At 51.1% G+C, this 113899-nt stretch carries 111 protein-coding genes and 2 pseudogenes (2 of these 113 cut by a window edge); 62 read left to right on the top strand and 51 right to left on the bottom strand.

Translation table 11 applies throughout. The annotated features are described in order from the left end of the window. On the top strand, positions 1 to 1459 hold the 3' portion of the coding sequence (gene bglF, locus ABDW13_RS01300) for a PTS beta-glucoside transporter subunit IIABC (protein ID WP_343550567.1). Its footprint begins 404 nt before the window's first position; the window shows 1459 of its 1863 coding nt (coding positions 405-1863); the start codon falls outside the window, past its left edge; the stop codon is at positions 1457 to 1459. Between the two features lie 15 nt (positions 1460 to 1474). Then, entirely contained in the window at positions 1475 to 2869 is a 1395-nt protein-coding gene (ascB, locus tag ABDW13_RS01295; protein WP_343550566.1) for a 6-phospho-beta-glucosidase, read from the top strand. Between the two features lie 103 nt (positions 2870 to 2972). On the opposite strand, the gene ABDW13_RS01290 is transcribed toward ascB, so the two are convergent. Then, positions 2973 to 3836, bottom strand: a complete 864-nt coding sequence (locus tag ABDW13_RS01290) for a PRD domain-containing protein (RefSeq protein ID WP_343550565.1) — start codon at positions 3834 to 3836, stop codon at positions 2973 to 2975. A 152-nt stretch (positions 3837 to 3988) separates the two neighbouring features. On the opposite strand from ABDW13_RS01290, the gene fliD reads away from it, so the two are divergent. Then, a complete protein-coding gene (fliD, locus tag ABDW13_RS01285; protein ID WP_343550564.1) occupies positions 3989 to 5401 on the top strand; it encodes a flagellar filament capping protein FliD in 1413 nt (470 codons plus the stop codon). Between the two features lie 55 nt (positions 5402 to 5456). On the opposite strand, the gene ABDW13_RS01280 is transcribed toward fliD, so the two are convergent. Then, on the bottom strand, positions 5457 to 5645 hold the full coding sequence (locus ABDW13_RS01280) for a YjfB family protein (protein ID WP_343550563.1): 189 nt from the start codon (positions 5643 to 5645) through the stop codon (positions 5457 to 5459). A 191-nt stretch (positions 5646 to 5836) separates the two neighbouring features. On the opposite strand from ABDW13_RS01280, the gene ABDW13_RS01275 reads away from it, so the two are divergent. Beyond that, positions 5837 to 6598: a methyltransferase domain-containing protein gene (locus ABDW13_RS01275; RefSeq protein ID WP_343550562.1), complete on the top strand. Its 762-nt coding sequence runs from the start codon at positions 5837 to 5839 to the stop codon at positions 6596 to 6598. A gap of 70 nt (positions 6599 to 6668) precedes the next feature. Here ABDW13_RS01275 and ABDW13_RS01270 read toward each other — a convergent pair whose 3' ends face one another. The 3 genes from ABDW13_RS01270 to ABDW13_RS01260 all read right to left on the bottom strand — a co-directional run bounded on the left by ABDW13_RS01270 (position 6669) and on the right by ABDW13_RS01260 (position 8344). Then, complete coding sequence (locus tag ABDW13_RS01270; RefSeq protein ID WP_343550561.1) at positions 6669 to 7139, bottom strand: DUF1203 domain-containing protein; 471 nt, start codon at positions 7137 to 7139, stop codon at positions 6669 to 6671. Positions 7140 to 7572: 433 nt separating this feature from the next. Further along, the gene (locus tag ABDW13_RS01265) at positions 7573 to 7788 is read right to left on the bottom strand and encodes a hypothetical protein (protein WP_343550560.1); all 216 of its coding nucleotides are present in this window, start codon (positions 7786 to 7788) and stop codon (positions 7573 to 7575) included. A 196-nt stretch (positions 7789 to 7984) separates the two neighbouring features. Then, entirely contained in the window at positions 7985 to 8344 is a 360-nt protein-coding gene (locus ABDW13_RS01260) for a hypothetical protein (protein ID WP_343550559.1), read from the bottom strand. Between the two features lie 453 nt (positions 8345 to 8797). On the opposite strand from ABDW13_RS01260, the gene ABDW13_RS01255 reads away from it, so the two are divergent. The 10 genes and pseudogenes from ABDW13_RS01255 to ABDW13_RS01210 all read left to right on the top strand — a co-directional run bounded on the left by ABDW13_RS01255 (position 8798) and on the right by ABDW13_RS01210 (position 14724). Further along, a complete protein-coding gene (locus ABDW13_RS01255) occupies positions 8798 to 9319 on the top strand; it encodes a hypothetical protein (protein WP_343550558.1) in 522 nt (173 codons plus the stop codon). Between the two features lie 579 nt (positions 9320 to 9898). Beyond that, positions 9899 to 10144 (top strand): hypothetical protein, encoded by a 246-nt coding sequence (locus ABDW13_RS01250; RefSeq protein ID WP_343550557.1) that lies wholly within the window; start codon positions 9899 to 9901, stop codon positions 10142 to 10144. Further along, positions 10122 to 10451, top strand: a complete 330-nt coding sequence (locus tag ABDW13_RS01245) for a phosphotyrosine protein phosphatase (protein ID WP_343550556.1) — start codon at positions 10122 to 10124, stop codon at positions 10449 to 10451. The genes ABDW13_RS01250 and ABDW13_RS01245 overlap by 23 nt, the downstream gene beginning before the upstream one ends. Before the next feature lie 224 nt (positions 10452 to 10675). Then, a complete protein-coding gene (locus ABDW13_RS01240) occupies positions 10676 to 11218 on the top strand; it encodes a DUF3916 domain-containing protein (RefSeq protein ID WP_343550555.1) in 543 nt (180 codons plus the stop codon). A gap of 485 nt (positions 11219 to 11703) precedes the next feature. Continuing rightward, positions 11704 to 11988: a hypothetical protein gene (locus ABDW13_RS01235; RefSeq protein ID WP_343550554.1), complete on the top strand. Its 285-nt coding sequence runs from the start codon at positions 11704 to 11706 to the stop codon at positions 11986 to 11988. Next, on the top strand, positions 11972 to 12856 hold the full coding sequence (locus ABDW13_RS01230) for a hypothetical protein (protein WP_343550553.1): 885 nt from the start codon (positions 11972 to 11974) through the stop codon (positions 12854 to 12856). Before ABDW13_RS01235 ends, ABDW13_RS01230 begins: the two co-directional genes overlap by 17 nt. A 100-nt stretch (positions 12857 to 12956) precedes the next feature. After that, positions 12957 to 13330, top strand: a pseudogene (locus ABDW13_RS01225) (DEAD/DEAH box helicase); the annotation flags it as partial. 156 nt (positions 13331 to 13486) lie between these two features. Beyond that, positions 13487 to 14035 (top strand): hypothetical protein, encoded by a 549-nt coding sequence (locus tag ABDW13_RS01220; RefSeq protein WP_343550552.1) that lies wholly within the window; start codon positions 13487 to 13489, stop codon positions 14033 to 14035. Positions 14036 to 14098: 63 nt separating this feature from the next. Further along, complete coding sequence (locus ABDW13_RS01215; protein ID WP_343550551.1) at positions 14099 to 14326, top strand: hypothetical protein; 228 nt, start codon at positions 14099 to 14101, stop codon at positions 14324 to 14326. Beyond that, positions 14323 to 14724 carry an Imm63 family immunity protein gene (locus ABDW13_RS01210; protein ID WP_343550550.1) on the top strand — a complete coding sequence of 134 codons (402 nt, stop codon included), beginning with the start codon at positions 14323 to 14325 and terminating at the stop codon, positions 14722 to 14724. The genes ABDW13_RS01215 and ABDW13_RS01210 overlap by 4 nt, the downstream gene beginning before the upstream one ends. A gap of 110 nt (positions 14725 to 14834) precedes the next feature. Here ABDW13_RS01210 and alaE read toward each other — a convergent pair whose 3' ends face one another. Together alaE and ABDW13_RS01200 are read right to left on the bottom strand one after the other, a co-directional pair. Continuing rightward, positions 14835 to 15296: an L-alanine exporter AlaE gene (alaE, locus tag ABDW13_RS01205; protein WP_343550549.1), complete on the bottom strand. Its 462-nt coding sequence runs from the start codon at positions 15294 to 15296 to the stop codon at positions 14835 to 14837. Between the two features lie 140 nt (positions 15297 to 15436). Beyond that, positions 15437 to 16186, bottom strand: a complete 750-nt coding sequence (locus tag ABDW13_RS01200; protein ID WP_343550548.1) for a DeoR/GlpR family DNA-binding transcription regulator — start codon at positions 16184 to 16186, stop codon at positions 15437 to 15439. A gap of 82 nt (positions 16187 to 16268) precedes the next feature. On the opposite strand from ABDW13_RS01200, the gene ABDW13_RS01195 reads away from it, so the two are divergent. The 5 genes from ABDW13_RS01195 (at position 16269) to ABDW13_RS01175 (ending at position 19637) form a co-directional block, all read left to right on the top strand. Then, positions 16269 to 16844: an NUDIX domain-containing protein gene (locus tag ABDW13_RS01195; protein WP_343550546.1), complete on the top strand. Its 576-nt coding sequence runs from the start codon at positions 16269 to 16271 to the stop codon at positions 16842 to 16844. 10 nt (positions 16845 to 16854) lie between these two features. Next, entirely contained in the window at positions 16855 to 17214 is a 360-nt protein-coding gene (locus tag ABDW13_RS01190) for an NUDIX hydrolase (protein ID WP_343550545.1), read from the top strand. A 227-nt stretch (positions 17215 to 17441) separates the two neighbouring features. Beyond that, complete coding sequence (locus ABDW13_RS01185) at positions 17442 to 18299, top strand: AraC family transcriptional regulator (protein WP_343550543.1); 858 nt, start codon at positions 17442 to 17444, stop codon at positions 18297 to 18299. A gap of 97 nt (positions 18300 to 18396) precedes the next feature. Then, positions 18397 to 19011, top strand: a complete 615-nt coding sequence (locus ABDW13_RS01180; RefSeq protein WP_343550658.1) for a LysE family translocator — start codon at positions 18397 to 18399, stop codon at positions 19009 to 19011. A gap of 188 nt (positions 19012 to 19199) precedes the next feature. Next, complete coding sequence (locus ABDW13_RS01175) at positions 19200 to 19637, top strand: VOC family protein (protein WP_343550542.1); 438 nt, start codon at positions 19200 to 19202, stop codon at positions 19635 to 19637. 172 nt (positions 19638 to 19809) lie between these two features. On the opposite strand, the gene ABDW13_RS01170 is transcribed toward ABDW13_RS01175, so the two are convergent. Then, the gene (locus ABDW13_RS01170; protein ID WP_343550541.1) at positions 19810 to 20193 is read right to left on the bottom strand and encodes a VOC family protein; all 384 of its coding nucleotides are present in this window, start codon (positions 20191 to 20193) and stop codon (positions 19810 to 19812) included. Beyond that, complete coding sequence (locus ABDW13_RS01165; protein WP_343550539.1) at positions 20190 to 21353, bottom strand: MFS transporter; 1164 nt, start codon at positions 21351 to 21353, stop codon at positions 20190 to 20192. The genes ABDW13_RS01170 and ABDW13_RS01165 overlap by 4 nt, the downstream gene beginning before the upstream one ends. 121 nt (positions 21354 to 21474) lie before the next feature. On the opposite strand from ABDW13_RS01165, the gene ABDW13_RS01160 reads away from it, so the two are divergent. The 3 genes from ABDW13_RS01160 to ABDW13_RS01150 all read left to right on the top strand — a co-directional run bounded on the left by ABDW13_RS01160 (position 21475) and on the right by ABDW13_RS01150 (position 24682). Beyond that, the gene (locus tag ABDW13_RS01160) at positions 21475 to 22245 is read left to right on the top strand and encodes a DeoR/GlpR family DNA-binding transcription regulator (protein WP_343550538.1); all 771 of its coding nucleotides are present in this window, start codon (positions 21475 to 21477) and stop codon (positions 22243 to 22245) included. A 326-nt stretch (positions 22246 to 22571) separates the two neighbouring features. Beyond that, positions 22572 to 23807: a polysaccharide biosynthesis C-terminal domain-containing protein gene (locus ABDW13_RS01155; protein ID WP_343550536.1), complete on the top strand. Its 1236-nt coding sequence runs from the start codon at positions 22572 to 22574 to the stop codon at positions 23805 to 23807. A gap of 5 nt (positions 23808 to 23812) precedes the next feature. Further along, positions 23813 to 24682 carry an ATP-grasp fold amidoligase family protein gene (locus ABDW13_RS01150; RefSeq protein WP_343550535.1) on the top strand — a complete coding sequence of 290 codons (870 nt, stop codon included), beginning with the start codon at positions 23813 to 23815 and terminating at the stop codon, positions 24680 to 24682. 40 nt (positions 24683 to 24722) lie between these two features. Here ABDW13_RS01150 and yajD read toward each other — a convergent pair whose 3' ends face one another. After that, complete coding sequence (gene yajD, locus ABDW13_RS01145; protein ID WP_343550534.1) at positions 24723 to 25070, bottom strand: HNH nuclease YajD; 348 nt, start codon at positions 25068 to 25070, stop codon at positions 24723 to 24725. Positions 25071 to 25223: 153 nt separating this feature from the next. On the opposite strand from yajD, the gene ABDW13_RS01140 reads away from it, so the two are divergent. Further along, positions 25224 to 25520 (top strand): chorismate mutase, encoded by a 297-nt coding sequence (locus ABDW13_RS01140; protein ID WP_343550533.1) that lies wholly within the window; start codon positions 25224 to 25226, stop codon positions 25518 to 25520. Between the two features lie 168 nt (positions 25521 to 25688). Continuing rightward, complete coding sequence (locus ABDW13_RS01135) at positions 25689 to 25904, top strand: hypothetical protein (RefSeq protein WP_343550532.1); 216 nt, start codon at positions 25689 to 25691, stop codon at positions 25902 to 25904. Between the two features lie 42 nt (positions 25905 to 25946). On the opposite strand, the gene ABDW13_RS01130 is transcribed toward ABDW13_RS01135, so the two are convergent. Continuing rightward, entirely contained in the window at positions 25947 to 26537 is a 591-nt protein-coding gene (locus ABDW13_RS01130) for a TetR/AcrR family transcriptional regulator (protein ID WP_343550531.1), read from the bottom strand. A gap of 249 nt (positions 26538 to 26786) precedes the next feature. Between ABDW13_RS01130 and ABDW13_RS01125 the strand changes: the two genes are divergently transcribed. Then, on the top strand, positions 26787 to 27371 hold the full coding sequence (locus tag ABDW13_RS01125) for a DUF308 domain-containing protein (protein WP_343550530.1): 585 nt from the start codon (positions 26787 to 26789) through the stop codon (positions 27369 to 27371). A gap of 64 nt (positions 27372 to 27435) precedes the next feature. Here ABDW13_RS01125 and ABDW13_RS01120 read toward each other — a convergent pair whose 3' ends face one another. From ABDW13_RS01120 to ABDW13_RS01100, 5 genes are read right to left on the bottom strand one after another with little or no spacing between them, the layout of a single operon-like run. Further along, entirely contained in the window at positions 27436 to 29625 is a 2190-nt protein-coding gene (locus tag ABDW13_RS01120) for a TonB-dependent siderophore receptor (RefSeq protein WP_343550529.1), read from the bottom strand. Positions 29626 to 29650: 25 nt separating this feature from the next. Beyond that, positions 29651 to 30976: a SidA/IucD/PvdA family monooxygenase gene (locus ABDW13_RS01115; protein WP_343550528.1), complete on the bottom strand. Its 1326-nt coding sequence runs from the start codon at positions 30974 to 30976 to the stop codon at positions 29651 to 29653. Continuing rightward, on the bottom strand, positions 30973 to 32697 hold the full coding sequence (gene iucC / locus ABDW13_RS01110; protein WP_343550657.1) for an aerobactin synthase IucC: 1725 nt from the start codon (positions 32695 to 32697) through the stop codon (positions 30973 to 30975). The genes ABDW13_RS01115 and iucC overlap by 4 nt, the downstream gene beginning before the upstream one ends. Beyond that, entirely contained in the window at positions 32697 to 33644 is a 948-nt protein-coding gene (locus ABDW13_RS01105; RefSeq protein ID WP_343550527.1) for a GNAT family N-acetyltransferase, read from the bottom strand. The genes iucC and ABDW13_RS01105 overlap by 1 nt, the downstream gene beginning before the upstream one ends. Next, on the bottom strand, positions 33644 to 35386 hold the full coding sequence (locus ABDW13_RS01100) for an IucA/IucC family protein (RefSeq protein WP_343550526.1): 1743 nt from the start codon (positions 35384 to 35386) through the stop codon (positions 33644 to 33646). Before ABDW13_RS01100 ends, ABDW13_RS01105 begins: the two co-directional genes overlap by 1 nt. Before the next feature lie 170 nt (positions 35387 to 35556). Between ABDW13_RS01100 and ABDW13_RS01095 the strand changes: the two genes are divergently transcribed. Both ABDW13_RS01095 and ABDW13_RS01090 read left to right on the top strand, forming a co-directional pair. Then, positions 35557 to 36729, top strand: a complete 1173-nt coding sequence (locus ABDW13_RS01095; protein ID WP_343550525.1) for an MFS transporter — start codon at positions 35557 to 35559, stop codon at positions 36727 to 36729. A 15-nt stretch (positions 36730 to 36744) separates the two neighbouring features. Then, positions 36745 to 37632 carry a siderophore-interacting protein gene (locus ABDW13_RS01090; RefSeq protein ID WP_343550524.1) on the top strand — a complete coding sequence of 296 codons (888 nt, stop codon included), beginning with the start codon at positions 36745 to 36747 and terminating at the stop codon, positions 37630 to 37632. 33 nt (positions 37633 to 37665) lie between these two features. Here the strand turns inward: ABDW13_RS01090 and ABDW13_RS01085 are convergent, their stop codons facing one another. Further along, on the bottom strand, positions 37666 to 38214 hold the full coding sequence (locus tag ABDW13_RS01085) for a GNAT family N-acetyltransferase (RefSeq protein ID WP_343550523.1): 549 nt from the start codon (positions 38212 to 38214) through the stop codon (positions 37666 to 37668). Between the two features lie 224 nt (positions 38215 to 38438). Between ABDW13_RS01085 and zinT the strand changes: the two genes are divergently transcribed. Then, a complete protein-coding gene (gene zinT, locus ABDW13_RS01080; RefSeq protein ID WP_343550656.1) occupies positions 38439 to 39086 on the top strand; it encodes a metal-binding protein ZinT in 648 nt (215 codons plus the stop codon). A 73-nt stretch (positions 39087 to 39159) separates the two neighbouring features. Here the strand turns inward: zinT and ABDW13_RS01075 are convergent, their stop codons facing one another. From ABDW13_RS01075 to ABDW13_RS01065, 3 genes are all read right to left on the bottom strand, one after another. Further along, positions 39160 to 40191, bottom strand: a complete 1032-nt coding sequence (locus ABDW13_RS01075; RefSeq protein WP_343550522.1) for a methionine synthase — start codon at positions 40189 to 40191, stop codon at positions 39160 to 39162. 27 nt (positions 40192 to 40218) lie between these two features. Then, positions 40219 to 41196, bottom strand: coding sequence for a DUF1852 domain-containing protein (locus ABDW13_RS01070; protein ID WP_343550521.1), 978 nt, complete (start codon positions 41194 to 41196; stop codon positions 40219 to 40221). Between the two features lie 354 nt (positions 41197 to 41550). Further along, positions 41551 to 42177, bottom strand: coding sequence for a LysE family translocator (locus ABDW13_RS01065; RefSeq protein WP_343550520.1), 627 nt, complete (start codon positions 42175 to 42177; stop codon positions 41551 to 41553). 176 nt (positions 42178 to 42353) lie between these two features. On the opposite strand from ABDW13_RS01065, the gene ABDW13_RS01060 reads away from it, so the two are divergent. After that, positions 42354 to 42893 carry a DUF2058 domain-containing protein gene (locus ABDW13_RS01060; protein WP_343550518.1) on the top strand — a complete coding sequence of 180 codons (540 nt, stop codon included), beginning with the start codon at positions 42354 to 42356 and terminating at the stop codon, positions 42891 to 42893. Here ABDW13_RS01060 and ABDW13_RS01055 read toward each other — a convergent pair whose 3' ends face one another. Next, complete coding sequence (locus tag ABDW13_RS01055; RefSeq protein ID WP_343550517.1) at positions 42894 to 43592, bottom strand: RluA family pseudouridine synthase; 699 nt, start codon at positions 43590 to 43592, stop codon at positions 42894 to 42896. A gap of 174 nt (positions 43593 to 43766) precedes the next feature. Here ABDW13_RS01055 and ABDW13_RS01050 point away from each other — a divergent pair, with 174 nt between their 5' ends. Next, positions 43767 to 44252 carry a cold shock domain-containing protein gene (locus ABDW13_RS01050; protein ID WP_343550655.1) on the top strand — a complete coding sequence of 162 codons (486 nt, stop codon included), beginning with the start codon at positions 43767 to 43769 and terminating at the stop codon, positions 44250 to 44252. 44 nt (positions 44253 to 44296) lie between these two features. Here ABDW13_RS01050 and ABDW13_RS01045 read toward each other — a convergent pair whose 3' ends face one another. Together ABDW13_RS01045 and ABDW13_RS01040 are read right to left on the bottom strand one after the other, a co-directional pair. After that, entirely contained in the window at positions 44297 to 45940 is a 1644-nt protein-coding gene (locus ABDW13_RS01045; protein WP_343550516.1) for a methyl-accepting chemotaxis protein, read from the bottom strand. A 243-nt stretch (positions 45941 to 46183) separates the two neighbouring features. Beyond that, positions 46184 to 46399: a hypothetical protein gene (locus tag ABDW13_RS01040; RefSeq protein ID WP_343550515.1), complete on the bottom strand. Its 216-nt coding sequence runs from the start codon at positions 46397 to 46399 to the stop codon at positions 46184 to 46186. Here ABDW13_RS01040 and ABDW13_RS01035 point away from each other — a divergent pair. Next, on the top strand, positions 46389 to 49475 hold the full coding sequence (locus ABDW13_RS01035; protein ID WP_343550514.1) for an autotransporter outer membrane beta-barrel domain-containing protein: 3087 nt from the start codon (positions 46389 to 46391) through the stop codon (positions 49473 to 49475). The two genes, ABDW13_RS01040 and ABDW13_RS01035, sit on opposite strands and share 11 nt — an antisense overlap. Before the next feature lie 103 nt (positions 49476 to 49578). On the opposite strand, the gene glgX is transcribed toward ABDW13_RS01035, so the two are convergent. The 6 genes from glgX to ABDW13_RS01005 form a co-directional block, all read right to left on the bottom strand. After that, complete coding sequence (glgX, locus tag ABDW13_RS01030) at positions 49579 to 51654, bottom strand: glycogen debranching protein GlgX (RefSeq protein ID WP_343550512.1); 2076 nt, start codon at positions 51652 to 51654, stop codon at positions 49579 to 49581. A 150-nt stretch (positions 51655 to 51804) separates the two neighbouring features. After that, a complete protein-coding gene (gene treY / locus ABDW13_RS01025; RefSeq protein WP_343550511.1) occupies positions 51805 to 54288 on the bottom strand; it encodes a malto-oligosyltrehalose synthase in 2484 nt (827 codons plus the stop codon). Beyond that, positions 54285 to 56069 carry a malto-oligosyltrehalose trehalohydrolase gene (gene treZ, locus ABDW13_RS01020; protein WP_343550510.1) on the bottom strand — a complete coding sequence of 595 codons (1785 nt, stop codon included), beginning with the start codon at positions 56067 to 56069 and terminating at the stop codon, positions 54285 to 54287. The genes treY and treZ overlap by 4 nt, the downstream gene beginning before the upstream one ends. 146 nt (positions 56070 to 56215) lie before the next feature. Continuing rightward, positions 56216 to 57646 carry a glycine betaine/L-proline transporter ProP gene (gene proP / locus ABDW13_RS01015; RefSeq protein WP_343550509.1) on the bottom strand — a complete coding sequence of 477 codons (1431 nt, stop codon included), beginning with the start codon at positions 57644 to 57646 and terminating at the stop codon, positions 56216 to 56218. A 289-nt stretch (positions 57647 to 57935) separates the two neighbouring features. After that, a complete protein-coding gene (locus ABDW13_RS01010) occupies positions 57936 to 58826 on the bottom strand; it encodes an oxidoreductase (RefSeq protein ID WP_343550508.1) in 891 nt (296 codons plus the stop codon). Between the two features lie 125 nt (positions 58827 to 58951). Next, entirely contained in the window at positions 58952 to 60055 is a 1104-nt protein-coding gene (locus ABDW13_RS01005; protein ID WP_343550506.1) for a membrane-associated sensor domain-containing protein, read from the bottom strand. Positions 60056 to 60410: 355 nt separating this feature from the next. Between ABDW13_RS01005 and ABDW13_RS01000 the strand changes: the two genes are divergently transcribed. From ABDW13_RS01000 to ABDW13_RS00990, 3 genes are all read left to right on the top strand, one after another. Then, complete coding sequence (locus tag ABDW13_RS01000; RefSeq protein WP_343550505.1) at positions 60411 to 60701, top strand: YicS family protein; 291 nt, start codon at positions 60411 to 60413, stop codon at positions 60699 to 60701. A gap of 20 nt (positions 60702 to 60721) precedes the next feature. Then, positions 60722 to 61915, top strand: coding sequence for an outer membrane protein transport protein (locus ABDW13_RS00995; protein ID WP_343550654.1), 1194 nt, complete (start codon positions 60722 to 60724; stop codon positions 61913 to 61915). Between the two features lie 101 nt (positions 61916 to 62016). Then, positions 62017 to 62283 carry a YdgH/BhsA/McbA-like domain containing protein gene (locus ABDW13_RS00990; protein WP_343550653.1) on the top strand — a complete coding sequence of 89 codons (267 nt, stop codon included), beginning with the start codon at positions 62017 to 62019 and terminating at the stop codon, positions 62281 to 62283. Positions 62284 to 62327: 44 nt separating this feature from the next. On the opposite strand, the gene ABDW13_RS00985 is transcribed toward ABDW13_RS00990, so the two are convergent. From ABDW13_RS00985 to ABDW13_RS00970, 4 genes are read right to left on the bottom strand one after another with little or no spacing between them, the layout of a single operon-like run. Then, entirely contained in the window at positions 62328 to 63107 is a 780-nt protein-coding gene (locus ABDW13_RS00985) for an SDR family oxidoreductase (protein ID WP_343550504.1), read from the bottom strand. Positions 63108 to 63117: 10 nt separating this feature from the next. After that, on the bottom strand, positions 63118 to 64197 hold the full coding sequence (locus tag ABDW13_RS00980; RefSeq protein WP_343550503.1) for a M24 family metallopeptidase: 1080 nt from the start codon (positions 64195 to 64197) through the stop codon (positions 63118 to 63120). After that, the gene (locus ABDW13_RS00975; RefSeq protein WP_343550502.1) at positions 64190 to 65833 is read right to left on the bottom strand and encodes a GMC family oxidoreductase N-terminal domain-containing protein; all 1644 of its coding nucleotides are present in this window, start codon (positions 65831 to 65833) and stop codon (positions 64190 to 64192) included. The genes ABDW13_RS00980 and ABDW13_RS00975 overlap by 8 nt, the downstream gene beginning before the upstream one ends. Before the next feature lie 10 nt (positions 65834 to 65843). Continuing rightward, the gene (locus ABDW13_RS00970) at positions 65844 to 67163 is read right to left on the bottom strand and encodes an MFS transporter (protein WP_343550501.1); all 1320 of its coding nucleotides are present in this window, start codon (positions 67161 to 67163) and stop codon (positions 65844 to 65846) included. 148 nt (positions 67164 to 67311) lie between these two features. Between ABDW13_RS00970 and ABDW13_RS00965 the strand changes: the two genes are divergently transcribed. Then, a complete protein-coding gene (locus tag ABDW13_RS00965; RefSeq protein WP_343550500.1) occupies positions 67312 to 68484 on the top strand; it encodes an ROK family protein in 1173 nt (390 codons plus the stop codon). 61 nt (positions 68485 to 68545) lie between these two features. Here ABDW13_RS00965 and ABDW13_RS00960 read toward each other — a convergent pair whose 3' ends face one another. After that, positions 68546 to 69292, bottom strand: a complete 747-nt coding sequence (locus tag ABDW13_RS00960; protein ID WP_343550499.1) for an SDR family oxidoreductase — start codon at positions 69290 to 69292, stop codon at positions 68546 to 68548. A gap of 129 nt (positions 69293 to 69421) precedes the next feature. Here ABDW13_RS00960 and ABDW13_RS00955 point away from each other — a divergent pair, with 129 nt between their 5' ends. The 3 genes from ABDW13_RS00955 (at position 69422) to ABDW13_RS00945 (ending at position 71646) form a co-directional block, all read left to right on the top strand. Further along, positions 69422 to 70330 (top strand): LysR family transcriptional regulator, encoded by a 909-nt coding sequence (locus ABDW13_RS00955; protein ID WP_343550497.1) that lies wholly within the window; start codon positions 69422 to 69424, stop codon positions 70328 to 70330. Positions 70331 to 70514: 184 nt separating this feature from the next. Then, the gene (locus tag ABDW13_RS00950; RefSeq protein ID WP_343550652.1) at positions 70515 to 71042 is read left to right on the top strand and encodes a fimbrial protein; all 528 of its coding nucleotides are present in this window, start codon (positions 70515 to 70517) and stop codon (positions 71040 to 71042) included. Positions 71043 to 71097: 55 nt separating this feature from the next. Continuing rightward, entirely contained in the window at positions 71098 to 71646 is a 549-nt protein-coding gene (locus ABDW13_RS00945) for a fimbrial protein (RefSeq protein ID WP_343550496.1), read from the top strand. 188 nt (positions 71647 to 71834) lie between these two features. Here ABDW13_RS00945 and ABDW13_RS00940 read toward each other — a convergent pair whose 3' ends face one another. The 3 genes from ABDW13_RS00940 to ABDW13_RS00930 all read right to left on the bottom strand — a co-directional run bounded on the left by ABDW13_RS00940 (position 71835) and on the right by ABDW13_RS00930 (position 74146). Then, positions 71835 to 72731, bottom strand: a complete 897-nt coding sequence (locus tag ABDW13_RS00940; protein WP_343550495.1) for an SDR family oxidoreductase — start codon at positions 72729 to 72731, stop codon at positions 71835 to 71837. Between the two features lie 227 nt (positions 72732 to 72958). Continuing rightward, the gene (locus ABDW13_RS00935) at positions 72959 to 73111 is read right to left on the bottom strand and encodes a KGG domain-containing protein (protein WP_343550494.1); all 153 of its coding nucleotides are present in this window, start codon (positions 73109 to 73111) and stop codon (positions 72959 to 72961) included. 117 nt (positions 73112 to 73228) lie between these two features. After that, on the bottom strand, positions 73229 to 74146 hold the full coding sequence (locus tag ABDW13_RS00930; RefSeq protein WP_343550493.1) for a DMT family transporter: 918 nt from the start codon (positions 74144 to 74146) through the stop codon (positions 73229 to 73231). A gap of 124 nt (positions 74147 to 74270) precedes the next feature. Here ABDW13_RS00930 and ABDW13_RS00925 point away from each other — a divergent pair, with 124 nt between their 5' ends. Both ABDW13_RS00925 and ABDW13_RS00920 read left to right on the top strand, forming a co-directional pair. After that, positions 74271 to 74879 (top strand): TetR/AcrR family transcriptional regulator, encoded by a 609-nt coding sequence (locus ABDW13_RS00925; RefSeq protein WP_343550492.1) that lies wholly within the window; start codon positions 74271 to 74273, stop codon positions 74877 to 74879. Between the two features lie 51 nt (positions 74880 to 74930). Further along, positions 74931 to 75845 carry an alpha/beta hydrolase gene (locus ABDW13_RS00920; RefSeq protein WP_343550491.1) on the top strand — a complete coding sequence of 305 codons (915 nt, stop codon included), beginning with the start codon at positions 74931 to 74933 and terminating at the stop codon, positions 75843 to 75845. Positions 75846 to 75880: 35 nt separating this feature from the next. Here the strand turns inward: ABDW13_RS00920 and ABDW13_RS00915 are convergent, their stop codons facing one another. Beyond that, a complete protein-coding gene (locus ABDW13_RS00915) occupies positions 75881 to 78046 on the bottom strand; it encodes a TonB-dependent siderophore receptor (RefSeq protein ID WP_343550651.1) in 2166 nt (721 codons plus the stop codon). 344 nt (positions 78047 to 78390) lie between these two features. On the opposite strand from ABDW13_RS00915, the gene ABDW13_RS00910 reads away from it, so the two are divergent. From ABDW13_RS00910 to ABDW13_RS00890, 5 genes are all read left to right on the top strand, one after another. Further along, positions 78391 to 79599: a cellulase family glycosylhydrolase gene (locus ABDW13_RS00910; protein WP_343550490.1), complete on the top strand. Its 1209-nt coding sequence runs from the start codon at positions 78391 to 78393 to the stop codon at positions 79597 to 79599. A gap of 310 nt (positions 79600 to 79909) precedes the next feature. Then, the gene (locus tag ABDW13_RS00905; protein WP_343550489.1) at positions 79910 to 80806 is read left to right on the top strand and encodes an ABC transporter substrate-binding protein; all 897 of its coding nucleotides are present in this window, start codon (positions 79910 to 79912) and stop codon (positions 80804 to 80806) included. After that, positions 80803 to 81726: an amino acid ABC transporter permease gene (locus ABDW13_RS00900; RefSeq protein WP_343550488.1), complete on the top strand. Its 924-nt coding sequence runs from the start codon at positions 80803 to 80805 to the stop codon at positions 81724 to 81726. Before ABDW13_RS00905 ends, ABDW13_RS00900 begins: the two co-directional genes overlap by 4 nt. Beyond that, on the top strand, positions 81719 to 82480 hold the full coding sequence (locus ABDW13_RS00895; protein WP_343550487.1) for an amino acid ABC transporter ATP-binding protein: 762 nt from the start codon (positions 81719 to 81721) through the stop codon (positions 82478 to 82480). The genes ABDW13_RS00900 and ABDW13_RS00895 overlap by 8 nt, the downstream gene beginning before the upstream one ends. 34 nt (positions 82481 to 82514) lie before the next feature. Next, positions 82515 to 84815, top strand: coding sequence for a molybdopterin-dependent oxidoreductase (locus ABDW13_RS00890; protein ID WP_343550486.1), 2301 nt, complete (start codon positions 82515 to 82517; stop codon positions 84813 to 84815). A gap of 65 nt (positions 84816 to 84880) precedes the next feature. On the opposite strand, the gene ABDW13_RS00885 is transcribed toward ABDW13_RS00890, so the two are convergent. Next, positions 84881 to 85267 (bottom strand): VOC family protein, encoded by a 387-nt coding sequence (locus ABDW13_RS00885; protein ID WP_343550485.1) that lies wholly within the window; start codon positions 85265 to 85267, stop codon positions 84881 to 84883. 111 nt (positions 85268 to 85378) lie between these two features. Here ABDW13_RS00885 and ABDW13_RS00880 point away from each other — a divergent pair, with 111 nt between their 5' ends. The 4 genes from ABDW13_RS00880 (at position 85379) to ABDW13_RS00865 (ending at position 88213) form a co-directional block, all read left to right on the top strand. Continuing rightward, the gene (locus ABDW13_RS00880) at positions 85379 to 85690 is read left to right on the top strand and encodes a hypothetical protein (RefSeq protein WP_343550484.1); all 312 of its coding nucleotides are present in this window, start codon (positions 85379 to 85381) and stop codon (positions 85688 to 85690) included. 459 nt (positions 85691 to 86149) lie between these two features. Next, entirely contained in the window at positions 86150 to 86374 is a 225-nt protein-coding gene (locus ABDW13_RS00875) for a hypothetical protein (RefSeq protein ID WP_343550483.1), read from the top strand. Positions 86375 to 86423: 49 nt separating this feature from the next. Continuing rightward, entirely contained in the window at positions 86424 to 87074 is a 651-nt protein-coding gene (locus tag ABDW13_RS00870) for a TetR family transcriptional regulator C-terminal domain-containing protein (RefSeq protein ID WP_343550482.1), read from the top strand. 152 nt (positions 87075 to 87226) lie between these two features. Next, positions 87227 to 88213, top strand: coding sequence for an MDR family oxidoreductase (locus tag ABDW13_RS00865; protein ID WP_343550481.1), 987 nt, complete (start codon positions 87227 to 87229; stop codon positions 88211 to 88213). 28 nt (positions 88214 to 88241) lie between these two features. On the opposite strand, the gene ABDW13_RS00860 is transcribed toward ABDW13_RS00865, so the two are convergent. After that, positions 88242 to 88937: a YafY family protein gene (locus ABDW13_RS00860; RefSeq protein WP_343550479.1), complete on the bottom strand. Its 696-nt coding sequence runs from the start codon at positions 88935 to 88937 to the stop codon at positions 88242 to 88244. Positions 88938 to 89056: 119 nt separating this feature from the next. Between ABDW13_RS00860 and ABDW13_RS00855 the strand changes: the two genes are divergently transcribed. The 3 genes from ABDW13_RS00855 to ABDW13_RS00845 are packed head-to-tail and all read left to right on the top strand — an operon-like array spanning position 89057 to position 90865. Next, positions 89057 to 89620 (top strand): fasciclin domain-containing protein, encoded by a 564-nt coding sequence (locus ABDW13_RS00855; protein WP_343550478.1) that lies wholly within the window; start codon positions 89057 to 89059, stop codon positions 89618 to 89620. Positions 89621 to 89663: 43 nt separating this feature from the next. Beyond that, positions 89664 to 90218: a sigma-70 family RNA polymerase sigma factor gene (locus tag ABDW13_RS00850; RefSeq protein ID WP_343550477.1), complete on the top strand. Its 555-nt coding sequence runs from the start codon at positions 89664 to 89666 to the stop codon at positions 90216 to 90218. Beyond that, positions 90215 to 90865 (top strand): anti-sigma factor, encoded by a 651-nt coding sequence (locus ABDW13_RS00845; protein ID WP_343550476.1) that lies wholly within the window; start codon positions 90215 to 90217, stop codon positions 90863 to 90865. Before ABDW13_RS00850 ends, ABDW13_RS00845 begins: the two co-directional genes overlap by 4 nt. Positions 90866 to 90872: 7 nt before the next feature. Here the strand turns inward: ABDW13_RS00845 and ABDW13_RS00840 are convergent, their stop codons facing one another. Genes ABDW13_RS00840 through ABDW13_RS00830 form a run of 3 tightly spaced genes read right to left on the bottom strand, consistent with a single transcriptional unit; the run spans position 90873 to position 93876 of the window. Then, entirely contained in the window at positions 90873 to 92192 is a 1320-nt protein-coding gene (locus ABDW13_RS00840; RefSeq protein WP_343550475.1) for an MmgE/PrpD family protein, read from the bottom strand. Next, the gene (locus ABDW13_RS00835) at positions 92189 to 93334 is read right to left on the bottom strand and encodes an amidohydrolase (RefSeq protein ID WP_343550474.1); all 1146 of its coding nucleotides are present in this window, start codon (positions 93332 to 93334) and stop codon (positions 92189 to 92191) included. Before ABDW13_RS00835 ends, ABDW13_RS00840 begins: the two co-directional genes overlap by 4 nt. Beyond that, entirely contained in the window at positions 93331 to 93876 is a 546-nt protein-coding gene (locus tag ABDW13_RS00830) for a GNAT family N-acetyltransferase (RefSeq protein ID WP_343550473.1), read from the bottom strand. The genes ABDW13_RS00835 and ABDW13_RS00830 overlap by 4 nt, the downstream gene beginning before the upstream one ends. 296 nt (positions 93877 to 94172) lie before the next feature. Between ABDW13_RS00830 and ABDW13_RS00825 the strand changes: the two genes are divergently transcribed. The 4 genes and pseudogenes from ABDW13_RS00825 to ABDW13_RS00810 all read left to right on the top strand — a co-directional run bounded on the left by ABDW13_RS00825 (position 94173) and on the right by ABDW13_RS00810 (position 98851). Beyond that, complete coding sequence (locus tag ABDW13_RS00825) at positions 94173 to 95243, top strand: iron-containing alcohol dehydrogenase family protein (RefSeq protein WP_343550472.1); 1071 nt, start codon at positions 94173 to 94175, stop codon at positions 95241 to 95243. Positions 95244 to 95276: 33 nt separating this feature from the next. Further along, entirely contained in the window at positions 95277 to 96578 is a 1302-nt protein-coding gene (locus tag ABDW13_RS00820) for an LLM class flavin-dependent oxidoreductase (RefSeq protein WP_343550471.1), read from the top strand. Positions 96579 to 96596: 18 nt separating this feature from the next. Next, positions 96597 to 97796, top strand: coding sequence for an aminotransferase class I/II-fold pyridoxal phosphate-dependent enzyme (locus ABDW13_RS00815; protein ID WP_343550470.1), 1200 nt, complete (start codon positions 96597 to 96599; stop codon positions 97794 to 97796). A 192-nt stretch (positions 97797 to 97988) separates the two neighbouring features. Beyond that, positions 97989 to 98851, top strand: a pseudogene (locus ABDW13_RS00810) (5'-methylthioadenosine/S-adenosylhomocysteine nucleosidase). 120 nt (positions 98852 to 98971) lie between these two features. Here ABDW13_RS00810 and ABDW13_RS00805 read toward each other — a convergent pair. Continuing rightward, positions 98972 to 99373 (bottom strand): H-NS family nucleoid-associated regulatory protein, encoded by a 402-nt coding sequence (locus tag ABDW13_RS00805; RefSeq protein ID WP_343550469.1) that lies wholly within the window; start codon positions 99371 to 99373, stop codon positions 98972 to 98974. Between the two features lie 606 nt (positions 99374 to 99979). On the opposite strand from ABDW13_RS00805, the gene fhuE reads away from it, so the two are divergent. After that, positions 99980 to 102175, top strand: a complete 2196-nt coding sequence (fhuE, locus tag ABDW13_RS00800; protein WP_343550468.1) for a ferric-rhodotorulic acid/ferric-coprogen receptor FhuE — start codon at positions 99980 to 99982, stop codon at positions 102173 to 102175. Between the two features lie 3 nt (positions 102176 to 102178). Here fhuE and ABDW13_RS00795 read toward each other — a convergent pair whose 3' ends face one another. From ABDW13_RS00795 to ABDW13_RS00770, 6 genes are all read right to left on the bottom strand, one after another. After that, entirely contained in the window at positions 102179 to 103327 is a 1149-nt protein-coding gene (locus ABDW13_RS00795) for a M20 family metallopeptidase (protein WP_343550467.1), read from the bottom strand. Beyond that, entirely contained in the window at positions 103327 to 104082 is a 756-nt protein-coding gene (locus tag ABDW13_RS00790) for a glutamine amidotransferase (protein ID WP_343550466.1), read from the bottom strand. Before ABDW13_RS00790 ends, ABDW13_RS00795 begins: the two co-directional genes overlap by 1 nt. 12 nt (positions 104083 to 104094) lie before the next feature. Next, entirely contained in the window at positions 104095 to 105174 is a 1080-nt protein-coding gene (locus ABDW13_RS00785) for a phosphotriesterase-related protein (RefSeq protein ID WP_343550465.1), read from the bottom strand. A 3-nt stretch (positions 105175 to 105177) separates the two neighbouring features. Continuing rightward, positions 105178 to 106179 carry an ABC transporter permease gene (locus ABDW13_RS00780; RefSeq protein ID WP_343550464.1) on the bottom strand — a complete coding sequence of 334 codons (1002 nt, stop codon included), beginning with the start codon at positions 106177 to 106179 and terminating at the stop codon, positions 105178 to 105180. An 18-nt stretch (positions 106180 to 106197) separates the two neighbouring features. Next, positions 106198 to 106944 (bottom strand): ATP-binding cassette domain-containing protein, encoded by a 747-nt coding sequence (locus ABDW13_RS00775; protein ID WP_343550650.1) that lies wholly within the window; start codon positions 106942 to 106944, stop codon positions 106198 to 106200. Positions 106945 to 107316: 372 nt separating this feature from the next. After that, on the bottom strand, positions 107317 to 108345 hold the full coding sequence (locus tag ABDW13_RS00770; RefSeq protein ID WP_343550463.1) for a LacI family DNA-binding transcriptional regulator: 1029 nt from the start codon (positions 108343 to 108345) through the stop codon (positions 107317 to 107319). Between the two features lie 470 nt (positions 108346 to 108815). On the opposite strand from ABDW13_RS00770, the gene ABDW13_RS00765 reads away from it, so the two are divergent. Continuing rightward, on the top strand, positions 108816 to 109766 hold the full coding sequence (locus ABDW13_RS00765) for a substrate-binding domain-containing protein (protein ID WP_343550462.1): 951 nt from the start codon (positions 108816 to 108818) through the stop codon (positions 109764 to 109766). Between the two features lie 3 nt (positions 109767 to 109769). Here ABDW13_RS00765 and ABDW13_RS00760 read toward each other — a convergent pair whose 3' ends face one another. Then, the gene (locus tag ABDW13_RS00760; RefSeq protein WP_343550461.1) at positions 109770 to 110639 is read right to left on the bottom strand and encodes a PfkB family carbohydrate kinase; all 870 of its coding nucleotides are present in this window, start codon (positions 110637 to 110639) and stop codon (positions 109770 to 109772) included. A 28-nt stretch (positions 110640 to 110667) separates the two neighbouring features. Here ABDW13_RS00760 and ABDW13_RS00755 point away from each other — a divergent pair, with 28 nt between their 5' ends. The 4 genes in view from ABDW13_RS00755 to ABDW13_RS00740 are tightly spaced (at most 31 nt apart) and all read left to right on the top strand, a layout consistent with a single transcriptional unit that may run on beyond the window. Then, a complete protein-coding gene (locus ABDW13_RS00755) occupies positions 110668 to 111513 on the top strand; it encodes a BtpA/SgcQ family protein (RefSeq protein WP_343550460.1) in 846 nt (281 codons plus the stop codon). Next, entirely contained in the window at positions 111513 to 112166 is a 654-nt protein-coding gene (locus ABDW13_RS00750) for a TenA family protein (protein WP_343550459.1), read from the top strand. The genes ABDW13_RS00755 and ABDW13_RS00750 overlap by 1 nt, the downstream gene beginning before the upstream one ends. Positions 112167 to 112168: 2 nt before the next feature. Then, positions 112169 to 112936, top strand: coding sequence for an ATP-binding cassette domain-containing protein (locus tag ABDW13_RS00745; RefSeq protein ID WP_343550458.1), 768 nt, complete (start codon positions 112169 to 112171; stop codon positions 112934 to 112936). Between the two features lie 31 nt (positions 112937 to 112967). Beyond that, positions 112968 to 113899, top strand: partial view of an autoinducer 2 ABC transporter substrate-binding protein gene (locus ABDW13_RS00740; protein WP_343550457.1) — the 5' portion only. It continues 40 nt past the right edge of the window; the window shows 932 of its 972 coding nt (coding positions 1-932); its start codon is at positions 112968 to 112970; its stop codon lies off the right edge, out of view.

Raw genomic sequence — 113899 nt, 5'->3', positions numbered from 1 at the left:
GGATGCCAACAGCGGCAGTTACAAAGTGCTGTTTGTCGCCAGCGACGGTTTGTTCTATTTCTTGCCGATTCTGCTGGGCTACAGCGCCGGTAAAAAGTTTGGCGGCAATCCGTTTGTCAGTATGGCGATTGCGGCGGCGTTGGTGCATCCGATGATTCTCGAGGTGCTGCACCAGCAGCAGCAAGGGCAGTCGCTCACTTTTCTCGGCATTCCGCTGGAAGTGCTGAATTACAGTTCCTCGGTGATCCCGATTATCTTTGCCGCCTGGGTTTCCAGCCTGATCGAGCGCTGGCTGCATCCGCGTTCGCCGGTTGCGGTGCGCAACTTCACCACGCCACTATTTTGTCTGCTGATTACCGTGCCATTGACCTTCCTCGCCATCGGCCCGGCAGCCACCTGGTTGAGCCGCTTACTGGCGGAAGGCTATTTATGGATTTACAGCCTCAGCCCAATGGTTGCGGGCGCGGTGATGGGCGCGATTTGGCAGATATGCGTGATTTTCGGCCTGCATTGGGGATTGGTGCCGATCATGCTGAATAACCTGGCTAACTTCGGCCATGACACGCTGCTGCCGCTGTTAATGCCCGCCGTATTGGGGCAAGCGGGCGCTACCTTGGGCATCTTCTTGCGGACTCGCGAAGCCAAACTCAAAGCGATGGCCGGATCGGCATTCACCGCCAGCATTTTCGGCATCACCGAACCGGCGGTTTATGGCGTAACGCTGCCACGTCGCCGCCCGTTTATTTTCGGCTGCATCGGCGGCGCGCTGGGTGCGTCGATTCTCGGCTTCTGGCATACCACCATTTACTCGTTTGGCTTCCCCAGCATTTTCACCTTTATCCAGGTGGTTCCAAACAGCGGTATTGATGCCAGCGTGCTGGCGGCTTTTGCCGGCGCGGCGGTGGCGTTGCTGTTTGCTTGCGTGACCACTTATTTGTTCGGACTCACTGCAACGCCAGCCGCAGCCGAGCCGATGCCGGTTGCACCCGCGGCGACGTTGACGCGTCGTGAAAGCGTGGTCAGCCCAATAACCGGTGACGTGATTGCGCTCGATCAGGTCAATGACGCCACCTTTGCCAGCGGATTGCTCGGCAAAGGCGCGGCGATCATCCCGCAGCACGGCCGCGTGGTGTCGCCGGTTAATGGCGTGGTGTCGTCGATGTTCCGCACCGGTCACGCGATTGGTTTGACGTCGGAGCAGGGCGCGGAAGTGCTGATTCACGTCGGCCTCGATACCGTGAAACTGGATGGCCAATTTTTCCAGCCCAAAGTGCACAACGATCAGGTGGTGAAAGTGGGCGATGTATTGCTGGAGTTTGATCTCGCCGCCATCAAAGCCGCCGGATATGACCTCACCACGCCGGTGTTGGTGAGCAACAGTGATGATTTTGTTGATGTGTTAACGCTGAGCCGTTCAGCCGTGAGTGAAGGTGCTCCGCTGTTGGCAGTATTGAAATAATAGAGGAGCAAGCAGATGACTAAACGTTTCCCGGATGGATTTTTATGGGGCGGCGCAGTCGCCGCCAATCAGGTTGAAGGCGCTTATCAGGAAGGTGGCAAAGGTCTATCGACTTCGGATCTGCAACCGAAAGGCATTTTCGGCGCGCGCGTTGAGCGCAGCGGTGATGATTTTGGTATTAAAGACACCGCGATTGATTTCTACCATCGCTTCCCGGAAGACATCAAACTGTTCGCTGAAATGGGCTTTACCGTGCTGCGCACCTCGATTGCCTGGACGCGTATTTTCCCTGAAGGCGATGAAGCGCAACCGAATGAAGCGGGCCTGGCCTATTACGATCGCCTGTTTGATGAGATGGCAAAATACAACATCACGCCGCTGGTGACGCTGTCGCATTATGAAATGCCGTATGGCTTGATCAAAAAATATGGCGGCTGGGGTAATCGCATCACCATTGATTGTTTCGAGCGCTATGCGCGCGCGGTGTTTACGCGCTTCCAGCACAAAGTGAATTTGTGGCTGACCTTTAATGAGATCAACATGTCGCTGCACGCGCCGTTTACCGGCGTTGGCTTGTCGGAAGAGAGCGACCAACAGGCGATTTATCAGGCGATCCATCATCAGCTAGTGGCCAGTGGACGCGCAGTAAAAGCCTGCCACGAAATCGTGAAGGACGGCAAAATCGGCAACATGTTGCTCGGCGCGCTGTTGTATCCGTTAAGTTGTCGCCCAGCAGATGTGCTGGAAACCTTGCAACAAAATCGTGAATGGCTGTTCTTTGGCGATGTGCAGGTGCGCGGCGCGTATCCGGCGTATATGAAGCGCTTCTTCGCCGATCGTAACATCGCGATTTCCATTACCGATGAAGATAAACGCGACCTGCAACATACCGTCGATTACATCTCCTTCAGCTATTACATGACCGGTTGCGTCACCACCAATGAAGAAGAGAATCAGAAAGCGCGCGGCAATATTCTGTCGATGGTGCCGAACCCGCATCTGCCAAGTTCCGATTGGGGTTGGCAAATCGATCCCGAAGGGCTGCGTATCCTGCTCAATATTCTGTATGACCGCTATCAAAAGCCGCTGTTTATTGTCGAAAACGGACTAGGCGCGAAGGATGTGGTAGACGCTGACGGGCAGATTAACGACGATTACCGCATTCAATATCTTAACGATCATCTGGTGCAGGTGCGTGAAGCGATTGAAGATGGCGTCGATGTGCTGGGTTATACCTGCTGGGGACCGATCGATTTGGTTAGCGCCTCCAAAGCCGAGTTCTCCAAACGCTACGGTTTCATTTATGTCGATCGTGATGACGCGGGTAACGGCACGTTAGCGCGTTCGCGTAAGAAGAGTTTCTTCTGGTATCAGGAGGTGATTCGCAGTCATGGGGCGGCATTGAAATAATAGAAGTTAGGCGCCGCAGATATCGTAGCGGCGCAATTTATTGCGTTGTGTTGACCTTTAAAAATCAACTGAACGCGATAAATCGCGCCGCTACGGATGGTGCTTAGGCTTCGTCCGCATCTTCCTGCAAGGCCAATGTCTCTTTGCGCACGCGTTCAATATGAATGGTCAAAAACATCCGTTCTTCGCTGGAAAGCGCGTACAAATATTTCTGCTGAATATGTTGATCGATCTTCTCGGCACACTGGTAAGCCAGCGGATATTTGTCGCGCACCACGTCGTGCAATGATTCATCCTCGCTGCACACGCCGCGTTTACCCAACATACGTTGTGCGAAGAATTTCAAATGGTTGACGAAACGGTTGTAGCTCAGGCTATCGGTGCGGTAATCAAGTTGCAGGCGATATTTCACAATTTGCAGGATCTCCTGCATAAACTGCGTCACATGGGAAACATCAGCGAAATCACTGCCGAGTTGCGCATTGACCAAGTGCAGAGCAATAAAACCGGCTTCATCTTCTGGCAACGTCACGCCAAGCCGCTTTTTCATCAATTCTAATGCGTCGAGACCCAGCGAGAACTCTTTGGGATACAAGGTTTTGATTTCCCAAATCAGCACGTTACGAATCGGAATGCCTTGCTGATGGCGTTCAATCGCGAAGTGGCAGTGATCGCACAGCGCAATCGACAAACTTTCATGCAGCGGTTGGCCTAATTGCTGCCGAGCGTTCGCGATGATCAACTCGCTGGTGGTAATAATCTCCAGCGGAATGTCCGACAGCAGCTCGCTAAGTCGGCCGGTTAAGGTATCGCTTTGCAGCGCAAACACTTTTTCCACCTGCTGCGCGTCTAACACATCGCCAACGCGCTTCTGGAACGTTAAGCCGCGTCCCATCACCACCTGCTCTTTGCCGTTGTCGCCGAGCACCACCGCCACATTATTGTTGAGGATCTTCGCGATTTTCATTTTTCTCAGTCCTGAAAAAACAGAGGCATTCCCTGGCGATTATATTGCGCTAACAATCGTAAAGATAATGTAAGGATTTGATCAAGATTCTATAAAGTTTGCCTTAGGGCTGCCGATAGTACCGTATCGCGAATTTAACAGGAGTTACAGACATGACTGGGATTTCAACATTAGGCGTCGGTTCAGGACTGGGTTTAAGCACCATTCTCGATAAGTTAACCGCGGCAGAGAAACAATCACTGGCCCCGATTTCCAAACAGCAATCGGCTGCCACCGCCAAGCTTTCTGGCTATGGCGCACTGAAAACCGCGATTCAAACTTTCCAGACCGCCAACAGCAAATTAAACGATGCGGCGCTGTTCACCTCGACCACCACCACATCCAGCTCCACGGCATTTAGCGCAGATACCAACGGCAATGCCTTGCCGGGCAAATACACCATTAGCGTGCAGCATCTGGCGCAATCGCAGACGCTGACCAGTGCGGTAAAAACTGATGTAAAAGCGGCGATTGGCGGTGATGCTGATTCGCGCACCATGAAATTCGTCACGGCGGAAGGCAAAGAGAAGAGCATCACGCTGACCAAAGATCAGACCTCGCTGACCTCGATTCGCGACACCATCAATAAATCCAACGTCGGCGTGACCGCCAGTTTGATTAAAGTCTCGGCCACCGAATATCGTCTGTCGCTGACATCCAGCGCATCGGGCACCGCCAATGCGGTGAAATCACTGAGCGTGACCGGTGATGATGCCTTGCACAGCTTTATTGGCTTTGACGCCGCCGATACCGCCAACAGCGGCATGGGGCAAAGCGTTGCAGCGCAGAATGCCAGCTTGACGGTGAACAATGTTGCGATTGAAAGCAGCAGCAACGTGATTACCGATGCGGTGGAAGGCATCACGCTGCGCCTGAATGATGAAACCACCGGCAACCAAACCTTGACCGTAAGCAGTGACACCAACAAAGCCAAAACGGCGGTGACAGAATGGGTTAACGCCTACAACTCGCTGCAAGACACCATGGCGAATTTAACCAAATATACGCCGGTGGATGCAGGTAAAGATCCGGATGGGAAAAACGGTGCGCTATTAGGTGACGGCACGCTGCGCAATATTCAGGTGCAGCTGAAAAGCATTCTGGCCAACACCTCGGGTTCCAGCGTGTATAAAACCTTATCGCAAGCCGGAATCACCACCGATCCCACCGACGGCAAGCTAAAACTGGACGCCGCGAAGCTCACCAGCAGCCTGCAAGTCAAACCAGAAGCGGTGCGCGATATGTTCATTGGCGATGGCAAGAAAACCGGCGTAGCAACGGTGCTCAACACTACGTTCACTTCATTCCTAAGCAGCAAAGGCGTGTTGCAGGGCGCAACAGACACCATCAGCAAAAAGCTCAATGTGTTGACCGAGCAGTACAACACCGCGAATAAGCGTATTGATGACACCATTGCGCGTTACAAAAAGCAGTTCACCAATCTGGATAAGATGGTCAGCGTGCTGAATAACACCAGCAGCTATCTCACCGAGCAGTTCAGCAATACATCGAAGAATAATAAGTAATTAGTGAGAGAATTAGAGGTAGGTCGCCCAATTCGGCGACCTATTTTTTTGCCTATTAGGCAGTGGTATTGATGTTGCGACCAATCGCCGGATTGGCGGGCAGTTGCGGGATAGCATCCAGAATGCCGGCTGCCATCGATTCCTTATTGTCCAGCGTCTTCTTCATCATGATGGTGCTGATTTGGCTGCTGAGATCCATTTGACTCATCGCGGTCGCCAAAGACGTAATTTGCGATACATCCATTTTGCGCTCCTGTTTAATGTGACCAGTAAGTGGGATGAAACAGGCTTTTAAAGAGAGCCTAATACGATCATCGGCAAGAGGAGGAAGAACTTAAACAGTATCCGCCTGCCGTGCTTAAAAATCACTTTGCTATGATTGATGTTCCTGACATTTCTGAGTTCAGTACCTTACACACTCTTAGGATAAAAATAATGACAACAGCGAAACCCGATTTCACGCTGCAACTGCTCATCGATGCGGGCATTTGCGCCGGCATGCGCGTCTTGGATGTCGGTTGTGGCTATGGTGATGTGACTTTCATGCTGAGCAAATTGGTCACGGCAGCGGGAGAGGTGGTCGGTATCGATCATGACAGCAACGCGCTAAACACCGCACGCGAACGCAGCCGCGCGGATGAACAAAGCGCTCCACCCATCTTTATTCAAAGCGGACTGCTTGAACTGCCTGAGTCGATTGGTCAATTCGATGCCATCGTCGGTCGGCGCGTGCTGATGTATCAAGCCGACACCGTTGCCGCCACGCAGGCGCTGGCAAAACATTTGCGTCCCGGCGGTGTGATGGTATTCCAGGAACACGACACCACCATGGCTCCGGCGAGCGTCGATGCATTTGCCTTGCACAGAAAAGCGCAAGGATGGATTCAGCAAATGATCGCTTGTGAAGGCGCTGATCTGCACATCGGTTTCAATTTGCACAGCATCTTGAGTAACGCCGGTTTGCAGGTGGAATCGGTGCGCGCGGAATGTCTGGTACAAACGCCTGACGCGCCGTATGCATTGGGTAATATTGTGAAAGCCTGCTTGCCGCGCATTCTCTCGCTCGGCGTGGCGAACGTTGAGGAAATCGGTATCGACACGCTGCAACAACGTCTCGACGACGAACGCAGGCAGTCAAAAAGTATTTATGTCGGCGATGTGATGTTTGGCGCGTGGGCGCGCAAGCCGGTGATTTAATCGCGTTGGTTGGCTAAATCTTGGATGAGTTAGGTCGTCATACCAAGGCCATCTTTTTAATTACGTGAATTCATGCAAAACGCTCAGCCAAACAGGCGTAGCATCCCTGTTTCGCATTGTGTATCTGGATATAGCTAATTTGCGGATCGGCAAAGAAAGTCTCAATGAGAGTTTTTGCAGATTGGCCTTCGCATATATCTGCCATAATTAGAAAATGTTTTTCATCATATGCGCGTAATGAAAGAATTCGGGCTTTCATCACTTCAGGTAATTCGTTGATGTAAATGCCTTGCTCAGTACATCCCTCCCAAATATAGATTGCATGAGAGCCGTGATAGGGCGTATCTGCGGGCTGATAAATGTGGTTGATAAGCAGAGCGGTTTCGCCAGCAGGTATCTCGCGTAATGAGATTCTGTCAGGATAGCCGGGATAACTCATTACGGGTTGTCTTACTGCACCGTGTCTTGTGAGATAGCTATCGCTCTGTCCGAAAAGATGAGTGAACTGCTCGGCTCTAAGGCCAGAAATTCTGTATTTCATAATGCCTCCAGTGGTGTCAGCATTACTTTAGTTGTTTTTCTAAGGCGGAACTCGCCGTTTCCGGTCAGGGAAATATTGGTGACTTATGAGAATGGGATTTTCGCAGGCTGAGGATGATTGTGAATAGTCGATTTTATAGAGAATAGTTGTTTAACTCAGGCTGACATTCTGAACTCTTGCAGGAGCCGTAATGAGCGAAGAACGGTCGCTAGCTTCTTAGTGTTATTAATTAATAATGTTCTGGAATCATTTCACCTCTGTCCTGGTTAATTAATGTCTGTTTCATAATCCTTTAATATTTTCATCAACAGCACCCTTGGTATTTCTTTAGTCGATATTCTGAAACTAGTGCTCAGGCGCGTGGTAAGTACAGCGGATGTAAGTTTGTTACCGTTGTAGGCGATGGTCATCTGCTTTCCGATGTTCTGTCGGGTCATGGTCGATAATTTTTTCCACATTCATCAGTGAATTGCATGATTATATTCTCATTGCTCACTTCATCTTTCTCGACATATTCAATGGACTCTACACATTCAGAGTTGAAGGAAATATTTTCACCTGAGATCGAAAAATCAAAATATCCTTTTTCTGCAAACGATGTTAATGGGGTGAGTGCTAAGATTAACAACGCTCCAGATTTTATACACATACTTATCTCCTTTTATTGGTCTGATTATACATTAACCCCAATGAAATGCAGCCTAGCGCTTCACATAAAATAGCATGTCATAATATAAGCAATACTAGCTCCTGGCACGGAGTGACAGTTTCAAAAATATCAAGGTCAGCTGCGAGCGAGAAGCGGACATTGCTAACTGCACTCTGTCTGGAACGGAGCAGGTCAATTAGTTAGTTGCCCTTTTCTTTAATACTTCGTTTTCGTTGTAAAGGCTGTCGATAACATTGATGTAAATTTGTACGCAATCAAGGGATGAGTTTTCTCTATGAAAGTGAGAGCCCTTGAGCACTGAATTTTCGATCATCTGTTTGTACATCTTGTCGAATGATGGGTTCTTACCATATTGACTCGCACCCTTAATCCAATAATCGATCGCGGCTGAATCTGGTTTTCCCGTAGCTGCTGCCTCACAACCAGAAAAGACAACGTTGGCCATCATTGACGAAGTGGTGTTGGTTTCAACGGCTGCTGTTGAGTACAGTGGCATAGCCAAAGCAATAATAGTAAATAAGTTCGTTAATTTCATGGCAATTTCCTTTTATTAAAATGATGTTATCGGAACATGCGTTAATATCTTTGAATGAAAAAAACGGCTCCATTAATGAGCTATTTTGATACTAATTTAAGCTACTTTACTTTTGATATAAATGGTGTTATCAGGCATTGCACGAATTCATTCGCTAAGAATATCCGCTCCTGCACGAAGCGGCCAAGCCCGAGGAACACGATGTCTGTTGTGAGCGAAAAGCGGACAATGCAAATAGGATTCTGTGTTAATCCACGGGGCAGTTGCTAAACCTGAGTATGACTACTCATCAATAACGATAAGAAGATTCAGTGCTCAAAATATAAGGTAAGTTATAGTAAAAAATAGCTGGCATTTTGATTAAAGTTTTTATGCCTTTTGCCGATAAACTATCTTATTATCCGCTCATAATTAAAATTTATGACGAGTCAAAATTAATATTTGTAGGGTGTTATGAAGTTAATTAAATTAGTTGTCATTATCATGGTATCCACTGGACTTGTGAGTTGTGCAAAAGTCCTGCCTCTTAATTATAAAGATTATGATGGAGGTGATGCTGCAACATTGTATGTACTTAATCGACAAGGGAATGTAGGAACCATTTACTTAGCCTCTTATACTTATAACGCGAAAGACAGTTGCTATGATATGTCAGACCGATATGAACTAGTTTCAAATTTCTTCCAAGCTAAAGGTACTATACTGGTAAGCAAGGTAAAGCCTGGTGTTCATTACTCCATATCGCAGATGATCAATTTCGGGGAAGTAATTCAGATATCAAACTCATCACTTATTCCTGAGCCTGGTAAAAGTTATTATATATCATCAGGTAGTAGTGCCGTTCAAATCCCTGCTAGCTTTGTTCCAAATGCTTCAGTGAATCCTGATGAAATCATAAGAAAATATGGCAAGGATGAGATTAAGCACTGGAATGTTAAAAACATTTGCATCCGTCATTTTTGGCTTCTTAGCTGAGTTTTTATTGGTTCTCAAAGTGTGGTGCCGGAGAGCCTGGTGTACTTGGGGATATCTTTACCACGAATGACATCTATATCAAACAGGTGTATCGATTGCCAGCCAGCTCCCACACCATCTAATCAGCTATACATTTTAAATGGCGCAGATCATAAAAAACGCAGAAGCGACACGCCATTATTAATGGTTAGCTCAACCTTATATTACTAATGGTTGTGAAATTATCTATCTAAAAATGAAAGGGATAAGTTTAGGCCCGCTGAGATAGATCTATTAATAACTAAATAATATAAGCGGAGCGTCCGCTCCTGGCCCTTTAAAAAGGCATGTATAGCAGCTATGAGCGAGGAACGGACATTCCCCGTTTTTCGGACAGTTCATGGAGATTTGCTTGAGTTTTCGCATATCAGATTGTAGGGAGCAGTTTGTGTTTGTACTCGTCTTTTAAAAGCAAGTGATGTCAGGTCTTCAGGAGATGTTATCAGATATATATTATATCCTTTGAAGATGCTAAAATTCCTACTTTGTTCTCCCCCGTATTATCGCGGCTGCTAACCCGATCAATCTGAGAGAAGAACAATGAAAACAACACGTACTAGAGCCTGGCGCAATGCACAGAAGCAACTTAATAAGTCACGCGACATTCATACAACCTTGTTAACTTTCCGTGGCGAAAAAAAGTGGAAGATGCTTTCCATGAGGTCTGAAAAATTGCTTCGTGCAGCACAACTGGGATTTGAGTATCCACGCGTTACTAATCAGCAACTTGCTATGCAGGGTTTGGAAGAGTACCAATTAGTTGATGAAAGTATTGTTTATATGTAGCCGTAATCAATGGCGAAGCCCCACGGCGGAACAAGTGTTCCGCCGTCATCCATCCCTTATCGTGCGTTCTGCTGGCACAAGCCGTAATGCAAAAAAAAGGGTCTCTTGCGAATTGCTCCAATGGGCCGATGTTATTTGTGTTATGGAACAAAAGCACAAAAACCGCTTGATGGCTGAATATGGCCGAATTATCGCGTTTAAGCCTTTGCATATTCTCGATGTTCCGGATGATTATCTTTTTATGGACCCACAGTTGATAGAGATATTTAAAGATATCGTACCGAAAAAGCTGGGATTAACCGCTTAATAAATTGAGATCCAATAGCATTGTCTTCTTTCACCGAATTTTTCATGTTTTAAATCTTCGATGCGCTTCTGGCACCAAAAGAACAATGTTACACAACTAAAGGCCCGCTGTGAGCGAGGAGCAACCATAAGACGTTTCAAATCGAGAAAGGTGAGTTACATTAATGCTTAACGATTAGCTGTACACAGCCTAAATCATTTGAAAGGGTGAAAATTAAAATACTCATGAGCAGACGGCTTAACAGAGATCATCGAACCAAAGTCAGAAATATTCCACGCCGCTTGAAAGCTCTTAACCGTTGGGCTGATACTTTTCATAATCCTAGACGAAGCGTGTTTTCAGAGGATGAGCATTACTGGAATTTCAAAATTCCGGTAGAGGTTAATCTTGTTCAGGGGAAGTACAGCACGATTAGAGATAAGGCAGCTTGTGCGCAGGCCATGATCAACGCCTGTTCAAATCTTATTATGGCAACTTCTGATATGGATTATCGTCCTCGGATCACTACTGTAATATGCCTCCCCGATATGTTTATAAGCGAAATCTGTCTTTATCGTTCAGAAGACTATTACCAAGGAATTATTACAGAAAATCGCTCTGCAAATGGAGCCTCCGCTTTGATTAAAGAGCGCAGCCTAGCTGCCGAGTGGGGGCTCATTCTTCCAGCTAATGTGCAGGAACTGGGAATTACACTCGAATACTATGGGAATGAGGATTGTGATGAATGGTTCACCGGTGAGCGTTGGTATTATGGACAGGTCCTGTGATAGTGCTGTTTTCTATGTTTACTTGAACGTCCGCTCCTGGCACTTAGCGGACACGCACATTTGCTAGTGGCTGCTTTGAGCAAGGAATAGACTTAAAGGTCTCTCCCTGAATTTAACCAGCAGTTGTTAACTAACTACATCTATTCAAGTCACGTTTTAATCAATGACAATATCGTTTGCGGTGAAAATTCTTTTCAAAGCTGCCGTGAAAACTACATAAAAAATCAATTGCAGGTGGCCGTGAGCGTTTATACGCCTAAATTTGAGTTAAGGTCCAGTCAGAACGATGGTCATCGATTTGTACGCTATGTAGATGCATTTGAACTTTTTTATAGCAGACAGTCACCGGACGTTGAGATAGTATCTTTCTTGCCGCTAATGAAGTGCATTACAATGAGATGATACTCTCTGATTTGGGCTGCTATTTCAGAACGGTTGATAACAACAATCTGGAACTTTACTTAAATTATCACATGGAGATGTTTATGTTTTTTTTGGATGAATTAGCCAAGCACACGGAGACTGCCTACGGTGTTGTGGCATTAGTATTTGTTTTAGCTATTACAGGAGCATTGAATGTTAAAAATAAAGCCCTTAAGCTAAAATTGTGTGTTGGTATTGTGGTAATAAGTATTGGAGCAGTGCTAACAATTAACTTCTCATCCCGTTCTCCTGCCCAAACATTTAATCAAAGCAATAATGGCAATGGTGGAACTTTTAACAATAACTCGGGGTCGGGAGTTCAGATTAACAATGTCAACCAAAAATGAAATCTTAAGAGTAATTATCTGTTGTGTCATTTCAGGCATCAGCAGTACCGCTATATGCAGTACTCAACCAATGACATCCCAGTCTAACAATGGTCCTGACGGAATATTCAATAACAACACAGGAAGTGGTAATCAATATAATCTGCCAATTAAGTATATGGGGAATTACCAGAACAACGTGCAGAGTATTGGTATGCAGGTCAATAGTTATAACTTTTCTCCTCCACCTGCTCCTCGTGAGAAAAATCGTGACAGACTTTCGCTTTATCAGGAAAGATATCTGATAGCAACGAATCCTACAGAGCTGTCGGTATCTAATGTGGAGATGGCTTACTGGGTTGGTGATGCAGAGCCTTTTCTGACTGTAACAGTCGAAAATCCAGCCAATATCCCGGCTGAAAAACTGAATATCTCTCTACTCAAACCTGATTCAGCCAAAGGTGCTTCTGAGACAATCAAATTCCTACCAAGCGAAGCTTTGATTCAAGGAAAAGCATTAAAGGCAATAAAATCAGGATTGTTTTTACCCCAGAAAAAGTCTCTCCGGCTTCCCCTCGGCAGTAAAACACAATTACTTGAAAATGTAGTCGATCATATTCCGCAGGGGTACACGTTCTCCGGTGTTGGAGATAAACCCAACATTCCAGATGGACTATGCGACAAAACGTATGGCAGTTCCGCTACAGAGGCTGATTACAGTATGCATGTCTCAGAAGCTAGGACAGCCGCATTCGCAATCGCTCTTAAGTACGACACCATCTTTGACCAGCATCTTGTACGACTTTTCCCTCTCTATTTGTATTTTGTAAAGTGTTATTCGCAGGCGAACGAATTGCCCAGCAAGCATCAAACCTTATTTCAAAAGTGAAGCCAGTTAGTTAACCGATAGCCAGACTCCGGCAGAAGAAGATCTGGCTACTATCTATTACCGCTATCTTACTGGAGCCGTTTTTACCTCATTCACGGCATCTGTCAATTAAGAAGGGGATTATCGCATAGAGATTGGTGACCAGAGGGTGGACTATGACGATGCCGCTGCAAGATCGCTCTTTAAAGAAGGCCTTGACTACTTTCGGCGTTACCAACTGCAGGATGCTCACTTTATCACCCTGGGATCGCACTGTTGTGTGCTCCCCTGATGGGAGACTAAGTCTTCAATACGGTCACGGCATTCCTCGTGCGATTCGGTTTTAAAGTCATTTCATTTGCCGGTGTGATTGAGACTGAAGACGCAAGTGTGGCATCCGTCAGACACGCGCTTAAACATATGATGAACTCGGGCCTGCCCAATGAGGCTGAACTCGCCGCAGACTTTCCGGAGAAGTACTTGGAAAAATATGATGTTCTCATCGTAGCAGGTTAATACTTGTCTGTTTGAACTTGAACGATGGGGGCAGGCAGATAACTGTTTATGACACTTCATCCTAACTACTGTTAAAATAGCATTTATCCTCGTTTTGAAATGCTAAGCGCCGACCAACACTGATAAGGAATTCAGATGTCTATTTGGCACCCAAAGAGCAATGAAAATAGCCTTAAATTGCTACTGAAAGATATTCCTGATTGCAATTGGGCGCCTTGTATCGAGTTGTCTGTAGGTGGTTTAACCGAAGTCGCTTTTTCACGTAATCATCACCATTTACTCCTGATAATTTCCTCTTCCGGAAGAGGGGTGCTTGATTGCCTGAGCGGCGAGATTATCGCCAGAGATTATGAAGAGTATGGCAACTGGTACGACTCAGTAGGCCTTACATGTGCAGGTATAGGACCGCTAAGCGGTGAGATTCTTTCTATTGCAGGTCTGTGTGGCGGTGGCTTACCAATGTATAACCGGTATGGTGAGGCACTGGAGCGAGTATCTCCAGAGTGGCCTTTGGAAATTTTAATCTGGTGCCCACCGGGTAAGAGCGCATTAATTGCCTCCCATAAAGAGGGGTGTCTCAGACTTGCAAATGATTACTTTCGCTGTGTTGGTTTCTCATGGGGTGGTGAGTTAATTATATCGGCAACAAGTAGTGATATTACAGTCTGGAAAAGGCAAGGTTAATTAATCTGGCTGCTACGTATGCCAAAGTGATTCAAATTTAGTGATTAGCGGAGGCTTACTGAAATGGCTGTTGTATTCATCCCGTCACTTGTTGCGTTGCTTGCAGCAAAAGAGAAAGATGCCGGCCGTGAACTGCTCAGGCATGAAGTCGAGGCGATACGAGATAATGCTACCGCAATTGAATTACCGATAGAAATTGCCAGAGACATGGTTATAAGCCGGGGCTATCAAGATATTGATGCGGAGCATGTCTGGAATGAATGGTTAATCCTTAAAAACAATAAATCATGAAAAATATCGAAGAGTTACGTGCAGAACTTCTCAAAATCGGTGAAAGAGTTGGAGGGGGAATAAGACCCAATTATTACTTCACTATTCCTGACAGACCTGATGGTATGGCGACTCCATATCTGGAAATCCATGGCAACGAATATCATTTCATTGTCAATGAAAGAGGTGACGAAATAGCGCGTAAAGTTACCCTTAGTGATGATGAGATTCTTTATTGGTTCGTTGAGTGTGGTGTTGTTGGTCTGGCTTCAAACTATGCAGCCATGAATAGCTCGTCTGAAACAGAATTCAGGTATGTTTATTTTCGAAAACAATATAGTTTAATGCTCTCCATCGAACCTGAATGGGCAACAAGGAAGCGCAAAGAGTTTAAAGAAATCCTTAGCGGACAGGTTTAAAAAGGTCCTGAATTTTTCAGAAATGTCGTTATCATCAGTTTGATTCGAGCATCACTGTTCTCATCGCTCAGCATCCAACTTCCGCTCCTGGCACGTAGCAGTCATTCACTTTAACTCCCCAATGACATCGGCCGCTTACCTCCTGGAGGCAAACCAAACATCTTTCGTACCCAATTAAGAAAAGCGCCATAGGGCCGGCCCAGAAGCAGCATCATTAATGCGGCACCGAGTGTGCCACGTAACAATCCACTGCCCGTTGCACCGCTGAAAGCAATGATGGCCGCATAGATAGGGACTTGAAAACTTACCAAAGCAACACTGTCCCACAGCAGCTTTGAAACCCGACTCGATCCCGCGTGTTGCATCACCCAATCGCGCCACAATCCGTAAGGACGCGCTACTGGCACCATCAGAACAACACCAATTAAACGCGCATTTAGCACCTGATCCCACGCCATTTCAGCAATCCATCTTTCATTGATAATGCCCGTTGCAGTGAAAAAAAGAATTAGCGCAGTGGTATCTGCAACAAATGCAGTGCGGTGTAGGTTCGGCTCCTGACGTTTAGGCAAAAAAGTATTCCTGTTTATGGCATGACGAGATGTATATCAACCACACGCCACGTAATACCAAGTCGCGGATTGGCTGATTTATTACGCAGTAAAGATAGCGAAAAATGGAAATCTTTTCCTGCATGGCGGTTTGTGGCGGATTACAGCAACGAAATGTGCTTTTCCGCCAGGACCTGGCACATCTCAGCGTCGGGTTCACCGTCCACAATCAACGTGCTCGCCAGCGATAATTCGCCGATGGCAAACGCCGATGCGGAGTTCATTTTCTCTTGCGACACCATCACCACGGTTTCCGCCGCGCGTGCGGCGAGTGCACGTTTCACACCAGCTTCCTCGTAATTGCCGGTGGTTAAACCGGCGGTTTGATGCACGCCGGTCACGCCCATAAAGAACAGGTCGGCATTGATGTGTGCGACGGCTTCCAGCACTGCCGTACCTACTGCCACGACTGAATGGCGATACAACACGCCGCCAATCATGATCACTTCCACTAAAGGAAAATTCACCAACGCCACCGCGATGCTCGGGCTGTGCGTCACCACGGTAAATGCCAAATTCTGTGGCAGCAATTTCACCATTTCCGCGGTGGTGGTACCGCCATCAATAATCACCACCTGGCCCTTTTGTATCAGCTGCACCGCTTTTTGCGCGATGATGCGCTTTGAATCAATTTGCACGTTTTTGCGTGTTTCAAAGGGAGCAATTGCTGCAGAAACGGGCAACGCGCCACCGTGCACACGTTGCAGTAAACCTTCCGCTGCTAATTCACGCAGATCGCGGCGGATTGAGTCTTCGGATACGCCAAAATGCAGGCTCAACTCACGCGACATCACCTGCTTTTCCTGCGCTAAAAGCACCAGTATTTGTTGTTTACGTTGACTGGATAGCATTCAAACCTCGTTCGTTTTTATTCTTGAGTTTGCACGATTATGCATGTTAATGTCGATTTTGTCACCAGGTTGAGGGTAAAGTATGCAACAGAAGATCCGCAATATTCGTGAGCAGTTGTTATCTGACAATTGGTACACGTTGAAAAAATACACTTTTGAGTGGCAACGCAAAGACGGCACATGGCAAGAACAGAGCCGCGAAGCATACGACCGCGGCAACGGCGCGGTGATTTTGCTCTACAACCGCGTGCGACAAACCGTGGTGCTGACTCGGCAATTTCGTTTTCCGATTTACCTCAACGGTCACGATGGTTTGCTCATCGAAGCCGCTGCGGGTCTGCTGGATAATGCTTTGCCGGAAGAACGCATTATTGCTGAAGCTGAAGAGGAAACGGGCTTCAAGGTCAGCAGCATCGAAAAGGTGCTGGAAGCCTATATGAGTCCGGGTTCGGTGACGGAAAAACTCTATTTCTTTATCGCTGAATATCGCGATGGCGACCGCCTCACTGCGGGCGGTGGATTAGTGGAAGAGGGTGAAGAGATCGAAGTGCTGGAGTGGCCGTTGACACGTGCTCTGGCCGCGATTCGCAGCGGCGAAATCATGGACGCGAAAACCATCATGTTGCTGCAACACCTCGCTTTAAACGTGAAATTTTAGGAGAAACTAAATGTTGATTCTGATTGCAGGTCCGGTGCGCAGCGGCACCAACGGTGATGAAGCATTAATTCATATTAATATGAAGAAGTTGGATGAGATGGCGCTGCAAGTATACCAGAAGGGACACACACCAGTGATTGGCGAATGGCTGGCGTTACCCCTCGCCAGTGCTGCCGGATCACAGAAAATTGGCGATGAAATCAGCGAATCATTTTTGTATCCGGTAGCGCATCGGCTTATTCATTGCTGCGACGCTATATTACGCACGCCAGGTGCGTCGAACGGTGCAGATAACGACGTGCGCATCGCCCAACAGCTAGGCTTACCAATCTATACTGAACTGGCTGCGATACCAACCATCCCGGGCTGAGTGAGAAACTTTTTAGCAAACGCAGTTGTCTGTAGCTCATTGGTGACACGCTTTTAATTAGCAAACCCGGCGCGTATGTAAGTACGCAGCATGGCATTCAGCCATGCATGCTTTTAGCCGCATCCAACAAGTAATCGATAAGACAGGTTAACAGGCAACTGAAACAAGACTTCCCGTAATGATTATCGAGAAGGTTTATCGGACGAAGAGCGGTGCGTTAATCGATTATGAACTCGAGCAAAATGACCAATTGCGACAGGAAAAACGCTGACATCGTGCGCCAACATACTATTCAGCTTCTCCCAATTACTATCGCTGGTATTGAGGCGGTAAACGCCAACAGCAATATATCTTTTGGGCGGCATACTCACGAACAGTTCGGCATTGGTTTAATGGACAGCGGCGGGCAAAAATCCTTAAGTGGGCGTGGGCATGTCGAGGCGAAAGCAGGTGACATCATTACTGTAAATCCGGGGGAAGTTCACGATGGAACTCCTCTTGAGGGTCCGCGAGCCTGGCGGATGCTTTATTTCGATACTGAGATTATCAATCGCTGCTTTAGCGATATTTCCGATGGCAAATTTGCCAGCGGCGAATTTGCTCTGCCCGTATCGACAAATGCCTGCATGGCAGGAATTTTTAACCAATTATATGAAGCTATTAACAGTAGTAATGGTGATGCAGAAAGGTTGGCTGCGGATGAAGCGATGTTAGTCATGACTAAAGCATTGGCTCACATGCCAAGACCTCAGATGAAAATGCCCTTTAAAGGCGTTTTGCTTGCCAGGGAAAGAATAGATGATGCGCCGGGTAGTGACACATCCCTTTCTGAGTTGGCGGCGATTGCCGGACTCGGGCAGTTTGCGTTTTTGCGCGCATTTGCTCGTTATAGTGGAATGACGCCGCACGCCTATCTTTTGCAACGACGCCTTTCCCTTGTCCGAAAGCTTATCAGGGGTGGCACGAACCTTGTTGATGCAGCCATCGCGAGTGGATTTTCCGATCAAAGCCACATGACTCGGATGTTTGTTCGAAGTTATGGCTATACGCCGGGCCTCTATGCGAAACAAATTTCAGGAATCTAGCTGTCACTGTATCTGCAATTTTATTCAAGACAGAGAAAACCTCTTAATCAAATACTGAAGCGGTTATTTTTAGCTTCCGATAAGGGGTAACATTTTGATTCTTTATAATGATTTTCTGATTACATCTCTGCTGATCGTTATATCACCCGGTACTGGCGCCATCATTACGCTTTCTGCCGGCCTGAAGCAGGGAAAACGCAGTGCAGTAATTGCCGCTGCTGGATGTACCCTCGGGGTGATTCCTCATATGCTTGCTGCAATTACTGGTATGTCCGCCTTGCTAAATACCAGCCCATTACTATTTTCCATTGTGAAATATATCGGTGTGGCTTACTTGCTGTTTATGGCGTGGCAAACGCTGCGAGATAAAACACTTTTACCCACGGATTGCCCCGGGTTGGAATTATCTCATCGTGCTCTGATAATTCAGGCTGTGGTTGCCAATCTTCTTAATCCCAAGCTTTCGCTATTTTTCCTGGCATTCCTTCCGCAGTTTATCGCCACAAGGGATGAACACCCCACGCAGAGTATGTTAATTCTTTCTGCTATTTTCGCGGCTATGACGGTTGTTGTATTTTCTTTGTATGGCATTTTTGCTTCGTCTGTTAGTCATCGTGTATTGGGAAATCACCGGTTGATGACCGGCATTCGTTGGGGCGTAGCGCTGGCTTTTACTGCAGTTGGGATTCGCCTGGCAATGGCTGTGCAATAGTAAACATTCATTGCAAATAGCACTTGAAAGAAGAAGTATTGAATGTTGGCTTAGAGCGAAAAGCGGTCATTCGCAATTTACCGATAAAAGATGCAGGCTTGTAAAATGTTCGCGCATTTATCGTGTAGAAATAAAGCAGGATTTTTATATAGTTGAATGATGAAATTTAAAAATCGGCAGGTAATCGCATGATCTTAAGTGTTAATCACGTTGGTTTTTCAGTTAAAAACATTGAAGAGTCATTATTCTTCTGGACTCAGATTCTTGAAGGTAAATTATTGCGTGAAGGAAAAATGTCTGGACCTATAATCGATGAGGTAACAGGTGCAAGGGGAGCTGATGTACGAATGGCTTTGCTTGAACTGGCTGGTATTAAAATTGAATTACTGCAATACGATAACATTGAACAGCCAGAAGAGCCCTCAGCACCTTACATCCCAGGCTACGCTCACCTTGCTTTTATGGTTGAGGATCTTGATACGCTCTTGGGCAAAGTATCGGACTACGGCTGGAAGACGCCCGGTAAACCTCAGACAATCCTGGCTGGGCCCATGCAGGGAACCAGAGTAATATATTTACAAAGCCCCGATGGTCAGACGCTTGAGTTGATGGAAAGCAGTCAATGAAATCCACATGTTATGAATCATTATCTTCTTATTAAAACAGTGATGTTTTCAAAGTCTGCTCCTTGCACTAAGCGGACTTTCGCGCAGCCCGGGAATTTAGATAATCAGTAAAATTTTGGTTTTCAATTTTACACATTCCATAGGGGCGCCATTGTTGGCGACCGAATTTCATTTAGCCCACAATCTCAATCAAATTACCGTCAGGATCGCGAATGATCGCTTCATAGAAGCCATCGTCGGTCACGCGCGCTGGGCTAACCAAAATATTTTGCGCAGTGGCTTTATCGACCATCTCATCAACCTGCTTTCTGCTGCCTAACGAAATGGCAAGATGCGCCCAGCCGGTCAATTCCTTGCCGATCGGTCCGGTTTCGATGCCTTCCAGACTCATCAATTCAATGGTCGGGCCTTCGGCTAAGCTGACGAAATAAGACTGAAAGCCGGGGCGGTTTTTGCTGATGTATAAGTCATTGGCTTGGCCGCCAAAATACTCACACCAGAAGGCTTTTTGCGCTGCAAGATTTGTCGTCCACAACGCGACATGGGCAATTTTCATGCGTTATTCCTCGCTGAATGGGTTTGACCCAGATTCAAAGTGAATGCGATGGCGCCGACGAACAACATCAGCGCCATGATGAGTGAGAAAGAAATTGCTAATGAACTGAGATGCGCGATGAAGCCAATCAGTGCCGGGCCGCTTAATACGCCGAGATAACCCATGGTGGTCATAGCGGGAACCGCAACGGCTTGCGGCATAACGCTTTGCTGGCCGACGGCGGAGAACATCACCGGCACAATATTCGCGCAGCCGACACCAATCAGAACGTAGCCAATCAGCGAAAGATGCCAGGCAGGAATGAAGGTCACCAACGCCAGCCCGACAGCAGCGGTTAACGCACCGGCAACCACCACGGTCAAGCGGCCAAGATTTTCAACTATGCGGTCGCCGGTGAGTCGCGCGGCAGTCATGGCGATGGCGAAGCAGGTGTAACCAAGGCCACCCAGCGTTTCTGGCATCTCTCTCACCTGCGTCAGATAAACGGCGCTCCAGTCCAATACCGTTCCTTCGGTAAGGAACACCAAAAAGCAAACAATCCCAAGCAACAGGACGATACCGCGTGGCATCGCGAACGCCGGGCCTTCTTGCGGATTGGCGTAGGTCAGCAGGCCAGGAAAGCTCAATACGGTTAAGGCAAAAACGATCAATGTAATCAGCATTGTCGCGCTGAAAACGCTGAGGCCCGCAGCTAACAACAGCGTCATCAAACCCGCGCCAGCAATCCCGCCGAAGCTGTACATGCCATGAAAGCCAGACATCAGCGGCACCGAAGACGCTTTTTCAACCAGGATGGCCTGAATATTCATCGCGCAATCCGTTACCCCAACGCCAATACCAAACAGCAGTAATGTCAGGCCAAGCAGGAGCGGATCGGCAATGACCGCCAGAAAAGGCGTGCTGATGATGACTAGTGAGATGGCGGCGATAATGACGCGGCGGCAACCGAAGCGGCTGGTTAATACGCCGGTTACGGGCATCGCAATCAGCGCACCCACGCCCAGACACAGCAACAACATGCCCAGTGTTGCATCATTGACGCCGGTATTACTGCGGGCGAAGGGGACGATGACTGCCCAGGTTGCAGTGACAAATCCGGCGATGAAGAAGGCCAGCCGTGTTGCCCGGCTGGATGAGATTCTGTGGCGTATCTGGACCATGATGTTCCTCGTTTTGGAAAATCGGCCGCGCGGTGGTTGAAACTCAGCAGTGATTGACAAGTTCTGCACCTTACGCGACCATGCTCACTTAAGCTCGATTGTGATGATTTAAGGAGTATTCGTGCTCGATTATGCAGCTTTCCCCGATCAGCGACAAGATCTGATTCGACAAATTTTACGTGAACAAGGCCGTGTGGTTTGTGTAGAACTGGCCCAACAAATGGAGGTTTCAGAGCATACGGTGCGCCGCGATCTGCACGAACTCAGCAAAGAGGGGATATGCAAAAAGGTGTATGGCGGGGCAGTGCTGCAACTGCCGGATGCCGGCACATTTGCCACGCGAAAAGAGCAAAATCTCTCAACAAAAGACATGATCGCGCAGAAGTGTGCCAGCCTGATTAAAAATCAGAGCTGTATCTTTATTGATGCAGGCAGTACAAATCTGGCCATGGCGCAGGCTTTACCAGAATCGCTCACGATTACTGCTGTCACCAATGCGCCAGATATTGCCGCAGCACTGCTGAAATATCCGCATGTAGAAGTGATTATGCTGGGCGGTCGCATGCAAAAAGATACCGGCGGCTGTGTAGGAAATACGGCCATTGAGCAACTGAAAAACATTCGCTTTGATCAGGCGTTCATTGGTGGATGTGCGATGAGCCCTGAAGCGGGACTCACCGGGTTTAATTTCGATGATTGCGAGTTCAAGAAAGCTGCCATTGCGCAAAGCAGCCAAACCGTTGTCGGTCTGACGGCAGAGAAGATCCCCGGCATTGCCCGTTTCGCTGTTGCCAACTGTGAAGCAATAGATATTTTGGTGGTTGAGGAAAAGCTCAATAAAGATTTCTATAACGCTTTTGTGGCAGAGAATATTACTATTTTGACTATATGATCTTGATCTCAGTTTAGCCGCCGAATTCTATTAGCGTGCGAATGATATTGCAGGTACTTTTTCATTTCTTTGCAAAAGTACCTATATTGGCGTTGATGCCACCATTTATTAGAGAATTAACATCTTCCTTCCTTTTACTTCGCGCATCAATCGAATAAACACCAGTAAATAAATGGCTCCATTTTCGGCAAAGCCTTGTCACTAATCTGATTAATTTAAAATTCTCTTTCCTGTTTTTATCCAAGTGGTCACACTAGCACCCAAATTAAATGTGCGGTCGCAATGAAATATTGGATTTGTAAAGCAATCTATATGTGAGACTTAAAATGTACTCTAACGCAATATGGATCATGCTAGAAAAGTCAGTCAATATTATTGGGCTGATTTATATTAATTCACTGATGGCGAAATACATTGGTCCGGATAATTTCGGCAAGATAAACATCTCCACATCACTTTTTATTTTCGTGCAAACATTGTCATGGTTTGGTGGCCAGAATATTATTTTTAAACGCATGAGTGAAAACACCCGCTCAGGTATCGCGCTGGCAATGCATACGCAGAATCAACGACGGCTTTTCTTTGTTCTGTCATCAAGTGCGGTACTGCTTTATCTCTATTTGTATACCGATTTGATTGTTTTTCTTTTTGGTTTGGCGAATTGCATCGCCACCTATTATATCGTGATGGATTTCTTTTCTATCTACAATAACACGCAGTTGAAATCAAAGATTAACACCATTACCAATGTGATTGGCTTGTCTGTCGCGTTACTGGTTCGATTCTTGATTGCCCATTTCAAACTGCCAATTTATTACTTCACCATTCCAATCATTATCATACCGCTGATTCCGTATATCATGCGGCTGATTTATTTCAAATATACAACCATTACCAAAGAGAGCAGCAAAGGCGGCGGCATCTATCATCGGCATATGTTATATACGGGAGGCGCATTAATTTTATCCAGTATATCCGCGGATATATATACCCAGATATCCAGTATCTTCCTGGCGAAAGTGCTCTCTTACTCGAATTTAGGCATCTACAGTGTAGCCTTAACGATAGGCGGCGCGTGGTCATTCATAGTATTGGCATTAATAACCAGTTTTTTCTCAAAGGTTTACAGTGAGAAGAACCAACTGGCTGTTGATCGTTTACTGATTAAAATCAACCGACTGGTGATCCTGCTTTCTCTGCTGGCTTTAGGGGGATTTTATCTGTTCGGCAATTTCATTGTGCATTTGCTTTATGGCGATGATTACATGGAGTCCATCAATATCATCCCCATTATCATCATTGGCACCATGTTCTCTTCCTTAGGGACGATTTGTTATAGATATATGATCAAAGAGTCAGGTTACAGTTACCTGGCAAAAAAAATGATTTTATGTTGCTTACTCACCATACCTTTATCCTGGCTAATGATTAATCGCTACGGGATTATTGGTGCTGCGTATTGTTTTTTGATTGTCGAAATTTTGTCTTGCACGCTGCTTAATTATTTCTTTAGAGATAGAACAATTATCAAAATGCACCTTAACATTTTCAAATCGAGATAATTCAAATGAGAATGATAAAACACACAGTCAAATCAGCGTTAAAATTAAGTGCCCACCATTACCCTGAGTTTTGTGCCAAGGCGCACTATTTTATTAAGTTTAAGAAGAAGCTCAACTTAACCAATCCCACCCGATTCAATGAAAAGATTCAATGGTTGAAGTTCAATGAATTCAGCGATGATATCTACACTCTGTGTGCGGATAAGTTCAAGGTCAGAGAGTACGTCGAATCCAAAGGGTGTGGTGAAATCCTTAATCAATTGTATGGTGTTTATGATAATGCTCAAAGCATTGACTATAAATCATTACCTGAGAAGTTTGCGCTAAAATGTAATCACGGGGCAGGTTATAACATCATCTGTAATGACAAGGCCGCCATGAATATTGCAAAAACCAATCTTCAATTGGATGAGTGGATGAAACAGGATTTCTCTGCGCATTTTATCGAGCCCCAGTATAAAAAGATCGAAAGAAAGATTTTATGTGAGAAGTTTATCGAAAATGATCGTGGTGGCTTTCCAGACGACTATAAATTTTACTGTTTCAATGGCAAGCCTTACGCGGTAATGGTCTGCGTTGGGCGAGAAAACGGCACACCCAAATTCTATTATTTTGATATGGATTGGAATCCACTTCCTTTTGAAGATACCGTAGAGCTGATTGATAAAAACCAATATCCACCGATGCCTGACGGTTTTCACAAAATGAGGGATTACGCGATTAAATTGGCGTCTGATTTTAAATTCGTACGCGCTGATTTTTATCTGTTAAACGGTGAAGTTATTTTCGGTGAACTGACCTTCACGCCGTCTGCCGGACTGGATGTAAGCTTGCAGGAAGCCGATGTAATTCTAGGTAGCCAACTGAAGTTGTAATTTTTCGGGGCTGCTGGGCAGCCCTGCTTTCGGAATAGCGTTACTTCTTCTTATTCAACATCGCCTTCAAATCAGCAAACGGATTGTAGGTGGCTTCACCGACATCTTTCTGCGCGTCTTCTCCAGCTATCACTGATGTGCCGTATTGATCGGCTTCCGTGTACTTCGAATGTTCGTGGTCATGACAATAGAGGCACAAAAGCTCCCAATTGCTGCCATCTTCTGGGTTGTTGGTGTGATCATGATCGATATGGTGAACGGTTAATTCACGCAGATTTGAATACACAAACTCGCGTGAACAGCGACCGCATACCCACGGATAGATTTTTAATGCTTTCTCACGGTAACCACTTTCCAGCCGCGAGTAGTTTTTAGGGATCAGAGCCATTGCTGATGGTGCCTGTTAAAGAGGGAAGTCGCGGTATTTTACGCGTTCCTGCGCGGATTTCGAGATTTGCGCGTTTTTAACGTTAAGGGGCTGGATCTGTGTCGAATTTATTGTATCCTTCCGAACCCATGTACTAGTTCATAAGTTCAAATAATGACATTTGCCACTATTGAAGACGTAAGAAATCGTATCGACCAAATTGATAGCGAATTGGTCAAGATCATCGCGCAACGCGCTGAATGTGTGAAAGCGGCGGCAGCATTTAAAACCGACCATTCTGCGGTGCGTGCGCCGGATCGTGTACAGCAGGTCATCAATAAAGTGCGCGTAAAAGCTGCCGAAGCGGGACTTCCGGAAGTGATCATTGAGAAGATTTATCGCAGCATGATCGATGCGTTTATTGATTATGAACTGGAGCAGCATGAACGGCTCAAGCAAGGAAATGGCTGAGCGCACGTATGGGGTTTAGTTTTCGTCAGTTAAGCGTGTTTCGGTCACCATAAATGGCGACCCTACATTGTGAATGAATACCCACTCTGCCACTTCCGCAAATGCCTGGCTGATCTTTCGTCTACCAACTAGTAGATTGACTTATCAGTCATCTCACCAGGAGGCAGAGTGAATATCATTAATTTCCCCACTGGCAAACCTGCTGCTTGCCTTGATGTGGCGACGTCGGCTGCTATTGATGATACGGAATGCCGGATTATTCGCGAGTTTGCTTTGAAAATTGCGGCCCAATTACATAACGACGTCGAAATTAATCACATCGCGCCATTACTGGTGGATAAAGTGATTGTTCTCTTAATGAAAGAATCTCGCTGCAATAAATAAAAAGCCGGAAAACCGGCTTTTTATTACTGATGAAAGGGGAGACTACGATTTATTAATCAGCTTGTTGAGCATTGCCTGCGTAATTTTCACAAACATCTCTGGCTGATTGAGTGCGCGGGCCGTGATCATCGCACCATGCACTGTTGCCATTATTGTTCTTGCTTCATGGTCGATATTATCTTCTAACGCGAATACCCCACGCTTTACACCTTTATCGAGCACCGATGTTAACCATTGCGTCAGATCGTTAAAATGCCCGCTAACTTCAGCGGCGATCTCTTCTGGCAAAGTGGGTAATTCCACCGCCAGCATCACGCAAATGCAGAAAGGGGAGGTATTATCTCTGATGCAGGTTGCCCAATAGTTTATATAACCTTGCAACTCACCTAATGCATCGTCGTTAAAATGCTGGCTGGTTGCCGCCATGCCTGCACGCGCTTCGGCGCGATAATCCTGCACCACCGTGAGAACCAAATCGGCCTTGCCAGGAAAATAATGATGGATGCTGGCTTTGCGGATATTTACCCGCTCGGCCAAGTCGGCATAGCTGAAACTTTTGTAGCCTCCAGCGGTGAGCAATTGTCTGGTGTGGTTAATTATTTCTACAGATTTTGCGGAGCGTTCAGCGACCATGTGATGCCTTATGAATAATTTTTAAATCAATCAGTTAAACCGAACCTACTCGTTGGAAGGTTGGCTGTCAAGATTGCCTCCCATTGCGCTTTCTCTCGTCCGTTTTCCACTCTTCCTCAAAGCCGTTCACCAAAGTAGTTTAGCAAGCGATTGACAATCTATCTACTAGTAGGTAGATATAATAACCACAGGCTTGCAAACCAAACCGACTTCTCCAATTCATCATTCAATTTTAACGGACGGCGAACCATGAACAGCGAAATCGATACACCCAATTCATCCTCAAATCAGTGGCTTCAGACTTACTACTTCCTGCGCGCTGGCGTCTCGATCCTATGGATTGTGCTCGCCGTGGTGTTGGGTAAACACCATCCGATGATTGGCGCGGTTTTGCTGGTGATTTATCCGGCATGGGATGCGCTGGCTAACGTGATTGATGCACGCCGCAGTGGTGGTTTGAGCAAAAATCCGCCGCAGAAGTTTAACTTTATCGTCAGTGTCATCGTTGCAATCGCCATCGCTGGCGCGCTAACCATCAGCATGAATGCCACGATCAAAGTGTTTGGACTGTGGGCGATTTTTTCCGGCGTGCTGCAACTGTCAGCGTCGGTTCGTCGCTGGAAAACCTCAAGCGGTCAGTGGGCGATGATTCTCAGTGGGGCGCAATCAACTCTAGCTGGCGTGTTTATGTTCAAGCAGGCCAGCAGCGCAATGATGTTGGATGTGACGACGGTTGCGCCTTATGCGGCTTTCGGTGTGCTGTATTTCCTGATTTCAGCGATCTGGCTGCTGGTGAAAAATTCCCGCGACCGTTCGGCGGCGCTGGTACGTTAAACTGCGTTTTGTTTGAAGCGGGTATGACGGCCAGCCAATTCAGCCGTCATGCCCGTTATTTACATCAGAACACTACTGAATAGTTCAGGCCAAAGGTGCGGCCGCGTCCTTTATAGGTGTAAAGCCCAGCATCGCCGTAAGTTGGGCTGTAAAGGCCCGGCGCGCGTTGTCCCCACACCGTGGTGTAATCCTTATCCAGCAGATTCTCTACGCTGAAGCTGAGTTTGCCGACCGGTAAACTGTAGCTGCCGAGTAAATCAACGGTGTTGTAACCATTAATTTTCTTACCATCGGCATCGGATACATCAAAGGTTTGGGTGCTCTGCACGCGCAGATTCCAGTCGCCAGGTGCCCAGTTCAGCCAGGCGCTGACTTTGGAAGGGCTGGCGGTGTCGATGGTCAGCTTTTCCCATTTTCCATCGGTGCGCGTTTCTGATTTGATCACGTTGAAATTCGAACCGGTGCTCCATTCGCTGTCGGTAAAGAAGTAATCGACCTGTCCTTCGACACCATAAATCCGGCGCTTATCATCTTCCAGATTGATGGTCATGTCGGTTTTATTGATGCTGATAGTTTTATCCGACAGCGAATAATAGGCCGCCAACTGCGTACGCAGGTTATCCCCGGTATAACGCCAGCCCAGCTCATAGGCATCAACTTTAATGCCTTCCAGTTTCGAGTCATTAACGTTCACGCTGTTGGTGAGGTTGTAATGCCCGTTGGCTAACTGATAGGTGCCCGAACCGTAATATTTTGCCAGGTCGGGGATTTCAAAGCCCTGCGAGAAGTTAAACCAAACCTGTTGGCGTTCAGTGATGCGTCCCAAAATACCGGCGTTGAACAGCAGATTATTGTAATCGGTCGAACCGCCAGGCACCGCATCGGCTGAGGTTGCTCGGCCGGTGGCAATGGCTTGTTGCTGGGCGTAGCCAACAAAATCGTCCACTTTATTTTTGGTGTATTGATAACGCACGCCACCGCTCAGCGTGATGGCATCAAAGTCATAGCTGGATTGCAGGAAAGGCGCGAGATTGGTGATGCTGTAACCCGGATAGCGGCCGACATTGTAGGCATTATCCAACGTCATCCCGCCGCTTTGTGCTGCGGTATTCAGGTCAAAGAACTGTTGGTTGGCATCAAAGGTTTCATGCTCAGCGTCAACGCCGTAAGTCAGCGTCAAAGCGTCAACTGGCTTGCTGTTGAGAGTGAGCTTGCCGCCATAAAAATCGGTTTTCTGCTGCGAGGCACCAATACTGGTCACGCGACCGCCGCTCAGCGTCGGGAAAGGATAGAAGGTCAGATTTTCATCACGATAGTAAATCTGCGCCACCAAATCCTGGCCGAGAAAATCGGTATTGGAATATTGCAGGTTAATCAGATGACGTTCGGTGCCAGGCAAGCGATCCGAATTGAGATTGCCGGAGTTATAGGCATTGCCCGCGCCAGTCACGGCGGAGAAATTCTGCCCCAGATACAAGCCATGCTTGCCGTCTGATTCGCTCTTAAAATACTGCGTGGTCAGTTGCAGCTGCTGATTGTCATCGATGTTAATCGTGCCGGTGCCCATCACATCCAGACGATCGGAATATTGCAATCCGGTTTGGGTGTTATCGATGATCACTTCATCGCCTTTGCCGTCATACCAGCCGCCGTAACGCTGATAGGCCACTGACAAGCGTCCAGAGGCATTATCGTTGCCGCCGCTCACCGCCGCAGCGACGTTTTCATCATGATCGTTGTGACTGTTGAAGCCGCTTTTCATGCCGGTTTGCAGCTCGACTTGCTTATCAGCCTGGCCTTTTTTCGTCACGATGTTGATCAGGCCGCCGGTGCTGCCGCCGCCGTACAGTGACGTCGCACCAGAAATCACCTCAATATGCGCAATGTTGAACGGATCGATGGAATCCAATTGGCGACTGTCGCTGCGCGAAGAGTTGAGGCGCACGCCATCAACCATCACCATCATCGAACGGCCACGCATGTTCATGCCATAGTTGGTGCGGCCCTGGCTGCTGACATCCATGCCTGGAATCAGCTGCGCCAGCACTTCCTTCAATTCCTTCCCGCCTTGCACCTGTTGCTCAATTTCAGCCTGTTCGATAATCCAGGTGGTTTGCGCCATTTCCGCCACGCTGCGATGTGCGCGACTGGCGGAGACCACCATTTGATCGTCCTTTGCTTCTTCGGCCCAGGCGCCAGAAGAGATCATTGCAAGCAAACAAGGTTTTAATACCCAGAGATACGGCTGTTTCATTTGTTATTTTTTTCCGATGACGTGTTCAATACTGAACAGAATTAACGGGTTGTGGATGATCCTGAACGTGCGTTTCTGGCTGCTGTGTGCGCCATTGGATTACGCCAGGGGTAGTAGCCAGCTCGAAAGGCTCATCTGGGTGCGCGCGGTTAAGGATGCGCGCAGCACGCCAGGCCATCAGGCTGAGTTGGGGTTCGGCAATACCGAGGCTTTGCATCCCGGCATTGACGGCGAACAGGCTGTTGGTCGCCGATCCATCCCAGTTCAGGGTGAAATCGGTGTTGATATGGAAATTCTCATCACGATCCAGTTGCAGGCGATGGGCGATGGGCGCCAGGAACGCAGGACGCGTGGGCTGGTAGCCGGTGGCGAAAATCACCACGTCGGTTGCCAGTTGTTCTTCACCGTGATCAAGTCGATGGCGCAACGTCAACTGCTGCGCATCCGCTTGCTGCTGAATACGTGTCACCGAACGAGAAGGCATCAGATGCGCCCAAGGCTGTTCGCGCAGCACTTCAAAACGGTGATACATCGCACGGTAGATGGCGAGTAACGACTCGGTGGTGATGCCATCGGAGGTCATCTTCTGCTCGCTGAGCATCTGCTGGCGCGCACTTGCCCCTAAGGTCGAGAAGCTTTCGAGATATTCCGGCGTGAAGTACTCGTTGGCGAAGGCGGCTTCATCCAGCGCGTTGTAGTTATTGCGGCGTGAAACCCAGTTCAGGGCCGCAGGCTGGCCCCATTCGCCACGGAAGATATTGAGGAACAAATCGGCTCCGCTCTGACCGCCACCAACCACAGTGACGCGCTTGCCGGCCAAATCCGGTTTGCGCAGCATCATTTCACTGGCGTGGAAGCAGCAATCGCTCTGTTCAGTCACACAATCGGGCAGATTGGCTTGTTTACCGATGCCGAGGCACACATGGCGCGCCTGGAAACGCTCTTTGGCGGTTTCAACAGTGAACAGCTGCGTAGCATCATCAAAACTGACGCGCGTAACCGGCTGATTGAACGCCAGATTGCTTAGGCGAGCGGCCACCCAAGCGAGATAATCTGAGAACTCCTCGCGCGAAACGGTGCGCTGCTCGGTAGTCAGAAAACGATAGAATTTCTTCCGCTGCACCAGATAGTTAACAAAGCTGTAGCGATTGGTGGGTTCGACCGCGCTCACCAGATCTTTGAGAAAACTGGTTTGCATCGCGCAGTCCGGCACCATCATGCCTGGATGCCAGGCAAAATGAGGTTTCCGCTCAAGAAACAGTGAACTAAATCCTTCCAGCCCTTCAGCGAGCGCGGCTACGCTGAGGTTGAACGGCCCAATGCCGATGCCAATGAAATCATACGTCTTCATTCTGCGGACTCCTGGGTGACCAGATAGAGTGGGTTAGCAAGATTGGTAAGGTAGTTCGGCAACATACGGCTACCGCCGTCATGTTCGGAGAACGTCAGTTTTACCGGATTGAGGATGACGCGGATGATCTGCGGCTTGAACAGATCGAACAGCGCAAAGCGATCGGCCATTGCCGGATGTTTTGCCATGTATTGCTGGAGCACATTGGCAAGCAGTTGATAGAAACGCCGTTCACTGATGCCCGCGCTAATGGTGTGACGCGAGATAAAGCGCAGCACGGTGACAAAATGGCCGGTTTGCAAATCGTGGATCAGATAGTCGGCGCTGAGGCGCGCGGTGACATCCTTAACGGCAGCGGGCAGGGAAGTCAACTCCGGGAAATCGTGATCGACGAGGCGCATATCGCCCTGAAAATCTTTCAGCAGGATGCGCTGAGGAACATGGTCTTTCATCACCAACGTCACGTTCTGCCCGTGCGCAATCAGCGCCACGCCGTAACGGCACATCAGGTGATAGAACGGAATCACCACCACGGAAAACATCTGGCTCAGCCAGCTTTTCGCATCCAGCCCCGACCGCTTAATCCACGCATCAATCAGCGGACGACCTGCGTTATCGGTTTCCATCAGCGCGGCCATCAGCACCGCTTGCTCACCCGGCTGGAGATAGACGGAAGGATTTTCGCGCCAGATGACTCCCAACATCTCCTGATAGCGATAAGGCGCCTGCGGCAAGGCGGCGTAACCTTCATGAGCCAAATAGCCGGCGGCGGGTTCCGCCAGAATCTGCGCGCCAGTGGCTCGCAAAGTTGGGTCTTGCGCGAACTGCTGCTTTAACCACGCAGAGGCTTGCGGCCCGGCAGCGATGTATTTGCCGGGAATGCCGCGATAACACGAGGTGTTATAAATTGTCAGCGGCAGTTTGATATCAAAGCGTGCAGGGCGGCTGGCATTGGTCAGCGTACGCAGCGACTGCTGGGCCAAATAGCTGTCACCAAATTCGCCCAGTTCAATCAACTCGCCGCGCGCCAGATAAGGCAGGAAATGCAGGGCAATTTTTTGCTGCCACTGCCACGGATGAACCGGCAAGGCTAGCCAGTTGTCATCCAGATTTAATGACTGCCAGCGCTGGTGGAAGCGCGCCAATTCGGCTTTATCCAGGGCACTGGCGAGCAATGCCGCGATATCGCAGTCTTCTTCATGGCTCCAGACAAGCTTGTCGCGTCGCACCGCAATCCAGTGCAGACGAAAGCGATTTCGATACTCTGGCGCGTAGGCGTGCAGCGCATCCAATCCCCATCCACGGCGGCCTTTATTGAAGATGAATTTGGGATGCCCGCTGAGCAGGCATTGCAGTTCATCAGCATCAAGATCAATCAGGTCGTTGGCGCACAGCGACTGACGCGCTTCCAGTAACTGAATATCGCCGCGCAGTGTGGCGTAGAGATCTTCCAGATGCTCGGCGGTTTGCGCATCGTTCATCTGTAAAACCTGAGCCAGCTGGCGCAACAGCGTGTCGGCTTCCAGCGGACCGCCATTCAATGAAGCCGGATCAATGTGCAGCCAGCCCCAAATGCTGCGACTAGCGGTAAATTCCCAACACACTGAATTTACAGGGATTTCCCAGCGACCTTCTGATTTTTCGACGGCATCGAGCGCTTGCTCATACTCAAGTTCGGCGAGAATTTTGGCGATCATCTCGCGATTCACACGTTGCCACATCACAAGCCCACCTCCGTAAAGAAACGGTGGCGTTCACTCATCACCAAGCGGGAACGCTTGTGCGGAAAATCGAACTCTTTAAGGGTGTCAAAACCTGCAACCGGCAGATGGCGGAACAGACGCTGATTGTCGTAGCGCGGTTCCGCTACCACACGTTGGGTGCGCGGTTCATCGAGATACAGGTAATGTGTGAGCCCGCGCAGCCAGCTACGGATAAAGTGCGCGCCACGCCAGGCTTCTTCGCCAACCAGCATATGCAGACCGCGATCAAATGGCTGCCAGCGGTAATGGCGGCCAATACGATCTTCGGCGGCCCAGTAAATCTCAAAATAGCCAAACGGTTGATCGTCAAAGCAGCCGATCAGCGGATAACAGTAGGCGGAGTCGAGCTGCTTGCGCAGATAATTTTCTTGATCGGCCTGCGGGCCGGCCATTTCCCAGAAAGCGTTAACGCGCGGTGAGTTCATCCAGCGGGTAAAGCGCTCGGCATCCTTTGCCACATCAGCAACGCGGAAACTCAGCGTGCGTTTGATCTGCGCATCGTAACGCCGATAGACCTCACCATCGGGTCTGACTGGACGGACTGGATAGTAGAGCTGGCGCGCCGCATCGAACTGCATTTTTCCACTGGAAATTGACCGCTCTGCGCGCAGCCACAGCGGCAACTGCCAGAAGGTTTCCCGCGCAACATAGTCGCTGTTGACAGCAGCGAACAGCGCTTGCGCTTGCGGCTCATCGCGCCACTGATCCCACGGAAGCTGAATACCGCTAAGCTGCGGCGCGGCAATCAGTAACTGATCGATCGCTTCCACCAGCCAGCCATCGGGAATATCGGCGACAAACTGCAATGCCGCGCTGCTATCCAGCCCCAGCTGCAACGGCAGCGCCTGGCCGGTAAGCGTGCATTGGAAGCCATTGAGGCCGTGAACAATATTTGCCTGTGGCATCACGCTTTCTCCCGGTAAAACGGATTGTGGAAATCGAAGTAGATCACGGCCGGATCGGCGATGGTGTTTTCGTTGTGATCGTGCAGGTAGCAATGGAAGTTGCCTTTGCAGTTCCAGTGTTTGCTGTCGAGGACGTAATCAAGGCAATCGGTGTTGCGAACGCGTTGGCGTAACTCAGCCAGCTTGTCGCGCACCATCGACATCAGATGTTCTTCCGATGCAAAGCCAGCCGCACCGAGTGCGGCGGTGACGGCAAGCGTGGAGTTAACCAGCAAGTAATAGGGGAAGTAGCGCAGCACCTGTTCGCGACTGAAGGTATTTTCTGCATCGGCTTCGCCGATTTGGCTGATCCACTCGCGGGCGTTTGCAGTGAAGCCGCTGCCCTGGCAGTCGCGATATAGCAATCCAACCGGTAAATCCTGCTGCATCTCTACCAGGATGTTTTGTTGATGCGCCAACAGCACCAAACCGTAATCGGCTTCTGTGCTGAACAGCGGCAACAAGACGTGATCGCAGTAAGCATTGAGCCAGCACTGCGCCGCCTGCGCTAACGACAATCCGAGTCGAGAACTGAGCCTTCTTACTGCCGCAGCGAGCAAGCTGTCTCCACCATCCGGAGCGGCTTGCGTCAAGCTCACCAGCACGTTGGTCTGGGTTTGTGGCGTGTCGAATAGCAAGTTCACGCGGAACGCCATCAGGCTCTCTTCCTGAACGCTGCCATCAACCGAACGTAATCCAGCCCAGCCATCCTCCTGCATCACGCGCATGGTGGGATGCTGCATTTGCAACGCCTGCCATTGCGGCGTCTCGGCTAAACGCGCCAGACGCATGCCACGTTTCACCTCTTTCACCGACAAGGTGCGTACCGAATTAGTCAGGCGCACGCTAAGGGAAAATTTGATCATGTCGTTGCTGATGGGCGAATAGAGCGAGCGTGACGAACTGGTTGGTAGCCAGGCATGACCAGATTCACCCAGATCGACTAACGCGCCGTTGGATATCAGCTTTTGACACCATGCCTGCGATAGCAGATGACGCGCTTGCCACGGATGCATCGGCACCAGCCAGCGCGTGTCGGTAAAGTGACTCAACAGTTCAGGCGCACTCTGCGCGGCAAAACGCTGCAAACGGGCGCGTAGTGACAATCCCAAACTCTCGCCGGCCACGTACTGACAATCAACAGAGAACCAATGCAGCGGGAAGTCCGAACCAAAGTCAGGCAGATAGCGGCGAGCTTCTGCTTCATCAAAAGGTTCATGCGATTTTGGCGCTGGGTGGAAAGCGTGCCCGACCAGCAGCGCCTGTTCCGCATCGGCAAAGGAGAGTGCCTTGTGTCGCAACGCTGACCAGCGATGGCGCAAATTGATCGCCTGCCAGGTATTGGCATGGCTTTCACACACTCGTTGCTGGAATAAATCGATGACGTTGCTGCTCAACTCTGCGCGGATGGCGGGCATGTCCAGCATCAGTGACACCAGCGTCTCAAAACTGATCGGTTTACCTTGTGGTGATTCTGGGCTGACCAGCAGGGCGGGAAACTGATACTGGTGATGCTGAGTGGGCGAGAAATAGCGCAGTGGCAAACGCAGCGCATGCGACGTCGATAGCGCCAGATAGATGTGGGCTTGCTGTCCTTGCTGTGCATCTGGAATGTATGTCCAGTCACGTGTTTCCCGGAAAAATGCATTGAGAAAACACTGTGCCGCCACGTCCACGCCTGACGGCTGAGGCAGGTAATCCATAAGATAATCTCACTTAGCAACTGATAATGATTATCGTTATGATAAGTATTTCATTTACATTGGCAACAGATTTTGCAATATTTACATACAAGTTATGTCGATTATTCCCCTGTTTTTAACGGTGTTTTTACATATTAATGGCTTCTTTTGCTGATTTGTTAAGTAGGAAAGTGATAAGGAAATCCAATTGGCCACTGGCGTTATGCGCCGGTTTGCTGGGGATTGGTCAGAACGGCTTATTGGTGGTTTTGCCGCAAATGGTGGCAATGACCGGCTTGTCACTGTCCACCTGGGCGGGACTGCTGCTGTTTGGTTCGATGCTGTTTCTACCTGCTTCGCCGTGGTGGGGAAAAGTCTCCGAAGAGAAAGGCTGTAAGTGGGTGGTTGTGACCTCGCTGATCGGCTATTTGCTCAGTTTTTGCCTGATGGGGCTGGTGGTGTGGCTGATGGCAGAAAAAACCATCGGCTTGGGGTTAGGGTTGAGCGGACTGGTGATCTCGCGCGTGATCTACGGCTTAACGGTGTCGGGAATGGTGCCTGCCGCGCAGACATGGGCGATGCAACGCGCAGGAACGGACCAGCGTATGCAAGCACTGGCAACCATCAGCTCAGGCTTGAGCTGTGGACGATTGTTGGGGCCGCCGCTGGCAGCGCTCACCCTGAGCATTCATCCCACCGCGCCACTCTGGTTAATGGCCATCGCGCCAGTTGTTGGGTTGCTGCTGATTTACGGGCAATACAATGATCCTCCGCTGCAAGCCATCACACATCAATCAGCTCGAATGAACCGCGGATTGCTGCCGTTTCTCTGTTTGGCGGCGTTACTCGCTGCCAGCATTAGCTTGATGCAAATCGGCCTTTCTCCGATGCTGAGTGGTTTTATTTCAACGCCGTCAGCGATTAGTCATCATGTTGCGTGGCTGTTGAGTCTTGCGGCCGCGAGTACTTTGCTGGCGCAATTCCTGATTGTGCGGCCGCAGCGATTAAGCGTGAAACCGCTGCTGCTGGTTGCCGCCATCTTGATGAGCGTCGGGCTTAGCGTGATGGTGACGGGCCAGCTACTCTCGCTCTATGTCGGCATTGCCGTGACATCATTTGGTGCGGCGATGGCTACGCCTGCCTACCAATTGCTGCTTAATCAAAAGCTTTCACTCGGTAAGGGCGCGGGTTTGATCGCCACCAGCCATACGCTGGGTTACGGCCTCAGTGCCTTGCTGGTTCCTTTCATCACGTGGCTTTCGGGGCAGCACCATTTGCTGGCGGGGGCGTGCATCGCGTCACTTATCTTCCTCGTGATCACCTGCGGTTTGGGATTCACCACTCACTCTCAACGTGCGCGCTAAGCGCCAGGAAACACTATGTCTAGCGTCCTCGGTTACCGGGTGTTCAATGTCACGCTGCTGCATAAAACATGGCTATCTCCTTCGTTCATGCGCTGTGTGTTCACCGGTGCAGACGTTGGGATGATGAAGATGGATGGCCCCGATCAGCGGATAAAATTGTTGTTCCCGTCGCTGAGTGGCCAGGCGCCTGCGCTGGCGTCAAACCGTTCCTGGTGGGAACAGCTTAAAAGCTTGCCGCAGGCGCACAGGCCAATTCCACGCACCTACACGTTGCGCGGCGTTGAGGCTGCCGAATGTCTGATGGATGTTGAGTTTGCGATTCATGGGAGAGAGGGTATTGCTTCAGCCTGGGCGATCGATGCCACGCCCGGCGACACGCTGCAAATCGTTGCGCCTAATAGACAGCACATCGCTGACAGTGGCGGCTATGAATGGCGTCCGCATCCAAACGTTGAACGCGCATTGATCGTTGCTGATGAAACCGCGCTACCGGCGGTGAAAGGAATTCTTGAGCAAATGGCGAAGTGGGCTAATCCGCCCAAAATGCAGATTTTTCAGGAAATCCCGCTGGACGAAGACCGCCTCGATTGGCGTGCGTATAGTTTTGCGGAGGTTCATTGGCTGCCGCGTGATAAAGCCGAGTATGGTGCTGCTTTGCTAAGTGCATTAAAAGACCGGGCAGTGATTCCAGCTTACGCCCTCAATTCACAGAATGATGACATCGACGATGAAGGCGATTTGCTTTGGCGCGGGGCGGAGAACCAAGGCAACCAATTCTATGGTTGGGTTGCCGCTGAATCTTCCTCGGTAAAACATATCCGACGTTATCTGGTTGGTGAACGCCATGTCGCCAGCGAGAATGTCAGCTTTATGGCGTACTGGAGTAAGGGAAAAGCCTGTTGAATGGCCCGTTAACGTGGCTATTTAGGGCAAATTTTATTTCGACTGAAAAGCATTCCATTCGTCGCGGGTGATTTCCCACAGTTCGGAATCGAGTAAACCGCTCACATACTCTTTCTTACCTGTACTGACGAGCCGCATGCCGCTACTCGATGAAATACGTTGGGATCGGTTATTTAGTGCTGCTTTCGGTGCGCGTAACACGGGCTTATTCAGGATATTGAACCAGTAATCTGTGGCGGCAATACTGGCCTCGCGCATATAGCCCTGCTTTTGATATTCCGGTGCCAACCAGAATCCACGGTTGTTATCTTCAACGTCATAAAGGCAGATTAAACCCATTATATCTTCAGGTGCTTCATGACGTCTTATCGTCCAGAACCACGCAATTCCTTTTGCCATATCGGGGAGTGCCACGTTATTCACGTAACTACTGGCACCGTCGTCAGGATAGGGCCAGGGCACTGAGGCGACCATATAGCGCACGATTTCCCAGCGCGGATAGAGTTGCTGAATTTGAACCGCATCTTCTGCCATCAGCGGTTTAAGTTGTAGGCGTTCGGTTATTAACGCGGGGATCGTCATCAATCAATGTCCTTTTGCCTAATGTCTCTCTAATAACCAATTTAGCATGTCATTTCTGTGATGTTAAAAACCGTTATTCATTCATTGCGGCTGTGACTCCGCATAGTTGATGCGTTGTCCGCGATCTCCTGAGAATGGGAAATGATATTAATCGCCAAAGCGGAAATATTTGTAACAAACACTGAAATGTTATGTTATAACGTAATCTTTTGGTGAGTTGAGAAATTATCATGAAATTGAATCAGTATGCAGTACTTCTGGGGTTGGTATTGAGTTCACAAGCGTTTGCTCACGCGGGTCATTCACATGGCGTACCGCTCAGTGAGAAAGATATTAGCGCGGCAAATGGCGTGTTTGCTGACGGAGATATCAAAGATCGTCATCTTTCTGATTGGGACGGCGTATGGCAGTCGATCTATCCTTATGCCAAAGATGGCAGCTTGGATCCCGTTTTCCATAAGAAGGCTGAAGCGGATAAATCCAAGTCATTCGCTGATATCAAGAATTACTATTTGAAGGGTTATGCCAGCACCATGACCGATATTGGCATTGAAAACGGCACGATGGAATTTACCGTGAACGGAGCGGTGAGTGCCTGCAAATATGATTATAAAGGATATAAGGTGCTTAATTACGTTTCAGGTAAAAGAGGCGTTCGCTATCTTTTTGAATGCAGTGAAAGGAAAAGCACCGCACCTAAATATGTGCAATTCAGTGACCACATTATCAGTCCACAGAAATCATCGCACTTCCATATCTTCACCGGAAATGAATCGCAAGAAGCGCTCTTTGCCGAACTTGAGAACTGGCCGACATTCTTCCCGTATCAGTTAACTAAGCAGGAAATTGTTGAAGATTTAATGCATCACTGATATTGGTCGAACGAGAGTTAGCCTTTAGACGTTGAAAAATACGCCCGCTTCTGGAACGAAGCGGGCGGAAGGATTATTTACCCAACAGTTCGTTGCGAACGATTTCTGCGCCGGCACTTAATGCGCGCAGTTTGCCGCTCGCGACACCACGTGGTAACGGTGTCATACCGCAGTTGGTAGATGGATAAAGATTTTCAGCATCAACAAATTGCAGCGCTTTACGTAAGGTCTCCGCCACTTCTTCTGCGGTTTCAATGGTGTGAGTCGCTACATCAATCGCGCCAACCATCACTTTTTTACCGCGAATCAGTTCCATCAATTCCATTGGAACGCGCGAGTTTTGACATTCCAGCGAAATAATATCGATTTTTGATTTTTGCAGCTTAGGGAAAATACCTTCGTATTGGCGCCATTCAGTGCCTAAGGTCTTTTTCCAATCGGTGTTGGCTTTGATGCCATAACCGTAGCAAATATGTACCGCAGTTTCGCATTTAAGACCTTCAACCGCTCTTTCTAATGCGGCAATGCCCCAATCATTCACTTCATCGAAAAACACGTTAAAGGCCGGTTCATCGAATTGGATAATATCCACGCCAGCCGCTTCTAATTCTTTGGCTTCTTCATTAAGAATCTTAGCGAATTCCCAAGCGAGTTTTTCACGGCTTTTATAATGGGCATCATACAGCGTATCTATCATGGTCATCGGGCCAGGCAGCGCCCACTTGATCGGTTGCTTGGTCAATTGACGCAGGAACTTCGCATCTTCAACGAACACTGGTTTTTGACGTGATACTGCGCCAACCACGGTTGGTACGCTGGCATCGTAACGATTACGGATGCGCACGGTTTCACGCTTCTCGAAATCAACACCACTTAAGTGTTCAATAAAGGTGGTGACAAAGTGTTGGCGCGTCTGCTCGCCATCGCTAACAATATCAATCCCGGCCTGAAGCTGATCTTCCAGGGTTAAACGCAGCGCATCTTGTTTGCCTTCAATTAACGCTTGATCCTGCAATTTCCACGGTGACCAAAGAGTCTCTGGCTGTGCCAGCCAAGAAGGTTTTGGCAAGCTGCCAGCGGTCGAAGTGGGTAACAATCTTTTCATGATAAATAACCTTGTAATCTTAGTTAATCAAAGCGCGTAATTAGCAGACCATTGCTCAAGAATGGATTGATAAGGTTTAATAAAAGTCTCTTCCGTAAACTTCCCTTGTTCAACCGCTAATTGGCTGCGTTCTTCGCGATCGTAAACAATGCGCGTTAAAGAATAATCCTGGTGATTCAGGGTTGGCTGATAGCATTTTGACGCCGCTGAATTCGCATTGTAGATCTCCGGGCGATAAATTTTCTGGAATGTTTCCATGGTGCTAATGGTACTAATCAACTCCAGATCGCTGTAATCAGCGGTTAAATCACCAGTGAAATAGAACGCTAACGGCGCCACGCTATTAGCAGGCATGAAATAGCGCGCATGCAGGCCCATTTTAGCGAAATATTTATCGGTCAAAGAATATTCATCTTGCTGATATTCAATACCCAAAACCGGATGTTGGTAATCAGTTTGGCGGTAAACATTTTTGCTGGAAACACTCAGGCAAATAACCGGTGTTTTGCTGAAATGTTGTTTATAAACTTCAGAATTCACGAAGGATTTAAAAATATTGCCATGCAGTTCACCAAAACTCTCTGGCAATCTTTGCTCCGGCTGGTTCTTCATGTGATCCAACAGCACGACGCTGAAATCATAATCTCGTACGTAAGAAGAGAAGTTATTGCCGACAATCCCTTCAATGCGTTGATGGGTTTTTTTATCAACGATAATGGTTTTTAAGATCTCAATCGCCGGGAAGGTTTTGCCGTTACCTTCAATATCAATTTCCACTGAAATGATATCCAGCTCGACAGCATAGCGATCGCCGTTGGGATTATCCCAATGCGCCAGGGAATTGAAACGGTTGTCCATCATCATTAAGGCGTTGCGCAAGTTATCCTGGCGATGAGTTCCTCGCGCCAGATTGGCAAAGTTAGTGGTGATACGCGTGTTCTGAGAAGGGTTGTAGTTCTCATCGAAACGCGTGCTCTTAATGGTAAAGGCAAAATCGTTGTTCATCGCAATCTGGCATCCTAATTTCTGATATAAAACCTGAACGAAATGCTTACTTTTCAGGATTTTTTCATTTACTTACTTCTTCAATAGTCTTCATCTTGACTACAAAAAAATAACAGAGCCTATTTATGCCTAACTCGTTGATTAAGTTAAAGTGATATAAATTCACCGAACATGAAGGAATTTCATGTTCAAGGTTTTTCATGCGAGGAATTGAAGTCTGGATCTCATTTTTTTGATAAAAAATGAACGTATGGAAGGAAGTAACAAGGGGGCACCCTAAATGGTGCCCCAACAAATATCAGTGCCGCGCAGCGATAAAAACGTTGGTCATGAAGAAAATTCAGCTAACCGCGATCACTTGCCTGATGTGCTGAACGCCAGTTTCGCCGCAAAACACAAAAACAGTCCGCCGGTCGCGCGGTCCATCGCTCTAATAACGCGACTCTTCTTCAGCACGCCAGACGCAAAATGGGTGGAGAGAATCAGCGTGGTGGACCAAACCGTACCGATCAGCACATGAATGCCGACCAGAATAAATGTCCAGATGAACGGCGAATGCCCGGCAGGAATGAACTGCGGCAAAAACGACACATAGAAAATCCCCACCTTTGGATTGAGCACATTGCCCAGCATGCCTCTGATAAACCAATTGTTGCGCGGTGAAGTGGCTCCCTCTTCTTGAATGAATGTTGACCTCGGGCGCATCAGCAAGTGCAAACCCAGCCAGCACAAATAAGCAGCGCCACAAATTTTCAAGATGGTGTAAGCCAGCTCAGAAACCGCCAGCAGCGCACCCAAACCCAGTGCGACAACCGCGCCCCAAATGAAGCAACCAGTATTGATGCCCAATGCGGTATGAAAGGCTTTTTTACCGCCTTCAGCGCAGGCGGTGCGCAGGATCAGCGCGGTATCGAGGCCGGGCGTCAGCGTGAGTAGCAGTGCAGCAAAGGAAAACGCGAGGAGTGAATCGTGGACGGACATTTTCTATCTCCGAAAGCGAAGATGTTATCTATTTGTTATCTGTGCATCAATATCCCGCTATATGAAATTTTCTCTTCCGCCCGCGCATCACCTGTCAACAAGGCAGGCAAGCTGGCACAGCAACAAGCATTGCCGCTATAATCGCTGAAATTTTTTCAACTGGCTTAGATATCAAAATGGCAAAACTTACCTTACAAGAGCAGCTGCTAAAAGCAGGGCTGGTCAGCAATAAAAAGATGGAAAAAGTGCAGCGCACGGCGAAGAAATCGCGCGTGCAGGCGCGTGAAGCCAGAGAAGCGGTAGAAGAGAACAAGAAAGCGCAGATCGAGCGTGATAAGCAACTTAGCGAGCAGCAGAAGCAAGCCACGCTGGCGAAAGAAGTGAAAGCGCAGGTCAAGCAGCTGATTGAAATGAATAAAATCGACATTGCCAAAGGTACGATTGATTTCAACTTCACCGACAACAACCTAATCAAAAAAATCGCGGTGGATAAGCTGACACAAACCCAGCTGATCAATGGTCGCCTGGCGATTGCGCGTTTAGTCGCAGACAACAACGGTGAAGCCAAATACGCCATTATCCCAGCTAGCGTGGCGGATAAAATCGCGCAGCGTGATGCAGATAGCATCGTATTGAATAGCGCGCTGAGTCAGGAAGCGCAGGATGAAGACGATCCGTATGCGGATTTCAAAGTCCCAGACGATTTGATGTGGTAATTAAAATGGGCTGGGATTGTGTGCAGTAATCGGTTCTTCGGTTATTGGATGGACAAAATGCAGTTCGCTGGCGTGTAACATCAAACGAGATGTTTGTTCGCTGCCTGGCACCAACAACCCACCATACAGATCGCAGCCTAAGATCGGGTGCCCCAATTGCTCACAGTGAATACGCAGTTGATGGGTGCGCCCGGTTTCTGGCGTGAGTTGCACCCGCGTCACCGGCAACAAAACGCCGTTTTTCATCGCACGCTCAAATCGCTCAACCACCTGATAATGCGAACGCGCGGGTTTGCCGTTGATATTGCAAATCTTCATGCGCGGAAACAGCGCGGCATCTTTGGCAATCGGCGCATCAATCACGCCTTCATCTTGCTCCACATGCCCACACAGCAGCGCGCTATAAATCTTCGTTACGCTGCGCTGGCTGAATTGCTGACACAAAGCGGCATTGATCGCCTTGTTGCGCGCAATCACCATTAATCCCGAGGTACCAAAATCCAGCCGATGCACCAGCGTGCAGCCGGGAAAGATCTTCACCAACCGATGATGCACCGAATCGAGATTTTGCGGATTTTTGCCTGACAGGCTGAGCAAGCCGCTGGGTTTATTGATCAGCACCAGATGCGCGTCCTGATAGAGAATCTCTATCTCGTCGTGGCACGGCGGGGCGATAAAGGTATCGACAATGGCTGACATCATGCTGCCCGGTTGCAAAGGGAGGCGGATGATAACCAATTTAGTCTGAGCTGGCGAATCGGGATGCCCGCTCGCACTGGCGAAATTTATCGTCCAGACTTAAGTGGTCTGCGCGGGCGATGTGCATTAAACTGCGCGTCGAACTTTTTTAGATTAATGATTAATTAGGCGGCACTGGCGATGAACGGAACAATCACAACCTGGTTTGAAGACAAAGGTTTTGGATTTATTAAAGATGAAAACGGTGACAACCGTTATTTCCATGTGATTAAGGTCGCCAATCCTGATCTGATTAAGAAAAACGCCGCTGTCACCTTTGAACCGACCACCAATAACAAAGGTTTGTCTGCGTATGCAGTGAAAGTGGTGCCGGAGAGCAAATACATCTTTATCGCCGGCGAGCGTCTCAAACTCACCTCAATCAAATCGTTTCTGGTTTACAGCGAAGAAGTGCCAGCCGATGCGGGCATTGATAAAGAGAATCCGGTATTGTCAGTGGGCATTTTGATGAACAGCATCAAGCCGAAGTCAGACAATAAACCAGGCGAAATGCGTGAGCTGAAAAAGCTGGCGATCACCACTTTCCAGGGATCGACGCTGATCTTCTCGGCGGATGAAGTTGACATCGATGCCACGGTAAAAATGCTCAAGATGAAGTGAGTTCGGCATGCAGGTGCGCATTAACACGCACCTGCATTGATGGACTAAAAACTCTGCCAATCTGCGTCGTTCACCACCGCAAATCGCGTGGTTTTGGTCATTACAGGCGAGCGCATCACCGCAGGTGATTGAGGTGCATTTCCCGCATTCGCAACCTGAAATTTCCCTACCAGCTGATTCAAACTTCCGGCTTGTTCTTGCAGTGATTGTGAAGCGGCAGAAGCCTGTTCCACCAGCGCGGCGTTTTGCTGCGTCACATCATCCATTTGATTGACCGCTTGCTGCACTTGAAGAATGCCCTGGCTCTGCTCAACCGCCGCCGCCGCGATCTCTTCGACTAACTGGCTCACCTGATGAATCGCATCGTTCATCACGCCCATATTGCGGCCAACATCATTGGCCTGCGCGGCACCGGCTTCTGTCAGGCGATGCGACTCTTCAATCAATGCTTTAATCTCACGTGCGGCAGTGGTGGAACGCTGCGACAAGCTGCGCACTTCGCCTGCAACCACCGCAAATCCTTTACCGTGTTCACCGGCGCGTGCGGCTTCCACCGCAGCATTAAGCGCCAGAATGTTGGTCTGGAAAGCGATGCCTTCGATGATCGACACAATCTCCGTCACTTTGCGTGAACTGCCACGAATGTTGTCCATAGTTGAAAGCATGGTGGTCAGTGAAGCGCTGTTTTGTTCCGATAAGCCGCTGGCGTTGGCGGCAAGCTGGCTGGCTTGATGGGTGTTGTCGGCGGTTTGGCGCACGGTTTCACTCAGTTCGGTCATGCTGGCGGCGGTTTGCTCCAGCGAGGCGGCTTGCTGCTCAGTACGCGCGGAAAGATCTTCATTCCCCGCTGAAATCTGCACCGACGCGCTGCTGACTGACTGCGATGCTTGGCGCACCGATAATAGCGCGCTAGCAACGCGATCCATCAAAATATTGAACGAATGCGCCATATTGCCGACTTCATCGCGACGGCTTTCATCGGCTTTGAGCGTCAGATCGAGGTTTTCGCTGGCAGCCATCATCACTTTACCGGCGGCAGACAAGCTGCGACGAATGCGCAACACGGTGAACAGCGATAACAAGCCAAAAATCACCACGGTGCCGGCCACGCCCGCGATGGTGGTCCATAACACGGAATGGAAGGTGCTGCGATTGGTGGCGCGCAAGTTGTCGCCGAGTGAAATATTCAGTTCCAGCTGCTTTTGATAATCGCGGATCAATTGATGAATCGCGGCGCCGATGCCGTCATTGCCCTCCATCAATGCCAGGCTAATATCGTTCTGATGCGCACGTGAGGCGGCAAGAAACGCCGGTAGCGCCTGTGTTACCTGCTGGATATTGCTGTAAGCCAACTCTGTCAGCCGTTGATCTTCATCGTTGGAGATATCATTCGCCATGTAGTAATCGGTCAGCGATTTCAAATCAGCCAGTTGCTGTTGAATTTCATTTTCTACCGCGGGCATTTTGCCGTCATCGGTTTGGCTTTTATGTTTGTATAAGGTCAGAGCTAGCTGGTTGCTGCCATCAATCAGTTTGCCGAGATCTTTAATCGAAGGGATGGCATTGGTTTGCACATATTCAAAGCGATCCTGGAAACCGGAAAGCAACGAAATCGCGAGCACCGCTTGCAGGATAATGGCGCCGAACAGCATGGAAAAGGTGAGAAACAGACGTTGCGAGATGTTCATCTTATTATCCTTAATCTAAAGGCATCCCTGTAAAGCCGTTCAGGGAAAAGGGCAGATTAATAAACATCGGCAGATTGGAGGATTTAGTTAATTTATTTTTGCCATTCGTTAAGGCTTTCGCGAGATCGAGTGCAAATTTTCAACACTCAGTTTGTCTGTCAGTAATGTCCTACAAAGGATCATCCAGGGACTACAAATCTACGCTTCCGCTCCCATATTCCCCTACAGGACTACAACATAAGATCACTGCAATCTGGCGGATTTCCCTAAGCCGTCGCCATTATTGCGAGTGTACAAACCGATGAATAAAATTTTCCGCGTTATCTGGAATGCAGCAATGCAGCAGTTTGTTGTTACTTCTGAGCTGGCAAAAGGCAAAGCGAAATCAAGCTCATCATCAAGCGTTGTTTCACAGCCAACAAAAGCAATAACGTTATCGGGTTTGGCGATGGCGATCACTGTTGCTCTGCTTTCGCCAACGGCGCACGCCGCAGGCACCATTATTGCCAATGGCAAAACTGTTGTGGTGCAGAACCAGGATATTGTGGCTTCGGGTACCGGGGAAAATGTGCGTGGCGTGAGCGCCACCAATAATGGTCTGGCGGAATTTACCAACGGAACTATCACCACGAATAAAGCTTATGGGCACGGCGCTTTCGCTGAGTCTGGCGCATCCATTGCGTTAAATAATATAGACATCACCACGTCAGCTGGCACCGCGCATGGACTTTATGCACGCGGTAATGCTTCGATTTCAGGCGATGGCATTAATATCTCCACACGTGGCGCGGCTTCATATGGTTTACAAACCAGCGATGGCAACATCACGCTGACCAATAGCAGCATTAAAACCTCGGGCACTAATTCTTATGGTGCGTTTGCCGCAGTGGTAAGTGGAAATACATCCATCAGCGACACAACCATTAATACTACCGGTGACAACGCCCACGCTGTTTATGTTACTGGCGGCCAGATGACTGTGAATAATAGCCAGCTCAGTGCCAGCGGTCATACGGCAAATGGTGCAAATGCCGTGGGCGCGGGCAGTACAATTAATATTAATAATAGCAGTATTACAACGGCGGGTTCTTCATCTGAAGCGGTCTACGCGAAGAATGGCGGCACGGTTAATCTCACTAACACCAATATTTTTACCGACCGTATTAACTCTTATGGTTTGCGTACCAATGGCGCTAATGCCACGGTGAATTATGATGGCGGAACCATTACGACAACCGGGCCAACCAGAACTATTCAGGCGATTGCCGGTTCACAAATAAACATTCGTAATGCCACGATTAATTCCGCAGACTCTGCCGTTCAGGCATTGTCGAATTCCCGATTGGACATCCGGGATACCACAATCAATTCTGAGAACATGGCAGTTGATATTGAAGGCGGCTCGAAAGCGAATCTTGAGGGTGTCACTATTAACGCCAATAATTCAGGTGTTTTTGTTTCGGGTACCAATAGCCAACTGACGGCGAATAACGTTCAGGTTAACAACAGTAATGGCTTGTTCGCATTTCAAGTCGCGTTCGATGGTAGTGCCAATCTTGACAATATTGAAATCAACCAAGTTGGCAATGCACGGGGTTTAGAGGTATTGGCGGGTGGCACGGCCACAGGAAATAACGTCCGAATTAATATTGATAGCAGTGATAGCGGAACGGCCTCTCATGCTCTTGCCATTGGTAACAGTAAAACAAACCAATTAGCGTTGAGTAATTCTCAGATTACGCTCAACGGTGCTAATAGTATCGGGGCTGAGTTCAGCTCTACGCCTGTTAGTAATAATACTTTATCACTCACCGACAGCAGTATTACCGCTACTGAAGGAACGGTTCTTCTGGTCGCATTTAATGCGGATACTAATGTGAACACCTCAGGATCATTATTAACCGGTGCAACACTGTTATCCGCTGGTGTGAATACTAGCGGTTCGATAAGCAACGTGGAATTAACAGGTGACAACGGCTCAGTATTCAACGGCGATGTCGTAATTGATCGCGCTAACACCGCAAAAAACATCATCAACCTGGCCAATAATTCAGTCTGGCATGGCGCAACCGATTCACTGGAAACGTTGAACGTCTCCAGCGGCAGTGCATGGAACGTCACGCGCAATTCATCAGTCGATAATTTGACGCTGGATAACGGTACGTTAGATATGACCGCGCCGGGCACCGGTTACAGCGAAGTGACCATCGGCAATCTGACCAGCAACAACGGCACCATTGATTTCAAAACCCATCTTGAAGGCGATGATTCGGTCACTGACGATCTGGTGATCACCGGCGATTACAGCGGCAACAGCAACATCGTAGTGAAAAACGCGGGCGGCACCGGCGCGCAAACACTTAACGGCATTGAGTTAATTCGCGTTGACGGCGACATAAACGGGACGTTCGCGCAGCAAGGCCGCATTGTGGCGGGCGCTTACGATTACCATCTGGTGCAGGACGGCAACAAATGGTTACTGCGTGACGATATGGTTGGCGCGATTGGCGGGGAAAGCGGCGCACCAGTGATTGGCGATGGCATTACGCCAGTTAAAAGCGCGCCAATCACGCGTCCAGAAACCGGCAGCTACGCAGCCAACCTCGCGGCGGCCAACACCTTGTTTACCACCTCGCTTGACGATCGTCTGGGTGAAACCCATTACGTCGGCGCAGACGGCAACAAACACAGCACCAGTTTGTGGCTGCGCAATGCGGGTGGACACACGCGCTTTAGCGATAGTTCTGGCCAACTGAAAACCACCGGCAACCGCTATGTGATGCAGTTGGGCGGTGATATCGCACAGTGGAGCAGTAACGGCGACGATCGTTTCCATCTTGGCGTGATGGGCGGCTACGCTAACGCGCAGAGCAACACGCGTTCGTCAGTGACCGGCTATTCAGCCAAGGGCGAAGTGCATGGTTACAGCACCGGCGTGTACGCAACCTGGTTGCAGGACAATGCCGAGCAAACCGGCGCGTATGTCGATAGCTGGATGTTGTACAACTGGTTCGATAACAGCGTGAAAGGCCAGGATATTGCGCCAGAAAGCTACAAATCCAAAGGCATCACCGCGTCGCTGGAAGCCGGTTACAGCGTCAAAATGGCTGAGTTGACCGAGCGTTCCAGCTTCTATCTGCAACCGAAAGCACAGGTAACCTGGATGGGCGTGCAAGCGGATGATCATCAGGAACGCAACGGTACGCGCGTGGTGGGCGAAGGCAACAACAACGTGCAAACTCGTTTGGGCATGCGCGCCTACATCAAAGGTCACAACGCGATTGATGACGGCAAAAATCGCACTTTCGAACCGTTCATCGAAGCTAACTGGATCCACAACACCGAAACCTTCGGCAGCAGCCTGAATGGCGTAACAGTGAAGCAAGCTGGCGCGCGTAACCTCGGCGAAGTGAAAGTCGGTGTGGATGCCAAACTGAATAACGCCGTCAATCTGTGGGGCAATATCGGCCAGCAGATGGGCGATAAAGGTTACAGCGACAGCAGCGCGATGGTGGGCGTGAAGGTCAATTTCTAAGTCAAAAGAACGCGATTAATCGCGCCGCTACGAAAACGAGCGTTATTCATGTGCGGTAATCAATTGCCGCACATATCGTAGCGGCGCAATTTATTGCGCGTTTTTAAGGACGGCGGAACAACGCCAAACTCCGTCCTTCCAATTCGAAATCCTTCTCTTTGGTAATCACCAAACCTTCCTTCGCTGAATCCGAGGTACTCAATTCCAGCACCCAGCCGCCTTCACCAAACTGCGGAATTTGGAATGGCACATTGCCCTCGTACGGATTAAACAGCATCAACACATCATGCCAAATGCCTTCCTCATCTTCTAAATCCGTGCGACCAAGATATACGCCGAGCGTTGATCCATCATCCCACTGATCGGCCTGCTGGAATCCACCGCCAGCGTTAAACCACTTGATCTCCATGCCATCGCGCCAACTTTCACGGCGCAGCAACGGTTGTTTGGCTCTCAGCGCCAAAATATGCCGGGTAAAATCGCGCAGCGCATCGGCGGAAGGCGGCAGATTTTCCCAGTGCAGCCAGGAAATCTCGCTGTCCTGGCAATAGCCGTTATTGTTGCCGAGTTGGCTACGGCCAAATTCATCACCCGCCAGGATCATCGGCGTGCCGTGCGAAAACAGTAATGTGGCGAGGAAGTTACGTTTCTGACGCTCGCGCACCGCGTTAATGCCTTCATCCTCGGTTGGCCCTTCGGCACCGTAGTTGTAGGAGCGGTTTTCGTTATGACCGTCGTTATTGTCTTCACCGTTGGCTTCGTTGTGCTTCTCGTTATACGAAACCAAATCGTTCAGCGTGAAGCCATCATGCGCCGTGAGGAAATTGATGCTGGCCCACGGACGACGACCGCGCTGGTCGTATAGATCACCGGAACCCAGCAAGCGCGCGGCAAAATCGTTGGTCACCATGTCGCCTTTCCAGTATTCACGCACCGTATCGCGATATTTATCGTTCCATTCCGCCCAGCCCGGTGGGAAGCCGCCAACCTGATAACCGCCCGGCCCGATATCCCACGGTTCGCCAATCAGTTTCAGCCTGGAAAGCACTGGATCCTGCATGATGGCGTCAAAGAAGCCGCCACGCTGATCAAAGCCTTCCGGCTCGCGGCCCAGCACGGTACCCAAATCGAAACGGAAACCATCGACGTGCATCGATTCGGCCCAATAGCGCAGCGAATCGAGGATCATCTGCAACACGCGCGGATGCGAAGTATTCACCGTATTACCGGTGCCGGTGTCATTGATGTAGTAGCGATGCTGATCGGGCAGTGTGCGGTAATAGGAATAGTTGTCGATGCCTTTGAACGACAAGGTTGGGCCCAATTCGTTGCCTTCTGCGGTGTGGTTGTACACCACATCGAGAATCACCTCGATCCCGGCATCGTGGAAGGCGCGCACCATATCGCGGAAGCCCTGAATGCCGCGCGGGCCGAAGTAACGCGTAGCTGGCGCGAAGAAGGCCAGCGTGTTGTAGCCCCAGAAATTTTTCAGGCCACGATCCAGCAGATGTTGGTCGTCGGGGAAGCCGTGTACCGGCAACAGTTCGACGGTGGTTACGCCGAGGCTTTTGATGTACTCAATCGAAGCCTGATTACTCATGCCGTCATAAGTGCCGCGCATCTCGGCTGGCACCGCCGGATTGAGCTGGCTGAAGCCTTTAACGTGCGCTTCATAAATCACCGTTTTGGACCACGGAATATTCGGGCGATTGGCGTCCTGCCAGTCGAATTCATTTTCATCGATGACGCGGCATTTCGGGGTAAATGGCGCGCTGTCACGCGTATCAAAGCTGAGATCTTTTTCCTCATCTTGCAGGTCATAGGCGAAATGCGATTCGTCCCACTGCAGTTCACCCGCCAGTTCACGCGCGTAAGGATCGAGCAATAATTTATTGGGATTAAAGCGATGACCGTTTTCCGGTTCAAACGGGCCATGTACGCGATAGCCGTACAGCGCACCGGGCTGCAAGCCGGGAATGTAGCCGTGCCACACTTCATGGGTATATTCCGGCAGATCAAAACGGGCGATTTCGTTCTCGCCGCTATCATCGTACAGGCACAGTTCCACGCGCTCGGCATGGGCCGAAAACAGGGCAAAGTTGACGCCGTTGCCATCATAGTTCGCACCGAGTTTTAGCGCTGAACCTGATGTTATTGTTAAAGATTGATCGTTAGACATCAAAGACTCTCCAATCCTGTTAACTTGCTTAACTTCAACATCGCGCACATTTTGTAGCGGCGCGATTTATCGCGTTGTTTTGATTTAAACATTCTGCCAGCCGATAGATTGCGCAATAAATTGCGCCGCTACGGATCGTGCGAATAGTAATTAACTCACCAAAATCAGTGGCGCGTACCAGGGCTCATTCTCCAGTAACACCCGTTCGTTGATTGATTCGCTCTCTCCGGTGAGAAGGTTGCGATAGCGTCGATGGGCGAGGGATTCCGGTAAGATGATTTCGCATTCTGACCAGTCGATGCCCGCAAAACTCAGGCGTGGCACCACCACAATTAACGCGTGATCGCTGTCTTGTCGTGCAAAGGCGATGACGTGATCTCGTTGCTCGCCGCTCACCTCGAGCGGTTGATAATCGCCAAAGCGGAACAGCGCAGAATGCTTGAGGCGCAAATGCAGCAAACGCGCAATCAGTTGCTGTTTGATTTTGCCATTCAGCCAGTCAAGCGGTTCGGTGAAATCCGGTGGCGTAGCGACATCTAATTGTTGGGCAAGCAGGCCGAAATCCGGCATGCGGCGGTTGTCAGGATCAACCAAACTGAAATCCAGTGCTTCGCTGCCTTGATAGATATCTGGCACGCCAGGCGCAGTCAGTTTGAGGGTGGTTTGCGTCAGGCTGTTGATCAATCCGGCCTGAATAAACGGACGCAACGATTGACTGAAATCGTCGAGGAATTGGGGATTGTTGAGCGACAGCAAATGGCGCGCATAATCCATCACCGCCGTTTCATACGATTCGTTAGTTTCAGCCCAATCGGTACGCAGCTTGGCTTCGCGCAGCGCCTTTTCCACAAACGGCAGGAAACGCTCCTCAAGTCGTAGCACGTCTTGCTGCTGCATATTGGCGGGCCACACGCCTGCCAGCGCCTGATACAGCATCCACTCCACGGCGGGTTCCGGTGCCGGGCCATCGTCCAGCTCTACCACTTTGGCGGCATTCATCTGGCGCCAGCGCGCCACATTTTCTGCCCACAATCCCGGCGCTTCACTCAGCGTATACAAGCGCGCACGCGCATCTTCACCGCGTTTGGTGTCATGGGTTGAGGTTGAGGTAATACCATTGGGCTGATGTTGCAGCCTGTTTTGCATCTCGCGATGAAAATGCGCCAACGAGAAGGTGTGCGGCAACGGTTCGGCGCCGACTTCATTGATCGCCAGCGCGGCGTGATTGCGGAAGAACAGCGTATCTTCCACTGATTTCGCCATCAGCGGGCCAGTGAGTTGCTGGAAGCGGGTGCGGAACTCATCGGCATCCTTTTCACTTTGTTCATCCACTGCACCTAACAATGCCGCCTGCAACAAGCTCAATGCTGTGGGTGATGCGCTATTCTTCACGCTTTCCAGCACCCGCTGTAACAGTTCTTCACCTTCATTCGGCATCTCAGCCTGATTACCGTAAGTACGATATACCGGGAACGCCAGCAGCAGTTCGCGCAGCGCGACGTGTAATTCCGCTTCACCCAGGTTGCGTTGCTCCAGCAATGCAATACGTGACGCCAATTTTACCAAGCGGGAAAATTCACCGGCGAAATTGCGATCGACCATCAATTCGCGCGCAGCACGTAAACCGGCGGCAACGTCATAGCGCTGTCCGGCGGCGGCTTCATATGCCCAATGCAAACTATCGATCTGCGTATCGTCGATCAACGCATGTGAAAGGGCGGCAATAAATTCATAGCCGGTGGTGCCGGAAACCGGCCAATCGGCAGGGATCTGTTCCCCTGCGGCGAGAATTTTTTCCACCGTGATGTAGCAATCCGGGCCTGTGGCGTTACGCAAACGCTGCAAATAGCCCTGCGGATCGGCCAAACCATCCACGTGATCAACGCGTAAACCGTTCACCGCGCCAGAATGCACCAGCTCCAGAATCAGCTGGTGGGATTCGGCGAACACCGCTTTATCTTCGACACGCACGCCAACTAAACCGGTAATCTCAAAGAAGCGTCGATAAGAAAGTTCCTTGCGCGCATCGCGCCAGCTCATTAAGCGCCACGGCTGTTGCTCGTGCAGTTCAGCGATCGCTTTGGCATCGGTGATGGCTAGCACTTCATCGGCGCTATCCTGCCAACTGGCCGGTGTCAGCGGGTAAAAGCTGTCGTAATAGGCCAGCGCCGGTTTACCGGTTTCAGGATGCGGTTGCACGCTCAACTCGCCGTTTTCCAGCACGTTTTCAAAACTGTCGCCGAGGAATGGCAGCGTCAGTTTGCGCGACCAATCGATGTCAAAATGCTGCGCATAACGGCTGCTTTCACCGTGCTCAATCACATCGCGCCACCAGGCATTTTCCAGCGACGCCGCCATATGGTTCGGCACGATATCGAGAATCAAACCGATATTGGCTTCCTGCAACGCCTCAACCAAGCGATCAAAACCGGCGCGTCCGCCAATTGCCGGGTCGATTTGATTGGCGTCGGTGACGTCATAACCGTGCGTCGATTCGGCCGTGGCGCTGAAAATCGGTGACGCGTAAAGATGGCTAATGCCGAGGCGTTTTAAATACGGCAGGAGATCGATGGCGCGCTCAAACGTCATGCCGTTACGAAACTGAAGGCGATAGGTGGCGGTTGGAATGTTCATGCAGATGCTCCCTGGGACAAACGCACCACAATGGCGTGCTGCGCTAAAGTTTCCGTTTGCTGCGGCCAGGCGAAAATCGTGCTGCCCGGCATTTCTGGTAAGCGTTGGGTTGTCTTGCCGATGTTGAGGGCCAGCGACAGTTCGCCTTGCGGCAAGCGCCAACTGACGGCGATAAAGCCGGGCGCTGTGGCGAGCACTTTGCCGCAATGACCGCCTGCGTCTGCCAGCAGCGGCACAATGTATTGCTGACGCAGCGCCAGTAGTTCACGGGTTAACGCCTGCCACGCTTGACCGGACGGCGTTTGCAGTTTGTCCCAGTCAAGTTTCGAACGTATGAAGGTTTGCTCCGCATTAGGATCGGGTACCTCTTCGTCATGTCCGGCATGGCCAGTAAATTCCCGGGCGCGGCCTTCGCGTACCGCGTTGGCTAAATCGCCATGGAAGTCGGTGAAAAACAGGAACGGATTGGTTTCACCGTACTCTTCGCCCATAAACAGCAAAGGAATGTGCGGCGACAGCAGCAGCGTCGCCAGCAACACTTTGGTGCGATCGCTGCCTGCCAGGTTGATCAAGCGATCGCCCTGAGCGCGGTTGCCAACCTGATCGTGGTTCTGGATAAAATCAACGAACGCCACTGGCGGTTGGCTGGCGCTCGGCACGCCGCGACGTTGACCACTTTGCGGCGATAGCTCGCCTTGATAAGCAAAGCCTTCGGTCAGCACGCGCGCCACCAATTTTTCCGGCACGTCGGCAAAATCCTGGTAATACGCGTGGGTTTCACCGGTGGCGAAGACATGCACCGCGTTATGAAAATCATCGTTCCATTCGCCGGTGAACAACGGTGCGTTGCCTTGTTTATCGCGCGGATGCAGGAAAATCACGTTGCGGCAATCTTCGGTGGTGAGATGGATAGGGCGATCATTAATTTCCTGGCGAATACGCTCGGCAATCTCAATCAACGCATGCTTGCTGGAGCTATCTTCAATCTGATCGATGGCATCAAAGCGCAGACCATCAAGGTTGTATTCTTGCAGCCAATACAACGGCGCTTCGACGATATAACGGCGCGCAGCATCGACATCATAAGCAATGCCTGCGCCCCACGGCGTCATGCGTTCCTGATGGAAAAATTCCGGTGCTAAGAGCGGCAGATAATTGCCTTCCGGGCCGAAATGGTTGAGCACGATATCCAGCACCACCGACAAACCGTGCGTGTGCGCAGCATCAATAAAGGCTTTGAAATCATCCGGTGAACCGTAAGCCGCATGCGGCGCGTACAGCAAGACGCCGTCGTAGCCCCAACCGCGATTGCCACCAAATTGCGAAACCGGCAATACTTCGAGCTGCGTGATACCTAATTCGGCCAGCAACGGAAGTTTGGCTATTGCCGCCTGAAACGTGCCTTCGGGTGTGAAGGTGCCGATATGCAGTTCGTACACCACACTTTCCTGCCACGGACGACCTTGCCAGTTGGTGTTCTGCCAGCGGTATTGTCGCGGATCGATCACCAGCGATGGGCCGTTGACGGAATCTTTCTGCGCACGCGAAGCGGGATCGGGCACCACGGTGCCATCGGCCAGCACGAAGTTATATTCGCTGCCGACGGCGATATCGCTGATTTGTAACTCGAACCAGCCATCTTCCATGGCTGGCATGACGCGATCCTGCTCGGCGAGCCGTAAGGTGATCTGTTGCTGCCCCGGCGCCCAGACGCGAAAACGTGCGCTGCCGTCAGCAAGAATTTCAGCGCCCCAGGATTTTTCAAATGATCTGAATTCCATTCAATTGCCTCGTTAGTCTACGCAAGGACACTGGAAAACTGAGCATAGTCGATAATTTGGCTTTTTCTGGCGCGTCTTGGAGGGTTTCGGAAATTGTCTGGCAAGAGAGGGAAGAGAGGTCACCCTAAATGGTGACCTCGGGTTTATTACGCCGGTTTGTGTTTCACCTTACGTTTACGCAATTTATCGATCAACTTATGCGCTTCGGCTTGGGTGGCCACCGCTGGCGACGAACCTTTCAACGGTTTCTGAGCCGTTTCGCTCAAGGTCAGCACGGTAAGTAAACCAATCACGCCTGCGCCCATCATGTAATAAGCCGGCATCATATTATTGTGCGTGGTATCAACCAGCCACGCGGTGATTAATGGCGTGGTGCCGCCGAACAGCGAAACCGATAAATTGAAGCCAATCGCCAATGCGCTGTAACGAATATCGGTGACAAACAGCGCCGGTAACGTGGCGGGCATGGTACCGCTGAAACAGGTATGCAATAAGCCTAGAATGGCTAAACCTGCAAATACCAACCACATGTTGCCAGAACCAATCAGCATAAAGCTTGGAATCGCCAGCAATAATAATCCTAACGCCCCTAAACCAATCACTGGACGGCGGCCAATGCGGTCGGTGAAATGTCCCCACATTAAGGTTAAGGGCATCATAATGAACATAATTACCATCACTAACAGCAGGCCGGATAATTCACTCATCCCTAAAATGCCGGTTAAATAGCTCGGCATGTAAGCGGTCAGCATATAATTTGAGACGTTAAACAACAGCACTAAACCAATGCATTTCATCAGCGGTCTGCGTTGGTCGCGCAGCATTTGCCACACGCTCAAACGCGGCTTGTTATGTTCCATCTCTTCGCGCTTATCCATATGATCTTTAAACGCCGGCGTCTCTTCCAATTTGAGTCGGATATACAAGCCAAACAGACCTAACGGCGCGGCGAGGAAAAACGGAATACGCCAACCCCAATCCATCATCGATTGATGCGGTAAGAAGGCGATCATCGCCGTAACCAAACTGGCACCCAGTAAATAGCCGCCGAGCGTACCGAATTCAAGGAAACTGCCCATAAAGCCACGGCGTTTATCGGTTGAATATTCCGCGATAAAGGTGGCGGCACCACCATATTCACCGCCGGTCGAGAAACCTTGCAGCAGGCGCGCCAGCAACAGCAAAATCGGCGCGGCGATACCAATGCTGGCATAGCTTGGAATTAGCCCGATGCAGAAAGTCCCAATCGACATCAAAATCATGGTGAGCGCCAACACTTTTTGGCGACCAATACGATCGCCGAGCGGGCCAAATACCATGCCGCCAATCGGACGTACTAAAAACGCCGCCGCGAAGGTGCCAAAAGAGGCAATTAGTTGCGCGGCGGCGCTGGCATCGGCAAAAAACACCTGGCCGATGATCACCGCGAGATAGCTATATACGCCGAAATCGAACCATTCCATGGCATTACCTAATGCTGCGGCGCTCACCGCGCGCTTGAGTAATTTGTTGTCGATAACGGTGATGTCATCCACGGTTAAATCATTGGATGTACGGGTTGTTGTTTCGCTGCTCATAAACCTCCCATGAGACAATTTGGCGCGATCTTATAGCTTTCGCAGCCGATATTTCATGAATGGAAATGAAAGCTATAAGAGGCTGAAGAAGCGCAAACCCTAGTAAACAATCTAGCGAGACGCAAGTTTGCGGCGGAGAAAGGGGAATTAATGGTTGGAATAATAACCAAAATAAAAGCGCGCACATATCGTAGCGGCGCAATTTATTGCGTTGTGTTGACCTTTTAAAATCAACTAAACGTGATAAATCGCGCCGCTACGGAATGTGCGATGATTGAAGGCCCGATTATCAGCCTGGGCCTTCGCTGCCGGCGGCTAATAATGGCACGATCACATCGCTAATCGGCGTGGCAATGCCATGCACGCGCCCACGACGCTGCACCACACCGTTGCGAATATCCCACTCCAGCGGACGATCGGCCTGGCGATCGGCAAGGATCGACGTCCCCAAATCCAGCGGCGCTTGGTGGAAACGCGTCACAATCTCTTGCGGCACGCTATCGGCTAATGCAGCACCTTCGGCGCGCGCTACCGTCAAACATTCGCCCAGATAAGCCAATGCCAGCGCGGTGATATCGTCCCGCTGGAACATACCGGCGCGACGATTGGCCAGCACCATCAATCCGGCCACCGCGTTTTGCAGCAGCTTGCGCCAGGCGATGGTAATAAAATCGGCCGAGAGATCGACGGCGCAGCGCGTATCTTGCAGCGCGGTCACAACCAGCTTGGACTGCGGCGTTTCAGGCAGCGTTAAGCGCGGCTTTTCTCGCAGCCACACCGAAGCATCGGGCTCACGCTGCGCCGGGAACCACACCACGGAAGGCAGCACCGTCGCACCGTTCACATACGGCGCGAGCTGGGTTTTCTGCTCCACGCCATTTTGTAACGCGCACACCACGGTTTTTTCATTGCACAGCGCGGCGAGCCACGGCGCGGTGTCGGCAACTTGGGTGGTTTTCACCGCCACGAACACCAGATCAAATGGCTTAGCAATGTCAGCCGGATTGCTTAGCACCGGGCCGGGAACGATGATTTTTCCGCTATCGTGACGCAATTCCAGTTGCGCATGTGCGGTACGGCCACAAATGGTCGGGGTGCGGCCCACTTCATGCAACGCCGCCGCAATGGTGGTGCCAATCGCGCCTGGTCCAATCAGCGCGATGGTTGGGTTCTCAGACATCTATGCAAACTCCTGATTTTAAATGCGCGTTATCGCTTCAACGAAGAAGCTTAGCGGTAACACAACGGTAATGTGTTTTTATTGCAGCAAGTTGACCATCCTAACGGACACCATAAATGTCGCGTTCATTTATCGGCAACGCTATAACCATTTCGGCCATGCTGTTTGCGGTAATAAAGCTGCTGATCGGCCGCTTCGATTAATTCATCCAGCGATGCACCATTATGCAGATGCGCTACTCCCTGGCTCACCGTCACATGTTGATTAACCTTAGAACCTGCGTGAACAATCGCCGCATCGGCAATGTTTTGCTGAATACGTTGGCATACCGCTAATGCATCCTTTTTGTCTGTTGCCAGCAACAGCACGGCAAATTCCTCGCCGCCAAAACGCACTGCCAAATCGGATTCACCACGAATAGAAGCTTTAATACAGTCGGCCACCTGTTTCAAGCACTCATCGCCGGTGAGATGGCCGTATAAATCGTTGTAAGCCTTGAAAAAATCAATATCGATCATGATGAGATAGATCGATGCGCGGTTTAACGAACTTTGTGCGCTTTTAAGCTGAAAATATTCACGCAGATAACGCTTATTCACCAGACCGGTGAGGCCATCACGATCGGCAAGATCGGTCAATCGCTGAATGAGTAAGTTGTTCTGTTTTTCACTCTCTTGCGATTTGCGAAACCACTCCATTAATACCACGCGTGATGACAATACGATCATCAGCGCCACCGCATACGAGAACAGCATAAACAGATTCGCTTTCATCCCTAAAACAATCACTTCTCCAATAACAATAAGCGCGACGGGAAGCGTGAATGCGGCAATCAGCGCACCAGAGAGGTGAAACGCAATCGAAGCCGCGAAAATCATTAATAAAGACAACAGGAAAATTAATTCGTGAGTGGCTAAAGTTTTATACAACGTATGCAGCAATAATGCCCAGATAATCCCGTATAGCAGCACATTGATTAATAATAAGCTGCGGCGAACAAAAAATCCGTGACGGCTAATAATCGCCGTTAGCAGTAGATTCCACAGTGAAAACGCCAAAACCAGTAAACTTAGCCATAAAACCGCATGAGTATTTATCTGTGCGGTTTCGTGGAATGTATGCCGCATGATCAAATAAACTGAGAAAGCGATGTTAAGAAATAAAAACCACACGCAACCGCTGCGTGTCATTAACAACTCGCGCTGGTCATGTTCGGGATTAATTAACATAGGTCAAACTCCCTTTTGCATCTGGAATGTTTACTTAATGCATTCAAGCATAACTGTTCAAATTTTTATCAATTAAATCAGTGCCAGATTAAATTTTTTATTTCGCGTCACAGATCACATTATGGTCTTTTTGAAGATGCTGATCATTTGCATCTTATCTATTGAAAATTATTAAGTTAATTTCATGAATCTCGGTCTAAAAAATCTTAAAGGCCAAGTGTTAACTATCAGAGTTAAGCTGAAAACTGGTGTTTCAGACCATTTGCTCGATTCGAAAAGTTGCCAGAAATTGAGTTTAGGCTAGTTTTACAACGAAATGTTTCTGTTCTCATCCCTTTCTCTGTGGAGAAGCTCGATGAAGCAATTGTTACTTATCTCAATGTTACTTATCGCTCTCAATGCGGTTGCTTCCCCTTATGACAATTTAGCCTATGCGCTGAATGAACAAGTGTTAGTGAAAGATCTGCGCGCGCAATGCGACATTCCCGCCACCGTTTCCGATGAAAAAGTGAAATCGGTGTTTATTAACAGCGAAGTTAATCATAACCAGTTGAGTGCGGCGGCGACTGCATTGAAAGCCGGTAAAAAAGATCAGTATCAACAGATATTGAATACCATCCGTTGCCCTGATTTCAGCCAGCAATAAAGGATTTCATGATGAAGCGGATGCCAGTGAAATGGTTATTGGTTTCGATGATGATGGGAACGGCTGTTCCGGCCTACAGCAGCGGCTTATATCTATATGAAATTGCGACGGAAGATACAGGGCTGGCGGGTGCAGGACAAGCGGCACGCGCGCAAGATGCGTCTACTATCATGACCAATCCCGCAGGCATGACGCGCTTGCCCGATCGGATGATCACCGGCGGTTTGCAGATGCTTTACGGTGATACGCCGTATAGCCTGGATAATGATGCGGTGGTGCAGGGTAAAAGCCCTGGCAATACCATCGGTTGGTTTCCTGGCGCGAGCATGTTTTATCACCAGCAGCTCACCGATGATATTTCGGCTGGCATTGGTCTTTACGGCAATTATGGATTAGGTCTGGATTTTGGTAATTGGGCCGGCGATCGCCTCATTAAAAAAAGTACCTTAGTGGGTATGACGTTAAGTCCCGCGTTGGCGTGGAAAATCAATGATCGACTCTCCTGGGGCGTCGGCTTGGGAATTAATTATGGTTTCCTGTCGCTGACGCGCAATGTGGATGGCCAGGATGCAAAGCAAAGCGATCATGATTGGGCGTTGAATTTCCGTACCGGTTTGCTGTTTAACATCACGGATGCCACACGCGTTGGTGTCAATTACACCAGCAAAACTGAATATCATTTTGCCATTGATGGCAAAGCCCGTTTCCCACAACAACCGAATGCGGAATATACGCTGCCGCTGTCGGCGCAAATTAATACGCCTGATCAACTGATGTTGAGTCTGGTGCACGACTTCAATCAGCGCTGGTCAATTATGGGCGATCTCGGCTGGCAGAACTGGAGTCAGTACGGCGGCAATCAGATCTCTATCTCTGGGCAGGGCGCACCAACCAATAATCGCCTGCAAGACACTTGGCACACCGCGCTTGGGGTGCAATTCCGTCCAGACGATCGCTGGCGCCTGAACTCGGGCATCGCCTACGACAGCAGTTTTTATCAGAACCAGAATGATACCTCGATGACGATGCCATCGGGTGAAGCGTGGCGCTTCGGGGTTGGCGCGCAATATCAGCTGACCGAAGCCAGTAATATTGGTGCGGCGTTTGAATATCTGACGATGGAGTCTTCGCGGGTTTCGTCGCCACTATTTAAAGGTGGCTACAACAACCCTGATATCTACTTTTTCAGTATGAATTACAGCTACATGTTTTGAATTTGATGCAAAACCTATTCATACCTGATGGGAAGAACCGGTCAGGAATGATATTACCGCCAAAATAAAACCACCAAAATAAAACCACTGGAGTGTAAATGATGAAAAGCATGATGACGAAATCCCTGGTACTGGCAAGCCTCTTCTTTGTTTCTGCGGGCGCAATGGCCGCTAAGGAAATCACTAAAGAGGAAGCGAAAAAATATACTGAAGTTGGCACCGTTTCTACTTCTGGCACTTTCACCGATCCTCATGATGCCAAAGAAGAATTATCAAAGCTGGCCGATGAGAAGGGCGGAAAATATTACGTGATCACCTCGGCACGCGTCGAAGATAAAGTGCAGGGCACGGCGACGGTGTATAAATAATAGCAATCTGCTGCCATCGGCAACGATGGCAGCAACTTAGAATCTTATTCGTGATAAACCTGACTGCGCCCGCCATCCACCAAAATATCGCTAGCGTTAATAAAGCGTGCTTCATCGGAAGCGAGAAACAGCGCGGTGTAAGCCACTTCTTGCGGTTCACCAATGCGTTTGCACGGCAGCAATGCCGCTTGTCGGTCGCGCTCCTGCTGCGGATTTGGGCAGCTTGCCAGCCAGGCTTCTGCGGCGGGTGTCATAATCAACCCCGGAGAAATACTGTTCACCCGAATGCCTTGACTGGCATATTCCACGCCCAGCGAGCGCGTCATGCCGATTAAACCGTGTTTTGCCACCGGATAGGGAAATGCGCCGGGAATGATTTTGTGCCCATGCACCGAGGCGACGTTGACGATGTTGCCATATTGACGCTCCAGCATGCCCGGTAGCACGGCGCGAATCAGATTGTACGGCCCTTTCAGATTGACCTCCATGCAGCGTTGCCACTCTGCATCTTCCAAAACCAGCGGATCGCGGAACACATTGACGCCCGCGCAGTTAATCAGAATATCAATCTCACCCAGCGCCTGTTGCGCGGTCAAAACCGCACGTTGCACCTGCTCGGGCTCGGTGACGTCAGCAACGCAGGCGATGCAGCGTTGTCCGGTTTGTTGTTGCAATTGTGCGGCCAACGCCTCGGTGTTTTGTGTATCGAGATCAAACAGCGCCACGCGTGCGCCATGTTCGGCAAACAAGCGGGCAATCGCGCTACCAATGCCGCTGCCCGCACCGGTAATAATCGCGGTTTTATTGCGTAATCGTTGAGACATAATCGCGTCCTTATGAAGATGCCGGCAACACCAGCCAATCAGCAAACTGCCAGGTGTGTTTGCCGCGCTGCACTCTAATTAGCGGCCAATTGGCGGTGCGAGTGAGCGCCTCGCAACCCTCAGCGTGGAGCAAGAAAGTGTCTTCACTTTTCACGCCGCTTAAGGTGGGATTCCACACTAAAGCCGTCTCACTCTGCACTTCGCCTGGGGTTTCGGGCGTGATAATCCAATCGCGGCAGCCATAACCAGCCGGTCCACCTTGATGATGTTCACGCCAGCCGTCGGCGTAGCCATGCTCTTGATAAGCCAGTTGAATAGACTGAAATACATCTTTCCACTGGCGTCCTGGTTGTGTGGCGCACAGCATTTCGGCGTGAATCTGGCATAAAGCCTTATGGCGCTGGCGCAGTGCTTCATCAGGTTCACCGATGTGCACCAAACGCGTCAGGCTAACGTGCAAACCTTGCCGCTCCGCGCCGAGCGTAATCAGCATTTTTCGGTGCAGCTTTTTCTCTGTGGGAACCGGATGTTTAAATGCGGCGATGCGTTCATCGGCGGCGACCAAGGTGCACATTGGGCGAATACCCCGCGCAAGGCAGGCGGCAGCAATCTCGGCTTCTACCTGCCATTCCGTCACGCCAGCACGCAACTGGCGCGCAACACGTTCCACGATGTGTGCGGCTTCATGGCCTAAAGTCCGGAACCGTTGCTGCTCAACCGTGTTTAAACCCTGGCGCAGATTAATCATCTGTGACTGCACATCGCACATGCCATGTTGCGACACATCACTGCCGAACTTGCCTGGCGGTAACACGCTCTCCAGCGTTTGAAACCACGCATAGCTGCGCGTGTCGCAACTAAACGGCATCGGTTCTTCGGCAAGAATGCGCGGCAGCTCATTGTCGGGCGCTAACAGCAATACTTTGTCTCGGGTGATCAACAAACTGGCCACGCCGATTTCCGCGCGTTCCACCACGTAATAGCTGGCACCTTCGGTTAGCCAGGCGATGTTATCGCGTCGCGTTAGCAGCACGCCGTCCAGCTGCCAATCAGCCAATGCCTGTTGCAGGCGCGTCAATTTGTCACTCATAAGCAAGCTCCCTGGCGTGGATTTCTTCAGTCTGCATCAGCAGTTCAGCGGCGCGATGTGCCACCGCCATTACAATCGCATTGGTGTTGCCGCTGATGATATTCGGCATCATTGACGCATCCACCACGCGCAAGCGATGCATGCCGCGCACGCGCAGATCAGCGCTTAGCACCGCCAGTGGATCGTCATCGTGGCCCATACGGCAAGTGCCGACTGGGTGATAACCGGTTTTCACCATGCGTTTACAGTGCTCGGTAATGGCCTCATCTGAGGTGATTTCTGCGCCGGGGAAGATCTCTTGTTGCACCATTTGGTGAATTGGTGCGGCGGCGATCACGCCGCGCGCAAAACGGAAACCTGCCAACGTGCGCGCTAAATCGTCGGGATGACCGAAAATTTGCGTATCGATGATCGGCAAGCTGCTGGCGTTTTTGTCACGCAGCGTCACTTCGCCGGTGGCTTTGGGTCGCAACAACAATGCGTTAACCGTAACGCCGTGGCCGGGATCGGCACCCATCACATCGCGATCGAGATACACCGTCGGCACGCAGAACATTTGAATGGTTGGCGTGGCGTTCAAATCCAGCGGATCAAAGAAGGCGCAGGTTTCGACGCCGGTGGTGGTGACTGGCCCGGTTTTGAACAGCATGTACTGCAAACCCGCTTTGATCATCGGCCAGCCACGATCCTGTCCGTAATAGCCAAACGCGCCGTTGGTGCTGGCGACCACCGGCACTTCGTAATGATCCTGCAAATTCTTGCCTACGCCCGGTAAGTGCTGGCGTAGCGTGATGCCATGTTGCTTGAGTTGTTCCTGTGGGCCGATACCAGAAAGCATCAGCAGCTTCGGCGTTTGATACGCTCCGGCGGCAAGGATCACTTCTTTGCGCGCCCGCGCTTGTTGCGGATGTCCATCCTGGATATAACGCACGCCGACGGCGTTAGCGCCTTCGAACAGGATTTCTTCAACTTGCGCGCCGCTCGCAATCGTCAAACGCGCGTCCTCGCGCAGCGGATTGATGAACGCATCCACCACGCTACAGCGCTGACGCGTTTGTCCATTGATGGTGTGCTGCATAAAACCGACGCCAAACGGATTGCCGGTGTTGAAATCCGGCGTGTAGGGAATGCCCAAACCCTGCATGGTTTTGACGTAGGCACAGCTCAGCGGACTGAAGTGGCCGAGATGCGACACTTTCATCGGCCCGCCAACGCCATGATAGGGCGCGCCGAGATGATCGTTATCTTCGATGGCGGTGAAGTGCGGCAGCAGCGCATCCCACGACCAATCAATGCCTTGATTGTTGAGCGCGTTGTTCCAGTCAGCGTAATCCTGACGATGTCCGCGCATATACACCATCGCATTCACTGTTGATCCGCCGCCCAGCACTTTCGCCTGCGGCACAATCACGCCGCGTCCATTCAGCTGCGGTTGCGGTTCGGTTTGATGCATAGTGAGAAACTTATCGCTGGCGAGGAACTTCATGTATCCCGCCGGCATTTTCAGCACTGGATGATATTCATCACGACCCGCCTCCAGTAACAGCACACGCGCGTTACCCTCTTTGACCAACCTGGCGGCGACGATACAGCCCGCGCTGCCACCGCCGACCACAATGTAATCAAACTCTTTCATTATTCACTCTTTACTCTGACGTAACGGAATCTAAACGACGCAGACGCTGCGCCTCGGGATTGTGTTGTTCACCCGGATCGAGCGGGCTGAGCAGGAAACACCAGGAGACGATGGCGCTAATTAAATAGAGCAGCGCATAGCCCCAAATCACGCCGGAGGTGCCGAATAGCGCGTTGAAAGCGCCGTACAATGCCGGTCCGAAGAAGGTGGAAAGTCCGGCGGCGAAGCAGTAAATCGCCATCGCGTTGCCTTTATCTTTCGGCTGGCACAGCGAAGAGAACAGCGCTGCCGCCGGAACATAGCCGCACAAGGTGATGCCATATAAACAAGCGCAGATCACGCTGAGTACAAAGCTGCCGTGGCTCCACTGCGGCACGAAATACATCAACAGCATTGAGATGCCCGAACCGAGCCCGCCAAATACCGTTAGCACTTTGCGCCAGCCGATGCGGTCGCTGATTTTGCCGACAATCGGGTTAAAGCTCATCCCCACTAATCCCATGATGGTAATCAGGCTGAGATATTCGGTTTGCGTAAAGCCGATTTGTTCGGTGAAGAAGCCCGGCAGGAAGATGAAGAAGCCAAAATACGGCGTGGTGTTGATGATGCGCACCACCGCCGCTGCGGCGATGCGCGGTTCACGCCACAGGATATCGATGCCGCCCATCAGCGTGCGCGCAACACCTTGTTGACGATGTTGATCGTCCAGCAGCGATTGATAGCCGCTGCGCTCTTTCAGCGCGATTAGCATCACCAATAATCCTAACGCTACCAGACCTAACGACAGCCAGAAGGTGGCGTATTCGCCAATCAGTTGGATGGAGAAGATTGCGACCAGCGAGCCCAGCGTCGGTAATCCGCCAGTAAAGGCTAACCAGAACCAGCCGGTAGCGGAACCGCGCATATCGGCGGGAGCCGCCGCCTGAATCCACACCAAAAAAGCATAGGCAAACATCGGATAAGCAATGCCGCGCAAACCGTAAGTCAACGCCAGCAGCAACACGCTATGCGAGGGCAGCGCAATGGCAAGGAACAACACTTCAAACACGATCCAAATCAGGCCGCCCGCCAGCATCACTTTGCGTGGACCAATCAAAGTCGAAAGCGAACCCGCCAGCCACGAACCGAGTGTCACGGTGACACCATAAAAAGCGATGACCGCAGCGGCGATATTCAGTGAGAAACCGTTTTGATGCAGATAGGGCGCGAGATAGTTGGATTCCACGCCATCGCCAATCATGAATAACAGCACAGCGACGTAGCCCCACGCCAGCGCCGGTGGAATGCCGAGGCGGATCAGCCACGGATGTTTTGCAGGTGATGTTGTCATTGTAAGTTCTCTTCGAGGTGATGATGGTTATTGTTATTTGATGAAATCGAACTCTAGAGCAATGACCGTGCACAGGATGGCGAGAGCATCACAGAAGTTAGTAAACACTGTTTAGTAAACTGAGGAGAAAAGGGGGGCAGGAGAGAAGATGAAACCGGTTGGCATGAACAACGTTCAGGTGCGGCAATACAACAAAGCACTGTTTATGGCGCTGATGTGGCGACATAAACAGCTAAGCAAATCGCAGTTGGCGCATCTCAGCGGATTAACCATTCCGGCGGTGAGTAAAATTTTGCAGGCGTTGTTAGACGAGGGAAAACTGCAACATTCCGCTGCGTTGATGAGCGCGCGCGGCAACAGCAACGGCAGTTTCCAGTTGCCGTCGGATGGCGCGTGGACGTTGTGTTTGTGCATCAAGCCGACCAGCATTGAACTGCAACTGGCCGATGCGCAGCTGGTGGCGCAGGGCAGTTATCAGCAAATCAGCATCCAGGCGCAGACGCCACAGGCATTGCTCGATGAGATTGAGATTGTGTGGCGACAAACCTGCAAACTGTGGCCGAAGCGGCGTATCAATCTGGCGCTGGCGGTACACGGGCAAGTCGATCCGGTGACCGGCGTGTCGCAACATATGCCGCAAGCCGCGTGGAAAACGCCACTGCAAATGAAGTTTTTACTGGAAGAGAAGCTCGGCGTTGAGGTGCGCGTCGATAATGATTGCGTGATGCTGGCGTTGGCCGAAAAGTGGTTGAATCGTAATGCATTGAGCGAGTTCTGCGTGATCAACGTTGATTACGGTATCGGCTCCTCTTTTGTGATAAATGGCGAGATCTTTCGTGGCAGCTTGTACGGCAGCGGGCAAATCGGTCACACCATCATTGAACCCAACGGCGCGCGATGCAGCTGCGGTCGACAAGGTTGCCTTGAAACCGTGGCGTCACTCAGCGCGTTGAAACAGGCGGCACATCAGCAAGCTCCCGCAGCGCCGCTGTCCAGCAGTAAACAGTTACTGGCGGCGTGGCAAACCGGTGAACCCTGGATTATTGCGTGGGCCGAGCGTTCGGCTGAAGCGATTGGGTTGAGTTTGTACAACTTCCTCAACACGTTGAATATTAATCAGATTTGGTTGTATGGTCGCAGTTGTACCTTTGGCGAAAACTGGTTGCACGCCATCGTGCGCCAGATAGATTTCAATCCTTTCGATCCCCGTGATGCGTTGAAAAGCAAAGGCACCAATGTGCACTTCGGCCAGTTGGACCGTGCGCAGCAGGTGCTGGGAATTGGGTATTTGTACGTGGAAGCCGATCCCAGTGCAGGGTAATAATGCGGTCACCATAAATGGCGACCCTACGGGAACCTGCCCGTAAAATCGCCTTTTCACATTACACTTGCGCCATGCCGCCATCGACAAACAGTTCCGTGGCGTTGATAAAGCTCGACGCATCTGACGCCAAAAACGCCACTACTTTACCAATTTCACCCGGTTCGCCAAGGCGACCTAACGGCACTTGCGCGGCTAACGCATCAAACAATCCCTGACGCTGCTCTTCACTGACCAACTCACCCAAACCTGGCGTGCGCACCGGACCTGGGCTGACCACATTGACGCGAATGCCGCGCTCTTTCACATCCAACGCCCAGGAACGTGCGAAGTTACGTACTGCGGCTTTACTGGCGCTGTAGACGCTGAATCCGGCGGTGCCTTGAATCGACGTAGTTGACGAGGTGAGAATTACTGACGCTTTATCGCTGAGCAATGGCAGCGCTTTTTGCACCGTGAATAACACGCCACGTACGTTGGTGCCGAAGATACGGTCAAAATGTTCTTCGGTGATAGCGCCAAGCGGCAGCATGTCACCGCCACCAGCGTTGGCGAACAGGATATCCAAACGTCCCGCCTGTTTGGCAATTTCGGCATACACCTTATCAAGATCGCTGAGCACTGAAGCATCGGCGCGAATGCCGCTGGCCTGTGAGCCAATGCTGGCGACTGCAGCATCCAATTCAGCCTGACGACGACCGGTGATAAATACCCGTGCGCCTTGTGCTGCCAACTCTTGTGCCGATGCCAAACCAATGCCGCTGGTGCCGCCAGTGACTAATGCAATTTTACCGTTCAATGCGTTCATGTTTGCTTCTCCAATGATGGTTGAGGTTTTAATCACTGCGTTGCAGTGCATGGCAAGCAATGTAGCGCTGCGGCATTTGCGGATAAATGGTGTAAAATCGAAATAACTATTCCTGTGTGTGGATAATAAATGGATCAATTAATGGCGATTCGTGCCTTTGCGCGCGTGGTAGAAGCGGGCAATTTTACCCGTGCTGCGGATTCGCTCGATATGCCCAATGCCACACTCAGCAAATTGGTGCAGGAGTTAGAAGCGCACTTGGGCATTCGCTTGCTGCAACGCACCACGCGACGCGTGACGGTGACGCCGGAAGGGCGCGACTATTATGAAAAAGCGCTGCGCATCGTGCGCGATTTGGAAGATATCGATCACTCTTTCAACGCGCAGAGCGGCAAGCCGAGCGGTTATCTGCGCATTGATATTGGTGGATCGACGGCGCGTGACGTACTGATTCCGGCGCTGCCCGATTTCATCGCCCGCTATCCCGATATTCGTCTCGATTTGGGCGTTTCAGATCGCGCGGTGGATCTGATCAGCGACAACGTGGATTGCGTGATTCGCGGCGGCCCGCTCAGCGATTCCTCGCTGGTGGCGCGCCACTTGGGCGATGCGGAGATGATTACCTGCGCTGCGCCGGGCTATCTCAAAACCTACGGCATTCCGGCTTATCCGCAGGAATTGAAAAATGGTCATCGGTTGTTGAGTTATCTGGCACCGCAAAGCGGCAGAGCGTTTCCGTTCCGTTTTACCAGTGGCGAGGACAAGCTGGAAATTAAGACCGATCATCGCATCGGCGTGAATGAAAGCAATGCGCATCTGGCGGCGGCGGTGGCAGGATTGGGCATCATTCAGACCTTTCGCTACGCAGCGGCAGCGGATCTACAGGCGGGAAAACTGGTGGAAATTCTCGCGGCCTGGCGGCCGGCTAACTATCCGTTTCATGTGGTTTATCCGCAAAATCGGCATTTAACGCAACGGCTAAAGGTATTTATTGAATGGTTGCGCGAGGTATTTCCAGCACGCTTGGCGGGGGATTAAGGACTACAAACTTCCGGTTCATGGATGACAAAAAGCGATCCAAACGCCTACAACACTGCGCCGTTGCTCCGATTTCCGACATTCCCGTTGGGCCTTAATATTCATGTGATCTGATGGGGACGGATTCGTTCCCACATTACATGGACAATATGGAAGACTTTCGGTGCGTAAATCGACTCAATCTCTGTTCGCTGCTCCAGCATTAGCGCTGTTGCTGAGCACAACCATTCAGGCTGCTTCAACCGGTACCGTAACCTTTAATGGTGAACTGACGCAAAATACCTGTGACGTTAGTATCGAAGGGCGGGGACCCGACGCCACTATCGTATTACCTACTGTGCTGACAGGCCTACTGCAAACCCCGGGACAAACCGCAGGTTTGCAACAATTTGCTATGGTGTTGAGTAATTGCGCAGGTCCACTGCGATACATTGCCGCTTACTTCGAGGCGGGTCCAACGGTCGATGGTATGACGGGCCGCCTCAAAAATACCAATAGCACCGGCGCAACTAATGTTAGTTTGCAGTTACTAAATCAAATGCAAAATAGCAATCCTATTCAAGCAGGTAATCAAAATCAGGTAGCTAATAACAATTACGCGGTAATAACCGGCAGCACTGCCATGGTTTATGCCGTGCAATATTATGCAGAAGGCGTCACCACGCCAGGGGTGGTAAACAGCAGTGTGGTTTACTCGCTGATGTACAAATAAGTTGCAATGGACAATGCCCACTGAAGTTTATTTAAACTACACATGGAAAAGTTTAGTGCGTAAATTAACTCAATCAGCCTTCAACGTTTTGGTTTTAGCAATGTTATTGGGCGCAACAATTCAGGCTGCCGCAGCTGGGACAATTACCTTTAATGGTGAATTGGCACAAAACACTTGTGACGTAAGCATAGGCGGGCAGGGAGCGAGTGGCACGGTGGTGCTGCCTACCGTACAAACCAGTTTATTACAAAGTCCTGGTCAAACAGCGGGTAAGCAACGATTCAGTATATACTTCAGCGGTTGTAGCAGCTTGCAAGGTCAAGTAGCTGCATTTTTCGAAGCAGGTCCTACTGTAGATCCCATTACTGGCCGATTGAAAAATACTGACAGCACTGGCGCTACCAATGTCAGTTTGCAATTGCTTAACACAATGCAGAATAACAACCCTATTCAGGCGGGCAATCAAAACCAAATAGCGAATAATGATTACGTGATTATTTATAACACTGTCACTCTGGCATACGATGTTCAATACTACGCAGAAGGAAACACCACGCCGGGCTTAGTTAATAGCAGCGTGGTTTATTCACTGATGTACAAATAAATCGTAGGGTGTGCATTTATGCGCTAAAGCTGATTAGTAAAGTAATTTTAAATTACCGCACAATTCCGTAGCGGCGCGATTTATCGCGTTCAGTTGATTTTTAAAGGTCAACATAACGCGATAAATCGCGCTGCTACGACAAGTGCGCTTTGTCATTACGGTAATAAATTCTTTAACGCACCTCAAAATTACAACGTCCCAGTACCGCCGTCCGAGCACCAAACCTGGCCAGATGTAAAGCTGTTATCCAACTGCGCGAATGTCACATATAACGAGGCGATTTCAGCCGGTTGTCCCGGACGTCCTAACGGCGCATCTTCGCCAAAATGCTGGACTTTCTCTTGCGGCTGTCCGCCACTCACCTGCAACGCGGTCCAATACGGGCCGGGCGCAACAGCATTGACGCGAATCTTCTCTTTACCCAACTGCTTCGCCAGCGATTTGGTGAAAGCAACAATCGCTGCTTTGGTCTGCGCATAGTCCAGCAAAATCTCGCTGGGTTTATATGCCTGCACGGAAGAAGTGTTGATGATCGATGAACCCGCTGGCAAATATTCCAGCGCCGCTTTGGTGATCCAGAACATCGCGTAAACATTGGTTTTGAACGTGGCATCAAAATCTTCGGTCGAAAGAGTTCGGATTGATTTGTTGAACTGTTGGCGGCCCGCGTTATTCACCAGAATATCCAGCCCGCCTAGCTGCTCGGCAGCTTGATGCACCAGTTTATTACAGAAAGATTCAGAACGAATGTCGCCGGGAATCGCCACCGCTTTGCGACCTTCGGCCTCAATCAGTTGCACCACTTCGACGGCGTCGGCTTCCTCTTCTGGCAGATAGTTAATTGCCACATCAGCACCTTCGCGAGCGTAAGCAATGGCTACGGCTCGTCCAATACCGGAATCGCCGCCAGTGATCAGCGCTTTGCGTCCAGTAAGTTTGCCGCTGCCGCGATAGCTAGTTTCACCATGATCGGGACGCGGCTCCATTTTACTGGCTAAACCCGGAATCGGCTGCGTCTGTTGATTAAAAGGAGGTACCGGATATTCTTCAATAATTAAGCTTTTATTGTTGGTTGGTGCAGTCATAAATTTCTCCTTGTCAGCAAAGTGATTAATTTAAGCCTGGCATAAATGTGATATTTGTCACGTTGAGTAGTGTTAAAGATAATTATCAAAACGAAGCGGTAACGAATTTTAAGCAATAAAATTTAGTTAATTTCAGCAATTAGCAGGGGATGATGGGAGGAAACGGAGGGAAGTAAAGTGGGGCATCCTTGCCCTGGCGGCTCATAAAACTAAAGCCTTTGATGCAGTTACTTTTTACCGCCTTTCTTACCGGCTTCAGATGCTTTTTCGGGATTATCTTTAAAGCTCCCGCCGCTACTTTGTCCGCCTTTTTTACCGGCATCAGACGCTTTCTTTTTATCGTCAGCGAAATTACCGGAACCGCCTCTATGCTCAGCCATAAAACATCCTCTTGTGAGTTGTTACCGCATGGCGGAAATAACTGCTTCAACGCCATGCCCGTGCTGCAAGATTAAGGTTAGTTAGCTTCCAATTAATCACAAGCGCAGCGCGAGTGATTATTTATTGGCCGGATTATTTATTACCGCAGTTTTACCGAATCCTTTACTGGTGACTAACCAAACTGCGCAGACGATCAATAATGAACCGCTAATAAATCCCTGGTTTATTTGCTCATCCAGCACTAACCAGCCCCATAAAATGCCGAACGGCGGGATCATAAAGGTGACGGTTAAGGTGCGCAGCGGACCGATATCGGCCAGCAGGCGGAAGTAAATAATGTAGGCCAGCGCGGTGCAGATAAACCCAATCGCCAAAATGCACACCCACACTTCGGGAATTTGCCAGTTTGCAGCGGGGGTTTGCGGTGCGCTGAAGGCAAAGAACGGCAACAGAAAGGCTGATGCGCCCAACTGGCTACCGAAGGCCACTTTGGTAGCGTCCAGCCCGCCGCGTGCGCCAATCCAGCGTTTGGTCAGGAAACCCGCCACACCGTAACAGGCCGTGGCCACCAAACACGCCAAAATCCCCAATATTAATGTGCTGGAAAAATGCGCTTCGCCGGTGGTGCTGATGACGATAATGCCGCTGAATCCAGCGATCATGCCAAGCACTTTATTCACCGTTAATTTATCGTCGAAGAAGGCTGCACCAATAATCACCCCCATCAATGGTGTGGTGGCATTGAGGATGGCTGAATAACCGGCGGGTAGCACGCGTGCGGCCAGGCAATACATCAGAAATGGAATGGCGGAGTTGATGACGCCGAGCAACATTGCCCAGCCTAACTTGCCATCAAAACGGCGCGGAATACGCATGATCGCCATGATGATCAACAATCCCAGCATGCCGCAAAATACGCGCAAAAATGCAGTATTCACCGCACCCAGCGCAGGCACCGCAATGCGCATAAACAGAAAGCTGGCACCCCAAATTGCTGCCAATATTAGCAGTCGCAACAAATCCGCTGTTCTCATAGGTTCCACAATAGTTAACAAAAATTTGTCAGCAGCATAACAAATCAGATGATCTAAGGCGTTGCCTTTCCCCGCAATTCGCGGCTATTATTTAGGAATCGATCATTTCCTTAATGGTGCAGCTATGCCGCAACAACCTAACATCACGCGCGAGCGTGGTCGTCCACGCCAGTTTGACACCGATATTGCGCTGGATCGCGCCATGCTGGTGTTCCGTGAAAAAGGCTATCACGGCGCGTCAATCAGCGATCTCAGCGCCGCGATGGAACTGACCGCAGGCAGCATCTATAAGGCTTTCAGCGATAAACGTGGCTTATTTTTGCAAGTGTTTGCGCGTTACACCTCGCTACGCAATGAGGTGCTGCGTCAACGTTTAGAACAGCAACCCAACGCCCGCGCGCGCATCGCTGAATTGCTGCGTTTTTATCTGGAATCGGCGAGTGATGTAGAAGGGCGGCGCGGTTGTTTAGTGGTTGGCAGCGCAATTGAATTACAGGTACTGGATAGCGAATTGGCTGAGTTGGTGCGCGGCGCATTGCAGCGCAATCTGCACGCCATCGTTGCGTTACTTGAACAAGGGCAGCAAGACGGATCGATTAACCCGCGCCATGATATTCAGTCATTAAGCGGCGTGTTGCTGTGCATGGTTTTGGGCATGCGCGTGGCAGGCAAAATGCAAAATCTGCCGCAGCACGATTCGCTGATCGCCACAGTATTAACCTTGCTCAATTAAAAATTTTACTTAATTAGGAAGTAATCATTTCCTAAATATCAGGAGAACAAAATGACAGCATCGCCTTTGAAAGGCGCGCCACGTTGGTCGCAAGCAGTAGATCAGCTCGAAGGATTTACCCATCAGTACGCCACGGTTGACGGCGTGCGCCTGCATTATGTCAGCGGTGGCAATCGCAGCGGCGAAACTCTGCTATTGCTGGCCGGGTTTCCGCAAAGCTGGTTTGCCTGGCGCAAAGTGATGGCGCTGCTGGCCGATCGCTACTTTATTATCGCGCCCGATTTACCCGGACAAGGCGACTCCGACAAACCGATCAGCGGCTACGACACCAGATCGCTGGCAGAGAAAGTGCAGGGATTAATGCAGCAATTGCAGCTGGAAAGCTATTACCTTGCCGCGCACGATGTTGGCGCGTGGGTTGCCTGGCCGTATACCACGTTGTATCGCCATCAGGTGAAAAAATTGGCGCTGCTGGATGCGGGTATTCCCGGCGTCACGTTGCCGGAAGCCCTGCCTGCGACGCCGGATAAAGCCTGGAAAACCTGGCATTTTGCCTTCCATTTATTGCCGGATTTACCTGAAGCGTTAATTGTAGGGCGCGAAGAAATCTATTTGGAATGGTTCCTAAAACGCAAAGCGGTCAGTCCAATGGTGTTTGGCGAAGAAGAGATGGCGGAATATCTGCGATTATTGCAACAAAACGGCGCCTTGCGCGCAGGATTAGCGCCGTATCGTGAAGTGATGCATTCGGCAGCGCAAAACCAAGAATTGCTGCAAGAGTTCGGCAAGCTGCAACTGTCATTACTGGCGGTGAGCGCCGATCAAGGCTCTATTCCGGATATGGCGGAGCCGCTGCGCAAATTTGCCGACGATGTCACCGGAATTAAGATCGCGCACTGCGGTCACTTCATCCCTGATGAACAACCGCAGGCGCTGGCTGAAGCGTTAAGTGAGTTCTTTCACTAATCAACTGGCGCACCGAGGTGCGCCAGAGCATCGGCTTAGAACGACATCGTCACGCCAGCATAATAGGCGCGGCCCGGTTCGTTATAAGTTGATGCGCCAGAGTTCTCACGGTAAATGCGTTTATCAAACAGGTTATTGATACCGGCATTAGCGCGCAGGTTTTTCGTGATGTCGTAATTCACGTTCAAACCAAACACTGAATACGGGCTGATTTCACGCGACGTCATGTTGGTTTGATCGATATTGGTTTCAGCATTTTGACGCGGTTTCTGGCGACCAAATTGCGTCCAGTTAATATTGGCGCTCAAATCCTGCGTGGCTTGCCACTCCAACTGCGAGTTGATAGTGAATTCTGGAATCACTGACAGCGGATTGCCGGTTTTCTTGCTCTCCGAACGGAACATATAAGTCGCATTGGAGCGCCATTCCAGCGTATCGGTAATTAAAGGAATAGTCAGATTGCCTTCCAATCCTTCAACAATCGCCTTGCCGCCATTTTCCCAGCGCAGCACGTTGTAGCTGCCGTTGGTGTAGATTGGATCGGTGCCGGAAACGATTTTGTTTTTGTAATCGTTGCGGAAATAGGTGATACCCGCTACATAGCCCGCGTGAGTGAATTCCAATCCGACTTCTTTATTGACGCTGACTTCAGGATCGAGATTGTCGTTGCCTAATAAATAGCACTGCGTCAAACCAATTGGGCAACCGTTGCCGCGTGTCGTCAGCAAATAGCCTGGCGTGGATTGATACAAGTTCGGCGCTTTGAAGGCGCGCGCAATACCGGCTTTCAAGGTGAAATATTCGCCCAAACCTTGCGAGATATTCAGGCTTGGGCTCCAGTTAGCACCAAACTCATCATGATAATCAAAGCGCAGGCCAGGAATGATTTCCGTGCTGTCGGTGGCGGCGATGTTGTCCTCGAAATAGAACGAACTTAAGCTGGCGCTGTTTTTGCTGCTGCGTTCACTCGGATCACCCGAACTGCCTGGCAAATTCACGCCGGTGGCGCTGGCAGATAACATCGAAGCCGGATCGTTCAGTTCATCGCGATTCCACTCCGCGCCCAACGTGACGGTTTGATCAACCAGCAATTGCAGCGGGAAGTTGATTTCACCGCCCGCGCGATAACTTTCTAAGCGGCTGGTGGCGTAGGTTTCGCTGTTAATCATCCCTTCGGTACGACCGGCCGTACCTTCCTGCAAGCGGGTGTTATTGGTTTTCTCGTAATTGAAGTTGAGCTTCGAGGTACCCCAATCCCAAATGCCGTTGTGAGTGATGCCATAGGTTTGGCGATAGAGGCGGTTGGTTTCATCGCCGTACAGCGATTCGACTAAACCGTCGGTGCTGGCGTTGCTGTTGCTGTTTTGCGTATCACCGGCGTAAATGTTTCCCTGGCGGCTGTAGCCGTAGGAGAAATCGACAATTTGCAGCGGCGTGATTTTCCACGACAACACGGTGTTGATGTCTTTATTGCGCACGCCCTCGCGGCCAGCGGCATAAGAACCGTTTTCTGCAGTGTTGATATCAAAGGCGTCGGCATCGGTGCGGTTGATATTACCGTACATACGCATGGTGAGCGCGTCTCCGGCCAGCGGGCCGCTGAGATTGAAGTTGGCGCGGCGCGTGTCGCCTTCTTTGCTGTTATCCGGTTGGCTGGTGTACAGCGACAGCGATCCGTGCCAGTCGTTAGTCGGGCGTTTAGTGATGATGTTCACTACGCCGCCGGCGGCGCCAGAACCGTAACGCGCGGCGGCTGGACCGCGGATCACTTCAATGCGCTCTACCATTTCGGCTGGCACCCAGTTGGTATCGCCACGCGAATCACGCTCGCCGCGCCAGCTATAACGCACCGAGTTTCGCGATGAAACCGGCACGCCATCGATCATCACTAAGGTGTTTTCCGGGCCCATGCCACGAATATCAATTTGACGGTTATTACCGCGGCTGCCGCTGGCGCCGTTGCCGGTGAGGTTCACGCCGGGCATTTTGCGGATGATGTCGGCGAGGTCGTTAACAGGGGGATTTTTCTTGATGTCTTCCGCTGTGATGGTCGATACGCCCGGTTGCTGCTTCAGTTCCTGCTCGGCAGTGACAATCATCGATTCGTCATCCGCCAGTTTTTCAGTGGTTTCCGCAGCAAAGGCTGGCGACGTTAGCATTCCCGCTAAAAAAAGCGCCATTGGACGCTTTTTGCCACGCATAGTTACATTCACTTAAGTTTTCTCCCTGTTAGGTTAACAATTGTAAGTAAATGCGCATGATAATGATAACAATTATCATTGTATATAAGTGGCGAGAGTCGTCTCCACAATCTCTCCATGATTGTGCTGATTTATAAAGGAAAGGAGGGCAAGAAGTAGGGTTATTTTAAGGCGGTTAAAATGCAGATTATTAAGACAGTTTTATGATGTGTGATTGAAATATTTTGAATTAAATCAGGATGATAAAAATAAAGGTTACGCACGGTAATTATCTTTATTTCCTTTATGCTGACCGCCATCACTGAAAACAGTGATACGGATGGAAAATAAATTAAGGAGAAAATGTGCGCTATATCATACAAACCTTTACATTTGTGCTGAGCATCCTGCTCATGACGGGGCCGACAAATGCGGCCGAAAAGATGGATTTCTGGCAGCAACCACAGCACGGCGGCAACAGTTTTAACCGTTTGCCTCCTAACGAAGCATATTTCAAAGCGTTACATGATTACGGCGCGAGTTGGGTGCGATTGTCATGGGATAAGTGGCCAAAGCAGCAGCGTGATTTCTTATTAGGCAGTGCGGATCATTATCAAGGTTTGGTGGCGGAGGATGTTGCCACATTAAAACAGGTTCTGGATAACGCTCAAGCCGCCGGTCTTAAAGTGGTTATCACGCCTTTATCGTTGCCCGGAATGCGTTGGTCGCAAAACAACGGCGGCAAGTTTGATGATCGCTTATGGCAAGACAAGCAATACTGGCAACAAAGTGCGCGCTATTGGCACGATTTGGCCAGCGTCTTGAAAGATCATCCCGCCATCGCCGCCTACAACATTATTAATGAGCCTGCGCCAGAAAAAAACAGCGATCTGGCAGAACATGCGACGCCTGAATTAATGCAAGCCTGGTATCAGCGTAATCAAGGCAGCGCGCGAGATTTGCCTGCTTTTTATCGCACAATTATTGCCGCGATTAGAGAAGTCGATCCCTCAACGCCAATTATGGTGGATAGCGGCTGGTACGCTGCCGCCGATGCTTTTAGCTATTGGCCGCATGCGCTCAGTGATCCACACATTCTTTATAGCGTACATATGTATGAACCTTATGAAGCCACCAGCGCGCCCAATGCAAAACGGCAAAAACCTTGGAATTATCCCGGCATGGTGCCTTATGCCCATCAGATGCAACGTTGGGATGCGGCGCGGGTTGCCGCTTATTTAACGTTGCCCTTTAAGTGGGCAGAAAAGAAAGGTATCGACAAGCATCAGATGGTCGTGGGGGAGTTTGGTTGTGTGCGCACGCTTAAAGGCTGCACGCAATACCTTGAAGATGTGCTGAAGGTATTAGATAAACAGCAAGCGCACTGGGCGTTTTACAGTTTCCGCGAAGACAGCTGGGACGGCATGGATTACGAGTTAGGTAATAAGAAAGTGCCGTGGCGTTATTGGCAAGCGGCGGAGCAAAATCTACCAGACACCATTCCGCGTAATTCCACCAAAGAGTTCGAGCCTATCCGCAAACGCTTAGATAAATCCGCGATGACTCATAACTAATTGTGCGTTTCCTGCGGCAAAAGCAGGCTATTGATTCACTGATAAAATCTGAATTCCTCGCTTAATTCCGCGTCCTTGCTGGCGCGGCAATCCCTTGGCTGTATGGCTTTGATATCTATTGCTGAAATCCGGCAATAGATATGTTTTTTTCGCATTTGTGATTGATACCTATCTTCCAGAGAATGTGAATCGGGACGTTTTGAGGATGACAATTCCTGCCGCCACCCGGTGAGACAGGAGACAAAACCATCGCTACCTCAACGCCTTTTCCCTGCCGGGAAACTTTTTATAAATCAGGAGAAAGGTTCCAGTGAAATTCGCCAAAGGCATGACTCTTTTCGCGCTCGCATTGAGTGCCCACACCGCGTTCGCCGCCGATCAATCCGTGCCAACCGACAGCTCGCTACACGTGCAGACCGATCCTGCACTGAAAAGCCTGCTGCCTGCGGATGTGGTCAAACGTGGTTACATCGTAGCCGGAACCAATCCCAACACGCCGCCAACTACCTTCTATAAAGAAGACAACAAAACTCTGGCGGGACGTGAAATCGATATCATGAATGCCGTGGGCGAGCGCCTGGGAATCCAGGTCCAATGGCGCGACACCGGCGGTTTCGACAACATCATTCCTGGCTTGAAAACCGGTCGCTATGACGTCGCGCTGTCTAACATCAACGCCACGCCAACGCGCGCCAAAATCATCGACTTTGTTGGTTACTACGATGCCAGCCTGCTCGGCATTATCTCGCGTAAAGATGCCAACATCGCGCCATTCAAAAATCTCTCTGATGTGTGTGGCAAAGAAGTCGGTGCGGGTTCCGGCACCACGCAGGTAACGCGTCTGGAAGAAGCCAGCAAAGCTTGTGAAGCTGCCGGTAACAAGCCGATCAAAGTGTCAGTGTTCCCGGATCGTCCTGCTGGCGTGCAAGCGGTGGTCAGCGGTCGCGTGCCGATGTTCCTCGGTCCATACGAAGGTTTGCTGTGGCAGGTGAAAGTGATCAAACCGTTGAACATGAGCGGCGAAATCACCGTGCACGATGCGCCAGTTTCTGTCGCCTTCCCGAAAGATTCCGCGCTGGAACCGGCGGTGCAAGCTGCGCTGAACTCGCTGATCAAAGATGGCAGCTACAAAAAGATCCTCGATAACTGGGGCATCGGTTTTGGTGCAGTTAAAGAAGCCAAACGCAATCAGGAAATCTTTCAATGAGTGATATTCACCACCCAACCGACGATTTAAAAATCGTCGGCAAACGTTACTACGGACGCTGGTTCAGCGCGCTGGTGGTGCTGTTGTGCGTGGTGGCGATGGCGCATTCGATGATTAACAATCCACGCTTCGAATGGGGCGTGATTGCCGAGAACTTCACCGGCGCATCAATCCTGCAAGGCGTATTGATGACGTTGCAGCTGACCGCGATTTCTGTGGTGCTGGGCTTTGCTTTCGGTACGGTGTTGGCGCTGATGCGCCTCTCATCGAATCCTGTGTTGGTCGGCGTGAGCTGGTTTTATACCTGGTTCTTCCGTGGCGTGCCGATGCTGGTGCAACTGTTCCTGTGGTACAACATCGCCGCACTTTATCCGACGATTGCCTTGTCGATTCCCGGCCTCGGCGAGATCTGGAGCACGCAATCCAACGCCTTAGTCAGTCCATTTAGTGCGGCGGTGATCGCATTAGTGATGCACCAATCTGCCTATGCAGCGGAAATTGTGCGTGCCGGGATTCAAAGCGTTGGCAACGGACAATTGGAAGCGGCACGCGCGCTGGGCTATCGCCCGTCACAGATTTTCCGTCATACCGTATTGCCACAAGCGATGCGCGCCATCATGCCGCCTGCCGGTAATGAAATCATTGGTCAGCTGAAAACCACCGCGGTGGTTTCGGTGATCTCGCTGCAAGACGTGTTGTTCTCTGCGCAGATTATTTATCAGCGTACCTATGAAGTGATTCCGCTGCTGTTAGTGGCAACCTTGTGGTATCTGCTGATGACCTCCGTTTTGTCGGTCGGTCAATTCTACGTTGAGCGCTATTTTGGCCGTGGCGTCACGCGTCGTGAAAAGCGCAGTTTCTTCAAATCACTGCCGGGATTGTCAGGCGTGAAAGCCGCAAGGAGCGTGAGCAATGGCTGAAGCAATCGCCTTACGTAAAGTCACCAAACGCTTCTCTGGCGTCACCATTCTCGACGAAGTGAACCTGGATATTCCCGCCGGTTCGGTCACGGTGATCCTTGGGCCATCCGGTTCCGGCAAATCGACGCTGTTGCGCTGCATTAATCATCTGGAAAAACTGGATGGCGGCACCATTCGCATTGGCGGCGAAATTATTGGCTACAAGCAGAAAGGTCAGGCACTGCATGAATTAAGCAGCAGCGATGTGGCGCGCCAGCGTGCCGAAATTGGCATGGTGTTCCAGCAGTTCAACCTGTTTCCGCATCGTACCGTGTTGCAAAACATCGTTGATGCGCCAATGCGGGTTAAAAAGCAGAGTCGCCAGCAAGCCACCAGCAAAGCGCTGTCGCTGCTGAAACAAGTGGGATTATCGGGGCGCGAAGATGAGTGGCCGCAAAATCTTTCGGGTGGACAGCAGCAGCGCGTAGCGATTGCCCGCGCGTTAGCGATGGATCCCGGCGTGATGTTGTTTGATGAACCGACTTCAGCACTCGACCCGGAACTGGTCGGGGAAGTGTTGCAGGTGATCAAACAGCTGGCACATTCCGGTATCACCATGGTGGTGGTCACGCATGAAATCGGCTTTGCGCGTGAGGTGGCTGACAACATTGTGTTTATGGAAAGCGGCAAGATCGTGGCGGCCGGTCCAACCCAGCAAGTCCTCGACGACCCGGAAAACGGGCGCGTAAGAAACTTTATTGCAACGGTGCTTTAGGCACCGTTTTTCATTTTTAATGCCAGGAACAATGATGACGCAAAAACCGGTAATGCACAGCGCGCATTGGGGCGCTTTTCATGCCCAACAGCAGGGCGATCAACTCACCATCGAACCGTTCAAGGGCGATCCCGATCCCAGCCCGTTACTGCAAAATTTCCGTACCGCACTCAACCATCCGGCACGCGTAGCCCGTCCAATGGTGCGTCGTGGCTGGCTGGAAAACGGCCCCGGCCCAGACGATCGGCGCGGCAATGACGAATATATCGCGGTGAGTTGGGAGGAAGCCTACAGCCTGGTGGCGCGCGAATTGCAGCGCGTTGGCGATAATTATGGCCCGGAAGGCATCTTCGGCGGCTCTTACGGTTGGTCAAGTGCCGGACGTTTCCATCACGCGCAAAGCCAGGTGCATCGTTTCCTCAATACCACGCTCGGCGGTTACGTGCGTTCGGTCAACAGTTACAGCTCGGGTTCCGCTTCGGTTTTGCTGCCGCACATCGTCGGTGATATGACGGAAATTGCCCGGCGCGGTGTGAGTTGGGAAGAGATCGCCCAGCACAGCGAAATCGTGCTGGCCTTTGGCGGCCTGGCGTTGAAGAACTCTCAAGTCGCCAGCGGCGGATTAAGTGAACACACCGAACGCGGTTTTATGCAGCAGGCAGCACAGCGCGGCACGCGGTTCATCTCGATTAGCCCGTTGAAAAGCGATTTGCCGGACGAAGCGCAGGGCGAATGGTTGGCACTGCGACCGGGCACCGACGCGGCCTTTATTCTCGGCGTGTTGTCGGTGTTGATCGATGAACAGCTTACCGACGAAGCTTTCCTCGCACGTTACACCGTTGGCTGGCCGCAAATGGTCGCCTACATTCGTGGTGAAGAAGATGGAACGTTGCGTGATGCAGCGTGGGCAGCCGAAATTTGCGGCGTGAATGCGGCATTTATCGAGGACTTCGCGCGCCACCTTTATGGCAAGCGTGTGTTGGTGACGGTAGCGCACGCGTTGCAGCGCGCCGAACACGGCGAACAACCTGTGTGGTTAGGATTGGTGCTGGCGGCGGCGCTCGGACAGCCGGGCTTACCGGGCGGCGGTTACACCTATGCGCTGGGTGCGTTAGGGCATTACGGCAAGCATCACAATTTAGTGAGTTTCCCGGCGTTGCCGCAGGGCAAAAACGGCATCGATCGCCTGATTCCGGTGGCGCGCATTTCAGATATGCTGCTTAATCCTGGCAAACAGTTTGATTACAATGGCCGACGTTTAACCTATCCGCACATCCGTTTGGCCTATTGGGCGGGCGGTAATCCATTCCATCATCATCAGGATTTGGCGCGTTTGCGTCAGGCGTTTTGCCAGTTGGATACCTTGATCGTGCATGAAATCGCCTGGACCGCCAGCGCGCGTCACGCTGATATCGTGTTGCCCGCCACCATGACTTTGGAGCGCGAAGACATTGGCGGTGCGCCGACCGATCGTCATTTGTTTGCCATGCAGCCGGTGGCCGAGCCGTTTGGTGAAGCCAAAGATGATTACACCATTTTTGCCGAGCTGGCGCGCCGCTTAGGCCATGAACAGGCTTTCACTGAAGGTCGAGATACGCGCGGCTGGTTGGAACATCATTACGCGCAGTTGCAACAAAAGCTGGCGGCACAGCAGGTTGAGATCCCCGATTTCGCCACTTTTTGGCAGCAAGGCGTACTGGAACTGCCGCAATTAAAAGATGGTGGCCGCATGATCAACGCTTTCCGCGCTGATCCCGACGCCGCGCCCTTGCCAACGCCGAGCGGCAAAATCGAAATCTTCTCCGCCACAATCGCCAGCTTCAATTATGAAAACTGTCCGGGACATCCGGTATGGCGCGAGCCGCAGCAGCAACCGGATGCCGAGCATCCGTTCTGGTTGATCGCCAACCAACCGGCAACGCGCTTGCACAGCCAGTTAGATTTCGGCGATTACAGCCTGAGCGGCAAACGCGACGGCCGCGAAGTATGCAGCTTGCATCCTGAAGATGCGGCGTCTTTGGGCATTAATGATGGCGATATTATTGAGTTGTATAACCCGCGTGGACACGTGCTGGCGAGCGCGCGCGTGACGGAAACCATCATGCGCGGCGTGGTGCAATTGCCTACCGGCGCCTGGTACGATCCGGTGGATCCGACGGCGCTGCGCCCGTTATGCCGTCATGGCAATCCCAACGTATTGACGCTAGACATTGGCACTTCCTCGCTGGCGCAAGGTTGCAGCGGTCAAATCACCGTGGTTCAAGTGCGTAAATATCGTGGCGAATTAACCCCGGTGCAGGCGTTTATTCCACCCAACTCCACATACATCCCGTAAGGTCATCATTTATGGTGACCAACGATTCAGGTGCGCGTTAATGCGCACCTGATACAAACGATGTCTTATTCACCATCCAAATCTAAATAACACACACGCAAGCGGTGACCATCGGGATCGATGGCGCTGAAGGTATAACCGAAATCCATTTTTACGGGCGTTTGAATAATAGTCACTTCGCGGAACGTGCCCCATTCGTTATAGAGAAAATCGACGTCTGCTTTGGTTTCAGTTTTAAATACCAGTTCGCCGTTAGGGCTGAAAGGCAGTTGTTGCGCCGCCGGTTCCACGGTGTATTTCGACCAGATGCCCAATTTAAATCCACCATTAAAGATAAACATGGCAAAGGTTGGACTTAATTCCACCGGTTTTAAATCAAATAAGGCAGCATAAAAATCGGCGCTTTTTACGACGTTTGGAACATAGATGATGGTCATATTGGCAGTAAGCATGGCATTCTCCTTTGGATGTGCCATGCATACTATGAGCAAGCTGTGACAGATTTTGTCAGTAGCCTTTTAGCTTAAGCTAAAGCTCAATGCTTGACCGTCAACGGCAATTTTATGGCCATTGATGTAACGCGCTGCATCACTCAGGAGGAACTTATGCCGGAATACTGTTTTTACAAAAAGGATAACCAGATAACAGCACTGCAGAAAACGGATAGCGCGGGAGCTGCCGTCTTGACTGAGCAGGGTTATGATAAGCAGTTTGAAGAATTAAGTGCCGCGGATGAAAAGGGTGCTCTCGCCCGATTTAATGGCATCCGCAACGAAGAGCAGAAGACAACGCATGCTTTCACAACGGGCGCGGTATTTGCCTCAATAATTGTCGGTTTGATTGCTATAGCGGGCTGGTTTTTTATAAAAAAATAAGGAAATATTTTCATGGACGGACACGTGATGCTCAAAATAATTGCCGCAATAACGACGGTTATTTTGATTTGGTTATACTTTAGGCCGCAAAAAAGAAAACTCCATGCTAACCCGATTATCGCAGCGGCCAATGAAAAAGAACGACACGCGTGGCGCTATGTTCGATGGGGAGTTTGGGCAGTGCAGTTTTTGCCAGGAATCTATGTGCTATGGACGGCCATAAGATTCATATTGTCGAGTTAATAACATGACAAAACAGCTTCAATATCGCAGGCATTGTGGGCGATAGGTTAGGAATCTAGCTTAAGGTTTCTAATTAACAAGTTGGAATGCCCACTACGAGCGAGGAGCGGACGTTCGCAGTTGCTTTAAGCGCACAATTGCTCGCACTTTGTGAAGAATCGCCCATAATGAGCGTTCTCATTTTTTTATTTTTTATTACTTAAAGGGATAATCCACATGGTAAACGATTACTTCACGCAACCGCCGATTGGCGTTTCAGTTGAGCAGCACAAGCGTACCATCGCGGTCGCCGCCGCTCTGGCAGTGGCTAAAGAGTCGGTGAGTGCGTCTACCTCGGCAAGTGGTTCGAAAGCATCATGGGATTTGCAGGCGGTGGCAAACGAAGTGGCTAATCTCGCCGATGCGATTCAAGATGCGTTAGAACCTGACGACGCGATTTGATCAATCAATATGGCTAGCAGCAGGTTGTTAGCCATTTCCGCATAATCTGATGAATATTCCCTTCGCGCCAACAGCCAAAAAACGTGGACGTCCGCCTAAAGCCGAGTCTGTGCAGCGAGACGTGCGCCGCGCCATTCTGCGCACAGGCGTTGAGGTGTTAACGGAATCTGCCCTTGGCACCAGCAGCCTGGATGTGATTCTTAAGCGCGCAGGCGTGCCAAAAGGGTCCTTTTATCACTACTTTGAAAGCAAAGAAGCCTTTGGTCTGGCGGTGCTCGATCAATACGACAGCTTCTTTGACCATCTATTAAGTAAAACGCTGGCAAACAGCGCGCTGCCACCGTTGCAGCGCATCGAATCGTTTGTTGACGCTGCGGCCGTGGGGATGGCCAAACATGCTTTCCGTCGTGGTTGTGCGGTCGGCAATTTGACGCAAGAAGTCGCCACGTTACCCGAAGGTTTCCGCCAGAAGCTGAAAGTGATATTTGAAAAATGGCAGGCCATAATGCTGACATGTTTGAACGAACTGTCGACAACCAGTCACCTCTCCGCCAGTGCCGACTTACCCGGTTTAGCCGATTACTTCTGGACGGGATGGGAAGGTGCGGTACTTCAGGCCAAGCTGCATGAAAGCCGCAAGCCACTGGATAATTTTCTCGTGCAATTTCTTGCCGGCCTGATTCCTCGGGCAGATGCGTGATATTCCCTAAATAATCATCAATTTCAGTAGCTTAATCTAAATCTCAATTGATGCTGGAATTAATTAGACGATCGGTCTATTATTTTAACCAGACGATACCTGCACCCATCGCACCCTAATTTCGCAGACGCCGCTCTGTAACTGGAGGTTCAGTGTTTAATTCAGTTCTCATCAACAACACCGATGGCACTTACGCTGCCGAATATACCGAACTCAACGATGATGTTTTGCCCGCGGGTGACGTCACCATTAATGTCGAATATTCGTCAATCAACTACAAAGACGCGCTTGCCATCACCGGCAAAGGACCGATTGTCAGAAGCTTTCCGATGATCCCAGGCATCGATCTTGCTGGCATCGTGACACATAGCGATAGCCCGACATTTCAGCAGGGTGATGCGGTGCTGCTCACCGGATGGGGGGTTGGCGAGCGTTATTGGGGCGGGCTCGCGCAGAAAGCACGAGTAAAAAGTGAATGGTTGACAGCGCTGCCATCGGGCAGCAATTCGCATCAAGTGATGGCGATTGGCACCGCAGGATTCACCGCCATGTTATGCGTTGATGCCATTGTTGAACATGGCGTAAAACCGTCCGACGGCCCAGTGTTGGTGACAGGCGCCAGTGGCGGCGTGGGCAGTTGTGCGGTGATCATCTTAGCGTCGCTCGGGTATCAAGTCATTGCCTCGACAGGCCGACCAGAAGAGAACGCGCGCTTGTTCAAGGAGATGGGTGCCAGCGAAATCATCGATCGTAATCAGCTCAATCTACCCGGCAAGCCGTTGCAGAAAGAGCGTTGGGTGGCGGCGATCGATACCGTGGGAAGTCACACCTTATGCAATGTCTGCGCGGGGACAAAATATGCCGGCATAGTTGCTGCCTGTGGCATGGCGCAAGGCATGGATTTGATGGGAAGTGTTGCTCCGTTCATCTTGCGCGGCGTGACGCTCAAAGGCATTGACAGCGTGATGGTTGACGCAGCAAAGAGGCCGAAGATTTGGCAGAAAGCGTGTGAATATCTGCCGGTAACAAAGCTCGAAAAAATGAGCACCGTATTGCCACTCAGCCAAGCCATTGAAGCCGCACATTTATTACTGGATGGTAAAGTCAGCGGACGCGTGGTTATCGATTGTAACGGCTAAATATTCAGTGAAGTGGCTAACATCATGGTTAGCCACTTTCCGGGTAACGCAGCTGTTGATACTCCTTCCAACGCTTCAATAATTGATGACGCGTTCCTGGATATACCTCGTGGCTAATTTCAATCTGCTCAATACGATCCACGCGGAAATTACGAAAATCCTGACGCAATTCACACCAGCCGCACAATAATCTTACCCGATCAAAATAACCAATCACCACCGGCCAAATAACGCGTTGTGATGAGGCATCCTTCAGATCTTTATATTGCAATGACACTTTATTGCGCTGATGAATCGCCTGGCGAATTGCCGGCAGATGGGTTTCAAATACCACTTCGCCGCGTGATGCAATCAACAAGGATTGATGATCGATCGCCAGGCTAAGATGTTGCGGGATCACCGCCTGAATTTTCGCCAGCGCATGATTGGCTGCCGATTTTAATTCCGGATCGGTGTGACGACTCACCCAATTCAGCCCCAGCATCAACGCATCTAATTCATGGCGAGAAAACATCAGCGGCGGTAAATGCCCATCTGATTTCAGCAAATAGCCCAATCCGGCGCTGCCTTCAATATCCACACCTTGCTGTTGCAGGCTAATGATATCGCGATAAACCGTGCGCACGCTGATGCTGAGTTGCTCGGCCAGGGTTTGCGCCGTAACCGGATAGCGATGGCAACGCAACAGCTGTACCAGTTCAAGCAGGCGCTGAGTTTTGGTCATTTTTGGCTGCCTTCATCCCATAAAAAAATAAATTTAAAAAAACTGCATCCAATTCGTCTACGGCTTACGTATATCCCCATGTGAGCACCTAATCTGCTCCCCTACAATGAGGATTTATGATGAAAACGTTATTCGCTACTGCAATCGTTTCAGGCGCATTATTGTTCAGCGCAACCTCAATGGCTGCTATGCAATCCGACTCCGTAATGGTCGGCGGTGCCGCCATGTTCCCGCAGAAAAATATCATCGAAAATGCCGTCAACTCCAAAGATCACACCACATTAGTGGCTGCGGTAAAAGCGGCTGGTTTGGTTGATACGCTGCAAGGAAAAGGGCCATTCACCGTATTTGCGCCAACTAACGCGGCGTTTGCCAAACTGCCTGCGGGCACCGTGGACAATCTGGTTAAACCAGAGAACAAAGCCATGCTCACCAGCATCCTGACTTACCATGTGGTGGCTGGGAAGTTGGATATGAAAGCGTTAGAAGCGAAAATTAAACAAGGCGGCGGTCATGCCGAACTGAAAACCGTCAACGGACAGCCTTTGTGGATTATGAATAATGGCCCGCACAATATTCAACTCAAAGATGGTCAAGGCAACGTGGCCAATATCAGCACCTATGATGTAAACCAGAAAAATGGTGTGATTGATGTGATCGATACCGTTCTGATGCCTAAGTAATTGTCTATACTCGGGATGGGCAATCAAGCCATCCGGGAAAAACATGGATAAGTCTCAGGCGGAACAGCAGGTGAAACTGATGCAGGCGGTTGCTCAAGGCGATCGCCATGCATTTGAACAACTCTATCGACAGATGTCACCGCACCTCTTTGCCGTCGCGCTGCGCACTTTACGCCAACGTTCCTGGGCTGAAGAAGTGCTGCACGACGGTTTTATCACCTTATGGAACCAAGCCGATCGCTACAATCCCACGCTGGGAGCGCCGATGACGTGGATGACGCACATCATCCGCAATCGCTGTATTGACGGGTTACGCAGTCGTCCTGCACGCGAAGAAGCGTTACAGGATGAGTACGATGACCAGGTTTTTCTCGATGAAAATCAGCAGGCTGAAAGTGAAAGCGAGGATTCTCAGGTGGCGCGTTTACAGCATTGTTTGCGCCATCTCAGCAGTGAACAGCGGCAAAGCGTGGCGCTGGCCTATTATCAGGGAATGTCACACAGCGACATCGCTGCCTGGCTTCATCAACCCGTGGGTTCGGTAAAGAGCTGGATACGCCGCGCGATGGAGCATTTACGGGAGTGTGTGGGACTATGAATGATAAACATCAACGAGATGATGCGTTATCAGCTGAATATGCCCTTGGCACCTTGCGTGGCAATGCGCGATTACGCTTTGAAAAACGGCTGGCGCAAGAACCGGAATTGGCGCAGCAGTTAGCGCGTTGGCAGAACATGCTCAGCGGTCTTGATAGCCAACTGGTGCCACAGATTCCACCGGAACGCGTGTGGAAAAAAATTATGCTGAATCTGCCACAACAACCTGTGGCGAAAAAAACGCTGAAGCCTTATTGGGGCTGGTTAGTCGCCGCTGGGTTGGCAGCCTTCACATTGATCTCCAACTTTCATGGGCGCGCGCCTGACGTTATGCCGCTCACCGTGCTCAGCAATGCCGAGCAGCAGGCGCAATGGGTGGTCAGCAGCAGCAGCGATCGCCAACAGTTGGTGTTAACGCCGCTCAAGCCCGTGGCGGTGGCGGCACAAAACAGTTTGCAGCTCTGGCTGATTCCAGGCGGTCAAAAACCGGTTTCACTGGGATTGGTTGATGAACGTACGCCGACACAACTCACGCTCAATCAGATCACCTTGCCGCCGGGCGCGGTGGTTGCCATCAGCCTTGAACCGCACGGCGGCTCGCCAACCAGCCAACCGACCGGCCCAGTGTTGTTTAGCGGCGTGCTGTAACGCAACTTTACTGCACGCGTAGCAATTGGCTTAAGCTGGCCAAATCGGCGGGAGAGCGCAGTTCAGCGCACGCTAGCAATTGTTGCTGGCGCTGCGCCGTCTCTTGCCGCAATGCCGCACGCAGTTTAGCCGTGACGTTGACGCCATCCGCCAAAGATTGCTGGCGGGTACGACGATGCTGCAACTGCGTGCCATTTTTCAGTGACAGTGTCACCAGATGAAAGCGCAGCGCTGGGTTAATGGCATCCGGCGGCGCAGTTTCATCCGGCGTGCGACGCACTTTAGCCGCCAGCGGCATCACTGCCTGATTGAGATCGCCCTCGGCAAAATCCTGCAAACGCAAATCGTCATACATCAACATCGCGGCAATCGTATATTCCAGGCTGAAACGCGCTTCAATGCCGTTGGTCGGCACGCGAACAGAAGCCGCGATATCGCCGCCGGGCGGAAACGCCACGCTGATATCACTGATGTTCTCCAACAGCGCATCAAGCGTTTCACCGCTCGCCAACCATTGCTGGCGCAAAATACGCGCGGCCTCAGCGGCGCTATGCGTTCCGGCGCAAGTGGGGAACGGCTTGAACTCCAAACCGGGTGCGACGATGCGCCACGGCACAGCCCAATTCTCGATGAGTTTACCCGGCTGCGATTGGTCATTACTGGTGGCAGCGATAAAGGCCTCGATTACGCCTTCCTGCTTGCCGTCAAAACCCGCCAGCGTCAGCTGAGCTGATGTGATCGCACGTTCAGCGGCGAAACCGGCATGCAGCGGTTTGACTGCCGAACCAAACTGCGCACGCAATCCGCTGGCTTGCGTGGTGGCGATGCCCATTAAGGTTGCGGTGGCGGCCACATCCAGAACGAGCAAGCGTGCTAGCGCAGCAGCAGCAGCGAGTGTGCCAAGCGTTGCGGTATTGTGATTGCCTAATGCATAGTGCTGCTGGCTTACCGCTAAACCCAAACGTCCGGCGACTTCTACGCCAATCGCGTAGGCATCAAGAAAATCATCCAGCGTTGACGGTTGCTGTTGCTGCCAGGCAAACAGCGCCGACAGAATCACCACGCTGGGATGACCGCGAAAATCAGCGTGGAAATCATCGTAATCCAGCGCGTGACTGGCATAACCCAGCAACAGCGCCTGCGAACGCACACTGCCATCGTGATAAACGCTACGCAGCGCCGGTAAACCGCTATCCGGTACCTGCGCTTGCAATACCGGCCAACTCACGGCGAGAAAATCCCGCACGCCTTCACGCGCCGCATCATGCGCGGCGGCATCCGGTTGGCTGTGAACAATGCGCTCAGCCAGCGCTGCGGTCAGATTCATGCGCTGACACTCTGCAACGCCGCAACCGCCAGATTGGCCAGATAGCGTGATGTTGGCAACAGCACATCATCATTGATGCGGAACGCCGGATGATGCAGCGCATAAGGTTCGCCGGTGCCAATCATCATGAAGGCGCCCGGCAATTGCTGTTGGTAGAAAGCAAAGTCCTCGCCGATCGGGCTGGCTTCGACCACGCGCGCTTCAAAGCCGCTGGCGCTGGCCTGTTGCAGCGCAAAATCAGCCCAATGTGCGTCATTAACCACCGATGGTGGACCGGCATGCCAATTGAATTTCACCTCAGCCGCGAAAGCCGCACCAATACCTAACACAATTTCACGGAAGCGCTGCTCCAGACGCTCGCGAGTTTCCTGCGAGAACGAACGCACGGTGCCTTCCAGCCAGGCGCTGTCGGGAATCACATTCCACGTGCTGCCGCTGTGAATCTGAGTAATCGACACCACCGCGTTATCACCCGACGGCGCATTACGGCTGATCAAGGTTTGCGCAGCCGAAACAATTTGCGCGGCAATCACAATCGGATCGTTGCCCTGATGCGGTTTAGCGGCGTGGCTGCCAATGCCGGTGATGCTGATATCAAAGCGATCCACCGCCGCAGTTAATGGGCCAGCTTTGCTACCGATCACGCCCGGCGGCAGCGACGGATCGTTATGGATACCAAAAATGGCGACCGCATCATCCAGCGCGCCGGTAGCAATCACATCCGGCGCGCCCTGGCCGGTTTCTTCTGCCGCCTGAAACAGAATGCGCACGCGACCCGGCAAACTGCTTTCCTGCTGCTTCAATAAGATCGCCGCACCCAGCGCGGCTGAGCTGTGAAAGTCATGACCACAGGCGTGCATCACGCCGGGACGCTCCGAACGAAAAGTCACATCTGATTGCTCCTCAATCGGCAGCGCATCGATGTCTGAACGTAACACCATCAGCGGGCCATTTTCACTGCCTATTTCCGCTACTAAACCGGTTTTGAGCGGCAGATCCAGCACGCGGATAGCGTGTTTCTCAAGTTGCTGACGAATCCGTGCGGTGGTTTCAAATTCTTGATTAGAGAGTTCAGGGAAACGGTGCAGTTCGTGGCGGAATGCGATCAGCTGTTCGCCTAAATTATCGAGAGTTTGGCTCATGCTTTAATTCCTTGTAGAGCGGCCTGACGGGTTAACCACGCGTCATGGGCGCTTTCATCCAACACTTTCTTCATATATTGCGTGATGTGGCCTTTGCCGAGGTCGGTGGTGTGCATCAACTGGAAGCCCCGTTTTTTGTACATTTCGATCAGCCACGGATGACTGGTGGCGGTGCCGAGCGATACCGCAGGCGCGCGCAGTTTGCCGAGCAGAATCTCCTGCTCAAGGCGATCTTGCACCTGACGACCATATTGCAGGCCAGGATAATCGGGATGCGCGCCGAACCAGCCGATATGCGGCAAGCCAAACGGGCCGGGCAGCGGTCCCCACGGATAACGCACGGTGACCGAGGAAACCATGACGCCATCCGCGTACAGCGCATACACGCCGTGGCTTTGTAGATGGCGCAGCGTTTTGGCCAGATCGGCGCTGGCGGCATCGAATTTGATGCCCAGCGCCAGTGTTGGCGCGTAAGCGGCATGCATCAGCGCCTGATAGGTTTCCACCTCGTCTTCGCGAACCTGACGAAATTCAAGTGACATAGACATCCCCGGAAAAATTTAAAAAAGCACCGATTTCAAAGGCCGCTACCAACCGTGCGATTGGCGGCATGGTTATTCATTTGAACCAGATTACCAGCAAACACATTCCCGGCTATATGTGAAAAATAACTAAGCTAATGCGAATTTGTGAAATTGAAATCGCCCGTTTTGCATTGCTTAAATCGTTATTTACCGTAGTATGCAGAAAAGCCATAGCGCTATAACTATTCCGTATTAACCCTCTGAATTATCTTAATTTAATTCGTTATAGCCTTATTCTTAATCAGGGTGACGCCGTGTTAGCGATCAAATCTCCACGTGCTTATGCACATGAATCCGGCTTACGCGCGCGTGCCGGTGAATTTATTAAACCTTACGCCACACATATCCGCATATTTACTTCGCCACGTGCCTGGCAAGCGGTAAATCCAGAATTAAGCCAAAGCCTCGAAGCCAACGGAATTCGCTGGCAGCTCGAATATCTGCACGGTGAATGTACTGATGCGGCGATTGCAACACTCAAACAAAATGTCGAACAGCAGGGCGCAGAATTGTTGTTTGCGGTCGGCGGCGGACGTGTGCTGGATGCGGCGAAAGCGGTCGGCAGTCAATTGCCCGATCTCAAGGTAATCAACTTTGCCACCGTAGCGGCAACCTGTGCGGCGTGGTCGCCGGTTGCCATCGTGTACAACGAGCACGGCGGACATGTGCGCAGCCAGGGGCTGGGCAAAATGCCCGAGTTGGTATTAGTCGATAGCGAAGTCATCGCCCGCAGCGATGTGCGTTATTTAAAGGCTGGCATCGTTGATGCGCTGGCGAAGTATTACGAGTTCTATCCTTATCAGCGTAACAATCCCAACGACTTAGCGCTCGATCTCAAAGTGATGAACGCTAAACGCGCGTTGGATATCTATCGAGAATTCGGCGCTGCCGCGGTTGCCGCTAACCAACAGCAGCAGGTTACGCCGGAACTGGTGAAAATCATCGACGCCAACATTGTGCTGGCCGGTTTAGCCAACAGCGTGCGCGATGTGCTGCCAACGCCGGGATTCGCCCATGCGATCCATAATCGACTGACGCATCAGCCGGAGCTGCACGAGTGGCTGCACGGCGAAAAAGTCGGGTACAGCCTGCTGGTGCAATCGCTGATTGAACACGATGGTGTGCCGGATGCAGATCTGCTGGCGCTGCTGCGCGAATACGCCATGCCGCTGACGTTGGCGCCATTAACCGGCGATCGCGCGGCTACCATTCGCAGCATCGCAGAACAAATTAAATTCCCGGCCGCCAGCGCCGAGCGTTTGCCGTTCCGCATCTCTGCCGATGCGCTGGAACAAGCGCTGCTGGCAACCGAGAACACCTTTTAAAACGTCTTACCTTTTATTGACCAGGACAAATTCATGGCTAACTCACAACAACAACGCCACATTCGCTTAGGCCTTTTCGTACAACCGGTTGGACAACACGTTAGCGGTTGGCGCTTAACCGAAAAACTCGGCGATCCAACCAACATTGATTGGTTGATCACCATCGCCAAAAAAGCCGAAGCCGGTAAGTTCGATCTGTTCTTCGTCGGCGATGCGCTGGCAACCAGCATGTACCGTTTGCCGTCGACCATGGCGCGCCTTGAGCCGCTGACCATGCTGTCGGCGCTGGCGGTGAATACCAAACGCATTGGTCTGGCGGCCACCGCATCCACGACTTTTAGCGATCCGTTCACCATGGCGCGCAGCTTTTCCTCGCTGGATCACATTAGCCGTGGTCGTGCGGCGTGGAACGTGGTGACCTCGTTCTCTACCGATGTGGCGCGCAACTTTAGCCGCAACGACATGCCAAATCATGCCGAGCGTTATGCGCGTGCGCGTGAATTCCTCGAGGTCGCCAACAAGCTGTGGGCGGGCTGGGAAGAGGGCGCAGTGCAGCCGAACAAAGAAACCGGCGCGTACTTCGTTGATGAAAAGATTCAGCCGATTAACCATGAAGGCGAACACTTCCAGGTGCAAGGCCCGTTGAACATCACGCGCTCGCCACAAGGACGTCCGGTGATTATCGAAGCGGGTTCATCCGCCGACGGTCAGAAATTGGCTGCTGAAACCGCCGAGGTGATCTTCACCGCAGCGGATAGCCTTGAAGCCGCTCAAACCTTCTATCGCTCGCAGAAAGATCAGGTGATCGCCGCCGGTCGCAATCCCGATCACGTGGTGATCATGCCGGGCGTGATGCCGATTGTCGGCCGCACCCGCGAAGAAGCCAAAGCGTTGTGGAAAGAGCTGAACACGTTGGTGGATATCGAAAACGGTCTGCGTCAGCTTTCATTGCGCTTCAGCATGGATCTCAGCCAGTTCCCGCTGGATGGACCGGTGCCGGAAGTGCCACTGGGTGAAGGCAATCAAAGCCGCGTCAAATTGATGACCGATATGGCGAAGCGTGAAAATCTGACGCTGCGCGAGTTAGCAGCGGTCGCGGCTGGTTCGCGTGGACACCGCGTGATTGTCGGCACCGCTGAAGATATCGCGGACGACTTCGAGTTGTGGATTAAAGAAGGTGGCGCGGATGGTTTCAACATCATGCCGGCGATTATGTCTGAGCAACTCGATCTGTTTGTCGAGCTGGTGATCCCTGAACTGCGTCGTCGTGGTTTGTTCCGCGAAGACTACGAATTTACCACGCTGCGCGAAAACCTCGGTTTGCCGGTCGCTTAAGCCATTCAGGAGCTCAACATGGTCACCTTATCAAAGCGTGTGCAGTCCGTGTCGCTCTCTGCCAATGCGGCGGCGCGCCAGTTGACGCGTCAGCTTAAAGAGCAGGGCGTGGATATTCTCGATCTCACTACCGGCGAGCCGGATTTTGATACGCCGCCGCATATTCGCCAGGCGGCGGTGGCAGCAATGGAAGCCGGTGAAACGCGTTATACGCCGACCAACGGCACCACGCCGTTGCGTAAGGCGGTGCAGGCCAAGTTGCAGCGTGAAAATAAGCTGAGCTATGAACTGGGGCAGATTTGCATCGCCAACGGCGCGAAACAGATCATCTTCAATGCGTTTGCTGCCACGCTGAATGATGGCGACGAAGTGCTTGTGCCGGTGCCATATTGGCCGACCTTCCCGGATAGCGTACGTTTCAACGGCGGTGAAGCGGTACTATTAGAGTGCCCGCTTGAACAGCAATATAAGCTGCAACCGCAGCAACTGGCGCAGGCGATCACTGCCAAAACCCGCTGGCTGGTACTGAACAATCCCGGCAATCCTTCCGGCATGGTGTACAGCGCCGACGAATTAACGGCGTTGGCGACGGTGCTGCGCGATCATCCCAACGTGCTGATCATGCTGGACGAGTTGTACGAACATATTCTGTTTGATGGACGCGAACATGTGAGTTTGTTGCACATTGCGCCGGATCTCGTTGAGCGTATTCTGCTGGTGGGCGGCGTATCGAAAACCTACGCGATGACCGGTTGGCGTATCGGCTTTGGTGCTGGGCCAAAAGCACTGATTGACGCAATGGTGGTGGTGCAGTCGCAAAACAGCTCGGGTGCCAGCGCGGTCAGTCAGGGCGCAGCAGTGGCGGCGTTTAATGGCGGGCTTGATTTCCTGCCGCCCCAGCGCAGCGCTTATCAGGATCGTCGCGATGCGATTATGGCGTTGCTGCGTCCGGTGGCGGAAATTGAGGTGCTCAATCCTGATGGTGCGTTCTTTATTTTCTGCCGTTGCGCCGGTTTGCTCGGTAAGACGCGTCCCGATGGTCAGAAAATTGCAACTGAACAGGACGTGATGAATTACTTATTGGAAAGCGGCGTGTCGGGCGTTGCCGGTAGCGCTTATGGATTATCACCGTATTTCCGTTTGTCGATTGCCACCGATATCGACACGGTGCGTGAAGCAGGGCGCAGAATTGCCCAGGCCTGCGCAGCGTTGAAATAATCCTGCTATAAACAAGCAGCGAACAGGGCAATATTATTTCCCTTCGCTGCTTGTTATTTTCTGAAAGCATCAGAATATTCTTGGGCTAATTCCTCACCTTTTCCTCTTTTTCGGCAATTTTCACGCAACGCTTTGCTTGTTATCTCACTTCACGCATAATGCGTTTTTTCATTTTTCTCCGGTTACTATTTCATGTCTAAATCATCTTTGAAATTCAATATGCTGTTCGCCAGCGTTGTAGCGATTGCTGCGCCGCTGCATGCCATGGCAAATACAGAAACCTCTCAAGCCCCGATCATTATTCAGGGCGCGATGCCGGTGGAAGCGGAACATTTCGCCGCCAAACTGGATAACGCCAAAGAACAACAAATTGGGGAATGGCGTTTTTGGCGCGGCACCGTCGATGGTTATCCCGTGATTGTGTCTGAGACACTGAAAGGCATGTCAAATGTTGCGGCGGCAACCTCAATTGCAGCGGTGGAATTCAAGCCTAAAGCGATTATTAATCAGGGCACCGCAGGCGGTCACGATCCGGCATTAAACGTCTACGATATCGTGGTGGGTAAATATTCAGTTAACCTCGGTGCGTTTAAAACTCCGCACACATTGCCGGGCGCAGGCAGTAATTCGCTTGAGTGGAAGCCGATGGATTTAATGGCCTCTAAAGGCAGTGCTGGCGAAGATAAAAATGCCCACAGCATGCGTCAATTTGCTGCCGATCCTGTGCTGATGAAAGCCGCAGAACAGGCTATGCCGAGCTACAAAAAGGGCAAAGTGGTTGAGGTGTCATCGGTTCTGCGGATGTGTGGAACAGCGAATTAGACCGCATCCGCTTCTTCCACGACAACTTCCACACCTCGGCTGAAGAGATGGAAACGGCTTCGGCGGCGCAGATCTCGTCGCTGTTCAACATTCCGTTTATTGGTATTCGCGTGTTATCGAACAACATCACCAATAATGGTAAGTATGATGCGCAAACCGGCATCGCTTGCCAGGATTATGTCTACGATGTGCTGAAGGCGTATATCAAGCAGATTAACGCTGAACAGAAATAAATAAAAAACGCAGCAAGCTGTTGAGCTTGCTGCGTTTAATTAATACTCATTGTTAATTTGTAAAGCACACTGCTGATAAACTTGAAACAACTGTTTATTATCCAGGCGCTCAATAACAAATTAAATCAGGAAATCATCCAACGAGCCGCCAGCATCAATGGCAGATTTAATCGGTGAAGGTGTACGGCCTTGACCCGTCCACAATTTCTCGTTGCCCTGTTCATCGATGAATTTATACTTCGCGGGGCGCGGTGCACGTTTAGCTTTAGGCTTGGTTGCCTGCGGCGTTAATTGCGCCAGGTCACTAATATCAATTCCATCTTTCAGCAGCATCTCTTTATATAGCGCTAATTTTTCTTCTTTTTCGCGCTGTGCCGCGGTTTCCGCTTCCGCTTCTTCACGGCGTTCTGCAACTACTACAGCGAACTTTTCCAGCATTTCGTCCAATACCGCAATTTCAGTCTCACGTGCTTGCGCACGCAGCGTACGAATATTGTTCAATGCTTTAAGTGCATCGCTCATGTATAAATCCTTATTACTTTTCCAACTGGTTTGAAGCTATGCATTCTACGAGATTTTTCGGTAAATTAAAATAATAGTGGGCAGGCAGAATTGTCCGGAAAATATTAACAGCATGAGAAGATTCTTTATATTACGCCGAATTGTTTTCGTTATTTATCTTATTAATCGCACTAATCATCAATATTGCCCTAATAGTTGTTGGTTAATTGCGCATTTAATCCCAATTTTTAGCCTGAGGTATGTTTCGGTCACAATAAATGGTGACCCCACAAAACCGAGCCTGTAGGGTCGCCATTTATGGTGACCGGGCATTCCCCGCACAATCCTCTTTTCATAACCGAAACTATGCTTTTTCAAACAGTTACCAACATTTTCTAGCCAGATAACAGCTTAAAATAACCTCTCTCAATTATTACCTATTGAAGAATAACGCTTTTATCTAAATGTAAAAGTGTCAGATAACCGGTAACAATTTCTTGCATTGAAAACCTTAATGCGTATATTTCTCATTTGCTTTCTTAGCGGCATCCTTACCGTCATCCCTTCAATCGACGTCAGCAGCGATGCCGCCAAAACAAAATAAAGAAAAGTTGATCGAGGAATTGTATGTCTTTCGAAGATTTGCGCGTCAGGAAAACCGCCGGTGCATCGCAGCGCGTGCTGCGTCACTCGTTACTGGCGATGTTGGTTGCGTCGGGTATGGCGCAAGCAGCAGAAACCACTCAAACCGAACAAACACTGAATGTTGATGCCAACGCGAACGCCGATCAGCAACAGCAGGCGGCCCAGGATTACAGCGTGCCAATAACCCGCGCGGGCACCAAAATGGACCTCACCGCGCGCGATATCCCACAATCGGTTTCGATTGTCAGCAAGCAGCGTATGCAAGACCAACAGCTGCAATCGCTGAATGATGTGCTGTCGAATACCACCGGTATTCACGGCGTTTCTTCCGATATGGATCGCACCAATTACTACTCGCGCGGTTTCCTGATCGACAACTACATGGTTGATGGCATCCCTACCGCTTTCGCCTCACGCTGGAACCTGGGCGATGCGCAGACCGATATGGCGCTGTATGAGCGGGTAGAAGTGGTGCGCGGTGCCACCGGTTTGCTGACAGGACCGGGCAATCCATCCGCTTCGATCAACATGGTGCGCAAGCACGCCGATAGCAAAGAGTTCACGGGCGATGTTTCGGCGACTTACGGCAGCTGGAACAAACAGCGTTATGTCGCCGATCTCTCCGCGCCATTGTCACCAGAAGGCAACGTGCGCGGCCGTATCGTGGCGGGTTATGAAGACCGCAACAGCTTTATCGAACGTTACGGTGCAGACAAGAAATTCATTTATGGTGTGGTTGATGCCGATCTTACCGCTTCGACCAAACTGTCTGTCGGTTATGAATTCACCCAAGTGAACACCGATTCGCCAATGTGGAGCGGTTCTCCGCGCTGGTACACCGATGGCACGCAGATCAAGGCGCGTCGCGGCTACAACACCGCGCCGGATTGGGCTTACAACAACAAAGAAAACAAAAAAGTCTTTGTTAACCTGCAACAGAATTTCGACAACGGTTGGAACATCACGCTTAACGGCACGCACAACGAAATGTTCCTCGACAGCAAACAGCTGTATATCGATGGCTATTTCGATAAAACCACCGGCGCGGGATCGTCTTCTTACGCGGGCTGGCCGGTTATTGGCGGCACCGGTTACAACACCGGCAAACGTAAAGTGGATGCGGTGGATGCGTTCGCCAGCGGCCCATACGAACTGTTAGGCCGTCAACATCAACTGATGCTTGGCGTGAATTACAGCCGCCAGGACAACAAGTATTACAGCGCTTGGACCAATATCTCGTCTGAGCAGTTGGGCAACTTCAATGATTACAATGGCGATTTCCCAGAGTCGGATTGGAATCCACGTGAACCGGCATCCGATACCCAACTGGTGCGTCAGAAATCGGCGTATTTAGCCACGCGCATTTCGCTTGCCGATCCGTTGCATGTGATTTTAGGTGCACGCTACACCAACTGGAATCGCCAGACGCTAGATGCGGAGATGGAGAAGAACAACATTACGCCATACGGTGGGGTGATTTGGGACTTCTACGACAACTGGTCGGCCTACGCCAGTTATACCTCGGTGTTCCAGCCGCAGGATTATCAGGATGCATCCGGCGGATATCTCTCGCCGGTGATCGGCAAAAACTACGAAGCCGGTGTGAAATCGGATTGGTTTAACAGCCGTCTGACCACTTCCGTTTCGGTGTTCCGTACCGAATTGGATAACGTGGCTCAGGCGACTGGCGCGACCAATGCGGAAACCGGCAATGCGATTTATGTCGGTAAGAAAGGCGTGGTGAGCCGCGGCGTTGAGTTCGAAGTGAACGGCGCGTTGACCGATAACTGGCAGATGACCTTTGGCGGCACCAGCTACGTAGCGGAAGACGCCGAGGGAGAACGCTACAACTCACAGCTGCCACAAACCTCGTTCAACTTGTTCAGCAGCTATCGCTTGCCGATGCTTGATAAGCTGACGTTAGGCGGTGGTGTGACCTGGCAGTCGAAAACCTACGGCGATATTGGTGGGCCAGATGGCAACGGCACCTGGCGCGCACGTCAAGGCAGCTACGCGTTGGTGGATCTGTTTGCCCGTTACGACGTCACCAAAAACGTCTCGGTGCAGGCCAACATTAACAACCTGTTCGATAAAGAGTACGACACCAACGTCAGCAACGGCGGGATTGTCTACGGCGATCCGCGTAACTTCTCGGTTTCGGCGAGCTATCGTTTCTAATCTCTAGAAGGTCGCCATTCCTGGCGACCTCTTTCCATCAGCCATCCACTCGCCAATGATCTCCGCATACAACTGCTCGGCTTCACTCAATTTGCTCAACAAACAATACTCATCGGTTTGATGCGCCATGCTCGGCTCTCCCGGGCCTAAAATAATGCACGGCGGATTGCCCAACGCGGGCAGTAGCAAAGACGCATCGGTAAAATAGGGCACCACGCGCGCTTCCAGCGGCTGATCAAACCGCGTCTGACAAAGTCGATATATTGACTGAACCCACTGATTTTCCGCTGAACTCAACACCGCAGGCAGATCCACCAACGTCGTCATCTGCACCGATTCCTCCAAAAAATCACTTAACTGCTGGCGAATGGTGGCGTGCTGCAAGTTAGGCGCACTGCGAATATCCACATCAAAGGCGGCGCGATCCGGTACCGAATTGATGTTTAATCCGCCCTGAATGCGTCCAACATTGAGTGTCGGATGCTTCATTAATGGATGCGGCGCGCCAGGCGAAAAGTGGCGGATTTTGCCCAGCGCATCGGCGGCCAGATAAATGGCGTTGATGCCCAATTCTGGCATCGCGCCGTGCGCGGTTTTGCCGTGGGTTTCGCAGCGCAGCCACAATGCGCCTTTATGGCCAATCACCGGATAATTGGCGGTCGGCTCTCCGACAATCAGCGCGCCAATTTCCGGTAAATTTCCGTCTTCAATCAGTGCCTGCGCACCATCGCAGCCGGTTTCTTCGCCTCCGGTGATCAGCAAAATCACGCCGCGCCCGGCACGAATCGCTGCTTGCTGCTCAACGCAGGCGAGGGCGAAGGCCGCCACCGCCGCTTTCATATCGCTGGAGCCGCGTCCGTACAGGCGATCGCCGTCAATCTCTGAACCAAATGGGTCGTGCTGCCAGGCTTGATTGCCCAACGGCACGGTATCCAGATGACCGGTAAACGCGAGCGGCATACCGTCTGCCGCGCCGGACATCGTCGCGATAAGATTCGCGCGATCGGTGCCAAATGCGCTTAGCGTGACCTCGAAACCATTGTCAGTTAGCCAGTCGGCAAAAAACTGCATGCACGCCGCTTCATTGCCGGGCGGATTGATGGTGTCAAAACCGAGCAGTCGCTGGGCAAGCGAGAGCGAAGCCGGGCACATCACGCGCGCTCCGTCAGCCAATCAAGGCAGTTAATCCACAGTTGGCGATAGCCAGGCCACTGCGTGAACTCTTCCGGCAGCCAGTGCGCCGACATATCGCTGGTCCACACCAACGAACGGCCTTGCTGATATTCGCGTACCGCTAATAAAGGATGCGATGTGCCCGCGACCGTCGCCAAAAGCGTACCTTCGGGATGCATCTCAACTTCGTTGTAACCCAACATCCACGGCCATTCACCCTCAATAGCGCTGAAAACGGCATGATGCTGCGCGATCTCCAGCGTAGAACCTTCTGGCGTTTCAATGCGGTCATCCCAGGCGAGGCAGCGCACCGGCAACACTTTTTCCACTTGGGTATTGCGGAAGCGCGCGCCGCCGTTGATGCCCTGAAAACTGAAGTAGCCGCCAATCATCATCAGATTGCCGCCCGCAGCGACATAATCATGGATTAGCGCAAGACGGTTAGCGGTGCGACGGCTTTTCATCCACGTATCGGGATGCAACAACAGCGTATTGGCACCAATATCCGACAGAATAATCACGTCCCATTGCTGTAAACCTTCCAGCGTCAGTGGGAAATCGGTGGCGGCGGCATGCGCTGGCATGTGCGTCACCGCGTAATCACTGTGTTTTAATGCCGCGATAAAATCCCCGGCACCGCTGTGCCAGGTGGCGGTGGCAAACTGATCAAAGCCTTTAATGTGGCTTGAAGTGCTGGTCCAGGATTCGCCCACCAGCAACACTTGCTTCTGCATTCGTTTCTCCCTTTACCCGCCAAACACGCGCTGCGGGTTAGCAATCATTAATGTTTCGAGTTGTTCGCCGCTCACGCCTAGACGCTTCAAACGCGGGACAAAATGTTTGAGGATGTAGCCGTAACCGTGACCGCCAAAGCGCGTCAGCATGGTTTTCAGGAACACATCTTGTGATAGCAGAATCTGCTGGATGTAGCCGTCAGCGATCAGCTCAACGATGGCGCGCGCATTCTCTTCATCCGACGGCGATTGCGCCGCTTCATCGGCGTAGTAATAGCTCATGCCAATCATGTCGTATTCAAGGAACACGCCGCGATCGGCCAGTTCACGTTGATAGCTTTTATCGGCGAAGCTCGGATTCATGTGGCACAACACGGTATGGCGCAAATCGGCCCCTTCCTGCGCCAGAATATCCAGCACCTTGTGGCCTAAACGTTCCCAGCCCGGCAGATGCACCTGAATCGGCACGCCGGTGGCGGCGCTGGCGCGTCCGGCAGCGCGTAATGACTTCTCCTCATCAGCGGTAAAGCGGCTAGAAATGCCGATCTCACCAATCAGCCCGGCAATCACCTCGGGTTTTTCCGCCGCACCGCCGAGATCAAAGATCAACTTCTCGGTCAGTTGCTCAACGCTAATCGTTTTCACCCATTCAGGATGCGACGGTTCCAGATACAAACCGGTGCCCATCACGATGTTCAGCCCGGTTAAACGCGCGATGCGTTGCAATCCTTTCGGGTCGCGGCCAATACCGATGTTGGTGGGATCGACGATAGTTTCGCCACCTAATGCGCGGTACTTCATCAACTCTTCAATTGCCAAATCCACGTCAAACAGCTGGCAGTTATCGCGGCTCATCAGCGGGTTCATCTGCAACTCGCCAAGATTCTCGATTTTGACTGGCATCTCGGCGATATGACGATCGCTGCAACAGCAGGGCGGCACCCACTTGCCGGACGCATCCAGTAAAATGTGTTCGTGCATCAAGGTCACGCCCATTTCCGCCAGCGGCAGCGGGCCTAAAACGGTCATCACATGGCCACTGCGCACACCGAGCGGCAGCGGTTCCGCGTGTCGAAAAATCGATCCTTTCATGAGCTATCCTTTTGCCGGTGCGCGCGTGGGATTAAGAATGCGGGTGTTGAGCCAGATGGCGAGCAGAATGATGGTGCCGGTGGCGATTTGCGTATAGAACGGCGAGATGTGCGACAAAATCAGCCCGTTCTGAATAATCGCAATCGAAAGCGCACCCAGCAGCGTGCCGATAATGGTGCCGAAGCCTCCGAACAAGCTGGTGCTGCCAAGTACCACTGCGGCGATCACCTGCAATTCAAAACCTTCGCCCTGATTGGAGGAACCGCTGCCTAGCCGCGCGGTGATGATCATCCCCGCCAGTGCCGCCGCCATTCCGCTGATGATGTACACCTTCATGGTGACCGCTTTGGTATTGATGCCGCTGCGGCGCGCACCTTCGGCGTTAGCGCCAATCGCCGTGACGTAGCGACCAAAACGCATATGGTTCAGTACGATATGCCCGGCAAACAGCACCACGATGCCAATCAGCGCTGGCATTGGCATACCTAGTACCCAGGCGCGACCCATAAAGGTAAACAAGCTGTCGGCCGGAACCGGAATCGAATACCCCTGCGTCACCAGCAGCGCGATGCCGCGCACCACCGCCAATGTCGCCAGCGTGACAATAAACGCCGGAATGCCTTCGAAGGCGATAAAGAAGCCGTTGATGGCACCGACCAATCCGCCCAGTAACAAACCACCGATCAGCACCACCGGCCACGGCAAGCCCCAATTATTTAATGCGATGGCCGAGAGCGCACCGACCAGCGCCAGCGTCGAACCGACCGATAAATCAATGCCGCCGGTGGTGATCACCAGCGTCATCGCGGTGGCGACAATCAGCAGCGGGGCGCTTTGCCGAATGATATTCAGCCAGTTGGTGCTGGTGAGAAAATTACTGGTGATCAGCGAAAACACCACGCAGCAAAAGATGAAAAACAGCGCAATGCTCACCACGCCCGAATGGTTATGCAACAGGCGGCGCGGCAGCGAATGTTGAATCATGCGCGAACTGCTCAAATTCATGATGCTCATCCTGTGACCTCAATGTGCCGCCGCGGAGTGAGCGGTAAATTTCTCACCCACGATCAAGTTAACGATATCGCTCAAACTGGTATCCGCCACGCGGCGCTCGGCCACATTGGTACCTTCGTACATCACCATAATGCGGTCGCACACCAGGAACAGATCCTGTAAACGATGGGTAATCAGGATCACGCTGACGCCGCGCGCCGACACGCGGCGAATCAACTCCAGCACCGCTTCGACTTCGGCCACCGCCAGTGCGGCGGTGGGTTCATCCATGATCAGCACTTTGGGTTCGAATGCCGCCGCGCGCGCAATCGCAATCGCCTGGCGTTGACCGCCGGACAGATTGCGCACTAGCAAGCGCGTATCGGGAATGGAAATCCCCAAACCTTTGAGCATTTCACGCGCTTCGGCGTGCATTTTGGCTTGATCGAGAAACGGAATGCCGAGCACTGATTTCATTGGCTCGCGTCCCATAAACAGGTTTCCGGCGACATCCACCGTGTCGCACAGCGACAAATCCTGATAGACCATTTCGATATGACAGCGGCGCGAATCGGCCGGATTGGTGAAGTGCTGCTGCTCGCCATCAATACGAATGGTGCCGCTGGTCGGCACCACCGCGCCGGAGAGCACTTTGGTCAGCGTCGATTTTCCGGCGCCGTTATCTCCGACCAATCCCAATACTTCGCCCGGCGCCAGCTGCAAATTGACGCCGCGCAGGGAACGGATTGAGCCGTACGTTTTGGTGATGTTAATCATCTCTACCCGCGCTGGCGTAGTGTGTGGTTGCTGCATTTGATCACTCCCATTGCTAATGCCGGGAACATTGTCTGTTGCTGCGAACCGCGCCGATCTAACACGATTTACATTCTAGTAAACCGGTTTACCTGTCAGATAAAACGCCAGTTCGCAGCAACACCACAATACGTATCAACGATATTTGTTTGCCGCTTACCGCGTTGCAGCTTCTGTGCCAGGTTATTAATTAGCCACTTCAAGCAACAGATAAATGACGTGAATTCAGCAAGATAGAATTTGAGTTATTAGTAAACCGGTTTACTTGCATTGGCAAAAAACGCATTGATTGCTGATGTTTTGCGCCAAAGTTGTGCGTTTTTGCGCCATTGTGGTTCAGGGATGGAGAATTTGAATCGAATCACGTCCCACCCATTCCACCGGCAAACGGGTTTCAAGTGGGATGTCGGCGTCGTTATTCAGCAGGCGCAGCATGATGTCTACGGCGGTGTAACCCAGCTGCCGCGCGGGTTGGCGGATGGTGGAGATGCGCGGCTGCGTCAGATCGGTGTAATTGGCATCATCAAAGCCAACCAGTGAAAGTGCTTCAGGTGCTTGCAGTCCGCTGGCACGCAAACCATCCAGCAAGCCCAGCACTAAATAATCACTGGCGGCGAACACGGCGGTGGGGCGCTTGGTTCCACGAAACAGCTGCTGCAATGCCTGTTGGCCGAATTCGCGCTGATAATTGCCGTACATCACCCATTCCGGCGGCACGGATAAATCGGCCTGCTTCATTGCGGTGCAGAAGCCGAGATAACGTTCACGCACGCTCATCAACTGTTCCGGTCCGCCGATAAATGCGATGTGGCGATGTCCCGCGGCGATCAGCTGTTCGGTGGCGATGCGCCCGCCTTGCACGTTATCGGCGAACACTTTTGGCACGCTGCTGCCGGGGATGTCTTCATCCAGCAACACGATATGCTGATGACGCTGCACCTCTTTGCACAGCACGCCGTTATCCGGGCGGTTGGTGGTGAACAGCAAACCATCCACCTGACGCGTATCCAGCCAGCGAATAAACTGCGCTTCTTTGTCGGGATTGTTGCGTGTGATGCACAAAACCAGGCTATAACCGCGCGCCGAGGCCGCTTCTTCGGCGGCATCCGCCAGTTCGGCGAAGAAGGAGTTGGTGATATCTGGCAGCACCAAACCCAGCGTTTCACTGCCGCCTTTGCTCAGACGACGCGCGAGGCTGTTACCACGATAATCCAGTTGGCGGATGGCGGCCTGAATGCGATCAATCGTCTCTTGCGGCAAGACGATGCTGTGATTCATGTAGCGAGAAACCGTGGCTTTCGATAGCCCGGCCAGTTTTGCCACGTCAGATAACAACACGCGTTTTGTACTCATGTTCCTCGCCATATTCATTGCTGGTCGCGAAATTTAATGCCAACCAGTTTAGTAATGCTTTCAATTACCGCACAATTCTGTAGCGGCGCGATTTATCGCGTTCCGTTGATTTTCAAAGGTCAACACAACGCGATAAATCGCGCCGCTACGATACGTGCGCTTTAGAATTCTGGCTACTCGTTCCTTCAAAACACTTAATCATTGCACATCACTCACCAAATAAACACTTGACAAAAATATTCACTCGGCGAATTGTATGCTCAGTTTACCGCATGACCGGGAATCTATTCCCAAACTGATTTAAGCTAATTCACCAGGTATTCCTAACGGATGGGAATCCGAAAAACGCTTAACCCAGCTGCCTTAACCACACTGCATTTTGCAGTGGATTACTTCATTCCATCGATATTTGCCCGCCACATAAACTCAGCGTTAAAACGCTGGGATACGCTGATTATTGTTTATTCCCGACGAGGAACACCATGATGTTATCTTTCACCGGAAAACTGCGTTCATTGGTATTGGCTTCCACACTTATTTCTGCGGGGTCGTTTTTCTCTGTGGCGCAAGCCGCGCCAACTTATGCGTTAGTACAGATTAATCAGCAAGCGCTGTTCTTTAATTTAATGAATCAGGGTGCGCAAGAAGCCGCAAAGGCCAGCGGTAAAGATTTGGTGATATTCAATGCTACCGATAATCCGGTAGCGCAAAACGATGCGATTGAAAACTATATTCAGCAAGGTGTGAAAGGTATTTTGGTGGATGCGATTGATGTTAACGGCATCATGCCAGCCATTAAAGAAGCGGCGGCGGCTAAAATTCCGGTCATTGCCATTGATGCGGTATTACCGGCAGGACCGCAAGCGGCGCAAGTGGGTGTCGATAACCTCGAAGGCGGCAAAATCCTCGGTAAATATTTCGTCGATTATGTGGCGAAAGAGATGGGCGGCAAAGCGCGTTTGGGTATTGTCGGTGCGCTGAATTCGGCCATCCAAAACCAACGGCAAAAAGGCTTTGAAGACACCATCAAAAGCAACAGCAAAATCACCGTGGCGGATGTGGTTGATGGACAAAATATTCAGGATAACGCCATGACGGCGGCGGAAAACCTGATCACCGGCAACCCAGATTTAACCGCGATTTATGCCACCGGCGAACCGGCGTTATTGGGTGCGATTGCCGCGGTAGAAAACCAGGGCCGCCAGAAAGATATTAAAGTATTTGGCTGGGATTTGACGGCGAAAGCTATCAGCGGCATTGATGGCGGCTACGTCACGGCGGTGTTGCAGCAGGATCCGAAGAAGATGGGCGAAGAGGCACTGAAAGCCCTCAACGCCATCTCTGAGGGCAAAACGGTGAGCAAAACTATTTTGGTGCCCGCCACCGTGGTGACCAAAGCGAACGTAGATAGTTACCGTCCGCTGTTCAAGTAAGGTTTACGCGCTGCGCGTCGCCAGGAGCGCAGCGAGTTCTTGTTGGGTAGGAAAAGCGTTAACGGTGCCAACGCGGCTGACGGTGATCGCGGCGGCCAGGCTGGCATGTTGCAGGGCAAGTTCATCGGGTGGCATGCCGCGCAACAGCGCCGAAGCCAGCATTACACCGAGAAAAGTATCGCCCGCGCCGGTGCTGTCTACCGCGCGCACCGTGGAAGCCGGACTGAAGCACTTTTCGTGGTCGGTGATTAGCCAGGCACCTTGCGCGCCTTGGGTGATCACCAAGTGATTCACACCGGCGGGACGAAGCAACTCGGCTTCTAATTGATTGACCACGGCGATATCGATCAGCGGCCAGAGTTGCGCGAAATCGGCATTAACCGGTGAAGGATTAAATACGGTGATCAAGCCGTTGGCTTTGGCCCAGATAAACAGCGCGCGGGTTTTCTCCAGTGAGAAATTACCTTGCTGCAATAAAATATCGCCGGGTTGCGCATCGGCTAAATAGGGCAGCATTTTTTCTAGTGTTAAAGCATCTGCTGCCGCGGTGGTGGTAATAATCGCGTTATCACCGTCGCTACTGTTGAGAATAATTGAGGTGTCGCTATGCGTGGTTAAATAACTTTCGGGTGATAAGGTTAGCGCTTCATGCGCAATTTGTTGACGAATGAAAGCGCCATTGCTGTCATTACCCGTTGCTGCAATTAAACGTGTCTCAATACCACAGCGTGAAATAACGATCGCCTGATTAGCGCCTTTTCCGCCAATATCCTGCGATGTTTTTACGCCGTGAATCGATGCGCCTTTTTGTGGTAAATCGTTAATCGACCAGGTTTCATCAACCACAATATTCCCTGCAACATAAACTCGCATAATGGTTCTCGTTAATAAGGTGAAGAAGATGGTTTCTATATCAGCAGGAAAAAGTAGCGCAATACAAGATATTTTTTCCAGAAAGAAAGCAGTGATTGGTGTGGTGCATTGTGATGCCTTTCCTGGCTCGCCAAAATATCGCAATAAGCCATTGAAAGATATTATCGAGCGTGCGCTGCGTGATGCGGATAATTATATTGCCGGTGGCGTGCACGGCTTGATTATCGAAAATCATGGCGATATTCCGTTTGCCAAACCCGACGATATTGGCCCGGAAACCGCCGCGTTTATGGCGGTGATCACCGAAAAGATTCGTGAGCGTTTTGGCGTGCCGTTGGGGATTAACGTGCTGGCGAATGCGGCGATTCCCGCCTTCGCCACCGCGCTGGCGGGCGGTGCCGACTTTGTGCGCGTGAATCAGTGGGCCAACGCCTATATCGCTAATGAAGGTTTTATTGAAGGTGCTGCCGCTAAAGCGCTGCGCTATCGCAGCCAGTTACGCGCTGAACACATCCGCGTCTTCGCCGACAGCCACGTAAAACACGGCAGCCACGCTATTGTTGCCGATCGCTCAATCCAGGAGTTAACCCGCGACGTCGATTTCTTCGAAGCCGATGCGGTGATCGCCACCGGCCAACGTACTGGCGACAGCGCCACACTGGACGAGATCGATGAAATCCGTGCCGCCACTGAACTGCCGCTGTTAGTCGGTTCCGGCGTCACGCCCGCCAATATCTGCCAAATCCTCGGACGTACCCAAGGCGTGATCGTTGCCAGCACCTTGAAAGTCGATGGCGTGTGGTGGAACGAAGTGGAACTGGCGCGCGTGAAGCATTTTATGGCAGTCGCGCAAGCAGCGCTGGAGGAGGCGTGATGGAGAGCTTCAGCGATCAGCTTTTGCAGCAGCATCAAACATTGTGGCAGGCGATGCAGCAGCACCCCTTTGTGCTGGATATTGAACGCAATCAACTGCCTGAAAATGTGTTCAATCGCTATCTGGTATTTGAAGGCAATTTCGTTGCCACTGCCATCAACATCTTTGCCTTGGCGGTCAGTAAAGCACCGGATATTCGCCAGCAGCGCTGGTTAATCGGCGTGTTGAATGCGCTGGTGGACACGCAAATTGCCTGGTTTGAACAGGTGCTGGCGCAGCGCAACATCAATCCCAACGATTACCCCGACGATCTGCCCGGCGTGAATGCGTTTCGCGATGGCATGTTCAAGGTGGCGCAACAGGGCAGTTTTGCCGAGATCATCACGCTGATGTTTGGCGCGGAGTGGATGTATTACCACTGGTGCGCACGCGTCAGTAGCCAGCCGATTGCCGACAGCGACATACGGCGCTGGGTCGATATGCATGCGGAAGATGAGTTTTATCAACAAGCGCTGTGGCTGAAAGGCGAACTGGATGCCTGTGCGCAGACCTTGAGCGCCGAAGAGAAAAGCCGCTTGTCGGTGCTGTACGGCCAGGTGTTGCAGTGGGAAGTCGATTTTCACAACGCCGCCTATCCCAGCAGCGGGGCGTGAAGATGAATAGCTGCTTTATTGAGGCGCGCAATATCTGCAAACGCTTTGGTGCCTTGACCGCGTTGAACCAGGTCAATCTCAGCATCCATCGCGGCGAAGTGCTGGCGTTACTCGGCGATAACGGCGCCGGCAAATCGACCTTCACCAAAGTGCTGTCGGGAGCCTACAGCGCCAGCGACGGCGAACTGTGGATTGACGGCAAAGCAGTGAAATTCACCTCGCCGCGCCAGGCTGCCGAACATGGTATCGCCACCATTTATCAGGAGCTGGCGCTGGCGGAAAACCTCAGCATTGCAGAAAACGTGTTTTTGGGGCGTGAACTGAAGCGGCGCGTGTTGGGCATTCCGTTTCTGCGCCGCCGTGAGATGCGTGAACAGGTCGATCAGTTGCTGAAAGATCTCGATGCACACATCTCCGATGCCGAAGCGTCGGTTGGCAGCCTATCCGGTGGGCAGCGCCAGGCGGTGGCGATTTGCCGCGCGCTGAATCTCAATGCGCAACTGGTGATCATGGATGAACCGACCGCCGCGTTGGCGGTGGCCGAAACGCAAAAAGTCCTGCAATTGACGCGCCGCCTGGCTGAACGCGGCTGCGCGGTGGTGCTGATCAGCCACAACATCAGCGATGTGTTTGCGGTAGCCGATCGCATGGTGGTGTTTCGTCGTGGACGAAAAATTGCCGAGCGCCGTCACGCCGAAACCTCGCCCGATGAAATCGTTTCATTAATTACCGGCGCGCATCCCGATGCGCGCGCCTTTGAAAATGCCTAATGGTCACTTCATCAATCCAGGGGAAATAAAGATGCGTCGAATAACTACAGCTGTTTGTTCTCTCTCTTTACTGTTTTCCACGCTGGCGCTCGCCGCTGAAAAAGTGGCGTTTGTACCGCAGATTATCGGCATTCCCTATTTCCAGGCGATGGAAGCGGGCGGCAAACGCGCTGCCAGTGATTTGGGTGTTGAATTTGTCTACAGCGGGCCGGTGGATACCAACCCAATGGATCAGTTGCAGATCGTGCAAAACCTGATTGCGCAGAAGGTCAATGCGATTGGTATCAGCGTGTTAGATGCCTCCAGCATCGCGCCGGTGATGGCGCAGGCCAAGGCCAATAACGTGCATTTGTTTACCAGCGACAGCGATGCGCCAGATAGCGGCCGTCCGGTGTACGTGGCGCAGGCCACCGATCAGGGATTGGGCGAAACCATCATTGATGAGATGGTCAAGCGCGTCGGCGATCACGGCAAAATCGGCATCGTTTCCGGTGAAGCCACCGCTTCGAACCTCAATAGCTGGATTGGCTTCATGCAGCAGCGCGTGAAGAGCAAATATCCCAACGTCACCTTACTCAAACCGCAGTACGCGGGCGGTTCCGCCAGCCGCGCGGCGCAGATCGCTACCGATTTGATGTCAGCCAATCCTGACCTTAAAGGCTTGATTGCTATGGCATCAACCACTTGCCCTGGCGTGGCGCAAGCCATTGAGACCGCTGGCAAAAATGGCAAGGTGATCGGCAGCGGCTTCTGTAGCCCGAACACCGCACGCGCCTACCTGAAAAGCGGTGCCTTTGGTTACACCGTGCTGTGGGATCCAGAGAAACTCGGCTATCTGACCGTGTGGGCCGGTAAACAGTTAATTGATGGCAAAGCCTTCAGCGCCGAAAACAACGTGCCGAGTTTTGCCGAGCCGGTGAAATTTGACAGCAAAACCGGCGTATTGCTGCTCGGTTCGCCTGC

Origin of the sequence: Pantoea sp. (assembly GCF_039594315.1) — a bacterium.
Taxonomy (GTDB): Bacteria; Pseudomonadota; Gammaproteobacteria; order Enterobacterales; family Enterobacteriaceae; genus Pantoea.
Note: the sequence above shows the minus strand (reverse complement) of the source record. Positions and strands in the feature narration are given on the sequence as shown.

What these genes read in the sequence shown, in the direction of transcription:
- ascB (WP_343550566.1), top strand. Translation starts at nt 1,475, where the DNA reads ATGACTAAACGTTTCCCGGATGGATTTTTATGGGGCGGCGCAGTCGCC.
- ABDW13_RS01290 (WP_343550565.1), bottom strand. Translation starts at nt 3,836, where the DNA reads ATGAAAATCGCGAAGATCCTCAACAATAATGTGGCGGTGGTGCTCGGC.
- fliD (WP_343550564.1), top strand. Translation starts at nt 3,989, where the DNA reads ATGACTGGGATTTCAACATTAGGCGTCGGTTCAGGACTGGGTTTAAGC.
- ABDW13_RS01280 (WP_343550563.1), bottom strand. Translation starts at nt 5,645, where the DNA reads ATGGATGTATCGCAAATTACGTCTTTGGCGACCGCGATGAGTCAAATG.
- ABDW13_RS01275 (WP_343550562.1), top strand. Translation starts at nt 5,837, where the DNA reads ATGACAACAGCGAAACCCGATTTCACGCTGCAACTGCTCATCGATGCG.
- ABDW13_RS01270 (WP_343550561.1), bottom strand. Translation starts at nt 7,139, where the DNA reads ATGAAATACAGAATTTCTGGCCTTAGAGCCGAGCAGTTCACTCATCTT.
- ABDW13_RS01265 (WP_343550560.1), bottom strand. Translation starts at nt 7,788, where the DNA reads ATGTGTATAAAATCTGGAGCGTTGTTAATCTTAGCACTCACCCCATTA.
- ABDW13_RS01260 (WP_343550559.1), bottom strand. Translation starts at nt 8,344, where the DNA reads ATGAAATTAACGAACTTATTTACTATTATTGCTTTGGCTATGCCACTG.
- ABDW13_RS01255 (WP_343550558.1), top strand. Translation starts at nt 8,798, where the DNA reads ATGAAGTTAATTAAATTAGTTGTCATTATCATGGTATCCACTGGACTT.
- ABDW13_RS01250 (WP_343550557.1), top strand. Translation starts at nt 9,899, where the DNA reads ATGAAAACAACACGTACTAGAGCCTGGCGCAATGCACAGAAGCAACTT.
- ABDW13_RS01245 (WP_343550556.1), top strand. Translation starts at nt 10,122, where the DNA reads ATGAAAGTATTGTTTATATGTAGCCGTAATCAATGGCGAAGCCCCACG.
- ABDW13_RS01240 (WP_343550555.1), top strand. Translation starts at nt 10,676, where the DNA reads ATGAGCAGACGGCTTAACAGAGATCATCGAACCAAAGTCAGAAATATT.
- ABDW13_RS01235 (WP_343550554.1), top strand. Translation starts at nt 11,704, where the DNA reads ATGTTTTTTTTGGATGAATTAGCCAAGCACACGGAGACTGCCTACGGT.
- ABDW13_RS01230 (WP_343550553.1), top strand. Translation starts at nt 11,972, where the DNA reads ATGTCAACCAAAAATGAAATCTTAAGAGTAATTATCTGTTGTGTCATT.
- ABDW13_RS01220 (WP_343550552.1), top strand. Translation starts at nt 13,487, where the DNA reads ATGTCTATTTGGCACCCAAAGAGCAATGAAAATAGCCTTAAATTGCTA.
- ABDW13_RS01215 (WP_343550551.1), top strand. Translation starts at nt 14,099, where the DNA reads ATGGCTGTTGTATTCATCCCGTCACTTGTTGCGTTGCTTGCAGCAAAA.
- ABDW13_RS01210 (WP_343550550.1), top strand. Translation starts at nt 14,323, where the DNA reads ATGAAAAATATCGAAGAGTTACGTGCAGAACTTCTCAAAATCGGTGAA.
- ABDW13_RS01200 (WP_343550548.1), bottom strand. Translation starts at nt 16,186, where the DNA reads ATGCTATCCAGTCAACGTAAACAACAAATACTGGTGCTTTTAGCGCAG.
- ABDW13_RS01195 (WP_343550546.1), top strand. Translation starts at nt 16,269, where the DNA reads ATGCAACAGAAGATCCGCAATATTCGTGAGCAGTTGTTATCTGACAAT.
- ABDW13_RS01190 (WP_343550545.1), top strand. Translation starts at nt 16,855, where the DNA reads ATGTTGATTCTGATTGCAGGTCCGGTGCGCAGCGGCACCAACGGTGAT.
- ABDW13_RS01185 (WP_343550543.1), top strand. Translation starts at nt 17,442, where the DNA reads ATGAACTCGAGCAAAATGACCAATTGCGACAGGAAAAACGCTGACATC.
- ABDW13_RS01175 (WP_343550542.1), top strand. Translation starts at nt 19,200, where the DNA reads ATGATCTTAAGTGTTAATCACGTTGGTTTTTCAGTTAAAAACATTGAA.
- ABDW13_RS01170 (WP_343550541.1), bottom strand. Translation starts at nt 20,193, where the DNA reads ATGAAAATTGCCCATGTCGCGTTGTGGACGACAAATCTTGCAGCGCAA.
- ABDW13_RS01165 (WP_343550539.1), bottom strand. Translation starts at nt 21,353, where the DNA reads ATGGTCCAGATACGCCACAGAATCTCATCCAGCCGGGCAACACGGCTG.
- ABDW13_RS01155 (WP_343550536.1), top strand. Translation starts at nt 22,572, where the DNA reads ATGTACTCTAACGCAATATGGATCATGCTAGAAAAGTCAGTCAATATT.
- ABDW13_RS01150 (WP_343550535.1), top strand. Translation starts at nt 23,813, where the DNA reads ATGAGAATGATAAAACACACAGTCAAATCAGCGTTAAAATTAAGTGCC.
- yajD (WP_343550534.1), bottom strand. Translation starts at nt 25,070, where the DNA reads ATGGCTCTGATCCCTAAAAACTACTCGCGGCTGGAAAGTGGTTACCGT.
- ABDW13_RS01140 (WP_343550533.1), top strand. Translation starts at nt 25,224, where the DNA reads ATGACATTTGCCACTATTGAAGACGTAAGAAATCGTATCGACCAAATT.
- ABDW13_RS01130 (WP_343550531.1), bottom strand. Translation starts at nt 26,537, where the DNA reads ATGGTCGCTGAACGCTCCGCAAAATCTGTAGAAATAATTAACCACACC.
- ABDW13_RS01125 (WP_343550530.1), top strand. Translation starts at nt 26,787, where the DNA reads ATGAACAGCGAAATCGATACACCCAATTCATCCTCAAATCAGTGGCTT.
- ABDW13_RS01120 (WP_343550529.1), bottom strand. Translation starts at nt 29,625, where the DNA reads ATGAAACAGCCGTATCTCTGGGTATTAAAACCTTGTTTGCTTGCAATG.
- ABDW13_RS01115 (WP_343550528.1), bottom strand. Translation starts at nt 30,976, where the DNA reads ATGAAGACGTATGATTTCATTGGCATCGGCATTGGGCCGTTCAACCTC.
- iucC (WP_343550657.1), bottom strand. Translation starts at nt 32,697, where the DNA reads ATGTGGCAACGTGTGAATCGCGAGATGATCGCCAAAATTCTCGCCGAA.
- ABDW13_RS01105 (WP_343550527.1), bottom strand. Translation starts at nt 33,644, where the DNA reads ATGCCACAGGCAAATATTGTTCACGGCCTCAATGGCTTCCAATGCACG.
- ABDW13_RS01100 (WP_343550526.1), bottom strand. Translation starts at nt 35,386, where the DNA reads ATGGATTACCTGCCTCAGCCGTCAGGCGTGGACGTGGCGGCACAGTGT.
- ABDW13_RS01090 (WP_343550524.1), top strand. Translation starts at nt 36,745, where the DNA reads ATGTCTAGCGTCCTCGGTTACCGGGTGTTCAATGTCACGCTGCTGCAT.
- ABDW13_RS01085 (WP_343550523.1), bottom strand. Translation starts at nt 38,214, where the DNA reads ATGACGATCCCCGCGTTAATAACCGAACGCCTACAACTTAAACCGCTG.
- ABDW13_RS01075 (WP_343550522.1), bottom strand. Translation starts at nt 40,191, where the DNA reads ATGAAAAGATTGTTACCCACTTCGACCGCTGGCAGCTTGCCAAAACCT.
- ABDW13_RS01070 (WP_343550521.1), bottom strand. Translation starts at nt 41,196, where the DNA reads ATGAACAACGATTTTGCCTTTACCATTAAGAGCACGCGTTTCGATGAG.
- ABDW13_RS01065 (WP_343550520.1), bottom strand. Translation starts at nt 42,177, where the DNA reads ATGTCCGTCCACGATTCACTCCTCGCGTTTTCCTTTGCTGCACTGCTA.
- ABDW13_RS01060 (WP_343550518.1), top strand. Translation starts at nt 42,354, where the DNA reads ATGGCAAAACTTACCTTACAAGAGCAGCTGCTAAAAGCAGGGCTGGTC.
- ABDW13_RS01055 (WP_343550517.1), bottom strand. Translation starts at nt 43,592, where the DNA reads ATGTCAGCCATTGTCGATACCTTTATCGCCCCGCCGTGCCACGACGAG.
- ABDW13_RS01045 (WP_343550516.1), bottom strand. Translation starts at nt 45,940, where the DNA reads ATGAACATCTCGCAACGTCTGTTTCTCACCTTTTCCATGCTGTTCGGC.
- ABDW13_RS01035 (WP_343550514.1), top strand. Translation starts at nt 46,389, where the DNA reads ATGGCGATCACTGTTGCTCTGCTTTCGCCAACGGCGCACGCCGCAGGC.
- glgX (WP_343550512.1), bottom strand. Translation starts at nt 51,654, where the DNA reads ATGTCTAACGATCAATCTTTAACAATAACATCAGGTTCAGCGCTAAAA.
- treY (WP_343550511.1), bottom strand. Translation starts at nt 54,288, where the DNA reads ATGAACATTCCAACCGCCACCTATCGCCTTCAGTTTCGTAACGGCATG.
- treZ (WP_343550510.1), bottom strand. Translation starts at nt 56,069, where the DNA reads ATGGAATTCAGATCATTTGAAAAATCCTGGGGCGCTGAAATTCTTGCT.
- proP (WP_343550509.1), bottom strand. Translation starts at nt 57,646, where the DNA reads ATGAGCAGCGAAACAACAACCCGTACATCCAATGATTTAACCGTGGAT.
- ABDW13_RS01010 (WP_343550508.1), bottom strand. Translation starts at nt 58,826, where the DNA reads ATGTCTGAGAACCCAACCATCGCGCTGATTGGACCAGGCGCGATTGGC.
- ABDW13_RS01005 (WP_343550506.1), bottom strand. Translation starts at nt 60,055, where the DNA reads ATGTTAATTAATCCCGAACATGACCAGCGCGAGTTGTTAATGACACGC.
- ABDW13_RS01000 (WP_343550505.1), top strand. Translation starts at nt 60,411, where the DNA reads ATGAAGCAATTGTTACTTATCTCAATGTTACTTATCGCTCTCAATGCG.
- ABDW13_RS00995 (WP_343550654.1), top strand. Translation starts at nt 60,722, where the DNA reads ATGCCAGTGAAATGGTTATTGGTTTCGATGATGATGGGAACGGCTGTT.
- ABDW13_RS00990 (WP_343550653.1), top strand. Translation starts at nt 62,017, where the DNA reads ATGAAAAGCATGATGACGAAATCCCTGGTACTGGCAAGCCTCTTCTTT.
- ABDW13_RS00985 (WP_343550504.1), bottom strand. Translation starts at nt 63,107, where the DNA reads ATGTCTCAACGATTACGCAATAAAACCGCGATTATTACCGGTGCGGGC.
- ABDW13_RS00980 (WP_343550503.1), bottom strand. Translation starts at nt 64,197, where the DNA reads ATGAGTGACAAATTGACGCGCCTGCAACAGGCATTGGCTGATTGGCAG.
- ABDW13_RS00975 (WP_343550502.1), bottom strand. Translation starts at nt 65,833, where the DNA reads ATGAAAGAGTTTGATTACATTGTGGTCGGCGGTGGCAGCGCGGGCTGT.
- ABDW13_RS00970 (WP_343550501.1), bottom strand. Translation starts at nt 67,163, where the DNA reads ATGACAACATCACCTGCAAAACATCCGTGGCTGATCCGCCTCGGCATT.
- ABDW13_RS00965 (WP_343550500.1), top strand. Translation starts at nt 67,312, where the DNA reads ATGAAACCGGTTGGCATGAACAACGTTCAGGTGCGGCAATACAACAAA.
- ABDW13_RS00960 (WP_343550499.1), bottom strand. Translation starts at nt 69,292, where the DNA reads ATGAACGCATTGAACGGTAAAATTGCATTAGTCACTGGCGGCACCAGC.
- ABDW13_RS00955 (WP_343550497.1), top strand. Translation starts at nt 69,422, where the DNA reads ATGGATCAATTAATGGCGATTCGTGCCTTTGCGCGCGTGGTAGAAGCG.
- ABDW13_RS00940 (WP_343550495.1), bottom strand. Translation starts at nt 72,731, where the DNA reads ATGACTGCACCAACCAACAATAAAAGCTTAATTATTGAAGAATATCCG.
- ABDW13_RS00935 (WP_343550494.1), bottom strand. Translation starts at nt 73,111, where the DNA reads ATGGCTGAGCATAGAGGCGGTTCCGGTAATTTCGCTGACGATAAAAAG.
- ABDW13_RS00930 (WP_343550493.1), bottom strand. Translation starts at nt 74,146, where the DNA reads ATGAGAACAGCGGATTTGTTGCGACTGCTAATATTGGCAGCAATTTGG.
- ABDW13_RS00925 (WP_343550492.1), top strand. Translation starts at nt 74,271, where the DNA reads ATGCCGCAACAACCTAACATCACGCGCGAGCGTGGTCGTCCACGCCAG.
- ABDW13_RS00920 (WP_343550491.1), top strand. Translation starts at nt 74,931, where the DNA reads ATGACAGCATCGCCTTTGAAAGGCGCGCCACGTTGGTCGCAAGCAGTA.
- ABDW13_RS00915 (WP_343550651.1), bottom strand. Translation starts at nt 78,046, where the DNA reads ATGCGTGGCAAAAAGCGTCCAATGGCGCTTTTTTTAGCGGGAATGCTA.
- ABDW13_RS00900 (WP_343550488.1), top strand. Translation starts at nt 80,803, where the DNA reads ATGAGTGATATTCACCACCCAACCGACGATTTAAAAATCGTCGGCAAA.
- ABDW13_RS00895 (WP_343550487.1), top strand. Translation starts at nt 81,719, where the DNA reads ATGGCTGAAGCAATCGCCTTACGTAAAGTCACCAAACGCTTCTCTGGC.
- ABDW13_RS00890 (WP_343550486.1), top strand. Translation starts at nt 82,515, where the DNA reads ATGACGCAAAAACCGGTAATGCACAGCGCGCATTGGGGCGCTTTTCAT.
- ABDW13_RS00885 (WP_343550485.1), bottom strand. Translation starts at nt 85,267, where the DNA reads ATGCTTACTGCCAATATGACCATCATCTATGTTCCAAACGTCGTAAAA.
- ABDW13_RS00880 (WP_343550484.1), top strand. Translation starts at nt 85,379, where the DNA reads ATGGCCATTGATGTAACGCGCTGCATCACTCAGGAGGAACTTATGCCG.
- ABDW13_RS00875 (WP_343550483.1), top strand. Translation starts at nt 86,150, where the DNA reads ATGGTAAACGATTACTTCACGCAACCGCCGATTGGCGTTTCAGTTGAG.
- ABDW13_RS00870 (WP_343550482.1), top strand. Translation starts at nt 86,424, where the DNA reads ATGAATATTCCCTTCGCGCCAACAGCCAAAAAACGTGGACGTCCGCCT.
- ABDW13_RS00860 (WP_343550479.1), bottom strand. Translation starts at nt 88,937, where the DNA reads ATGACCAAAACTCAGCGCCTGCTTGAACTGGTACAGCTGTTGCGTTGC.
- ABDW13_RS00855 (WP_343550478.1), top strand. Translation starts at nt 89,057, where the DNA reads ATGAAAACGTTATTCGCTACTGCAATCGTTTCAGGCGCATTATTGTTC.
- ABDW13_RS00850 (WP_343550477.1), top strand. Translation starts at nt 89,664, where the DNA reads ATGGATAAGTCTCAGGCGGAACAGCAGGTGAAACTGATGCAGGCGGTT.
- ABDW13_RS00845 (WP_343550476.1), top strand. Translation starts at nt 90,215, where the DNA reads ATGAATGATAAACATCAACGAGATGATGCGTTATCAGCTGAATATGCC.
- ABDW13_RS00840 (WP_343550475.1), bottom strand. Translation starts at nt 92,192, where the DNA reads ATGAATCTGACCGCAGCGCTGGCTGAGCGCATTGTTCACAGCCAACCG.
- ABDW13_RS00835 (WP_343550474.1), bottom strand. Translation starts at nt 93,334, where the DNA reads ATGAGCCAAACTCTCGATAATTTAGGCGAACAGCTGATCGCATTCCGC.
- ABDW13_RS00830 (WP_343550473.1), bottom strand. Translation starts at nt 93,876, where the DNA reads ATGTCACTTGAATTTCGTCAGGTTCGCGAAGACGAGGTGGAAACCTAT.
- ABDW13_RS00820 (WP_343550471.1), top strand. Translation starts at nt 95,277, where the DNA reads ATGGCTAACTCACAACAACAACGCCACATTCGCTTAGGCCTTTTCGTA.
- ABDW13_RS00815 (WP_343550470.1), top strand. Translation starts at nt 96,597, where the DNA reads ATGGTCACCTTATCAAAGCGTGTGCAGTCCGTGTCGCTCTCTGCCAAT.
- ABDW13_RS00805 (WP_343550469.1), bottom strand. Translation starts at nt 99,373, where the DNA reads ATGAGCGATGCACTTAAAGCATTGAACAATATTCGTACGCTGCGTGCG.
- fhuE (WP_343550468.1), top strand. Translation starts at nt 99,980, where the DNA reads ATGTCTTTCGAAGATTTGCGCGTCAGGAAAACCGCCGGTGCATCGCAG.
- ABDW13_RS00795 (WP_343550467.1), bottom strand. Translation starts at nt 103,327, where the DNA reads ATGTGCCCGGCTTCGCTCTCGCTTGCCCAGCGACTGCTCGGTTTTGAC.
- ABDW13_RS00790 (WP_343550466.1), bottom strand. Translation starts at nt 104,082, where the DNA reads ATGCAGAAGCAAGTGTTGCTGGTGGGCGAATCCTGGACCAGCACTTCA.
- ABDW13_RS00785 (WP_343550465.1), bottom strand. Translation starts at nt 105,174, where the DNA reads ATGAAAGGATCGATTTTTCGACACGCGGAACCGCTGCCGCTCGGTGTG.
- ABDW13_RS00780 (WP_343550464.1), bottom strand. Translation starts at nt 106,179, where the DNA reads ATGAATTTGAGCAGTTCGCGCATGATTCAACATTCGCTGCCGCGCCGC.
- ABDW13_RS00775 (WP_343550650.1), bottom strand. Translation starts at nt 106,944, where the DNA reads ATGATTAACATCACCAAAACGTACGGCTCAATCCGTTCCCTGCGCGGC.
- ABDW13_RS00770 (WP_343550463.1), bottom strand. Translation starts at nt 108,345, where the DNA reads ATGGCGAGGAACATGAGTACAAAACGCGTGTTGTTATCTGACGTGGCA.
- ABDW13_RS00765 (WP_343550462.1), top strand. Translation starts at nt 108,816, where the DNA reads ATGATGTTATCTTTCACCGGAAAACTGCGTTCATTGGTATTGGCTTCC.
- ABDW13_RS00760 (WP_343550461.1), bottom strand. Translation starts at nt 110,639, where the DNA reads ATGCGAGTTTATGTTGCAGGGAATATTGTGGTTGATGAAACCTGGTCG.
- ABDW13_RS00755 (WP_343550460.1), top strand. Translation starts at nt 110,668, where the DNA reads ATGGTTTCTATATCAGCAGGAAAAAGTAGCGCAATACAAGATATTTTT.
- ABDW13_RS00750 (WP_343550459.1), top strand. Translation starts at nt 111,513, where the DNA reads ATGGAGAGCTTCAGCGATCAGCTTTTGCAGCAGCATCAAACATTGTGG.
- ABDW13_RS00745 (WP_343550458.1), top strand. Translation starts at nt 112,169, where the DNA reads ATGAATAGCTGCTTTATTGAGGCGCGCAATATCTGCAAACGCTTTGGT.